107 protein-coding genes, 2 tRNA genes, 2 pseudogenes and 1 riboswitch (2 of these 112 running past the window's edge) are annotated in these 111,313 nt (G+C 59.6%); of the genes and pseudogenes, 63 read left to right on the top strand and 48 right to left on the bottom strand.

All coding sequences use genetic code 11. The features are described 5' to 3' along the window. Nucleotides 1-399: the 5' portion of a phosphoribosylaminoimidazolesuccinocarboxamide synthase gene (gene purC / locus ACN0VH_RS00830; protein WP_027240575.1), read on the bottom strand. It extends 363 nt beyond the left edge of the window; the window shows 399 of its 762 coding nt (coding positions 1-399); its start codon is at nt 397-399; the stop codon falls past the left edge of the window. Between the two features lie 325 nt (nt 400-724). Between purC and ACN0VH_RS00825 the strand changes: the two genes are divergently transcribed. From ACN0VH_RS00825 to bmt, 3 genes are all read left to right on the top strand, one after another. Then, nucleotides 725-1,027 (top strand): DUF1476 domain-containing protein, encoded by a 303-nt coding sequence (locus tag ACN0VH_RS00825; protein WP_278922440.1) that lies wholly within the window; start codon nt 725-727, stop codon nt 1,025-1,027. A 156-nt stretch (nt 1,028-1,183) separates the two neighbouring features. Beyond that, on the top strand, nt 1,184-3,160 hold the full coding sequence (locus ACN0VH_RS00820; RefSeq protein ID WP_417699148.1) for a phosphatidylglycerol lysyltransferase domain-containing protein: 1,977 nt from the start codon (nt 1,184-1,186) through the stop codon (nt 3,158-3,160). Nucleotides 3,161-3,287: 127 nt separating this feature from the next. Then, nucleotides 3,288-4,301, top strand: coding sequence for a betaine--homocysteine S-methyltransferase (gene bmt / locus ACN0VH_RS00815; protein WP_278922442.1), 1,014 nt, complete (start codon nt 3,288-3,290; stop codon nt 4,299-4,301). Nucleotides 4,302-4,414: 113 nt separating this feature from the next. Here the strand turns inward: bmt and ACN0VH_RS00810 are convergent, their stop codons facing one another. Next, the gene (locus ACN0VH_RS00810; protein ID WP_417699967.1) at nt 4,415-5,494 is read right to left on the bottom strand and encodes a PA0069 family radical SAM protein; all 1,080 of its coding nucleotides are present in this window, start codon (nt 5,492-5,494) and stop codon (nt 4,415-4,417) included. 223 nt (nt 5,495-5,717) lie between these two features. On the opposite strand from ACN0VH_RS00810, the gene ACN0VH_RS00805 reads away from it, so the two are divergent. The 4 genes from ACN0VH_RS00805 to ACN0VH_RS00790 all read left to right on the top strand — a co-directional run bounded on the left by ACN0VH_RS00805 (nt 5,718) and on the right by ACN0VH_RS00790 (nt 7,654). Further along, on the top strand, nt 5,718-6,416 hold the full coding sequence (locus tag ACN0VH_RS00805) for a corrinoid protein (protein WP_278922443.1): 699 nt from the start codon (nt 5,718-5,720) through the stop codon (nt 6,414-6,416). Nucleotide 6,417: 1 nt separating this feature from the next. Next, nucleotides 6,418-7,143: a DUF1638 domain-containing protein gene (locus ACN0VH_RS00800; protein ID WP_417699147.1), complete on the top strand. Its 726-nt coding sequence runs from the start codon at nt 6,418-6,420 to the stop codon at nt 7,141-7,143. A 134-nt stretch (nt 7,144-7,277) separates the two neighbouring features. Then, nucleotides 7,278-7,508, top strand: a complete 231-nt coding sequence (locus tag ACN0VH_RS00795; RefSeq protein ID WP_278922445.1) for a hypothetical protein — start codon at nt 7,278-7,280, stop codon at nt 7,506-7,508. Continuing rightward, complete coding sequence (locus ACN0VH_RS00790) at nt 7,505-7,654, top strand: hypothetical protein (protein ID WP_417699146.1); 150 nt, start codon at nt 7,505-7,507, stop codon at nt 7,652-7,654. The genes ACN0VH_RS00795 and ACN0VH_RS00790 overlap by 4 nt, the downstream gene beginning before the upstream one ends. Nucleotides 7,655-7,821: 167 nt before the next feature. On the opposite strand, the gene ACN0VH_RS00785 is transcribed toward ACN0VH_RS00790, so the two are convergent. Further along, on the bottom strand, nt 7,822-8,451 hold the full coding sequence (locus tag ACN0VH_RS00785) for a glutathione S-transferase family protein (protein ID WP_417699145.1): 630 nt from the start codon (nt 8,449-8,451) through the stop codon (nt 7,822-7,824). Between the two features lie 95 nt (nt 8,452-8,546). Between ACN0VH_RS00785 and ACN0VH_RS00780 the strand changes: the two genes are divergently transcribed. Then, nucleotides 8,547-9,248 (top strand): helix-turn-helix transcriptional regulator, encoded by a 702-nt coding sequence (locus ACN0VH_RS00780; RefSeq protein WP_278922448.1) that lies wholly within the window; start codon nt 8,547-8,549, stop codon nt 9,246-9,248. A 43-nt stretch (nt 9,249-9,291) separates the two neighbouring features. On the opposite strand, the gene ACN0VH_RS00775 is transcribed toward ACN0VH_RS00780, so the two are convergent. Then, the gene (locus ACN0VH_RS00775; protein ID WP_278922449.1) at nt 9,292-9,702 is read right to left on the bottom strand and encodes a SufE family protein; all 411 of its coding nucleotides are present in this window, start codon (nt 9,700-9,702) and stop codon (nt 9,292-9,294) included. 138 nt (nt 9,703-9,840) lie between these two features. On the opposite strand from ACN0VH_RS00775, the gene ACN0VH_RS00770 reads away from it, so the two are divergent. Next, on the top strand, nt 9,841-10,356 hold the full coding sequence (locus ACN0VH_RS00770) for a hypothetical protein (RefSeq protein WP_417699144.1): 516 nt from the start codon (nt 9,841-9,843) through the stop codon (nt 10,354-10,356). Nucleotides 10,357-10,545: 189 nt separating this feature from the next. Here ACN0VH_RS00770 and rnd read toward each other — a convergent pair whose 3' ends face one another. The 4 genes from rnd to ACN0VH_RS00750 all read right to left on the bottom strand — a co-directional run bounded on the left by rnd (nt 10,546) and on the right by ACN0VH_RS00750 (nt 14,552). After that, the gene (rnd, locus tag ACN0VH_RS00765) at nt 10,546-11,703 is read right to left on the bottom strand and encodes a ribonuclease D (protein ID WP_417699143.1); all 1,158 of its coding nucleotides are present in this window, start codon (nt 11,701-11,703) and stop codon (nt 10,546-10,548) included. Between the two features lie 90 nt (nt 11,704-11,793). Further along, complete coding sequence (gene purN, locus ACN0VH_RS00760) at nt 11,794-12,396, bottom strand: phosphoribosylglycinamide formyltransferase (protein WP_278922452.1); 603 nt, start codon at nt 12,394-12,396, stop codon at nt 11,794-11,796. Beyond that, entirely contained in the window at nt 12,393-13,439 is a 1,047-nt protein-coding gene (gene purM, locus ACN0VH_RS00755) for a phosphoribosylformylglycinamidine cyclo-ligase (protein WP_278922453.1), read from the bottom strand. Before purM ends, purN begins: the two co-directional genes overlap by 4 nt. 117 nt (nt 13,440-13,556) lie before the next feature. Continuing rightward, a complete protein-coding gene (locus tag ACN0VH_RS00750) occupies nt 13,557-14,552 on the bottom strand; it encodes an MBL fold metallo-hydrolase (protein ID WP_417699142.1) in 996 nt (331 codons plus the stop codon). A gap of 118 nt (nt 14,553-14,670) precedes the next feature. Here ACN0VH_RS00750 and ACN0VH_RS00745 point away from each other — a divergent pair, with 118 nt between their 5' ends. Together ACN0VH_RS00745 and ACN0VH_RS00740 are read left to right on the top strand one after the other, a co-directional pair. After that, on the top strand, nt 14,671-15,606 hold the full coding sequence (locus tag ACN0VH_RS00745) for a LysR family transcriptional regulator (RefSeq protein WP_417699141.1): 936 nt from the start codon (nt 14,671-14,673) through the stop codon (nt 15,604-15,606). A gap of 34 nt (nt 15,607-15,640) precedes the next feature. Next, nucleotides 15,641-15,716: transfer RNA gene (locus tag ACN0VH_RS00740), tRNA-Ile, on the top strand. A gap of 460 nt (nt 15,717-16,176) precedes the next feature. On the opposite strand, the gene ACN0VH_RS00735 is transcribed toward ACN0VH_RS00740, so the two are convergent. Next, on the bottom strand, nt 16,177-16,365 hold the full coding sequence (locus ACN0VH_RS00735; RefSeq protein WP_417699139.1) for a hypothetical protein: 189 nt from the start codon (nt 16,363-16,365) through the stop codon (nt 16,177-16,179). Nucleotides 16,366-16,995: 630 nt separating this feature from the next. Next, nucleotides 16,996-17,895, bottom strand: coding sequence for a LysR family transcriptional regulator (locus ACN0VH_RS00730; RefSeq protein WP_417699137.1), 900 nt, complete (start codon nt 17,893-17,895; stop codon nt 16,996-16,998). Between the two features lie 156 nt (nt 17,896-18,051). On the opposite strand from ACN0VH_RS00730, the gene ACN0VH_RS00725 reads away from it, so the two are divergent. The 14 genes from ACN0VH_RS00725 to ACN0VH_RS00660 all read left to right on the top strand — a co-directional run bounded on the left by ACN0VH_RS00725 (nt 18,052) and on the right by ACN0VH_RS00660 (nt 31,775). Further along, nucleotides 18,052-19,329 carry a TRAP transporter large permease gene (locus tag ACN0VH_RS00725; RefSeq protein ID WP_417699965.1) on the top strand — a complete coding sequence of 426 codons (1,278 nt, stop codon included), beginning with the start codon at nt 18,052-18,054 and terminating at the stop codon, nt 19,327-19,329. Nucleotides 19,330-19,351: 22 nt separating this feature from the next. Continuing rightward, nucleotides 19,352-20,335 carry a TRAP transporter substrate-binding protein gene (locus ACN0VH_RS00720; RefSeq protein ID WP_417699136.1) on the top strand — a complete coding sequence of 328 codons (984 nt, stop codon included), beginning with the start codon at nt 19,352-19,354 and terminating at the stop codon, nt 20,333-20,335. A gap of 2 nt (nt 20,336-20,337) precedes the next feature. Continuing rightward, entirely contained in the window at nt 20,338-20,898 is a 561-nt protein-coding gene (locus ACN0VH_RS00715) for a TRAP transporter small permease (RefSeq protein WP_278922460.1), read from the top strand. Between the two features lie 37 nt (nt 20,899-20,935). Then, entirely contained in the window at nt 20,936-22,360 is a 1,425-nt protein-coding gene (locus ACN0VH_RS00710) for an N-acyl-D-amino-acid deacylase family protein (RefSeq protein WP_278922461.1), read from the top strand. A gap of 738 nt (nt 22,361-23,098) precedes the next feature. Further along, nucleotides 23,099-23,307: riboswitch (cobalamin riboswitch) on the top strand. 156 nt (nt 23,308-23,463) lie between these two features. Then, on the top strand, nt 23,464-25,338 hold the full coding sequence (locus tag ACN0VH_RS00705; RefSeq protein WP_417699135.1) for a TonB-dependent receptor plug domain-containing protein: 1,875 nt from the start codon (nt 23,464-23,466) through the stop codon (nt 25,336-25,338). Nucleotides 25,339-25,341: 3 nt separating this feature from the next. Continuing rightward, nucleotides 25,342-26,178 carry an ABC transporter substrate-binding protein gene (locus ACN0VH_RS00700; protein ID WP_417699134.1) on the top strand — a complete coding sequence of 279 codons (837 nt, stop codon included), beginning with the start codon at nt 25,342-25,344 and terminating at the stop codon, nt 26,176-26,178. After that, nucleotides 26,175-27,158, top strand: coding sequence for a FecCD family ABC transporter permease (locus tag ACN0VH_RS00695; RefSeq protein ID WP_417699133.1), 984 nt, complete (start codon nt 26,175-26,177; stop codon nt 27,156-27,158). The genes ACN0VH_RS00700 and ACN0VH_RS00695 overlap by 4 nt, the downstream gene beginning before the upstream one ends. Beyond that, nucleotides 27,155-27,910 (top strand): ABC transporter ATP-binding protein, encoded by a 756-nt coding sequence (locus ACN0VH_RS00690; RefSeq protein WP_417699132.1) that lies wholly within the window; start codon nt 27,155-27,157, stop codon nt 27,908-27,910. Before ACN0VH_RS00695 ends, ACN0VH_RS00690 begins: the two co-directional genes overlap by 4 nt. After that, the gene (locus ACN0VH_RS00685) at nt 27,910-28,566 is read left to right on the top strand and encodes an adenosylcobinamide amidohydrolase (protein WP_417699131.1); all 657 of its coding nucleotides are present in this window, start codon (nt 27,910-27,912) and stop codon (nt 28,564-28,566) included. Before ACN0VH_RS00690 ends, ACN0VH_RS00685 begins: the two co-directional genes overlap by 1 nt. After that, entirely contained in the window at nt 28,559-29,560 is a 1,002-nt protein-coding gene (locus ACN0VH_RS00680) for a DUF6925 family protein (RefSeq protein ID WP_417699130.1), read from the top strand. Before ACN0VH_RS00685 ends, ACN0VH_RS00680 begins: the two co-directional genes overlap by 8 nt. A gap of 11 nt (nt 29,561-29,571) precedes the next feature. After that, the gene (locus tag ACN0VH_RS00675) at nt 29,572-30,213 is read left to right on the top strand and encodes a MotA/TolQ/ExbB proton channel family protein (protein WP_417699128.1); all 642 of its coding nucleotides are present in this window, start codon (nt 29,572-29,574) and stop codon (nt 30,211-30,213) included. A gap of 7 nt (nt 30,214-30,220) precedes the next feature. Then, the gene (locus ACN0VH_RS00670) at nt 30,221-30,601 is read left to right on the top strand and encodes an ExbD/TolR family protein (RefSeq protein ID WP_417699126.1); all 381 of its coding nucleotides are present in this window, start codon (nt 30,221-30,223) and stop codon (nt 30,599-30,601) included. Nucleotides 30,602-30,606: 5 nt separating this feature from the next. Next, entirely contained in the window at nt 30,607-30,990 is a 384-nt protein-coding gene (locus ACN0VH_RS00665) for a biopolymer transporter ExbD (protein ID WP_417699125.1), read from the top strand. Then, complete coding sequence (locus ACN0VH_RS00660) at nt 30,987-31,775, top strand: energy transducer TonB family protein (protein WP_417699123.1); 789 nt, start codon at nt 30,987-30,989, stop codon at nt 31,773-31,775. The genes ACN0VH_RS00665 and ACN0VH_RS00660 overlap by 4 nt, the downstream gene beginning before the upstream one ends. 23 nt (nt 31,776-31,798) lie before the next feature. Here the strand turns inward: ACN0VH_RS00660 and ACN0VH_RS00655 are convergent, their stop codons facing one another. Then, nucleotides 31,799-32,236, bottom strand: coding sequence for a nuclear transport factor 2 family protein (locus ACN0VH_RS00655; protein WP_278922472.1), 438 nt, complete (start codon nt 32,234-32,236; stop codon nt 31,799-31,801). Between the two features lie 196 nt (nt 32,237-32,432). After that, nucleotides 32,433-33,752, bottom strand: coding sequence for an ATP-binding protein (locus ACN0VH_RS00650; protein ID WP_278922473.1), 1,320 nt, complete (start codon nt 33,750-33,752; stop codon nt 32,433-32,435). 164 nt (nt 33,753-33,916) lie between these two features. On the opposite strand from ACN0VH_RS00650, the gene ACN0VH_RS00645 reads away from it, so the two are divergent. Both ACN0VH_RS00645 and ACN0VH_RS00640 read left to right on the top strand, forming a co-directional pair. Beyond that, nucleotides 33,917-34,831: an MBL fold metallo-hydrolase gene (locus ACN0VH_RS00645; RefSeq protein ID WP_278922474.1), complete on the top strand. Its 915-nt coding sequence runs from the start codon at nt 33,917-33,919 to the stop codon at nt 34,829-34,831. 73 nt (nt 34,832-34,904) lie between these two features. After that, nucleotides 34,905-34,979 (top strand) — tRNA-Asn (locus ACN0VH_RS00640). Between the two features lie 354 nt (nt 34,980-35,333). On the opposite strand, the gene ACN0VH_RS00635 is transcribed toward ACN0VH_RS00640, so the two are convergent. The 3 genes from ACN0VH_RS00635 to ACN0VH_RS00625 form a co-directional block, all read right to left on the bottom strand. Continuing rightward, complete coding sequence (locus tag ACN0VH_RS00635; protein ID WP_278922475.1) at nt 35,334-36,737, bottom strand: TRAP transporter large permease; 1,404 nt, start codon at nt 36,735-36,737, stop codon at nt 35,334-35,336. 5 nt (nt 36,738-36,742) lie between these two features. Then, nucleotides 36,743-37,399 carry a TRAP transporter small permease subunit gene (locus ACN0VH_RS00630; RefSeq protein ID WP_278922476.1) on the bottom strand — a complete coding sequence of 219 codons (657 nt, stop codon included), beginning with the start codon at nt 37,397-37,399 and terminating at the stop codon, nt 36,743-36,745. Between the two features lie 90 nt (nt 37,400-37,489). Further along, on the bottom strand, nt 37,490-38,506 hold the full coding sequence (locus ACN0VH_RS00625; protein ID WP_278922477.1) for a C4-dicarboxylate TRAP transporter substrate-binding protein: 1,017 nt from the start codon (nt 38,504-38,506) through the stop codon (nt 37,490-37,492). 609 nt (nt 38,507-39,115) lie between these two features. On the opposite strand from ACN0VH_RS00625, the gene acs reads away from it, so the two are divergent. From acs to ACN0VH_RS00585, 8 genes are all read left to right on the top strand, one after another. Then, nucleotides 39,116-41,071 (top strand): acetate--CoA ligase, encoded by a 1,956-nt coding sequence (acs, locus tag ACN0VH_RS00620; RefSeq protein WP_278922478.1) that lies wholly within the window; start codon nt 39,116-39,118, stop codon nt 41,069-41,071. Between the two features lie 13 nt (nt 41,072-41,084). Further along, complete coding sequence (locus ACN0VH_RS00615) at nt 41,085-41,768, top strand: adenylate kinase (RefSeq protein ID WP_278922479.1); 684 nt, start codon at nt 41,085-41,087, stop codon at nt 41,766-41,768. A gap of 210 nt (nt 41,769-41,978) precedes the next feature. After that, nucleotides 41,979-42,263, top strand: a complete 285-nt coding sequence (locus ACN0VH_RS00610; protein WP_278922480.1) for a DUF4212 domain-containing protein — start codon at nt 41,979-41,981, stop codon at nt 42,261-42,263. Between the two features lie 2 nt (nt 42,264-42,265). Beyond that, a complete protein-coding gene (locus ACN0VH_RS00605) occupies nt 42,266-44,050 on the top strand; it encodes a sodium:solute symporter family protein (protein WP_278922481.1) in 1,785 nt (594 codons plus the stop codon). 133 nt (nt 44,051-44,183) lie between these two features. After that, nucleotides 44,184-46,007, top strand: coding sequence for a DUF294 nucleotidyltransferase-like domain-containing protein (locus tag ACN0VH_RS00600; protein ID WP_417699121.1), 1,824 nt, complete (start codon nt 44,184-44,186; stop codon nt 46,005-46,007). Between the two features lie 26 nt (nt 46,008-46,033). Next, nucleotides 46,034-46,555, top strand: a complete 522-nt coding sequence (locus ACN0VH_RS00595; RefSeq protein WP_278922483.1) for a hypothetical protein — start codon at nt 46,034-46,036, stop codon at nt 46,553-46,555. Between the two features lies 1 nt (nt 46,556). Next, nucleotides 46,557-48,011, top strand: a complete 1,455-nt coding sequence (locus tag ACN0VH_RS00590) for a 3'-5' exonuclease (RefSeq protein WP_417699120.1) — start codon at nt 46,557-46,559, stop codon at nt 48,009-48,011. A 15-nt stretch (nt 48,012-48,026) separates the two neighbouring features. Beyond that, nucleotides 48,027-48,527 carry a flavin reductase family protein gene (locus ACN0VH_RS00585; protein ID WP_278922485.1) on the top strand — a complete coding sequence of 167 codons (501 nt, stop codon included), beginning with the start codon at nt 48,027-48,029 and terminating at the stop codon, nt 48,525-48,527. A gap of 117 nt (nt 48,528-48,644) precedes the next feature. On the opposite strand, the gene ACN0VH_RS00580 is transcribed toward ACN0VH_RS00585, so the two are convergent. The 6 genes from ACN0VH_RS00580 to ACN0VH_RS00555 form a co-directional block, all read right to left on the bottom strand. Next, nucleotides 48,645-49,631 (bottom strand): ABC transporter substrate-binding protein, encoded by a 987-nt coding sequence (locus tag ACN0VH_RS00580; RefSeq protein WP_278922486.1) that lies wholly within the window; start codon nt 49,629-49,631, stop codon nt 48,645-48,647. Nucleotides 49,632-49,850: 219 nt separating this feature from the next. After that, entirely contained in the window at nt 49,851-50,696 is an 846-nt protein-coding gene (locus ACN0VH_RS00575; protein ID WP_278922487.1) for an ABC transporter permease, read from the bottom strand. A 124-nt stretch (nt 50,697-50,820) separates the two neighbouring features. Continuing rightward, a complete protein-coding gene (locus ACN0VH_RS00570) occupies nt 50,821-51,738 on the bottom strand; it encodes an ABC transporter permease (RefSeq protein WP_278922488.1) in 918 nt (305 codons plus the stop codon). A 36-nt stretch (nt 51,739-51,774) separates the two neighbouring features. Further along, on the bottom strand, nt 51,775-52,596 hold the full coding sequence (locus ACN0VH_RS00565; RefSeq protein WP_278922489.1) for an ABC transporter ATP-binding protein: 822 nt from the start codon (nt 52,594-52,596) through the stop codon (nt 51,775-51,777). Nucleotides 52,597-52,659: 63 nt separating this feature from the next. After that, the gene (gene hydA, locus ACN0VH_RS00560; RefSeq protein WP_278922490.1) at nt 52,660-54,114 is read right to left on the bottom strand and encodes a dihydropyrimidinase; all 1,455 of its coding nucleotides are present in this window, start codon (nt 54,112-54,114) and stop codon (nt 52,660-52,662) included. A gap of 155 nt (nt 54,115-54,269) precedes the next feature. Beyond that, entirely contained in the window at nt 54,270-55,520 is a 1,251-nt protein-coding gene (locus tag ACN0VH_RS00555; RefSeq protein WP_278922491.1) for a Zn-dependent hydrolase, read from the bottom strand. A gap of 254 nt (nt 55,521-55,774) precedes the next feature. Here ACN0VH_RS00555 and ACN0VH_RS00550 point away from each other — a divergent pair, with 254 nt between their 5' ends. Then, a complete protein-coding gene (locus tag ACN0VH_RS00550; RefSeq protein ID WP_278922492.1) occupies nt 55,775-56,389 on the top strand; it encodes a TetR family transcriptional regulator C-terminal domain-containing protein in 615 nt (204 codons plus the stop codon). A 107-nt stretch (nt 56,390-56,496) separates the two neighbouring features. On the opposite strand, the gene preA is transcribed toward ACN0VH_RS00550, so the two are convergent. From preA to ACN0VH_RS00535, 3 genes are all read right to left on the bottom strand, one after another. Beyond that, complete coding sequence (gene preA / locus ACN0VH_RS00545) at nt 56,497-57,801, bottom strand: NAD-dependent dihydropyrimidine dehydrogenase subunit PreA (RefSeq protein ID WP_278922493.1); 1,305 nt, start codon at nt 57,799-57,801, stop codon at nt 56,497-56,499. Nucleotides 57,802-57,859: 58 nt separating this feature from the next. Further along, nucleotides 57,860-59,194, bottom strand: a complete 1,335-nt coding sequence (locus tag ACN0VH_RS00540; RefSeq protein ID WP_278922494.1) for an NAD(P)-dependent oxidoreductase — start codon at nt 59,192-59,194, stop codon at nt 57,860-57,862. A 363-nt stretch (nt 59,195-59,557) separates the two neighbouring features. Then, the gene (locus ACN0VH_RS00535) at nt 59,558-59,959 is read right to left on the bottom strand and encodes a RidA family protein (protein WP_417699118.1); all 402 of its coding nucleotides are present in this window, start codon (nt 59,957-59,959) and stop codon (nt 59,558-59,560) included. 382 nt (nt 59,960-60,341) lie between these two features. On the opposite strand from ACN0VH_RS00535, the gene ACN0VH_RS00530 reads away from it, so the two are divergent. Continuing rightward, nucleotides 60,342-61,742: a selenium-binding protein SBP56-related protein gene (locus ACN0VH_RS00530; RefSeq protein ID WP_417699117.1), complete on the top strand. Its 1,401-nt coding sequence runs from the start codon at nt 60,342-60,344 to the stop codon at nt 61,740-61,742. 81 nt (nt 61,743-61,823) lie between these two features. Further along, nucleotides 61,824-62,405 (top strand): hypothetical protein, encoded by a 582-nt coding sequence (locus tag ACN0VH_RS00525; RefSeq protein ID WP_278922673.1) that lies wholly within the window; start codon nt 61,824-61,826, stop codon nt 62,403-62,405. 265 nt (nt 62,406-62,670) lie between these two features. Here ACN0VH_RS00525 and ACN0VH_RS00520 read toward each other — a convergent pair whose 3' ends face one another. Beyond that, nucleotides 62,671-62,937, bottom strand: coding sequence for a DUF2312 domain-containing protein (locus ACN0VH_RS00520; RefSeq protein WP_278922497.1), 267 nt, complete (start codon nt 62,935-62,937; stop codon nt 62,671-62,673). 255 nt (nt 62,938-63,192) lie between these two features. On the opposite strand from ACN0VH_RS00520, the gene ACN0VH_RS00515 reads away from it, so the two are divergent. The 5 genes from ACN0VH_RS00515 (at nt 63,193) to ACN0VH_RS00495 (ending at nt 65,865) form a co-directional block, all read left to right on the top strand. Then, nucleotides 63,193-63,411, top strand: a complete 219-nt coding sequence (locus ACN0VH_RS00515; RefSeq protein WP_278922498.1) for a hypothetical protein — start codon at nt 63,193-63,195, stop codon at nt 63,409-63,411. A gap of 184 nt (nt 63,412-63,595) precedes the next feature. Then, on the top strand, nt 63,596-64,459 hold the full coding sequence (locus ACN0VH_RS00510; RefSeq protein WP_417699115.1) for an MBL fold metallo-hydrolase: 864 nt from the start codon (nt 63,596-63,598) through the stop codon (nt 64,457-64,459). Nucleotides 64,460-64,567: 108 nt separating this feature from the next. Further along, the gene (locus ACN0VH_RS00505) at nt 64,568-64,996 is read left to right on the top strand and encodes a YeeE/YedE family protein (RefSeq protein ID WP_417699114.1); all 429 of its coding nucleotides are present in this window, start codon (nt 64,568-64,570) and stop codon (nt 64,994-64,996) included. Further along, on the top strand, nt 64,996-65,430 hold the full coding sequence (locus ACN0VH_RS00500; protein WP_278922501.1) for a DUF6691 family protein: 435 nt from the start codon (nt 64,996-64,998) through the stop codon (nt 65,428-65,430). Before ACN0VH_RS00505 ends, ACN0VH_RS00500 begins: the two co-directional genes overlap by 1 nt. A 9-nt stretch (nt 65,431-65,439) precedes the next feature. After that, entirely contained in the window at nt 65,440-65,865 is a 426-nt protein-coding gene (locus ACN0VH_RS00495; RefSeq protein WP_417699112.1) for a protein tyrosine phosphatase family protein, read from the top strand. A gap of 249 nt (nt 65,866-66,114) precedes the next feature. Here ACN0VH_RS00495 and ACN0VH_RS00490 read toward each other — a convergent pair whose 3' ends face one another. The 5 genes from ACN0VH_RS00490 to ACN0VH_RS00470 form a co-directional block, all read right to left on the bottom strand. Further along, a complete protein-coding gene (locus tag ACN0VH_RS00490; RefSeq protein WP_417699110.1) occupies nt 66,115-67,458 on the bottom strand; it encodes a FliM/FliN family flagellar motor switch protein in 1,344 nt (447 codons plus the stop codon). Between the two features lie 67 nt (nt 67,459-67,525). Next, nucleotides 67,526-70,219, bottom strand: a complete 2,694-nt coding sequence (locus ACN0VH_RS00485; RefSeq protein ID WP_278922504.1) for a sensor histidine kinase — start codon at nt 70,217-70,219, stop codon at nt 67,526-67,528. Continuing rightward, entirely contained in the window at nt 70,219-70,542 is a 324-nt protein-coding gene (locus ACN0VH_RS00480; RefSeq protein WP_278922505.1) for a hypothetical protein, read from the bottom strand. The genes ACN0VH_RS00485 and ACN0VH_RS00480 overlap by 1 nt, the downstream gene beginning before the upstream one ends. Then, nucleotides 70,543-70,947 (bottom strand): response regulator transcription factor, encoded by a 405-nt coding sequence (locus ACN0VH_RS00475; RefSeq protein ID WP_278922506.1) that lies wholly within the window; start codon nt 70,945-70,947, stop codon nt 70,543-70,545. A gap of 165 nt (nt 70,948-71,112) precedes the next feature. After that, the gene (locus tag ACN0VH_RS00470) at nt 71,113-72,411 is read right to left on the bottom strand and encodes a helix-turn-helix domain-containing protein (RefSeq protein ID WP_278922507.1); all 1,299 of its coding nucleotides are present in this window, start codon (nt 72,409-72,411) and stop codon (nt 71,113-71,115) included. Between the two features lie 231 nt (nt 72,412-72,642). Here ACN0VH_RS00470 and ACN0VH_RS00465 point away from each other — a divergent pair, with 231 nt between their 5' ends. From ACN0VH_RS00465 to ACN0VH_RS00445, 5 genes are all read left to right on the top strand, one after another. After that, on the top strand, nt 72,643-73,989 hold the full coding sequence (locus ACN0VH_RS00465; RefSeq protein WP_278922508.1) for a substrate-binding protein: 1,347 nt from the start codon (nt 72,643-72,645) through the stop codon (nt 73,987-73,989). A 176-nt stretch (nt 73,990-74,165) separates the two neighbouring features. Continuing rightward, nucleotides 74,166-75,188: a branched-chain amino acid ABC transporter permease gene (locus tag ACN0VH_RS00460; protein ID WP_417699109.1), complete on the top strand. Its 1,023-nt coding sequence runs from the start codon at nt 74,166-74,168 to the stop codon at nt 75,186-75,188. 3 nt (nt 75,189-75,191) lie between these two features. Beyond that, nucleotides 75,192-76,394, top strand: a complete 1,203-nt coding sequence (locus ACN0VH_RS00455) for a branched-chain amino acid ABC transporter permease (protein WP_417699108.1) — start codon at nt 75,192-75,194, stop codon at nt 76,392-76,394. 12 nt (nt 76,395-76,406) lie between these two features. Beyond that, nucleotides 76,407-77,162, top strand: a complete 756-nt coding sequence (locus ACN0VH_RS00450) for an ABC transporter ATP-binding protein (protein WP_278922511.1) — start codon at nt 76,407-76,409, stop codon at nt 77,160-77,162. 76 nt (nt 77,163-77,238) lie between these two features. Next, nucleotides 77,239-77,994 carry an ABC transporter ATP-binding protein gene (locus ACN0VH_RS00445; protein WP_278922512.1) on the top strand — a complete coding sequence of 252 codons (756 nt, stop codon included), beginning with the start codon at nt 77,239-77,241 and terminating at the stop codon, nt 77,992-77,994. Nucleotides 77,995-78,068: 74 nt separating this feature from the next. On the opposite strand, the gene ACN0VH_RS00440 is transcribed toward ACN0VH_RS00445, so the two are convergent. Beyond that, nucleotides 78,069-79,574 carry a class I adenylate-forming enzyme family protein gene (locus ACN0VH_RS00440; protein WP_417699106.1) on the bottom strand — a complete coding sequence of 502 codons (1,506 nt, stop codon included), beginning with the start codon at nt 79,572-79,574 and terminating at the stop codon, nt 78,069-78,071. Between the two features lie 135 nt (nt 79,575-79,709). Here ACN0VH_RS00440 and ACN0VH_RS00435 point away from each other — a divergent pair, with 135 nt between their 5' ends. The 4 genes from ACN0VH_RS00435 (at nt 79,710) to aat (ending at nt 83,005) form a co-directional block, all read left to right on the top strand. Beyond that, nucleotides 79,710-80,249 (top strand): PAS and helix-turn-helix domain-containing protein, encoded by a 540-nt coding sequence (locus ACN0VH_RS00435; protein WP_278922514.1) that lies wholly within the window; start codon nt 79,710-79,712, stop codon nt 80,247-80,249. A 170-nt stretch (nt 80,250-80,419) separates the two neighbouring features. Then, complete coding sequence (gene accB, locus ACN0VH_RS00430; RefSeq protein ID WP_278922515.1) at nt 80,420-80,914, top strand: acetyl-CoA carboxylase biotin carboxyl carrier protein; 495 nt, start codon at nt 80,420-80,422, stop codon at nt 80,912-80,914. Nucleotides 80,915-80,923: 9 nt separating this feature from the next. Continuing rightward, nucleotides 80,924-82,273 (top strand): acetyl-CoA carboxylase biotin carboxylase subunit, encoded by a 1,350-nt coding sequence (gene accC, locus ACN0VH_RS00425; protein ID WP_417699105.1) that lies wholly within the window; start codon nt 80,924-80,926, stop codon nt 82,271-82,273. Nucleotides 82,274-82,372: 99 nt separating this feature from the next. After that, the gene (gene aat / locus ACN0VH_RS00420; RefSeq protein WP_417699104.1) at nt 82,373-83,005 is read left to right on the top strand and encodes a leucyl/phenylalanyl-tRNA--protein transferase; all 633 of its coding nucleotides are present in this window, start codon (nt 82,373-82,375) and stop codon (nt 83,003-83,005) included. Here the strand turns inward: aat and ACN0VH_RS00415 are convergent. The 7 genes and pseudogenes from ACN0VH_RS00415 to ACN0VH_RS00385 all read right to left on the bottom strand — a co-directional run bounded on the left by ACN0VH_RS00415 (nt 82,969) and on the right by ACN0VH_RS00385 (nt 87,469). Next, complete coding sequence (locus tag ACN0VH_RS00415) at nt 82,969-83,307, bottom strand: DUF2155 domain-containing protein (RefSeq protein ID WP_278922674.1); 339 nt, start codon at nt 83,305-83,307, stop codon at nt 82,969-82,971. The genes aat and ACN0VH_RS00415 overlap by 37 nt on opposite strands. A gap of 47 nt (nt 83,308-83,354) precedes the next feature. Continuing rightward, nucleotides 83,355-83,807, bottom strand: coding sequence for an outer membrane lipid asymmetry maintenance protein MlaD (gene mlaD, locus ACN0VH_RS00410; protein WP_278922518.1), 453 nt, complete (start codon nt 83,805-83,807; stop codon nt 83,355-83,357). A gap of 112 nt (nt 83,808-83,919) precedes the next feature. Further along, nucleotides 83,920-84,306 (bottom strand): NADH:ubiquinone oxidoreductase subunit NDUFA12, encoded by a 387-nt coding sequence (locus tag ACN0VH_RS00405; protein ID WP_278922519.1) that lies wholly within the window; start codon nt 84,304-84,306, stop codon nt 83,920-83,922. A gap of 113 nt (nt 84,307-84,419) precedes the next feature. Then, nucleotides 84,420-84,785, bottom strand: a pseudogene (locus ACN0VH_RS00400) (glyoxalase superfamily protein); the annotation flags it as partial. A gap of 69 nt (nt 84,786-84,854) precedes the next feature. Continuing rightward, nucleotides 84,855-85,214, bottom strand: a pseudogene (locus ACN0VH_RS00395) (RidA family protein); the annotation flags it as partial. Nucleotides 85,215-85,417: 203 nt separating this feature from the next. Next, nucleotides 85,418-86,692, bottom strand: a complete 1,275-nt coding sequence (clpX, locus tag ACN0VH_RS00390) for an ATP-dependent Clp protease ATP-binding subunit ClpX (protein WP_278922520.1) — start codon at nt 86,690-86,692, stop codon at nt 85,418-85,420. 144 nt (nt 86,693-86,836) lie between these two features. Beyond that, nucleotides 86,837-87,469, bottom strand: a complete 633-nt coding sequence (locus tag ACN0VH_RS00385) for an ATP-dependent Clp protease proteolytic subunit (protein ID WP_232402097.1) — start codon at nt 87,467-87,469, stop codon at nt 86,837-86,839. 345 nt (nt 87,470-87,814) lie between these two features. Between ACN0VH_RS00385 and ACN0VH_RS00380 the strand changes: the two genes are divergently transcribed. Further along, nucleotides 87,815-88,822: a GlxA family transcriptional regulator gene (locus ACN0VH_RS00380; protein ID WP_278922521.1), complete on the top strand. Its 1,008-nt coding sequence runs from the start codon at nt 87,815-87,817 to the stop codon at nt 88,820-88,822. Nucleotides 88,823-88,971: 149 nt separating this feature from the next. Here the strand turns inward: ACN0VH_RS00380 and ACN0VH_RS00375 are convergent, their stop codons facing one another. The 10 genes from ACN0VH_RS00375 to ACN0VH_RS00330 all read right to left on the bottom strand — a co-directional run bounded on the left by ACN0VH_RS00375 (nt 88,972) and on the right by ACN0VH_RS00330 (nt 98,840). Next, entirely contained in the window at nt 88,972-90,606 is a 1,635-nt protein-coding gene (locus tag ACN0VH_RS00375; RefSeq protein WP_417699100.1) for a class I SAM-dependent methyltransferase, read from the bottom strand. 209 nt (nt 90,607-90,815) lie between these two features. Next, nucleotides 90,816-91,874, bottom strand: coding sequence for a c-type cytochrome (locus tag ACN0VH_RS00370; RefSeq protein ID WP_417699098.1), 1,059 nt, complete (start codon nt 91,872-91,874; stop codon nt 90,816-90,818). Next, the gene (gene soxC / locus ACN0VH_RS00365; protein ID WP_417699096.1) at nt 91,858-93,144 is read right to left on the bottom strand and encodes a sulfite dehydrogenase; all 1,287 of its coding nucleotides are present in this window, start codon (nt 93,142-93,144) and stop codon (nt 91,858-91,860) included. The genes ACN0VH_RS00370 and soxC overlap by 17 nt, the downstream gene beginning before the upstream one ends. Nucleotides 93,145-93,260: 116 nt before the next feature. Beyond that, nucleotides 93,261-94,958 carry a thiosulfohydrolase SoxB gene (soxB, locus tag ACN0VH_RS00360; RefSeq protein ID WP_417699094.1) on the bottom strand — a complete coding sequence of 566 codons (1,698 nt, stop codon included), beginning with the start codon at nt 94,956-94,958 and terminating at the stop codon, nt 93,261-93,263. A 114-nt stretch (nt 94,959-95,072) separates the two neighbouring features. Further along, a complete protein-coding gene (gene soxA / locus ACN0VH_RS00355) occupies nt 95,073-95,924 on the bottom strand; it encodes a sulfur oxidation c-type cytochrome SoxA (protein WP_278922526.1) in 852 nt (283 codons plus the stop codon). 75 nt (nt 95,925-95,999) lie between these two features. Then, on the bottom strand, nt 96,000-96,329 hold the full coding sequence (gene soxZ, locus ACN0VH_RS00350) for a thiosulfate oxidation carrier complex protein SoxZ (protein WP_278922527.1): 330 nt from the start codon (nt 96,327-96,329) through the stop codon (nt 96,000-96,002). A gap of 67 nt (nt 96,330-96,396) precedes the next feature. Then, nucleotides 96,397-96,819 (bottom strand): thiosulfate oxidation carrier protein SoxY, encoded by a 423-nt coding sequence (gene soxY, locus ACN0VH_RS00345; protein WP_278922528.1) that lies wholly within the window; start codon nt 96,817-96,819, stop codon nt 96,397-96,399. A gap of 51 nt (nt 96,820-96,870) precedes the next feature. Continuing rightward, entirely contained in the window at nt 96,871-97,347 is a 477-nt protein-coding gene (soxX, locus tag ACN0VH_RS00340) for a sulfur oxidation c-type cytochrome SoxX (RefSeq protein ID WP_417699093.1), read from the bottom strand. Nucleotides 97,348-97,473: 126 nt separating this feature from the next. Beyond that, on the bottom strand, nt 97,474-98,067 hold the full coding sequence (locus ACN0VH_RS00335; protein ID WP_417699091.1) for a thioredoxin family protein: 594 nt from the start codon (nt 98,065-98,067) through the stop codon (nt 97,474-97,476). A gap of 35 nt (nt 98,068-98,102) precedes the next feature. Continuing rightward, nucleotides 98,103-98,840 carry a cytochrome c biogenesis CcdA family protein gene (locus ACN0VH_RS00330; protein ID WP_278922531.1) on the bottom strand — a complete coding sequence of 246 codons (738 nt, stop codon included), beginning with the start codon at nt 98,838-98,840 and terminating at the stop codon, nt 98,103-98,105. Nucleotides 98,841-98,957: 117 nt separating this feature from the next. Here ACN0VH_RS00330 and ACN0VH_RS00325 point away from each other — a divergent pair, with 117 nt between their 5' ends. The 10 genes from ACN0VH_RS00325 to mdoH all read left to right on the top strand — a co-directional run. After that, a complete protein-coding gene (locus ACN0VH_RS00325; protein WP_417699089.1) occupies nt 98,958-99,437 on the top strand; it encodes a thioredoxin domain-containing protein in 480 nt (159 codons plus the stop codon). 79 nt (nt 99,438-99,516) lie between these two features. Then, nucleotides 99,517-99,858: an ArsR/SmtB family transcription factor gene (locus ACN0VH_RS00320; RefSeq protein WP_417699087.1), complete on the top strand. Its 342-nt coding sequence runs from the start codon at nt 99,517-99,519 to the stop codon at nt 99,856-99,858. Between the two features lie 119 nt (nt 99,859-99,977). Continuing rightward, nucleotides 99,978-101,036 (top strand): YeeE/YedE family protein, encoded by a 1,059-nt coding sequence (locus ACN0VH_RS00315; protein ID WP_278922534.1) that lies wholly within the window; start codon nt 99,978-99,980, stop codon nt 101,034-101,036. A gap of 51 nt (nt 101,037-101,087) precedes the next feature. Further along, entirely contained in the window at nt 101,088-103,169 is a 2,082-nt protein-coding gene (locus ACN0VH_RS00310; RefSeq protein WP_417699085.1) for a PhoX family protein, read from the top strand. Between the two features lie 139 nt (nt 103,170-103,308). After that, the gene (locus tag ACN0VH_RS00305; RefSeq protein WP_417699083.1) at nt 103,309-104,928 is read left to right on the top strand and encodes a thiamine pyrophosphate-binding protein; all 1,620 of its coding nucleotides are present in this window, start codon (nt 103,309-103,311) and stop codon (nt 104,926-104,928) included. Beyond that, complete coding sequence (locus ACN0VH_RS00300; protein WP_417699082.1) at nt 104,915-106,138, top strand: CaiB/BaiF CoA transferase family protein; 1,224 nt, start codon at nt 104,915-104,917, stop codon at nt 106,136-106,138. Before ACN0VH_RS00305 ends, ACN0VH_RS00300 begins: the two co-directional genes overlap by 14 nt. A 298-nt stretch (nt 106,139-106,436) precedes the next feature. Then, complete coding sequence (locus ACN0VH_RS00295) at nt 106,437-107,879, top strand: tetratricopeptide repeat protein (protein WP_417699080.1); 1,443 nt, start codon at nt 106,437-106,439, stop codon at nt 107,877-107,879. Between the two features lie 66 nt (nt 107,880-107,945). Continuing rightward, the gene (locus ACN0VH_RS00290) at nt 107,946-109,235 is read left to right on the top strand and encodes an OpgC family protein (protein ID WP_278922539.1); all 1,290 of its coding nucleotides are present in this window, start codon (nt 107,946-107,948) and stop codon (nt 109,233-109,235) included. Continuing rightward, the gene (locus tag ACN0VH_RS00285) at nt 109,232-110,785 is read left to right on the top strand and encodes an OpgD/OpgG family glucan biosynthesis protein (protein ID WP_417699079.1); all 1,554 of its coding nucleotides are present in this window, start codon (nt 109,232-109,234) and stop codon (nt 110,783-110,785) included. Before ACN0VH_RS00290 ends, ACN0VH_RS00285 begins: the two co-directional genes overlap by 4 nt. Beyond that, nucleotides 110,782-111,313: the beginning of a glucans biosynthesis glucosyltransferase MdoH gene (mdoH, locus tag ACN0VH_RS00280; RefSeq protein WP_417699077.1), read on the top strand. Its footprint extends 1,430 nt past the window's final position; only the first 532 of its 1,962 coding nucleotides appear in the window; it begins with the start codon at nt 110,782-110,784; its stop codon lies beyond the right edge, outside the window. Before ACN0VH_RS00285 ends, mdoH begins: the two co-directional genes overlap by 4 nt.

Raw genomic sequence — 111,313 nt, 5'->3', positions numbered from 1 at the left:
GGTCACCAGAGGATCACCCAGGGCATCGTCCTTGTAGCAATATTCCACGATGGGCCGCGGCAGCTGCGTGCCCTCATCAATGCCCAACCGCTTCGACATGCTCCCGGCCGCATAGTTGCGCACGATCACTTCCAGCGGAATGATCTCGCAGGAGCGCACCAGCTGTTCGCGCATGTTCAACCGTTTCAGGAAATGCGTCGGCACACCAATCTGGCCCAGGCCCTTCATGAAATATTCGCTCAGCAGGTTGTTTAGCACGCCCTTGCCTTCGATCACGTCCTTCTTTTCGGCGTTGAAGGCCGTGGCATCATCCTTGAAATACTGCACAATTGTGCCAGGCTCGGGGCCTTCATACAGTGTTTTGGCTTTGCCTTCGTAGATCTTTTTGCGACGTGCCATGAGGAACCTTTCGAGGTAAAGGCCAGGAATCCCGGCCCGGTTTCTTGCCGCTCTCATAGGGCAAGGGGGGAATTGCTGCAAGTATCGTGGCGCATGGCAGCGGCCATTGTCCTGATTTGCCGCATTTCGCACCATTAAATCCTGTTTCGCTCTGGGTGCGCAGCTTTGTCAGGCCAAGAACCACCGCCCCTGGCGGGTCTTTTGCCGCCTGGCCCCCACCTTTGAGCGAGGCGCAGGCATGGCAAAACCTGCCCCATTTCTTGCCCCGGCGCCACCGCGCCCCATATTCAAAGGGGCAGATCTGTTTCAGTGAAAGGGAAAGGACATGACCACATTTGACGAACGCGAACAGGCATTTGAAGCCAAGTTTGCCAAGGATGAAGAGCAGCTATTTCAGGCCCGTGCCCGCTGCCACAAACAGCTTGGCCTTTGGGCGGCGGCAATATTGGGCCACCATGGCGATGCGGCACAGGACTATGCCAATGCGCTTGTCGCGGCTGGACTAAAGAGCCACGGCAACCGCGATGTGCTGAATAGGATTGCCGCCGATATGACCGCCAGCCATAAATCAGCAATCACACCAGAAATCATCGAGGACAAAATGACAGAGCTTTTGTCGCAGTCCTGAGAGGACCGTTCGCCAAGGTGTAACGCATAGCTGGACGCAAGGCAGCAGCCCTGGTGCTGCTGCGATGCTGCACCATAGGTGCGATTAACGCGACAAAAACCAAAAGGTCCTATCCTGCCCTCTCTTCCCCTTTTTCGGGCTGATAGAAAGATCAAGATGCAGGACATTAAACTTCCCGGCGCTGCTGCTCTGGCACTTCATGTGCTACGTCTTTCCACGCCATTTGCCATGGCAGGCCTGTGTCTGTGGGTCTTGTCCGCGCGCATTGTACTGCCCACTGCGGCTGATATCGGCGGTTTACTGGGCGGTCTGCATCTGTGGCAATGGCTGGCGGCATGCGGCGCCACCGGTATCAGTTTCTGGGCGCTGGGGCGCTATGATTCCGTTGCCCATCGCCACTTGCAAACCGGGCTTGATGGCCCCGAGGCCCGCCAGGCCGGTATGGCGGCGATCGCCTTTTCTCAGCTGGTGGGCTTTGGTCTGCTGACCGGAGCCTACGCGCGCTGGCGACTGGTGCCCGGGCTCACCGTGATGCAGGCGGCACAGCTGACCGGGTTGGTCGGGCTGACCTTCATGGCAGCACTGGCGATGATCTGTGGGCTGGCGATGGTGATGTTTCCGGTCTTTGCCTGGTTCACCCCGGTTGGGTTGCTGCTGGTTGCGACCTCCCTTGTTGGTGCGATTGTCAGCTTTCTTGCGCCCAACCTTCGCCTTGGCACGATAACGCTGCGCTGGCCCTCGATCACCGCGATGGCGGCCCTGTGCACCTGGGCGCTGGTCGATGTGATGGCTGCGGGCAGCGCTCTTTGGGTTCTGTTGCCGCAGGGGCTTGATATCAGCTGGAGCACCCTTTTTGTTGTCTATGCCATGGCGCTGGGGGCTGCGATCATATCCTCGGCTCCCGGTGGCACCGGCCCGCTGGAGTTGACGATTTTCACCCTGTTGCCAGGGCACGACAGCACCGGGCTGTTAGCGGCACTTCTGGCCTTTCGCCTGATTTACTACGCCCTGCCCGCAGCGCTGGCCTGTGTCATGATGGGAATGCCGCACCGACTAACAACCATGCGCGCACCGCCGATTGATCCCGATCTGTTGGGCGCCCGGCACAGCCCCGCAAGCCTGCTGCCGCACCAGCGCAGCTGCGCCGAAGTCGGCATCATTCACCAGAATGGCGGCCATGTGCAGGCCTTTGGCTTTAACCAGCTGGCCCTGCTGGACAGCCCGCAGATCTCTGTCGCGCTGTTTGACCCGCTGAACGGCAACATCAGCGAAACCTTAAAGCCGCTGCGCCGCTATGCCCGTCAGCGCAACGCAATTGCTTGCCTTTACAAATGCTCTACCCGGAATGCACTGGCCGCCCGTCAGGCCGGTTGGGCGGTTCTGCGCATCGCCGCCGAAGCAGTCCTGTGCCCGCAGTCCTTTAACGAGGAAGGATCCAGCCATCGCCAGTTGCGTCGCAAGCTGCGCCACGCAGAAAAATCAGGCATCACCGTGACCCCTGCCCCGGCACAGATGCCACTGGCGCAGATGGCCGCCCTGGACAAGGCCTGGCAGCTCCGTCATCGGGGGGCGCGCGGTACGACCATGGGGCGGTTCGAAGCCAACTACCTGGCTGCACAGCAGGTCTATCTGGCCTGGCAAAAGGGGCACCTCATCGGCTTTGTCAGCCTGCATTGTTGTGAAACAGAGTGGTGCCTTGATCTGATCCGACTCTGCCCAAAGGCGCCGGATGGCACAGGCCACGCCCTGCTGCGCGCCGCCATCGCCGGTGCCAAGCAAGAAGGCATCGCACGGCTCTCGCTCGCTGCGGTGCCGGATCACCGGTTTGCCACCCGGATGGACCCCGGCCTGCGCCGCTTCAAGGCCTGTTTTGCCCCACAATGGCAACCGCGCTATATGGCCTGCCCCAACTGGTGGGCGATGGTTCTGGCCGGATTGGAAATGCTGCGTCTGATTCACCGCCCCGGCGCAGTGCTTCCGACCGTTTTACCTGCTGCCGCGCGGCGGACTTTCAGCCCCACAATCAGCCCTACAATGGCCCTGCCCGGAGCCCCCAGCGACAGACCTGAATCGGAGACCGCCACAACAGGCTGGTTTACAGCGCGAAAATCCGAAGAGATGCGCGCCTCATAATCAAGTTGAGCAAAAAGCAATTGCCCTCTATTTGCGCCCATGACAGAGCAGACAGTACCACACCCTTTGCGCTTTGCGGCCCGAAACCCGGCGTTCTAACGTCCCCTCTTTGACAGGACATACCCCTATGACCACATTCTTTGCCAAGTTCCTTGCGGAAAAAGACGCCTTGCTGGCCGATGGCGCCACGGGCACCAACCTCTTTAACATGGGCCTGCAATCCGGCGATGCACCAGAGCTGTGGAATACGGATGAGCCCAAAAAGATCATGGCTCTGTATCAGGGGGCCGTGGATGCCGGCAGCGATCTGTTCTTGACCAACAGCTTTGGCGGCACAGCTGCACGTCTGAAACTGCATGATGCCCAGCGGCGTGTGCGCGAATTGAACCGCGCCGCGGCAGAACTGGGCCGCGAGGTCGCCGATCGTTCCAACCGCAAGATTGCGGTTGCGGGATCCGTCGGGCCAACTGGCGAGATAATGATCCCTGTGGGAGAGCTAAGCCATGAGTTGGCGGTGGAAATGTTTCACGAACAGGCCGAGGCCCTGAAAGAGGGCGGTGTTGATGTGCTCTGGCTTGAGACAATTTCCGCCCCCGAAGAATTCCGCGCCGCCGCAGAGGCCTTTGCCCTGGCGGATATGCCCTGGTGCGGCACCATGAGCTTTGATACCGCCGGGCGTACCATGATGGGGGTCACCTCGGCCGATCTGGCGCAGCTGGTCGAGGATCTGCCCAACCCACCGCTGGCCTTTGGGGCCAACTGCGGCACCGGATCGTCAGATATTCTGCGTACCGTTCTGGGCTTTGCCGCGCAGGGCACCGAACGGCCGATCATCTCCAAAGGCAATGCCGGGATTCCGAAATATGTCGAAGGCCATATCCACTATGACGGCACGCCCGCACTGATGAGCGACTATGCCGTGATGGCACGCGATGCCGGTGCCAAGATCATCGGCGGCTGCTGTGGCACCATGCCAGAACACCTGCGCCATATGCGCGAAGCCCTGGACACCCGCCCGCGTGGAGATCGCCCGAGCCTGGAACAGATTGTCGAAGCCCTGGGCCCGTTTTCATCTGCCAGCGATGGCACCGGCGAAGAGGCCACCCCAAGCCGTACCCGCCGTGGACGCCGCCGCAGCTGACACACCGGCAGATCCACCCCCTGCACACATCCATGAGGCAGCGCCAATGCGCTGCCTTTTTATGTTAGGGTCCCCGCGTTTCACATCCGGACCAGGCCCTGCTTCTGCGCCGCCTAAAACAATGCCATCTGGTCGCCAGGCTGGGCCGGGCGGCCAAACAGATCGCAACGCAGCGGCGTGCTGCCTGTGTTGAGGTGAAGTCGCTTGCAAGCGGCATTAAACCGGCGCCCGATCATGGCGGCATATTCGCCCTCTCCCCGCATGCGCTGCCCCCAGCGCGGATCATAATCGCGCCCGCCATGCATTTCGCGCAGCCGTGCCATGACCTTTTCCGCCCGCCCCGGCGCGTGTTCGGCCAGCCATTCTTGCCAAAGCGTCGAGACCTCACGTGGTAGCCGCAGCATGATCCAGCTGGCCGCATCCGCCCCCGCCTCAGCCCCTGCCGCCAACAGCGCCTCCAGTTCGTGATCCGTCAGCCCCGGCACCACCGGCGACGTCATTATACGCACCGGCACCCCGGCGCTGGCCAACCGATGGATCACTGCAAGCCTGCGCGCCGGAGTTGGCGCCCGCGGCTCCATCCGGCGCGACAGATCCGGATCCAGCGTCGTTACCGAGATACCAACCCGCACCAGGCCGCGCGTTGCCATATCCGCAAGGATATCAAGATCCCGCTCGACCAAGACACCCTTGGTGACGATGGCTACCGGATGATTGAACTGCTGCAGCACCTCCAGGCAGGCCCGTGTCAGCCCGTGGTCACGTTCGCAGGGTTGATAGGGGTCGGTATTGGTACCCATGGCCAGCGTCGCCACCCGGTAGCGCGCCTTCGACAGTTCCTGGCGCAGCACTGCCGCCACATTGGGCCTGGCGATCAGCTGCGTTTCAAAATCCAAGCCCGGCGACAGTCCAAGATAAGCATGGCTGGGACGGGCAAAACAATAGATGCAACCATGTTCGCATCCCCGATAGGCATTGACCGAGCGATCAAAAGGCAGGTCCGGCGAGCGGTTATAGGAGATCACACTGCGCGCCTGTTCCAGGCGGATTTGGGTGGGAATCACCTCGGCCGGCGGGTCCTGCATCCAGCCATCGTCTATCGCCTCGCGGGCCAGATCGTAGCGGCCTGCCGCATTCGTAAGACTGGCACGCCCTTTGCGACGCGGCCTTGCATTGTGAATCATCTGTTCCATCGGGCCATAGTGGCAGTGATATCGGAACAAATGAAGAACAAAATCGGGAAATCGAAGATTTGCTTGCGAATTCTTCATTATCAATCTGCATATTTTGCGCCTATAGGTCGGTCTGGACAACGGCAATGTCGCAATTCACGCAGTCTAGACGCGACAAAGTAGCCCAATAATCGGCATAACGATGCCACGCAGGGGACTCCCCGGCCACTCAAGGAATAGGCGCATGTCAGAAGAAGAAGATATCATCCTGGCGGAACTGGACGACGAAGAGCTTGTCCAACAGATGTTTGACGATCTCTACGACGGTATGAAGGAAGAGATCGAAGAAGGCGTGAACATCCTTCTGTCGCGCGACTGGGAGCCCTACAAGGTGCTGACCGAAGCGCTGGTTGGCGGTATGACAATTGTCGGCGCCGATTTCCGGGATGGCATCTTGTTTGTGCCAGAGGTTCTGCTGGCGGCAAACGCCATGAAGGGCGGCATGGCCATCTTGAAACCACTGCTGGCCGCAACCGGCGCGCCTCGCATGGGATCAATGGTGATTGGCACCGTCAAGGGCGACATTCATGACATCGGCAAGAACCTTGTGTCGATGATGATGGAAGGCGCCGGTTTCGAGGTGGTCGACCTGGGGATCAACAACCCGGTTGAAAACTACCTTGAAGCGCTGGAAGAGCATAAGCCGGACATCCTTGGCATGTCTGCCCTGCTCACCACCACCATGCCCTACATGAAGGTGGTAATCGACACGATGGTCGAACAGGGCAAGCGCGACGACTATGTCGTATTGGTTGGCGGCGCACCTCTGAACGAGGAGTTCGGCAAAGCGATTGGCGCAGATGGCTACTGCCGTGATGCGGCCGTAGCGGTGGAAATGGCCAAGGACTTTGTTGCGCGCAAGCACAACCAGATGAGCGCCTGAAATGGCCCGAAAAGGACGTGCAGCCCGCTTGAATGAGCGGGCCGCATTTCGCCCACCAACCGGGCGCACGCTAGAGGAATCTTCCCTCACCGAACAGGGGCTGGCCGCACCTGGGAAAAAGACAGGCCGTATCCTGCTGATCGCCTGTGGCGCCCTGGCGCGCGAGATCCTTGCCATCAAAGAGATCAACGGGTTGGATCATATCGACCTCACCTGCCTGCCTGCGAAACTGCATCTGTACCCCGATCAGATTACCCAAGCGGTTGAAGGCGCGGTGGAAAAGCACCGTTCCAGCTATGACCAGATCTGCGTGGTCTATGCCGATTGCGGCACCGGCGGTGAACTGGCTCAAAAATGCACCGAGCTGGGTGTAGAGATGGTGCCCGGCCCGCATTGCTATTCCTTCTTTGAAGGCAATGAGGCCTTTGCCAAACGGGCCGACGCAGGTGAAATCACCGCCTTTTACCTGACGGATTTTCTGGTCAAACAGTTTGACGCCTTTATCTGGCGGCCCATGGGGTTGGATAAAAACCCGGAACTGCGCGATATGATTTTTGGCAATTACACAAAGCTGGTATATCAATCGCAGCTGAACGATCCGGCGCTGATTGAAAAAGCCCGCGACTGCGCTGCCCGCATGGGGCTGGAATTTGAACACCGCCATACCGGCTATGGAGAGCTGCAAGAGGTCATGCTGGACTGGAGCACCACAGCGGACCCCGAGTAAGCCGCGAAACAATTCTCACCTGCGCTCACTATTGCCCCCAGCCCTCTGCCGATACCACGCGGGTTGCGCGCCCCGGCGCCGCTTCATAGTAACGTTTTTCCTCAAAGCATTGATCGCAAATATTGACGTTGCGTATGGATTTTGACCTGCAAAAACCCCTTGAACAAACCAATGGAAACAGTCTGTTTCCATTGAACTTTATCGTTTTCGACTTTCCCGCGAAATGCGTCATTTTATGGGCATGGCTCTGTGTCGAGAGCTCCGTCGATGAAGGTGCAATGGATGTAAACGCCATCTATTTTGGTGACGACGACCAATCCGGCACCAGCGAGAGCCTGAAGGGGATGACAAGGACACTTATTTGACCAGCGGCGACACCCTCACCGTCTCGCTGGATATCGACAGTCTGGACGAGATTGATGTCTTTCGCATTCGCGCCACCTCAACCTCCACCGCTGCTGGGTCGATCAAGGCCGTCTCGGAGCCCCCCCCCGGAGGAGCCCCCGACTGAACCCGAGCTTGCCGAAGACGACGGGTTTGAGCTGGTCTGAGCCCACTGCGGTCTTGTTGTCAGACCTGTGGCCCATACGGTGATATCGGCGCGCCCCGAACTCGGGGCGCTCCCAGGCTTTCATGTCAGTTGCTTTTCTACAGCCGGTGCTGGTCAGCCCGACAGGATCAGGCGCGTTTCAGCGCTTGCAGGCCTGTCACGGCCTCGGCTTCAAAAGCTGCCAGGCGATCACCGTCCAGCGCATCCGCCACCCGTTGTACCCAGGCCTGAACCACAGGAATATCTGGTGTCAGATTTGGCGCCCACTGAAAGGCCGAGGCCAGCAGGATATCGGCAATCGACAGGCTGTCTCCAAGCAGGAAGTCCTGGCCCTGCAAGGCTCTTTCTAGCTCGGCCCCAACCTCTGTCAGGGTGCGAAACGTCCCAACCAGGGCCGGATGCTCCAGGCCAGTGAAATGCGCAACCATGGCTGGTTCCACCACGCCGCCATAATAGGCCATCCAGGACAGGAAACTGCCGCGCTCGGGCTGTCCGGGGCGCGGGCTTAGCGGATAATCGAACAGCTCATCCAAATACATCATGATGGCGGCGCTCTCACGTACGGATGTGCCCGCGTCCGTCACCAGAAAAGGCACTTTGCCTTCGGGATGCGGGTTTTGGGCATCATGTCGGCCCGTGCCGTCATTCCTGACGACCTCAACGACAACCACCTCAACTGCATCAAGTTTTCCCAGTTGCATCAATTGCGCAATAACGCGCGAAGATCGGCTGTGCGGCGAATGATAAAGCGTTGGCATCTATAAGACCTTTCAGGTTCTACTGTTGAAGATTAGATCCTTATGGCGCTACCCTCCTGCCAATTATTGTCAGGATGTATCTGCGAAACCACCCCATGGCCAAAACTGATCGTCTCTTTCGTTTGCTGCATCTGATCCGGGGGTTGCGCCCGCCGGTCACCGCCGCGCGGCTGGCGGCAGCCATGGAGGTTTCAGAACGCACGATCTACCGCGATATCGACAGCCTGCGTGCCGCGGGCGCCCGGATAGAGGGCGAAGCCGGTCTGGGCTATACCATGACCGAGGACCCGGCCCTGCCGCCCCAGACCTTTACACAAATCGAAATAGAGGCACTGACGCTTGGCCTGGCAGATGTCGCGCAACGCGGAGACCCGGATCTGTCAGAGGCCGCCGACGACGCCCTGACCAAGATTCTGGCCACCCTGCCAGAGCGCCAGCAGCGACAGGCGATGCATGCCGTCAACCTGGCCCACAGGTTCACCATTCCGATAGCGCCCACAATCGACATGACCCTCTTGCGCGAGGCGATGTGGGCGGAAGAAGCCCTGCAGATCAGCTACAGAGATCTGCAAGACCACAAGACGGACAGACGCATTTATCCTCTGGCCGTCTCGTACCACGATAACGCCGTCATGCTGCTTGCCTGGTGCTGCAAGAGATCAGATTTTCGCTTTTTTCACGTTACCCGCATCGAGCAATATGCAAGAACCAGCGAGAGCTTTCGCCCACGCCGTGTGCCACTTTTGCGGGACTTTCTCGCCAGCCTGCGGGCGCGCCACAAAGCGCCGGACCAATAGCTCAAGTTCACCTTTGCCCGCACAATCTGCCGCAGTGGCCAGTTCAGCGGTGGGCGGCTGCGGTCTCGCGGATCCGTTCGATCATGGCGCGCACACCGTTGGAGCGCTGCGCCGACAGATGTTCGTTCAGCCCCAAACGCCCCAGTTCTGCGTGGGCGTCAACCGTGAGAACCTCATCCAGGGTCAGGCCGTTATACAGGCAGCGCAGCACTGCAATCAGGCCGCGCACGATCAACGCATCGCTTTCACCGTCAAAATGAAAGCGCCCCTCTGAAATCACCGGATGTATCCAGACCTGGCTGGCACAGCCATCCACCTTGGTTGCAGGCACGCGCAAGGCCTCGTCCAGGGGCTCCATCGCCTTGCCCTGTTCGATCACATGGCGATACCGGTCTTCCCAGTCTTCCAGGAATTCAAAGTCCTCGACGATCTCTTCAAATGCGGCACTGGCCATGACCGGGCGTCCCTTTTGTTGGTGACGAAATTCAGCAGACCAGCACCTATGCCGCCTGCCAGAGGTTTTCAACAGCTTTTCAAGCGCCGCGCAATCGGGTAACCACAATCAACAGACCTAAAAGACGGGCGGGACGACATGCGTAAACCCTTGGCATTATTGATGGCGGGCAGCCTATTGCTGGCCGGTTGTGGCGGCTGGAGCGATTCACGCATAAACCCCGGCAATTGGTTCGGAAAATCAAAATCCACCCCCGTTGCAACCGCAGCATCAGGCGATGTGAACCCGCTGATCCCCGAAAAAACCGGCCTGGGTATCTTTGATCGGCCCGAAGAAGAAGACATAAGCCTGCCGGCCAGGCAGATTAGCGAACTGCGGGTAGAGCCTACGCCAAACGGCGCCATCATCTATGCCACCGCTATTGCGGCGCGCCAGGGCGGCTATGATCTGGCATTGAAGCGCGTACCGGATACCGCCGCCGACACGCTGGAATATACCTTCAACGTTGTCTACCCCGAGGCCGGCACCCCAACAGGCAACGAACATAGTCGCACCCTGCGCGCGGCTGTTACCCTGTCAGAACAGGATCTGCGCGGCATTCGGACCATCCGTGTCAGCGGCGCGGAAAACGCCCGCGAAACCCGCCGCCGCTAACCCGCGCGCCACGGCGACCCGCCCAGAACGAATAGTCCCGCAAGGGACAAAAGGCGCCATCTGGTTTTCCCAGCGGCGCCTTAATTCATTCCAGAAAAAATACCTGGATAATCAAGCTTTGGGGGCCTGCCCCACCCTACCGGCCAACTCTTGGCCAGCTTTGTGGGGCAACATGCTCCAGTGCTTGGCCTAGAGGGGAACAACCTTAACCGATTGCCCCTTGGCTGACAGCGCAATTTCACCATTGCACAGGCGTAGCGCATCCTCGCCAAAGACTTCCTTGCGCCAGCCCGTCAGGGCGGCAACGTCACGCTGCCCGGATGCAATCGCATCCAGATCCGCGCTGGGGGCAATCAGCTTGGCGGCCACCCCGGCAGATTCAGTCTTGGCCTTTAGCAGCACCCGCAACAGGTCGGCCAAGGCCGGGTTCACCTGCATTTTCTCGCGGCTGCGATCCACTTTGGGATGCTGTTCCGGCGGGCATTCAATGCCCTTTGCCACCGCCTGAAGGATGCCTTCGGAAATCGCGCCTTTGCGCGCCTCGCGCAACAAGAGGCGAGAACCACCAAGATCCGCTGTGGTGCGTGGCTTGGTCGAGGCCAGTTCTACCAGAGCGTCATCCTTGAACACCCGGTTGCGCGGCACATTGTTGGTCTGGGCATAGTCTTCGCGAAAGGCGGCCAATTCCCGGACCACCGCCATGAATTTGCCAGAAGTCGTCCGGGTCTTCACCCGGCGCCATGCCTCTTGCGGCTGGATTTCATAGGTGGCCGGGTCCGTCAGAACCTGCAGCTCTTCCGAAACCCAGTGGGACCGGCCACTGCGCCCCAGATCGGCGGCCAGGAATTCATAGACCCGGCGCAGATGCGTCACATCGGCCAGCGCATAGGTCTTTTGCGCATCGCTCAGCGGGCGGCGCGACCAGTCGGTAAAGCGAGAGCTCTTGTCGATGCCTTCCTTGACGATCTTGCGCACCAGGGTTTCATACCCGACCTGATCGCCAAAGCCGCAGACCATCGCGGCGACCTGGGTGTCAAACAGGGGTTTGGGAAAGACTGCCGCATCAACCCAGAAGATTTCCAGGTCCTGACGGGCGGCATGGAACACTTTGACCACAGTTTCATCACGAAACAGATCATACAGCGGCTCAAGTGACAGGCCTTCGGCCAGCGGATCCACCAGAACCGCGTCGTTCTCTCCATCACCGGAAAAAGCCAGCTGGATGAGGCAGAGTTTGGAATAATAAGTGCGTTCGCGCAGAAACTCGGTATCGACCGTCACGTAGGGGTGGTTCGCAGCCTCTTTGCAAAAAGCCTGCAGCGCGTCGGTGGTGGTCAGAGTTTTCATATGTAACGACTTTTCTGGTAATCTAAACGAGGGTGAATACGGTGATACGCCTTTGCCGCCTGCAATGCAAACCGCCAGATCAGCCCCGGACTACCCCTGGAGATACACCGGGCTGCGATCCCCGGCAGCAAAGCGGCGCAGCACTTCTGGGTAGAGACGATGTTCCTGCACCAGAACGCGCGCGGCGAGCGTATCGGCGGTATCGCCTGCCAAAACGGGCACCCGCGCCTGGCCCAGGATCGGGCCATCATCCAGCGCGGGCGTGACCTCATGCACGGTGCAGCCATGTTCGCTGTCGCCAGCCTCCAACGCCCGTGCATGGGTGTGCAACCCTTTGTATTTCGGCAGCAAAGAGGGGTGAATGTTCAACATCCGCCCCTGAAAATGCCCCACGAACCCTGCGGTCAGAACCCGCATGAACCCGGCCAGACAAACGATATCGGCCCCGGCGTCCAGAATGGGTTTGACCAGCTCTGCCTCAAATGCGGCGCGATCCCCCTTAAAGGGGCGGTGATCCACAGCGGCAGTGGCAATCCCGGCCGCTGCCGCCTTTTTCAGCCCGCCTGCCTCGGCGTCGTTTGACAGAACCAGACAGGGGCGGGCCGGATGGTCACCCTGCATGCTCTCGACCAGGGCCACCATATTGGAGCCCCCGCCCGAGACCAAAATTGCAACCTTCTTCCTATCGCTCACAGCAGCTTGCCCGTGTAGCGCATGCCTTCCCCGGCTGTGACTGTGCCCAGACGGCTGACAGTTTCGCCTTCGCCTTCGAGCACGGCAATCAGATCATCAGCGTGATCGGCTGAAACAGACAGGATCATGCCAATGCCGCAGTTAAAGGTTTTCAGCATCTCGGTCTCAGAAATGCCGCCAACATCGGCCATCCACTTGAACACGCTGGGCAGGTCCCAAGCATTCAGGTCGATATCGGCCCCCAGATCGTCAGGCAGCACCCGCGGCAGGTTTTCGGTCAGGCCACCACCGGTAATATGGGCCAGCGCATGCACGCCTCCGGCCTGCACCGCTGCAAGGCTTTGCTTTACATAGAGACGGGTTGGCGTCAGCAGCGCCTCGCCCAGGGTGCCCGTGCTGAAGGGCGAATCCGCGTCCCAACCCAGGCCAGAAAGTTCAACAATCTTGCGCACCAAGGAATAGCCATTGGAATGCACCCCATCCGAGGCCAGCCCCAAAAGCACATCGCCCTCGACCACGCCCGCAGGCAGGGCGGTGCCACGCTCCATCGCGCCAACGGCAAAACCGGCAAGATCAAAATCACCCTTGGGGTACATGCCGGGCATCTCTGCGGTTTCACCCCCAATCAGCGCGCAGCCAGAGCGCACGCAGCCCTCGGCGATGCCTTCGATGATCCGGGCAGCCGTTTCTGTTTCCAGTTTGCCGGTGGCAAAATAATCAAGGAAGAACAACGGCTCAGCCCCCTGGCAGACCAGATCGTTGACACACATGGCGACCAGATCAATGCCCACACCGTCCACAACACCGGTGTCGATTGCGATACGCAGCTTGGTGCCAACCCCATCGGTGGCACCCACCAGGATGGGATCGCTATAGCCTGCATCCTTGAGGTCAAAAAGCGCGCCAAAGCCGCCAAGGCCGCTCATCACGCCGGAGCGATTGGTCCGCTTGGCGGCGGGCTTGATGCGATCCACCAGGGCATTGCCCGCGTCAATATCCACACCTGCATCCGCATAGGTCAAACCGTTCTTGCCGCTGGTCATCTCTTGGCTCCTTAAAACTGGTTGCGCAGCCTTTATCGCAAGGCTCACCGGAAAGAAACAAGGGAATCCACCGTGCGCGACCTGTCGCACGGTGGAGGGGCCAAATCAGCAGTTATTTCAGAGGCCAAATTGCCATGGCGCCGGTTGATACGCATAACCTTCCGTTTGGCGTAGCACCCGGCCAAGCCCCGGGAAGTCGATATGGCTCCCGGTCAGCAAAAGCCCATCGGTGGCGGCACGATCCAGCATTTTGTGGCGAGTCGCCGCCGTCAGCTGCGGATCGGTGTCAAAGGCGATGGTCCAGTCGGGATAGGCAAATTGCAGCGCGGTGCTGTGGATGATGTCCCCCCAGAACAACAGCTGCTCACCACCGCTGTCCAGCATATACCCTGTATGGCCAGGCGTATGCCCCGGCAGCGGCAGCGCGGTGAACCCTGCAAGCACAGCGGCTTCGCCCGAAATCAGCCGCAACCGATCCGCATAGGGTGCAACCGTGCCCCGCGCCATCTGAAAGAACCCGCGACTACCTTCGGGAACAGAGGCCATGATCGCGTCATCATGCCAAAAGTCCCATTCCACCTGCGACACCACCAGCTCTGCATTTGCAAACACCGCCGTGCCATCGCCCGCAACCAGCCCACCGGAATGGTCCGGATGCATATGGGTCAGCAAAACCGTCGAAATTTCGCTGGGCGTCACCCCCATGGCTGCCAATCCGGCGCGCATCGCTCCCAAATTTGGCCCCATCAGGTCAGCTGTACCGGCATCTATCAGGATTTTTTCACTGCCCCGCTCCACCAGGTAGCCCTGTACCGGGATCTGCAGCCCCGTAGGGGTCATCTGGTGCAAGCCCTTGGCCAGAACCGCATTTGCCTTATCCGCATCAAAGTTGGCAAAAAGCTGCGTTCCCAGTGGCAAATGCCCATCCAGCAACACGGTCACACGGGCATCCCCAATGGAAAACTGGTGCAAAACCGGGGGCAAACCTGTTGTTGGCGCCGCAGCCTGATCTGTGGCCTGAGCGGTATCCTGAGCCAGCGCGCGACCAGAAATCAAGGCAGCAGCAGGCGCTGCGGTAAGAGCACCCAGTAGGGTTCTACGATTGATCGTCATAAGGTTCTCCAATATGATTCAGACCAAGTCTTGGCCTCATACCCGATTTAGTTTGCTCAAACGGGCCAATGTAGGCCTAAATCGCCTATCGCCCTTATAAGCAGGAATTATAACAGGAATGGATCGCCTTGGATTGCTGGAAAGCTTTGTCATTGCCCTGGATGAAGGCAGCCTGAACCGGGCAGCACAGCGGCGCGGCATCAGCCAGCCTGCGATGAGCCTGCAAATCAAACAGCTTGAGGGGCTGTTGGGCCATGAACTGCTGCACCGCTCTTCCACCGGGGTCAAGCCGACACGCCCTGGCCAATTGGTTTACACCCAGGCGCAGGGGCTGCTGTCCGGCTATAACCGAATGTCCGCCGAGCTGAGCGCCCTGACAGACAGTATTTCCGGCACCTTTCGCATCAGCACCAGTACGTTTTTTGGCCGCATCATCCTGGGGCCGGTGCTGCTGGAGGTAAACCAAGCCTATCCTGACCTGGATATCGTGATGAAACTGGAAGACCGGCTGGTGGATGTTGTGCGCGAAAACGTGGATCTGGCCATTCGCTCTGGCACGCTGGGCGACAACGACGGCGCGGCGCGCAAAATTGCCCAGATGGAGACCGTGCTTTTTGCCACCTCAACCTACCTAGATCAGATTGGCCGCCCCAAGGTCCCCGAAGAGCTGAAGCGGCTAAAATTCATCCAGCACCACGAGGACCAGACTGGCGGTTTTGTCTCGCTCACCCTTGATGGGGTGGAATATCAGGCACCGGTCCATGTCGGCTTTACCGCCGATGATCCTGATCTGATCATCCGCGCCGTCACCAACCATACCGGCTATGCCCGCGCCCCGCGCCTGTTCCTGGAAGAGGCCCTTTGGGATGGCCGTTTTGAGGAGATCCTGCCGCACTATCAACCACAGCATAAAGAAATCTATGCTGTTTACCCGTCACGCCACAGCTATGACAAACGCCATGAGGTCGTGATTTCCAGCCTTCTCGATCGGATGGAAGCCCTGCGTGTTGCGTCAATTGCCCGTCGTCACCCGCCTGCTGCAATCATGGCTTGACCTTCTGGCAAGCATTTTCTAACCACGTCGCAGCGGGCCTGTAGCTCAACGGTTAGAGCAGAGCGCTCATAACGCTTTGGTTGCGGGTTCAAATCCTGCCGGGCCTACCATATTCTTCAGTGACTTAGCTGAAGCCGCCGATTTGCCAAAAAGGTTCATTGAACCGGTTTGTGATTTTAGAGCGAACATCTGGCGGATCTGCCTGCGAATCCGCCCTGATCTTGGCAGCACAACTTTATACGTTTCTATCCCGTTTTTTTCGATGCCTGACGCTGTAGGCTCAGCTCGTGAGGTTTTTCGTCTGGATCCGGCCCACCCAGGCGCAGGTGGGCAAGAATTTCTCAATACCCCCTCAAGGCTTAGTCTCATAAATCCTCCTTTCTTTGCGGACAGATTCGCAAATCATTCAGCATTCCAAAAGGTAAAACAGCCCCGGTGACCGCTTGGGGCTTCCAAGGTTTGTCAACCCGGCCGAAACCCCATGACCGCCAACGTTGCGCCGCGGTCCACGTCGAAAAACCTTCAGGCTTCCCGTCCTGACGACCAAATGCTTTGAACGGCTCAAACCGGCTATTCACCTGATTTAACCGCAGCCTTGGTGCGATCCACCAGGTCGCTTGTCGCTGCAGATGCAAATCTTGGAGAATTGGAAGGACACATGCGCGGGCGATAAACGGGTTGGAGTTGGAGCCTTTTGCAAAACCAGTGCGGTTCAGGATGCTTCACTTTGCAGTCGGGATCGGCTTCAAAATCAGTCATCGTTCCCCCATCATTTCAAGAATCCCGATCCGTGTAATTAATATAATATTTTCAATGCCTTGAACATCACACCTTGTCAGGCAACCTGACGTCACCCAGCCGCGCCATGATCGTTTCACTAACGGTATCGACGATGGCTTGCGGGAAGGTTTTGGGCAGGGCGTTGGCGGCACCATCAAGGGCCTTGGGCGCTCTTGCTGCGATCTCTTCAATGATGCCCGTGGTGCGCTTTTCGAGAAACCGGCGCGCAGGGCCGTTTGCACAAAATGCCGCCCGTGAACCTGATCGAAGCGATAATGCCGGCTGTTTCCGACCGACATCGCCATCTTCATCTGTTTGCCTTCGATTTGGCGGGCGTCCAGTGCACCCAACTCTGTCACGATGTCATAAGCGGGGTCATGCGATAGCTGCCGCCGGGGCTCAGGAAGACGCTGAAGTTCTTGGCGTGGGCATCCGTCACCGAGGTCGTAGAATAAGTCTGTCCGGGAATAGAGGAGGCTCGGCTGTCAGCCGATTTACGCAACAGAGTCGGGCTCTGTGCGAGAAACGCCTCGTATTCCTGCGCATGTTTCCGCGCGATTCTGCCCCCTGATTGCGCCCCCCCCACAGATCGCAGGGCTGGTCGGGAGATCAATCTGTGGCACGGGTTGAAAGCGCCAACCGCATGAGGTCGACCAGATTGTCCAACGCCAGACGGCTGCCACTTGGCGAGAGGGAAGCAGCAAGGATGGGGAATTCGATCTTGGGTTCCAACCGACAGGTCGCCATACCCGGCAAGGGGTTTGCTTGCGCGGTGAATTCATCCAGAACCGCAGCGCGCTGGAGAGCCTGTGCCAGGGGCGGTACCGCGATAAGAGAATTGCACATGATAGCGCCTTCAAAGGCAATACCACGCTCGCGCACCGCTGCATCCAGAATGCGACCGATCGGCCCGCGGGCAGTACTGTCGACGGTTTGCATCCGTGCCACATCCTCCAGCGCGACACAGCCATCCGCCGGGGCCTGTGAGCGGGGCATAAGGGCCACCAGCCGACCGCTGCCAAGCGGCACAATGGCTTCCGCATCGGTGGCCACATGTCCAGCCATGATGCCGATATCTATCAGCCCCGATCGCAGGGCTTCCAGTTGCCGACTGGCGGTTGCAACATCCACCGAAAGACGCAGGCCCGGCATTTGCCCAACCAGATCAGAGATCGCCGGTGGCAGGATTTGCGGCATCAGCATCCCCACCGTCATGACTGCCAGTTTAGATCCGGTGCCTTGGCGCAGACTTTCCACCCGGCTTTCCATCCGGCCGATGCCATCCTGCAGAAAGCGGCTTTCGCTATATAGTGCATCGGCCTCTGCGGTGGGCCAGACGCGGCCCTTTTCGAGTAGGAAAAGCGTCAGATTGGCGGCTGCTTCGAAATCGCGAAGATGGCGGCTGACCGTCGGCTGGGACAATCCCAACATGCGTGCCGCCGCAGAGATGGAACTGCGCTCGTAGACGGCACAAAACACCTGCAGCCGTTGAAGTGTGATGCCTCGCATGGCTTTTCCTCTGCGGTTTTGGCCAGCATATAGTAATAAGCTATACCATAGCAAAATATTTTCTATTTCCTGCCGCTGAATTTGCAGAGAAAATGGCGCCATGAAACCTTCAGTCAGACCTTCATTTGCACAAGATCGGAGCCTCCCTTGCAAGCAGTGGTAATCTTGGGGCTTGTGCTTGGCGGTGTCCTTTCAGGGGCGGCAATTGCCTATGTGATCGGCGCGGCCTCGATCACCACCTTCATTCTGAGCGACAATATCCGTTACATGGCGGTGCTGCCGCAGCGACTGTTCAGCCAGTTGGATGTCTTTGCCTTTCTGGCGATGCCGCTCTTCATCTTTGCTGGTGACCTGATGAATCGCGGAGGTCTTGCCTCGGCGCTGATTGATTTTTGCATGTCGTTCCTTGGGAGGCTGAAGGGCGGGCTGGGGCATGTAAATGTGATGACCAGTGTTTTCTTTGCAGGCGTGTCCGGTTCGGCGGTGTCAGATGCGGCGGCGCTGGGGAATTCTCTGGTGCCGGAGATGCAGCGCCGTGGCTATCCGCTGGACTATGCTGCCGCCATCACCGGGGCCTCTTCGATCATCGGGCCGATCATCCCGCCCTCTTCCATCCTGATCTTCTACGGGGCGCTGATGCAGACCTCGGTTACGGCGCTCTTTGCTGCCGGTATTCTGCCAGGGCTGTTGCTGGCTGCGGTCCTGATGGGGATGAATGCCTATTTTGCATGGCGCCATGATCACCCGGGCGGCGCAGAGTCCGACCTGCCAGCGATCTTGCCCTCTTTCTTCCGGGCGCTGCCGGCCATGGCGCTACCAGTCATCATCCTTGGCGGCACCCTGTTTGGCTTTATGACACCGGCAGAGGCCGCAGCCGTTGCCGTGATCGCGGCGCTGGGGATTGGCGTGGCCTACCGCAGACTCTCGCTACAGGATGTCTGGGACAGTGCCCTGCGTTCGGCGGTGCTGCTGGGGGCGCTGTTCATTATCTTGTGCGCCATTTCCACCTTCAGCTACATTGCGGCGCTGGAACAGTGGCCGCAGGCGATCGCCATGACGATCGAGGGCTGGGGTCTTGGCCCGTTGCAATATCTGATGCTGATCAATGTGGTCTTTCTGATCGCCGGGATGGCGATGGATGTGAAGGCGGCCGTGGCGCTCTTTGCACCGATCTTTGTGCCGGTGGCGCTGGCGATGGGGATCGACCCGGTACATCTGGGTATCGTGATTTGCTTCAACATCACCACCGGGCTGCTGTCGCCGCCACTGGGGGGCGTGCTGCTGATCCTGGCAACCACGGTGAACATCAACTACTGGCGCCTGATCCGTGCGACACTGCCGTTCTTTTTTGCCGAAATCGCGCTGCTGGGCGTGCTGACCTTCGTCCCTGAAATCTCGCTCGCCCTGCCGCGTGCGCTGGGACTTGTCCAATAAAACTCAACAGAGGAGAAACACAATGAAAGCATTCCGCATCGGAACCGCAACGGCGGCCCTGGCCCTGGCCATGGCCCTACCGGCCGCGGCTGAGATCAAGATCGCCATTAATGGCGCAAATGACCCTGAAACAAATGCCGAAGCGGCCTGGGCTGCAGGTTTTAGTGCCGCTCTGGAAGGCACTGAGCTGGAGACCACGGTCTTTCCCTCGGGCACGCTGGGCAGTGAGGATGAACGCTTTGACCAGGTCGCGCAGGGGCTGATAGAGGTCAACCTCGCCACCGCATCCACCGCCTTTGGGATGAGCCCCCTGATGAAGGGCGTTCTGCTGCCCTTCATGTTCGAAGACAATGATGAGTTCGACACCATCATGGCAGAAACCAATCTGCTCGCGGAAATGAACGTGCCGCTGCTGGAAAACGGTGTGCGGCTGGCGGGCTTCAACTACATCGGCACCAGCATCGGCATGCACAATGCCAAGAAACCGATTACCAAGATGTCGGACCTGGAAGGGCTGCGTTTCCGCGCGCTCAATGCCGAACAGCTCGCCTATCAAGAGGCGCTTGGCGCCACCGGCACCATTGTCGCCTGGTCCGAGGTCGCCAATGCGATTCAGACCGGCGTGGCTGACGGATATTTCAACCCGCCCAATTCGGCCATTCGGACCGGTCACACCGAATTCCTGGTGCATTTCACCCAGGCCAATATCTCTCCTTCTACCCGTACGGTGCTGCTCTCTGAAGATTGGTATGCCGGTCTAAGCGAGGCAGAACGCGCCCAGATCGACGCCGCTGTCGAGGCTGGTTTCAAGGCCAACCGCGCATGGATCGCACAGTGGAGCAAAGAGGTGCGCCAAAAGCATCAAGAGGCGGGCGTCACCCTGACCGAACTGGAACCGGGCGAACGCGACAAGATGGTTGCGGCCACAGGCCCCACATGGGCCGACATCATGAGCGAAGCGCATCTGAAGCTCTTTACTGACGCGCTGGATCAGGTTCGGAACTGAGGATGGCTATCGTGCGACGCATCGGCAATTTTGCCCGCAGGATTAGCGACAGGCTCGACCAGCTGGCGGCGGTGATCGGGGTGACGGCCCTGGCGGTGCTGGTTGGCGCGGTCATGCTTCAGGTCGTCGCACGATATGCTTTTTCGCAGCCGCCATCCTGGACCGAGGAACTGGCGCGCTATGCAATGATCTGGGCCGGGTTGATCGGCGCGACGCTCTCTTTCAAGCGTCGCTTTGACCCGGCGTTGTTTCAGGGCACGTCGGGATCCTCCTGGCGTGCCATGGCTGCGGGGGCGGTGCAATCACTGCTGGTGCTGGTATTCCTGCTGCCCATCCTGTGGCATTCCTTCTTTGGTCCGGGGGGCAATTTCGCGCGCGGATTTCTGACCCGGCACAGCCGCAGCACCGCTGATGCGCTTGATTTTTCCACGCTCTGGGTCGCGATTGCGGTGCCAATCACCATCGTGTTGATCCTGATCCATCTGATCGCCCGCTGGGCTGAGCCGATGACAGAACCATCCACAGAGCCATCTTCTGTGGATGGTTCCGAAGACCGATCCTGAACAACCCCAGCTTTCCACTTACGAAAGGCCCAAATCCATGCATGCTGATATCCTATTCCGCGGTGGTAACATCATCGACGGGACCGGTGCCCCGCGCCAGTCTGTCGACCTCGCCGTGACCGATGACCGGATCGTGGCGACTGGCGATCTGTCGCGCTGGACCGCAGGCCGAGTAATCGACTGCACGGGGCGCATTGTAGCGCCGGGCTTCATCGACCCGCATGTGCATCACGACGAGGTGGTGCTGACAGATCCCGGCATGGACTGCATGCTGAGCCAGGGAGTGACCACGATCATCAACGGCAATTGCGGCTTTTCCATCGCGCCGCTGACCGCGACCGGCCCCTTACCGCAGCCCTTGGGCATGGTCCTGTCGGATGACATGCCGCGTTTTGCCAGTTATGCCGCCTATCGCGACCGGCTGCGGGCGGATCCGCCTGCGGTGAACAGCGCCTGCCTGATCGGGCATGGCACGCTAAGGATCAACGAAGTGGCTGACCTCGACCGCCCCGCCGACCGGGCCGAGACCGCCGCCATGGTTCGCGCGCTTGACCGCGCCCTGTCGGAGGGCGGGATCGGACTGTCGACCGGGCCGTTCTATCCGCCCGCCCGTGCCGCGACCACCCAAGAGCTGATAGAAATGGCGCGGGTCGCGCAGGCACATGGCCGACTTTACGTCACCCATATGCGTGATGAGGGCGATCAAGTCATTGAAGCGCTCGAAGAAACCTTTCAGATCGGCCGTGATGCCTGCTGTGGTGTTCATGTCAGCCATCACAAATGCGCGGGCCTTGCCAATCACGGGCTGAGCGAAACGACGCTTGCGATGATTGACCAAGCGCGAAAACTGCAGGACGTCGGGCTGGATACGACGCCCTGGACGGCGTCTTCCACGATGCTGAATTCGGGCCGCCACAGACAGGCCAGCCGGGTGATCGTCGCTGAATCCGTCCCCTACCCCGAAATGGCAGGTCGCGATCTGTCTGACATCGCGGCGGAATGGGGCACCGATATCGACAGTGCGATGGAACGCCTGCTGCCGGCCACTGGCATATTTTTCATCATGGATGAGACCGATGTGCGCCGCATCCTTGCTTATGAGCATACGATCATCTGTTCAGATGGGATCGCCCGTGGCAGCCATCCGCACCCACGTGTCTGGGGCACCTTCCCGCGGGTTCTTGGGCATTATGTCCGCGACACAGGGGTCTTTGACCTTGAAACTGGCATCAAACGCATGACCTCGATGCCCGCCGACCGCTTTGGGCTACAGGATCGGGGCCGCATCGCCAAAGGTATGTATGCGGACCTAGTGGTCTTTGATGCCGCCTCCATCCGTGAAGGCAACGATTACACGCACCCCACCCGCCCTGCGGAAGGTATCGACCTGGTCTTTGTCAATGGCCGCGAAAGCTGGTGTGCAGGCGGCCATACCGGCGCCAGAGCCGGGGCAGTGCTGTGACAGGCCTCGCACTGCGCGCCCGGTACGCGCCGCATCTGCCCTGCTCTCGCTTCTCACGCTCGAGAATGTTCACGACTTTGGTAGCGTCAAGGCCGCGCATTTCGCGGAAAGTGATCCTGCATCTCCCCAGGTAGAAGAAACCTGCCTCCTCAAAGAAGCCCGGGCGGCAGCATTGTCAGAAATGCCTGAGCCTCCCGGTATCGATGCGGTTCAGCTCAGAGAGGCAGGGTATGTCTGAGCGAGCCAATATGGAGGATATGCTGCAGCAAGCCATAGTCGACGCCTTCAGGTTGGAACGCCGGGCGGCTTCCGTAATTACCTCGGCGTCGTTGTCGCCGTTCTGTTCGCCTTATTGAACGGATTCACATATATCGCTGGAATGATCCGGGGCAAAAACCCCATCCCGCTCAAAGTCCGGCGCACAAAATGTGTGCTCAGGCAGGCTTCCAAGCCGACAATGCAGAGTGGCAATTTCCGGAACGTTGCCACCAGCGGCAGCCGCTTGATCTTCCTGCGTAACAAGACCGCCCCCCTTGCCGAACCCAATCAAATGAAAGACTTATTTGCAGTTATCAACGCCAACCGACATCAGCTCATCAGAATTTCTCGTCGCCAAGCGACCTCTCCGATCAGCAAATGAAATAGACAAAACCTAACCTACTGGGGAAGCAGCCTTTTGGAGCCGCATCCAAGGCGGCCAGTGAGACATTGGCGCTTGACAAAAAAAGCTCAACTTGCATAAGTTCCGGCAATTCTGGTCCGGCTGGGAAACCACCCGGTTAATAGGGAACACGGTGAGGTGTAGCCAACAGGCGCCGAATCCGTGACTGCCCCCGCAACTGTGAGCGGAGAGCAATGCTGCGAGATGCCACTGCCCCGAGGGGCGGGAAGGTGCGGCAAAGCCTCGACCCGCAAGTCAGGAGACCTGCCAGGATGATCACCCTATCCCGGTGCGGGGCGCGCTGTAGATAACGGATTTCCGTAGTGGTGGCAGTTTTCACTGTCTGCGGAGGCAATGCCTTTCAAAGACCAAACCCGAATACACTGCCCGCTTTGGCAGTCACTTGGCCTGTGCTTGTTGCGCGGGTCGGGAGGAATGGAATATGCGCAAGGCAAGCCTGTCATTGGCTGCGGCTCTGGCCGCCGCACCAGCAATCGTAATCGCCCAGGATGACGTCGTCACCGATCTGGGAGAGATCATCGTCTCCGGCGGCTTTACGCCGGTCGAGGCCCAGAAATACGGCCGCTCAGCTTCGGTCCTGACGAGCGAAGAAATCGAAGAACGCGGCATTCTGACCGTTCAGGACGCGCTGCGCGCGGTGCCCGGTATTTCGGTCAACGGTTCTGGCGACAATTTCACTCAGATCCGCATCCGCGGCGGTGAAGGCAACAATACACTGATACTGATCGACGGCGTTCCTGCATCGGCTGGGAATGACGAATACATCCTGTCGGGCCTGGAAACCGCCAATATCGAACGCATCGAAGTTCTGCGCGGCCCGCAATCGGTGTTCTACGGATCCAGCGCGTCGTCGGGTGTCATCAATATCATCACCAAGAAGGGTGCCATCGGTCGCGAGCTGTTTGGCAAAATCGAAGGTGGTGACGCAACCTCGGTCGCGGGGCGCTATTCAATGCGCAATGAACGCGGCGGCCTGGCGGTCGGTCTGTCACACCTGAACGATCGCGGCTATGACATCTCCGGCAGTGGCGGCGAAAAAGACGGGATTGAGCGCAGTACCATCAACCTGACCGGCGACTATTTGGTGTCGGAAGATTTGCAGCTTGGCTTCTCCTTCCGCCATTCCGAAGAGGAGTACGACAGCGATCCGCAAAACTACTCGGCTGTGACGGTTGATCAAAGCGTCACCGACGACCCCACTGCAACCTCCGAGCGCACCGAGCGGCTCGCCAGTATATTTGCCGAATACGCAATGTTGGGCGGACGCATGAAACACCGCCTGTCCTACGATTACAGCGACTTCGAAAGCCTATCCAGCGCTGGCCGCTTTTCTCAGGCGGACCGGAAATCGGTGCGTTATCTACTGAGCTTCGCGCTGGACAGTGCGACACTGGAAGACGCCAACCAGATCGTGAACGTGATCGCTGAAAATACTCAGAAACGGTCGAACTCCAACCCAGACTACCGACCTGACCGGACATCTTTTGCGGTGGAATATCGTGGATCGTTCAATAATGGCTTGAGCGTTCAGGGCGGGCTGCGGCGTGACAACAACAGCTCATTCGACGATGACACCACCTGGAACGTCGGCGCCGCCTATGTGTTTGGCAACGGCGTTCGCCTGCACGCGTCGGCGGGTGAAGGCAGCGTCGACCCATCCTTCTTCGAGCTGTTTGGCAGTTCGTCTGGCACTGTTGGCAATCCGAACCTAGCGCCTGAGAAAAACCGCAGCTTTGACTTGGGCGTCGAAGTGCCGTTCCTGCAAGGCCGTGGTCTGGTTGACGTCACCATGTTTCGCGAAAACCTGACAGACGAAATCGAATGGTATTTCGACACCGGTCTGGGCATGAACACCTATCGCAACCGAACTGAAAAGGCCAAGCGCCGCGGTGTCGAAATCGCCGGTGACATCAAAGCCACCGATGATCTGACTTTCCGTCTGGCATACACCTACCTGGACGCATCAAACGCCGATGGCTCCGTCGAGGTGCGCCGTCCCAAGCACGAATTGCTGCTAAGCGCGACGCATCAGTTCATGAACGCACGTGGCAGCGTGAACGCCGATCTGCGCTATGTGACCGGGAACTACGATACGCAGTTTTTCGGCGCCTGGCCGTATCCGGTGGTGGAGATGCCGAGCTATGTGACCGTGGACGTCGCGGCTCGATATGACCTCACCGATCAGGTCACCCTGACCGGTCGTGTCACCAACCTGTTCGACAAAGAGTATTCCGACGTTTGGGGGTACGCCAAACGCGGCCGTGCGCTCTATGTTGGTTTGGAATCAACGTTCTGATCCATGCGCAAACTGTCCGGCATAGCCCTGGCCCTTCTGTGGGCCGCCACCGGTGCATTTGCCGGGCCGTCCCGCGTGGTGTCGATGAACCTCTGCACCGACCAGCTGGCAATGCTGCTTGCAGCGCCCGGCCAGTTGGCATCGGTTTCCTACATCGCGCGGGACACACGCGCCTCGGCCATGGCGGAACACGCCCTGGCCTACCCCGTCAACCATGGGCTGGCGGAAGAAATATATTTGCTGCAGCCCGATCTGGTGATTGCCGGTGCCTATTCGACAGTGGCCACCACGGAAATGCTGCGCCGTCTTGGCATTCCGGTGGTGGTGTTTCAGCCCGCCAACTCACTGCAGGATGTCCGCGCACGTATCGAGCAGATGGGTGAGGTGCTGGGTCGCGAAGAGGCGGCCCGCGCATTGCTGGCAGACTACGACCAGCGGCTGGCAACGCAGGAGCAAGTCGGGCCGGAGCGGCCGCGCGCGGCGCTTTATGCCGCCAACGGGTTCACCTCTGGCAGCATGTCGCTGGCAGGACAGATCCTGCGCGCGGCGGGGCTGCGCAATATCGCGGATGAGCTGGGCTATGGGCGCTCCGGCCGCATGCCCCTGGAACTGCTCGCCATGTCAGAACCCGAATTTCTGATCGGAACCTCGCCCTATCCACGCGCCGCGCGCAGCGAGGAAAATCTAGCGCATCCGGTGGTGCGCCATCTGGCCGCCCGCAGTGGCGCCGGGCAGATGCGCGATGCCGACTGGGTCTGCGGCACCCCGCATGTGCTGCGCGCAGTGGAAACACTGGCCGAAGAGCGCCGCCTGTTTTTGGATAAGGAGGACCGGGAATGACCCGTCTGATGCTGACGCTGACCGCAGCGATGCTGGCGCTGTTTCTGATCTCGCTCACCCTGGGGCCCGCGGATGTGGGTATCGGTGAAAGCCTGGCGGCGCTGTTCGACAAAAGCTATGGCCCGCTCACCCTGGTGATGCGTGAAATCCGCCTGCCGCGGGCGCTGCTGGCGATAATCATCGGCAGTGGGCTGGGGCTGGCAGGGGCCGCTATGCAAGGCTACCTGCGCAACCCGCTGGCTGAACCCGGTTTGATTGGCGTGTCCTCCTCGGCGGCGCTGGGGGCGGTGCTGGCGATCAACACTGGACTGGCGGCCAGCCTCACCCTGGGTCTGCCGCTGGCGGCTCTGGCAGGTGCTCTCGCCGGTGTCTTTATGGTGATGGCGCTGGCCGGGCCGCAGGGCGGTTCACTGACGCTGATCCTGGCGGGCATTGCGATTTCGGCGATGGCGGCGGCGCTCACCTCGCTGGTCTTGAACCTGTCGCCCAATCCCTTTGCCGCCAATGAGATCGTGTTCTGGATGATGGGATCTCTGGCGGACCGGTCGATGCTGCATGTCTGGCTGGTGCTGCCCTTTGCGCTGGCGGGGGCCGCAATCCTGCTGACGCTGGCGCGGGGCCTGGATGCGCTGACCCTGGGCGAGGATGCAGCGCAGACCATGGGAATGAACCTGCACCGGATGCGGTTGCTGCTGGTGGTCGGAACCGCCAGCATTGTCGGCGGTGCAACTGCGATGGCCGGGGCCATCGGCTTTATCGGCCTTGTGGTGCCGCATATCCTGCGCCCGTTGGTGGGTGGCCAGCCGTCGCGGCTGTTGTGGGCCTCTGCGCTTGGCGGCGCCATCATGCTGCAACTGGCCGATATCGCCGTGCGGATCATCCTGCCATCCCGTGACCTGAAACTGGGGGTGGTCACCGCCCTGGTCGGAGCGCCGCTGTTCCTGCACCTGATCTACAAGACACGGAAAGGTCTGGCATGAGCGTGCTTTCGGTCCGGAACCTCTCTGTCACATTGCGAAACCGCCCGGTGCTCCGCGATGTGTCCTTTGAAATCCGAGCGGGTGAGTTCGTCGGCCTGCTGGGGCCGAATGGGGCAGGCAAAAGCAGCCTGATGCGGGCGGCCCTTGGGCTGATCCCTGCCGCAGGCAGCAGTTCGCTGGCACAGATGAGCGCGGCAGAGCGCGCCCGCGCGGTATCCTGGATGCCGCAGTCACGCGAAATTGCCTGGCCGATCCCGGTAGAGCGGCTGGTGGCGCTTGGCCGCCTGCCGCATGTGCCGCAGGGGCTGCGGCTGCCACCTGGTGATCAGATGCTGGTCGATCAGTCGATTGAACGCATGGGGCTTGATCCGTTCCGCCAGCGGGCCGCCTCGCGCCTGTCGGGCGGTGAACAAGCCCGTGCGCTGATTGCCCGCGCACTGGCCCAGGATACGCCGCTATTGATGGCCGATGAACCTGCCGCCGGTCTGGATCCGGCGCATCAGATCTCCACCATGGAGGTCTTTGCCAGCCTCGCCGCCGAAGGCCGCGCCGCACTGGTGTCACTGCATGATCTGGGGCTGGCAGCACGCCACTGCACCCGTCTGATCCTGCTGACCGAAGGTGGCATTCTCGCGGATGGCCCGCCCGCTAGCGTGCTGACGCGTGCCCTTATGGCCCGCGCCTTTGGCATCTCTGTCTGGCACGAGCACACCGCGCACGGGCCGGTGTTCCAGCCGCTGGAGGTGCTGTGATGGGCCGGGTCAGCCTGGAACGCCCCTGGATCGAATTCGATCTCGGCGCAGAAATGCAGGTGCTAAGCTGGGCGGTGAATCGTCCCGGCCTGGTTGCTGCCCGTCGTATCTTGTGGCGCGAAGTCAGCAACAGCGACCTTCCGCATGATCTGGATGTCACCGAATGGTTTGCAGATGAACTGGGACAGCGGGGCGGCGAAGATGCCGTGGCCTTCCTCACTTCGCGCGATGTGCGCCGCTACTGCGAGGCAACAGCCGAAGTGGAGGGAATCAGCGCCCATGCGGTGGCCACTGTCGGCCTGTCCAATGCCGAACGGGTCGGCAGCCGGATGGACTACGCCAGCCGTAACTGGGGGACTATCAATGTCGCCCTGCGCCTTTCCGAAGGGCTGACCCACGCCGGGCTGATCGAAGCGATGAGCATTGCCGTCCAGGCCCGCACCGCCGCAGTGATGGAGGCGGGTATCGTCCTGCCAAGCGGAACCGCGACTGGCACCGGCACGGATTGTGTCGCGGTGGCCGCCCCCGTCGGAACAACCCCCTATGCCGGGCTTCACACCACCACCGGCGAAGCCATAGGCAAAGCCGTTTACCAGGCTGTCCACACCGGTGCCTTGGAATGGAAAACAACCAACAGGAGGGCAGCACATGCCTGAGCTTCAACAGGTGCTGAAAGACGCGCTGATGCAGGAAGATTGCGGCTGGAACATGGGGTCGTTTGGCGCCATTGCAGAGTTCCACCACGTTTACGGCGACCCAGCACCGCAAGCACATGCCGGTCTGATGCAGGTTACCAGCCGCGGTGGTCTGCGCATCGACACCCTGGAGGGCGTGCGCCCGGTCGCCTATGAGACCCTCAGCCCCAAGCCGCATCGCTGGACGCAAGCGGTGTCGCTGTGCCTGCCCCATGACGCCGCCGCAATGAACCAGCGCGATGTGCTGACTGCGCTTGGCCCCGACGATGATGCTCTGCTCGACGCAGACCGTGGCGCCCAGTTGTTCGACATGGGGCTTGGTCAGTATCAGGCGGATTTCTGCATCCGCACTGATAACCCGGAGCTGTTGGAGGTCCTGAATGAAAACGCCGGCCGCTCCCTGTTTGACCACGGCAACCCCGCGATGGGCGCGATCCTGAAACATCACCCCCACCGTGTGCTGCTGACCCGCCTCGGCCGGGTCGAGGTCTATCAGATGATCGGCGGCCCCGACACTGGCGGCAAGTCCCCGGAAGGCCCGCACACCCATGTGCTGCCCAAGCTGCTAAAGGCTCAGCGCACACATTCTGCCAACACGCCAATCCCCGAAGGCTGGGTGCCCTGCTGCGGGGTGCATCCTGAAAATCCGGTGATCACCCGTCTGGGCGAGGACAAAGCGCTCAACCGCTCTGCTTTTGACGCCTTTCAGGATCTGCTGGGCGCCTGGGGCGCGGAATCCTACAGCCAAGGCAAGCAGGCCGTTTGGGACCTGTTGCAGGCAGAAACCCCGGCCGAGGCGGCGCAAGAGCCTGGCGCCCGCGAAGCCCGTGCGGGTTGGCGCAATGGCATCCGGCAATGGCGGGTACTGCATGGCCCCACTCCTTTGACGGACGCTTATGCCGAACGCTTTGACCGCAGCGCAGAGCAAGCCGATCCGGAAAACCCAGGCCACTGACGGAGGCTACGATGTCCCTTGCCCCTCTCATCGATTTCATGGTCCGCGGCGGCCCCGCCCTATGGGTGATAGCAGCGCTGTCGGTGCTGACCCTGACACTGTTTTTCTGGCGGGTGATCGGGCTGGCCCAGGCGGGCGTCTGGCACAAGCGGCAAACGGAAGCATGGCTTGAGCAATGGAGTGTCGAAGGGGCAGCGCCAGCCTGCGCAGGCTCTACCCCACTGGACCGGGTGACGCTCTCTGCGATTCGGGCGCTTCTCACGCCTGAATTCAGCCCGGAGATAGCCGAAAAGGAAACCATTCGCATTGCCAAGGCAGAGCTGGCGACCCTCCGCCGGGGCCTGCGCCCATTGGAGCTGATTGCCGCCATTGCGCCGCTGGTTGGGCTGCTTGGCACCGTGTTGGGCATGATCGGTGCCTTTCAGGCCTTGCAGGAAAGCAGCAGCGGGGCTGACCCCTCAGTACTGGCTGGCGGCATCTGGGAGGCGCTGCTGACCACGGCTGCAGGCATGGCGGTAGCTATTCCCGCCTCGGCACTGGTCTCTTGGATCGAAGGGCTGACGGAACGAGAGCAAGCTGCAATGGAGGATGCCACCACCCGCGTATTCACTGCGGCAGCCACCCACCCGGCGCTGCGGCACGCTGCGGAATGACAGCAGCATGACACTGGCCTTTGGACCACCGCGCGCGAAAAAACGCCTCAGCCTCGCACCGATGATCGACGTCGTGTTCCTGCTTTTGGTGTTCTTCATGCTTGCCTCCCAATTCGGACGCGACCGGATTGTGCCGCTGGCCATGGGCGGCGCAGGTGATGCCTATCAGGGCCCGCCCAGGCTGGTACAGATTGCATCGGACGGGCTGCGGCTGAATGGAACTCCTATCGCCGCAGATGCTCTCGCTGCGCGGATTGCCCCGCTGACCCAAAAGATGTCGGATGCGATTATTCTACAACCGGACTCCAGTGCCTCTTTGCAGCAGCTGATGGATGCAGCTGCCCTGCTGACAGCAGCGGGTTTCAACGGCTTGGTGGTGATGGAGTGAACGGCATGGATTTTTCCACACCAAAGAAGCGCCAGACGGGAGAGCCGATCTTACCGATGATCAATGTGGTTTTTCTGCTGCTGATCTTCTTCCTTCTGTCCTCACAGATTGCCCCGCGCGCGCCCTTTGCGATTACCCCGCCGAAGCTGGAAAACGGTGAAACTTTGACGCCTGAAGCGGTGCTGTTCATGGCCGCTGACGCCCGGTTGTATTTCTCCGGGGCTGAGGGCCGCGATGCCCTGGCCGCTGTTGTGGCGCAAGCCCCAGAACTTGAAGTCCTTACATTGCGGGCCGATTCCGAGGTGCCTGCCCGCGAGGTCGCCGCGCTTATCTCCCGGCTGCGCGACGCAGGCATCAAAGCCGTCAGCCTGACAGGTACAGGCCCATGACCCGGCCCGCCTTGTTCCCCGCCTGCTTGGTCACTGCCGCCGCACTGCATGCGGCGCCTTTCCTGGCGATGGACAAGGGCGGCACAAGGGCCGCTGGCACTGGCAGCAGCGGCAACGGGCAAGTGACACTGGCGGCCGCCTCTGCAGAGCTGGCACAGCAGGTCTCTGACTGGAACAGCCCGCCGGAGATCCACACACCACAGCCTGCCATGGCCCCTGCCGAACCACCGCAGCGGCCTGTACCCGCTGCCATTCCGGCTGCTCTACCCCAGCCAACAGCCATCAGTCTGCCTGTGCTTGCTGCTGCAGCCCCTGCGGACACAGCACCTGCGCGGCAAGTTTCTCCACCACCGCCACCGCCCGCTGCAGCGGCCCCCGCGCCTGCGCCTTCGCCTGCCCCCACACCTTCAACCGCGAGTGTGCAAGAGCAAGCTAACGGCAGCAGCCGTCACCATACCAAGGGCGACGGTGGTGCGGATGAGACCACCACCGGTGCTTCAATGCGCACGGCCAGTCTCAAGAACCGCTGGGGTGCAGCAATCATCTCGCGGATCGAGAGGCAGAAACGCCCGCCTCGCGGCGGCGGGGAGGGTACAGTGCGGCTGCGCCTGACGGTTTCAACCCAGGGGCGGTTGATGGCCATTTCTGTTGTCCGAAGCTCTGGCAATGCTAAGGTAGATCAAGCGGCAGTGACCGCAGTAAAAAGAGCCCGTATGCCGCGTGCTCCCAAAGCTCTGGCGCCCGGCGGCTACAGCTTCACATTCCGGACAACATTTACCGGCTAACCTAGCAGCTGACGGGGATCCTTTTACTTCCAGGTCAGGCTTTGCCCGGAAAAACAGGCGGCCAGAGTGTCAGGCGGCATCTGTCCGAGTTGTTCAAACATGCTAAGGCAATCTAGTCTTGAGATGATCTCGGCAATCAGCCCCTGTTCAAACCGCACCATCATCATTCCATTCACCGCAATCGGCGTGACCTGATCCGCATTGGTCGTGCGAACGGTGTATGAAACGCAGGCCCAATCGCCATCCTCCATAAACTGGTGCATGTCGACTTTGGTCGCCCCAAGAAGCGTGTAGAAGACCTCTACCAGCAGGGGGATATCGCGCCTTGGCGCCAGCTCGCCGATCAGCATGTCATCCTCCTGCACAGACGGGGCCAGAAACGAATCCAGTTCAGCCAGATTGCGGTCTTCCCAGACAATCGTGAACCAACGCGCGATCATGTCTCGTTTATTTATGGTCATTCTCAGATCGAACTTTCAACTTCAAGATACTGCGGGCTCATATCGTGCCAGAGCGAAGGAATTTCCCTCTGCCGACTCCTTGAGGGCTAGACTGCAACACACTGATTAACAACCGACAAATTTCTTCCAAGACGCGATGAAGGCAGCGGATTTTCTCTCATGTCCAGAAGCGGCAAAGACAGCGACAAGGGCTCCGCTAGCGCCCAATCACGATATCAGCCGACAAACCGCCAAGCGCCTCGCTCTGCCCCAGCCGCAGGGTGCCGCCATGGGCACGGGCGATGTCGGTGACAATCGCCAACCCCAGGCCAACCCCCGAGCCCAAATCCTGGTTGCGTGCCGGGTCCAGCCGCGAAAACGGCCGCACCGCATCGCCGCGTTGTAACGCGGGAATGCCGGGCCCATCGTCTTCGACACGCAGCCGCAGGGATTTTTCGGTCAAGGCCACCGAGACCCGCGCCCGCGTGCCATAGCGCACTGCATTCGAGATTAGATTCTCGAGCGCGCGGCGCATCGCCTGAGGTCGCAGCAGCACCGTGCCTGTGCCGCTCAACTCTCCCAGCATCACGTCCTTACCCTGTCGTTGCCAGGCCTCGACCACCGTAAGTGCCAGTTGCTGCGGATCCACCGGCTCTGGCTCTCCGGTAGAGGCCCCGCGCGAGAAATCAAGAAAGGCATCCAACAGCGCCTGCATCTCTTCGACATCGCGCAGCATCGGCTCTGCATCGTCCTCATCGATCATCGCCAGGCCCAGCTTGAGCCGGGTCAAGGGAGTGCGCAGATCATGACTCACCCCCGAGAGCATAAGCGTACGCTGCTCGATCTGGCGCTCTATGCGCGCCCGCATATCGACAAAGGCACTGCCGGCAACCCGTACTTCGGTCGCGCCGCGCGGTGAATATGGAAGGTGCCGCCCCCGGCCAAAAGCCTGCGCCGCATCGGCCAATTTCTTGATAGGGCGCAGCTGGTTGCGCATGTAGACAAAGGAAATCACCGTCATCAGAAACCCAAAGAACACCATGGTCACGATCAACTGGTGCGGGGCTGCTGCGGTCAGGCGCCGCCGGTCCAGGGCCAGCTCCAGAATGCCGACCTCGGTGTCAAAATACAGCAAGAAGGCACGGTCTTCCGGGAATTGCACCGCCACGAAACCCTCCAGCTCGCGCTGCAATTTCTCTCGCACCACACGGCCCGAAAACTCGTTCAGGCTCAGCGTGGTCTGCGGAGGCGGCGCATCTGGCGACACGAACCTTGCCTGCATGGTCAAGGGCGCCAGATAGGGCGCCAGGCGGCTCAGATATTCCTCGGGAGAGCGCGCCCCCTTGGCCTGTTGCCGCAACAGGGCAATTTCACGCTGAATGGTGGCGGTCATCTGCGTGGTGAGATCCTCAAGATCGCGTTTGATGAAGACAATCGTGACCAGCAGCTGCAACGCAACCACCGGGACGACGAGGATCAGCGCCGCACGGGCATACAGGCTGCGCGGAACATATTGTTTGAGCCATTGGAAGAACATAGGCTAATACTAGCGGCGCGCGCCCCCCGTGTGAAGGCCGCTAAATCACAGCGCCCACTCTGGCAGAGGGACCCGGTCCGCGTCGACAGGACCGGGCGATGTCCTGGCCCGGGCGCGCATAGGTTCACCGCGGCCCCAAGCGGCCCCAATCAAGGCAGAAACACATGCAGGCTCCTGATGATTTTGACCCGATCCCCGGTCAGCCAGAGCAGCTAGAACCAGGCGTACGGCGCCTGCTTGCGCCCAACCCCTCTGCGATGACCTATCGCGGCACCAATACCTATCTTGTCGGCACCAGCCAGATCGCGGTGATCGACCCTGGCCCCGAAATGCCCGCCCACCTAGAGGCCATCCTGGCAGCGCTGCTGCCGGGGCAAGAGATCAGCCATATCATCGTCACCCATAGCCACCTGGATCATTCGCCACTTGCCGCCGCCCTTTCGGCCCGCTGTGGAGCCCCCACCTATGGCTTTGGTGGTGCCAGCGCCGGGCGCAGCCCCATCATGCAAAACCTCGTCGCCGCCGGGATGCGCAGCGGCGGCGAAGGCATCGATATGGGCTTCACCCCCGACATCACCCTGGCGGATGGGCAATGCCTGAGCGCACCTGGCTGGCAGCTTGAGGTGATTCACACCCCCGGCCATCTGGGCAACCATATCGCCCTGGCCCTGAATGACGCCTGTTTTACCGCCGATCATGTCATGGGCTGGGCCAGCTCTCTGGTCTCGCCACCCGATGGCGATCTGACCGATTTCATGGCCTCCTGCGCCCGGCTGCGTGATCGGGATTGGCGGGTGTTCTACCCCGGCCACGGCGGCGAAATCACCGATCCACAGGCGCGACTGGACTGGCTGATCAGCCACCGGCAGAACCGCGAGGCGGAAATCCTCGCCCATCTGCAACGCGCCCCGGCCACCCCGGCCGAGCTGGCACGCGCAATGTACAGCGACACCCCGACAGCGCTGCTGGCCGCAGCAGAACGCAATGTCCTTGCCCATCTTGTCGACCTGACCAGCCGGGCAAAAGTCCGCCCCCAGGACAAGCTGACAGAGGGCGCTCTGTTCCACCGGCTTGGCTGACGAAACTTTTTTCAAAAAATCGGCTTCCCCCCCTAGACCTCCCCAATCCCCCTCGCTATATCGCACGGACCGTTCCGGCGTAGCTCAGCGGTAGAGCAGTTGACTGTTAATCAATTGGTCGTAGGTTCGATCCCTACCGCCGGAGCCATAAAAAGCCACCAAGCTCAACAGCTTGGTGGCTTTTTTGGTTGGATGAGATCCACCATGGATTCAATTTGTCACCGAATTTTTCACCCCATTTTGCACACAGGGGAGCAAGAGGTGATGTTTCATATCCATCCATAGCAATTTAGCTTGAAAACGAGCGAGGGCCTCCCCCACGACCCTTTTCACATGGGGAGCAAGCGGGCGATCTGATCCATTGCCCTGCGATTCCCGGCCATGTGCGCAAAGGGCCAAGCGCACGCACAGTCGAGTGCATCAAACAGTCCAGCAGGCATGGAAAAGGGCGGCATGGGGCAAACCCATGCCGCCCTTCTTACCCCCTAAGGGGGAGGTCTTGCTACTGTGCCAGGCTTGGCAGGTAGAGAACGATCGCGGGGAAGGCCACCAGAAGCGCAATCGTCACCCCATCGGCGATGAAAAAGGGCATCACGCCGCGGAATACGTCCTGCACGCTCAGATCATCGCGCACCCCGGCCACAACAAAACAGTTGAGACCAATCGGCGGCGTAATCAGGCAGAACTCGGCCATTTTCACCACCAGAATGCCAAACCAGATCGCACACATCGGCCCTGACATGCCAAAGGCGCTATCCGCCGCCGCGACGCTCTCGCCGCCATTCAACGCCATCACCGCCGGGTAGACCACCGGCAGGGTCAGTAACAGCATGCCAATGGCATCCATGAACATCCCCAGCACGGCATAGGCCAACAGGATGCAAATCAGGATCACCATAGGCGACATCTCAAGACTGGTAATCCAGTCAGAGAAGGCCCCCGGCAGATCGGCAAAGCCCAGAAAGCGGACATAGATCAGCACGCCCCAGATGATGGTAAAGATCATCACGGTAAGCTTGGCCGTCTCCAGCAGCGCCGATTTGAACTCTCCCCAGCGCATGCCGCGCCACAGCGCCATGCAAAAGACCACAAAGGCCCCCAACGCGCCGCCCTCGGTTGGGGTTCCCCAAGCATCGCCGCCAAAGGGGTTGTAGACAAAGCAGATGATGATCACGACGACAAAGACGATCGGCAGCGCCCCGGGCAGCGCTTCAAAACGCTGACGCCAGGTGAAACCGGTGACGGGCGGGCCGACGTTCTTGAAGACCATCGCAATGCCAACAATCAGCAGCACATAAACCACCGCGCTAAAGGCGCCGGGAATAAAGCCAGCCAGCAGCAGTTTGCCCACGTCCTGTTCCACGATAATGGCATAGATCACCAGAATCGCCGAAGGCGGGATCAGCGAAGCCAGGGTTCCGGCTGCTGCCACAACCCCCGCTGCAAAACGTTTGTTATAGCCAATTGCCAGCATTTCCGGGATGGCGATCCGTGCAAAGACCGCCGAGGTCGCAACCGACGCCCCCGACACCGCTGCAAATCCGGCAGTGGCAAAAACGGTCGATACCGCAAGCCCGCCCGGCAGCCAGGCAATCCAGCGTTTGGCCGCTTCAAACAGCGCCCGCGTGAGGCCGGCGTAATAGGCCAGATAGCCAATCAGGATGAAGGTTGGAATCAGGCTCAGCGCCTGGCTGGAAACCTTGGAATGCGGCACCTGCCCGGCAATCTTGACCGACACGGTCAGCGCCTTGCCAAATTTATCCGGGCTGTAGCCGAATTTAGCCCAGAAGATCCAGACAAGCCCAACCAGGCCCGCCAGACCAGCGGCAAAGGCAACCCGCATGCCAACAACAACCAGCACAAGCAAAAAGCCGGTGACCCAAAGGCCAATTTCAATTGGTTCCATGCCCGTTACCCCCGCCCGCTCATTGCGTCATCATCTTCATGGCCAACCAGCTGTTCGGCCTCTGCTGCGGCCTGTTTCGCTGCATCCAAAATCATTGGCACCGCAGGGGGATTTTCCAGCCCCAGCACCATCGCCCGGCCATAGCCCCAGGCCTGCAGCACAAGGCGCAGGCAAAGCACTGAAAAGGCCACTGGCGCCAGCAGTTTCGCGGGCCAGATGGGCAGGCCGATATCAATTGAACTGTCGCGGCTCCAGAGTGGCGCAGCAAAATCAAACGACCGAGTGAAATGTGACCAGCTTCCCCAGACCAGGGCCAGCATCAGCGCAAGGATCAACAGGATAGAGACCAGCTCAAACAACCAAAGCGCCCGACCACGCAGCGCACCAATGACGATATCCATGCGGATATGGCCGCCATCGCGTTGCACGAAGGCAATGCCCATAAAGGCGATCAACGGCATGGCCTGTTCGATCCAGTCCACATAGCCCGGCAAGGGCGCATTCAGCGCGTTGCGCCCGCCAACCGAGACAACGGCCAGCAGCATAAGTGAAAAGACAGCCAGGCCGCTCAGCAGCGCCAGGGCCTTCTCGACATGTAGCAATTTGCGGTCAAGACGGCTGATCAGGCTACCATCTTCCAGCACCGCGGCGTTTCCCGCCATGGGCTCTCCTTTCTATAGAGAGAGTTTTCTAAAACCAAAAACGGGGCCGAGAGTGATGTCTCTCAGCCCCGTATCGTCCAGCGCCCTAGCTTAGTTGCCTGCGCGGGTGTCGGTGAGGGTCTTGATCACCAGGTCATAAAGTTCCTGACCGGGAATTCCCTGGGCTTCCATGTCCTTGATCCATTGTTCGCGGATCGGATCTGCGGCGGTGGTTCGGAAGTTTGCCAGCTCTTCCTCGGACATCATTACCTTGGTGACGCCCTTTTCTTCCAGGACCTGGTCCCACTTTGCCAGCAAGGCACCATAGTTTTCCAGGTAATGTGCGATGGCCTCATCAACAGAGCTGTCGAGCGCTTCACGCTCAGCATCGCTCAGCGCGTCATAGGCATCGGTGTTGACCACAACCGGGCAGTTCACGGTGCCGGGATTCAGGTTGGCTGTCCACCATTCGGCGCGGTTGATCGTGCCAAAGGACAGATGGGCGTGCTGGGCAAAGGCCACGGTATCGACAACACCGGATTCCATTGCGTTATAGGCCTCGGTCGCGGTAACCGAGGTGGGCACAGCACCAACTGCGGAAAAGGCCTGGCCGATACCGCCGGTGGCACGCACCCGCATATCCTTGAAATCAGCCACGGTATCGCGGGGTTCGCCCGTGCCAACGATGTTGTACTGCGGCATTGGGCTGGTCATCAGCAGCTTTGCATTCCAGCGCGCCAGATCTTTCTGCGCCGCAGGATGGTTATAGACCGCATGGCTAACGGCCACTTCCTCTTCCAGGGTATTCACCCCCAGGAAGGGCAGTTCCAGCACGGTGATCGAGGGGTTCTTGTCACGGTGATAGCCGGCACAGAACTGCGCCATTTCAAAGGCACCGATCGAGATCCCGTCGAGGTTCTCTTTGTTTTTGGACAGGCCACCGTAGCTGATGTTGAGCGTGAACTCGCCATCCGTTTTGGCGCTGACAAGCTCTGCCAGTTTTTCAACGTGCTCAGTAAAGGCGCGGCGCTTGCCCCAGACCGAAACATTCCATTCTGTCGCAGCGGCTTCCCCAACCAATGCAAAGCTGGCCGCAACCGTCACAGCGGCCGTCAAAATCGTCTTCATATATTCATCTCCCATGTTGCGCCTGTCGCCACCCAGCCGCCATATTGGCAGCGGCCAGGGTGCAGGCGCTTGCCGGTACGCTAACTCTATCTGACAATACTGCCAAGCCCGCAGCGCCGCCCAAAATAGAGAATTCCTCGCTTTCCTGTCGGGTTGCACCAGCCATGCAGGCTGGGTTACCTACAATCCGTTCACGGCCTTCCGCCTGGGCGCAACAAAGTTGCGCACCCGACCGGGCCGAAATTTTAGCGCAAACAGCGATCAGGGGAACAAAATGCCGCAGCCTCTTGCGGCGAAAAGAATCTGAATGCAGGCGGTTTGGTCGATAAATTTCACAAATCTTCAGATCCTGCGGCCGCGTCACGTTGACTAATAATTCCCATATTCACAAAGGATTTTTCTGACGTTTTGGTGACAAATTTTCAACGCTCGCCCTTCTGCGGAAATTCATTTACAAGCAAACCGTTATTTTACCGGATCTTATTCACTTATTTTCTGCGCGCCCTATTATCAGCGCCAGGGAAGGAAACGGTTTGACAGTCACGCCCACTGGTTGTGGGGTCATTCCGACAGGCGATACGCCGACAGACTATCAGGGAGGAACACAGCATGACACCGCAGCCCCAGGCTCAGCCCCACGCACCATCCGCGGACACCGTCGCCCGCGCCCATGTCGACAGCGCAAAATACGAGGAAATGTATGCCGCCTCGCTCAAGGATCCCGAAGCCTTCTGGGCCGAGCAAGGCAAACGCATCGACTGGATCAAACCCTTCACCACGGTGAAGGATGTCAATTTCAATTTTGGCGAGGTCTCGATCAACTGGTACGGCGATGGCACGCTGAACGTATCGGCCAACTGCATCGACCGCCATCTGGAGACCCGTGGCGACCAGACCGCGATCATTTTTGAACCCGATGATCCGAATGAAGCAGCCCAGCATATTACCTACAAGGAACTGCACCGCCGCACCTGCCGCATGGCCAATATCCTTGAAACCATGGGCGTGCGCAAAGGCGACCGGGTGGTGATCTACCTGCCGATGATCCCCGAGGCCGCCTATGCCATGCTGGCCTGTGCGCGGATCGGCGCGATCCATTCGATTGTCTTTGCCGGCTTTAGCCCTGATGCACTGTCGGCGCGGATCAACGGATCAGACGCCAAGGTGCTGATCACCGCGGATGAGGCCCCACGCGGCGGTCGCAAGACACCGCTGAAATCCAACGCAGATGCGGCGCTGCTGCACTGTAAGGATTCCGTGAAATGCCTGGTTGTGAAACGGACTGGCGGCCAGACCACCTGGATCGACGGGCGCGATTTCGATTACAACGAGATGGCCCTGGAGGCGAACGACTACTGCAAACCCGCAGAGATGAACGCCGAAGACCCGCTCTTTGTGCTTTATACCTCTGGCTCCACCGGCCAGCCCAAAGGCGTGGTTCACACCTCCGGTGGCTACCTCACCTATGCGGCGATGACCCATGAGATCACCTTTGATTACCACGACGGAGACATCTACTGGTGTACCGCTGACGTGGGCTGGGTCACTGGCCACAGCTATATCGTCTATGGCCCCCTTGCCAATGGCGCCACCACCCTGATGTTCGAAGGCGTGCCAACCTACCCAGACGCCAGCCGCTTCTGGCAGGTCTGCGAAAAGCACAAGGTCAACCAGTTCTACACCGCCCCCACTGCGCTGCGCGCGCTGATGGGTCAGGGCAATGAATGGGTCGAAAAATGCGATCTCTCCTCGCTCCGCCTGCTGGGCACCGTGGGGGAACCCATCAACCCAGAGGCCTGGAACTGGTACAATGACGTTGTCGGCGGCGGTCGCTGCCCCATCGTTGACACCTGGTGGCAGACCGAAACCGGCGGCCATCTGATGACCCCGCTGCCCGGCGCCCATGCCACCAAACCCGGCTCTGCGATGAAGCCCTTCTTTGGCATTGAACCCGTGGTGCTGGACCCGCAGTCTGGTGAAGAGATCACCGGCAACGGGGTTGAAGGGGTGCTGTGTATCAAGGACAGCTGGCCTGGCCAGATGCGAAGCGTCTGGGGCGATCACGAGCGCTTTCAGAAGACCTATTTTGCGGATTACAAAGGCTATTACTTTACCGGGGATGGCTGTCGCCGCGACGAGGATGGCGACTATTGGATCACCGGTCGCGTTGATGATGTGATCAATGTCTCGGGGCACCGGATGGGCACCGCCGAAGTCGAAAGCGCGCTGGTGGCCCATGCCGCCGTCGCCGAGGCCGCCGTGGTGGGCTATCCGCATGATATCAAGGGCCAGGGCATCTATTGCTATGTCACTCTGATGAACGACCGCGAGCCATCGGATGAGTTGGTGAAAGAGCTACGCACCTGGGTGCGGACCGAAATCGGCCCCATCGCCAGCCCTGATGTGATCCAATGGGCCCCTGGCCTGCCAAAAACCCGCTCGGGCAAGATCATGCGCCGGATCCTGCGTAAGATTGCCGAAAACGACTTTGGCGCGCTTGGCGACACCTCGACCCTGGCCGACCCTTCGGTGGTCGATGATCTGATCGCCAACCGGGCGAAATAAGGAGTATCACAGCATGACAACCGACGTAATGACCCGCCCTGCTGTCTTGATTCTTCTCGGCCCCCCTGGCGCCGGGAAGGGCACCCAGGCCCGTATTCTCCAAGAGAGCTTCGGCCTGGTGCAGCTGTCGACCGGCGATCTGTTGCGCGCCGCTGTGGCCGCAGGCACCGAGGCCGGCAAGGCTGCCAAAGCGGTGATGGCAGCGGGCGGTCTGGTCTCGGATGAAATCGTGATCAACATCCTGCGAGACCGCCTTGGCGAACCCGACTGCGCCAAGGGCGTCATTCTGGATGGCTTTCCGCGCACCACGGTTCAGGCCGAAGCGCTGGATGTTTTGCTGGGCGAGACCGGCCAGAAGATCAATGCAGCCATCAGCCTGGAGGTGGATGACACTGCCATGGTGACCCGGATTTCCGGGCGTTACACCTGTGGCGGCTGTGGCGAAGGCTATCACGACAGTTTCAAACAGCCCGCAAAGGTGGGCGTCTGCGACAAATGCGGCAGCACCGAGATGACCCGCCGCGCCGATGACACCGCCGAAACCGTTGCCAGCCGACTGGCAGCCTACCATCAACAGACCGCGCCCTTGATCACCTACTATGGTGACAAAGGCGCGCTGCAAAAGATCGACGCCATGGGCGATATCAGCAACATTTCCGGCGGTCTCGCCAGAATTGTCCAGGCTGCCACTGCCTAAGGCCTTCGTGCCCAAGGCCCCGGCCGACGTCGCCGGGGTCTGAACATACCTACCGAAAACCCCCGACCTATTCTGCTGACTCGCGTCAGCAGCTGGGCGGAGCCATGCCTGATGCCCCTTTTTCTTGCGAAGATCCGGGCGGCAGGCAAACCAATGCGTATGCCTGCTTGATCCCTCTTGCAGGTCCTGGAGGAAGAAGGAGAAGCCGCCATGGCGGACCATAAAACAAAAGCTGCACAGACAGCCGAGGCCGATAAGGGCTATTGGCAGGCCAATGTGCGGATCATTCTTGTCAGCCTGGTGATCTGGGCTGTCGTTTCATTTGGATTTGGCATCCTGCTGCGTCCGATGCTGTCAGGTATTGCGGTTGGCGGCAGTGATCTGGGCTTTTGGTTTGCCCAGCAGGGATCCATCCTGGTCTTTTTGGCCCTGATCTTTTTCTACGCCTTCCGCATGAACAAGCTGGACCGTGAATTCGGCGTCGAGGAGGAGTAATCATGGATCAGTTTACCATCAACCTGCTGTTTGTAGGCACGTCTTTCGCGCTTTATATCGGCATCGCAATCTGGGCCCGTGCTGGCTCCACCTCAGAATTTTATGCAGCGGGGCGCGGCGTGCACCCTGTCACCAACGGTATGGCCACGGCGGCAGACTGGATGTCGGCGGCGTCGTTCATCTCGATGGCGGGTCTCATCGCCTTTACCGGCTATGACAACTCCTCCTTCCTGATGGGCTGGACCGGTGGCTATGTTCTGCTGGCCCTGCTGCTGGCGCCCTATCTGCGCAAGTTTGGCAAGTTCACCGTGTCCGAGTTCATCGGTGATCGGTTCTACAGCCCAACCGCGCGTATCGTGGCGGTGATCTGCCTGATCGTCGCCTCGACCACCTATGTGATCGGCCAGATGACCGGCGTTGGCGTCGCCTTTGGCCGCTTTCTGGAGGTTTCCAATACCACTGGCCTGCTGATCGGCGCCTGTGTTGTATTCGCCTACGCGGTATTCGGCGGCATGAAGGGTGTAACCTATACCCAGGTTGCGCAATACTGCGTGCTGATCATGGCCTATACCATCCCGGCCATCTTCATCTCGCTGCAGCTGACCGGCAATCCAATCCCGGCATTGGGTCTGTTTGGCGATCACGTCGCAAGCGGTGAGCCCCTGTTGCAAAAGCTGGACGCCATTGTGCGTGAGCTTGGCTTTAGTGAATATACCGCTCACCATGCCGATACCTTCAACATGGTTCTGTTTACCCTGTCGCTGATGATCGGCACCGCCGGCCTGCCCCATGTGATCATGCGCTTTTTCACCGTTCCGCGCGTCGCGGATGCCCGTTGGTCGGCTGGCTGGGCGTTGGTGTTCATCGCGTTGCTCTACCTCACCGCGCCTGCGGTTGGTGCGATGGCGCGCCTTAATATCACTGATATGATGTGGCCCAATGGCACAGATGCGCAGGCGGTCTCAGTCGAGCAGATCGAAAACGATGCCCGCTATGACTGGATGGCGACCTGGGAAAAAACCGGGCTGCTGGCCTGGGAAGACAAGAACGGCGACGGCCATATCCAGTATTACAACGATCAGAATGCGGATATGCAGGCCAAAGCGGCGGAAATGGGCTGGGTCGGCAACGAGCTGACCAACTTCAACCGCGATATCCTGGTGCTGGCCAACCCTGAAATCGCCAACCTGCCCTCTTGGGTCATTGGCCTTGTGGCAGCGGGTGGTCTTGCGGCGGCGCTATCCACGGCGGCTGGTCTGCTGCTGGCGATCTCTTCCGCTGTGTCGCACGATCTGATCAAGGGATCGATCAATCCGGGGATTTCCGAAAAAGGAGAACTGTTGTCGGCGCGTATTGCCATGGCTGTTGCCATTGCGGTTGCCACCTATCTTGGCCTCAACCCTCCCGGCTTTGCGGCGCAGACTGTTGCGCTGGCCTTTGGTCTGGCGGCGGCCTCGATCTTCCCGGCGCTGATGATGGGGATCTTTTCGACCAAGATCAACAACACCGGGGCCGTAGCGGGTATGCTGGCCGGTCTGGGTGTCACCCTGATCTACATCTTCCTGCACAAGGGCTGGCTATTCATTCCGGACACCAATTCCTTTACCGATGCTGACCCGCTGCTGGGCACGATCAAATCCACCTCCTTTGGGGCCATTGGTGCTGCGGTCAACTTCGCCACCGCCTATCTGGTGGCCAGCCTCACCAGGGAAACCCCGCAAGAGATCAAAGACCTGGTCGAAAGCGTGCGAATCCCACGTGGCGCAGGCGCGGCACAGGATCACTGATCCTGCCTGGACGGGCCTCTCCCTCGGGTTCTATCCTGATGGCCCGTCCCTCTTATTCCCTGCCCGCCCGGGATCGCCCCTCGGGCGGGCATCGACATTCTTTCACGTCGCCCTTTTGAAACAGGTCTGTGCAATGCCGATTTCCGAACCCGATCTGCTCCGCTTTCTTGCCTCGGTTCACCCCTATGACAGCCTCGGACCAGAAAAGCTGCGTACCTTGGCCCCCAAGTTTCGCCTGCTGACCCTGGCCGCAGATGCCCCGATCTATGCGCTGGGAGAAGACCTAGAGGGGCTCTATCTGGTGCATCACGGCGAGGTCGAAATCACCGATGAGAACGGCATGGCCCTGTCGATCCTGGGGCCGCGCAATTCCTTTGGGGAACGCGGGCTGACGCGGGGCGGGCGCGCCGCAACCTCTGCCCGGACCACGACGGACAGTTTACTGCTGCTGCTGCCGCGCGCCGAATTTGACGCGCTGATGCAGGGTGAACCTGCGGTGGCACGGTTTTTTGATCGCCGCCGCCCCGAGGCCGCGGGCCAAAGCGGGCTAACCACCCTGCGCGCAAAGGATATCATGGCCTCGCCAGCGCTGACCTGCGCACCGGGGCTCAGCTGTCAAAGCGCGGCGCAACTGATGCGACAGCACCATATTTCCTGTGTCTGCATCCGCGAAGACCACCGGCTGCTCGGCATTCTGACCACCCGGGATCTGACCGAAAAGCTGCTGGCAGAGGGGCGACCAGCCAGCACCCCCGTTGACCAGATCATGACCCCCGCCCCCCTTAGCCTACCGCCTGCGGCGCTTGGCTCGGACGTGCTGCACGCGATGATGGAACATCACATCGGCCATATCCCGGTAACACAGAACGGCGCGCTGCTTGGCATGATCACCCAGACGGACCTGACCCGGTTTCAGGCCATCACCTCGGCCGAGCTGGTCGCCCGGATCGCCCGCGCCGATACGGCTGCCGAAATGGCACAGGTAACGGCCGAGATCCCGCAGCTGCTGGTGCAGCTGGTGGCGGGCGGCAACCGGCACGAGGTGGTTACCCGGTTGATCACCGATATTGCAGATACTGTCACCCGGCGCCTGCTTGCGCTGGCAGAGGCCAGGCTGGGCCCTGCCCCGGTGCCCTATCTGTGGCTGGCCTGCGGTAGCCAGGGGCGGCAGGAACAGACTGGCGTTTCTGATCAGGACAACTGCCTGATCCTTGCCGATAGCGTCACCACCGACGGGGCCCGCTATTTTGCCAGACTGGCCGATTTTGTCTGCGACGGATTGAACCAATGCGGCTATGTCTATTGCCCCGGTGACATGATGGCCAGCAACCCGCGCTGGTGCCAGCCGCTACAGGTCTGGCAAGACTATTTTGCGGACTGGATTGCGACACCCGGCCCCGAGGCACAGATGCTGGCCTCGGTGATGTTTGACCTGCGTCCCATCGGCGGGGACACCGCCTTGTTTGCCCCGCTTCAGGCCCTAGGGCTGGCAGCCGCCAGTGCCAATTCCATCTTTGTCGCGCATATGGCCTCTAACGCGCTGAAACACACACCGCCGCTTGGGCTGTTGCGTGGCCTTGCAACCCTGCGCACTGGCGAGCACCGCAACAGGCTGGACATGAAACATAACGGCGTGGTGCCGGTGACCGATCTGGCGCGTATCTATGCGCTGCAGGCCGGGATCAATGTGGTCAATACCCGCGCCCGGCTAAAGGCGGCCGCCGCCTCGGGCTCTGTCAGCCCCCGAGGCGGGCGGGATTTGCTGGACGCCTATGATCTGATTGCCCAGACCCGGCTGGAACATCAGGCCCGACGGGTGCGCCACGCACTGGTGCCCGACAACTATTTGGCGCCTGCCGATCTGTCAGATTTTGAACGCAGCCACCTGCGCGATGCCTTTGTCGTGGTAAAGACGATGCAATCGGCGCTGGGACACGGTAAAGCAATGCTCAGCTGAGCCCCAAACAACCATAGGAGTCCTTGATGTTTCTGGAACTGATCGCAGTGATTTTTGCCGGCATCGCCGTGGCGGGCGTGGTGATGTTGGTGAATGCCTCCAGCGGTGGGCGCCTGCCGCGGTGGCTGGCCCCTGTTGCGGCTGGCCTGGCAATGATCGGCGTCACCGTGGCCTCGGAATATGGCTGGTACAGCCGTACCGTGGCGGGGCTGCCTGCAGGGCTGGAGGTTGCCGAAACTGTCGAGCGGCACAGCCTCTATCGTCCCTGGACCTATGTCTTTCCCTATACCGAACGCTTTGTCGCCCTGGACCGCTCCACCCGGCGCAGCCACCCGGCACAGCCAGATCAGCACTTGGTTGAAACCTATTTCTTTGGCCGCTGGGCTCCCATTGGCCAGCTCAGCACCCTGCTGGACTGCGCGGGCTGGAAGCGCGCCGTGATCTCCGGCGAGACCGGCTTTCTGCCGGGCGGCAACACAAGCGGGCTTGACTGGGTGTCACCACCGGCAGACGACGGCCTGTTGACCACCCTATGCCGGGAGGGATGAAATGCTGACACATCTGAGCCTGCGCCTGCGGATTTTCCTGTTCTTTGGCCTGATTGCCTTGGGCAATATTGCGATCTTTGTCGGCGGCCTTTGGCTTGGCTATCTACGCGCAGGCCTACCTGCGCTGCTGGATCCGTTTGTTTTTGCCGGGCTTCTCGCGAGCTTTGCCTGTCTTGGTATCTGCGCCGCAATCTGGCTTCTGTTTGATGAACATGTGGCCAAACCGATCGAGACGCTCGCAGCGGAAATGCGTCTAAAGGCCCATGGCGGCGTTTCGCGCGACATCGACGCACAGACCGCGCGCTATCTTGGCGATCTTGCCCCGGCGGCGGCCGGGCTTGCCGGGCAGTTAGGCGACAACACCCTGCAAACGGCACGCAGCATTGCCCAAGAGACCGCCCGGCTGGAAGCTGAAAAACAACGGCTCACAGCGCTGTTAAGCGAAATGCCGGTGGCCACCGTGATGCTGGGGCCCGATCATCGCATCGTGCTCTATGATGCCCAGGCTGCTACGGTTCTGTCCCGGATCGCGCCGCCACGGCTCAACGCGTCTCTGTATGATTATCTGGACCGCAACACGCTGGAACCCGCCCTGACCAAGATGCGCAAAACCGGACAGGAAGCCAGAGCACAGGTCGCAAGCCGCGACAAGACGCAGAGCTTTGCGATCTGCCTGAAACCCCTGGGCCAGGGCGATAGCTATGTTCTGATCTTTGACGCGCCCGCCACCGTCCTCATGCCGCAAGACGTCCAGCCACTGGTCTTTGATTTTGACCTCATTGTACGCCCGATGCATGAAATCGCAGACCGCCCGCTGCACCAGCAGTGCTTTGTGGTCTTTGACACCGAAACCACCGGGCTATTGCCGCACCGGGACGAGATCGTGCAAATCGGCGCAGTGCGGGTGCTGAACGGGCGCCAGGTCACGGGCGAGCGCTTTGACACCCTGGTAAACCCTGGCCGCCCGATCCCGGAATCTGCCAGCCGCATTCATGGTATCAGCCCCGCGATGGTCGCCGATGCGCCAAAAATCACCGCCGCCGCAGCCGCCTTTCATCACTTTGCAACGGATGCGGTGATTGTTGCCCATAACGCACCGTTTGACATGGCGTTTCTGCGCCGCCACGCCAAAGACACCGGGGTGCAGTGGGATCACCCAATCCTTGATACTGTCTTGCTAAGCGCAGTATTGTTTGGCGCCTCGGTGCCGCATACGCTGGATGCGCTTTGTGCCCGGCTGGAAATTACCATACCGGCGGCGCAGCGTCATACCGCATTGGGCGATGCCCAGGCCACCGCTGCCGCTCTGGTAAAAATGATCCCGTTGTTGCAGGCGCGCGGCTTTACCACCCTGCGCGACGTTATAGAGCAGACCCAACGCCATAGGCGCCTGCTCGAAGACCTGAACCCAGTGGACAATCACGGCGGCACATGGCAGGCAGGCAAAAAGCCCTGAAGCGAGGCGCGCGACATGTCCGAAACCAGTTTTACGCCCGGCACCGATACCCTGCGGGCCTATCGGGATGCGCTGGGTTCATTTGCCACCGGTGTAACCGTGGTCACCACCTTGACCAAAAACGGCCCGCTGGCGATCACGGTCAACAGCTTCACCTCGGTCTCGATGGATCCTCCCCTGCTGCTCTGGTGCCCGGATCGCAGCTCTCTGCGCCATGACGCCTTTGTGACGGCACAGCGGTTTTCCATCCATGTTCTGGCCGAAGACCAGTTCGACATGGCGCAGCATTTTGCCCTGCACGGCGACGGCTTTACCCAGGACAACTGGCAGCTAAGCCCAGCCCAGACCCCGGCCCTGCCCAACCCCGTTGCCCGCTTTGACTGCCGCCTGTACCAGGTGCATCCAGCAGGGGATCACAGCATCGTCCTGGGTGAGGTCACCCAGGTCACCTCCCGCCCCGGCAACGGATTGGTGTTCAAACGCGGCCAATACGGCGGTTTTCTGCAACAACCCTGACCGCTGGCCCAACCTCTCGACCGAAGCCGCAAAAAAACTCCGCCAAACCAAAATGTTCGGCGGAGTTCATCACTTTGTCCAGCGCCCTAAATGGCGCAGATCAGCCAGTCACGGGACTTAGTTCAAAGCCGCATCGGAGATGACATGGGTCCATGCGCCTTCTGGCGTCTTGGTGATCACCGGAGTAGAGCCGCCTTCCAGCAAGGTCTTCACCGTACGCTCATAATCGGCAACATCCAGCGCCCCATTGCTGCCTGCGGTCAGCTTGGCAACCTCGCGCATCATGCGCTTCTGGTGGTGTTCGGTCTGCGCGCCAGAAGCATCGTTGTCCAACACGATTTCCGCGGCTTCATCCGGATTGGCTTCGGCGTATTTCCAGCCCTTCATAGAGGCCCGCACAAAGCGCTGCATCTTCTCCACAAAGGCGGGATCTTCCAGGTTCTCTTCCAGAACATACAAACCGTCTTCCAGGGTTGCGACGCCCTGATCTTCATATTTGAAGGTAATCAACTCATCCGGAGAGACGCCCGCATCAAGAACCTGGCCATATTCGTTATAGGTCATGGTCGAAATACAATCCGCCTGACGCTGCAACAGCGGATCAACATTAAAGCCCTGCTTCAGAACCTCGACGCCCATCTCGCCCTTTGCTTCGGTGGAAATGCCAAGCTTGCTCATCCAGCTCATGAAGGGGAATTCATTGCCAAAGAACCACACACCCAGCGTGCGGTTTGTCAGATCTTCAGGTGCGGCAATGCCAGTATCGTTCCAACAGGTCAGCTGCATCCCCGAGCTCTTGTAAGGCTGGGCAATATTGACCAGCGGCAGGCCCTTTTCGCGCGCAGCCAGGGCGGCTGGCATCCATTCCACGGTAACATCGGCACCGCCGCCTGCAATCACCTGGGTTGGCGCAATATCCGGGCCACCTGGCAGAATGGTGACATCCAGGTCCTCTTCGCTATAAAACCCCTTGTCCAGGGCCACATAATAGCCAGCGAACTGTGCCTGTGTCACCCATTTCAGCTGCAGCTTCACGTCATCCGCAGCCTGGGCCGCGCCGACAGATGCAAGCGCCAGACCGGCGGCTGTCAAAATGTGTTTCATGAGATTGTTCTCCCGTTGGTTATGTCGAAAGCTTGCGCGAATTTGACCCTTCGATCAAATATTATTATTATAACTTTAAGAGCAACTTGGCCCTTTTGCGCAGCGATTGGGCGTTGTTGATGGGCCTGTGATGGTTTTTTCACCACCCCATTGGCCTCCCCCCAGAGCGCCCCTCTGGAGGATCTGCCAGCGCGCAGTGCGCGCGCTGACCAGTGGTTCTTATCCGCGTTGCGAGGGGTGCCAGAAGGTCAGGCTTTTCTCGACCAAGGCAATTGCCCCGTAAAAGAAAGACCCGGCCAGCGCCGCCACCACGATTTCGGCCCAGACCATGTCAAGCGCCAGTTGGCCAACGCTGGTCGAGATCCGAAACCCCATCCCCACAGTCGGAGAGCCAAAGAACTCTGCCACAATTGCGCCCACCAGCGCCAGCGTGGTCGAGATCTTCAGGCCGTTGAAAATAAAAGGCAAAGCCGCAGGCAAGCGAAGCTTGAAGAAACTCTGCCAATAGCTGGCGGCATAGGTCTGCATCAGATCGCGCTGCATGGCAGAGGTCTCGCGCAGGCCCGCGACGGTATTCACCAACATGGGAAAGAACACCATGACCACAACCACCGCTGCCTTTGACTGCCAGTCAAAACCAAACCACATCACCAGAATGGGCGCGGTGCCAACAATAGGCAGGGCAGCCACGAAATTGCCAACCGGCAACAACCCCCGGCGCAGAAAATCACTGCGATCCACGGCCACCGCCATCAACACTGCCGCACCACAGCCAATGATATAGCCAGACAGGGCTCCCTTCAGAAAGGTCTGTGCCAGATCCTTCCACAGGATCGGCAAAGAAACCGCAAAGCGCTCTACAATCAGGCTGGGGGCCGGCAGGATCACCAGGGACACCTCAAGCCCCCGCACCAGAAGCTCCCACACCAAAAGCACCGTGACACCAAAAATCACCGGCACCAGCAGCTTTACCCCCCGCGTGTCAGATCGGGCACCATTGGCCAGGCGGCTATTCAACCACCAGCCGCCACACCAGACAAGAACCGCCAGAACAACCAAAATCATTGCAGGCCTCCCTTGCCAGCCGAGGCCGCGAATGGCGCGCCCGTTGCCCGCTTCATTTGGCCGCATATATCCCGGGGGAGCCGCGCTTTCGCGGCGGGGGCAGCGCCCCCATTGCACAGTCTCATCATCCGCTCATCCCCATCCGTTTCAACACCGTCTTCTCGATCACTTCCAGCAAGGCCACCAACAGCCCCGCCAGAATGGCCGCAGCAAACAGCGCCGACCAGATCTGCACGGTCTGACCATAATAGCTGCCCGCCAACAGACGCGCGCCCAGACCAGAAACCGCCCCGGTTGGCAGCTCGCCGACAATCGCCCCCAGCAAGGATGCCGCAATGCCAATTTTCAGCGAGGTAAATAGATAGGGCATCGAGGACGGAAGCCGCAGCTTCCAGAACCCCTGGCTGGTGCTGGCGCTATAGGTTTTCAACAGGTCCAGCTGCATCGCATCAGGACTACGCAGCCCTTTGACCATGCCAACCACCACAGGAAAGAAGCTCAGATAGGCCGATATGATCGCCTTGGGCAGGATCCCCTGCACCCCGATGGAATAGAGCACCACAATGATCATTGGTGCCAGCGCGATAATGGGGATGGTCTGACTGACAATCGCCCAGGGCATCACCGACATATCCATCACCCGTGAATGCACGATGCCCACCGCCAGCAAAATGCCAAGCCCGGTCCCGATGACAAAGCCCAACAGCGTCGCCTTCAGCGTCACCTGCCCGTGGTACACCAAGGACCGCTTCGAGGTGACTTTCTTCATCACCGTGGTGTTCCACAGCTCACGCACCACCTGATGTGGTGCAGGCAAGCGGGGGCGATCCTGGCTAAAGGTCTCTGCAATGGCAAAGCTGTTACTTGCCACCAGACCAAAGCTGCCCATATCGCGACGTTCCTTGGAGGTCGCAGGGCTCACTTCAAACCCAGCCCGCTCAGCTGTGTCCAATACGCCTTTGATGTTCATCGGAATGCAGGCCGCATACCAAAAGGCGACAATCGCGGCCAATACGGTCAGGACGGAAAGAAAGGTTCTCATCGCCGCCCCTCCCTGGTTTCGTTTGCGATTTTCCCCTTAGTCATCGGCATGCCCTGCCCGCAGGCCTTCACGCACCCGGTGGGCAATGTCGATAAACTCCTGACTGTCGCGAATATCCAGGGGGCGCTCACGCGGCAGGGTGCTCTCGATCACATCGGTAATCCGACCGGGGCGCGGTGACATCACCACAATCTTGGTCGACAGATAAACCGCCTCTGGGATCGAGTGGGTGACAAAGCCGATGGTCTTGTTGGTACGCGCCCACAGCTTCAACAGCTGTTCGTTCAGGTGATCGCGCACAATCTCATCCAGCGCGCCAAAGGGTTCATCCATCAACAGGATATCGGCATCAAAGGCCAGCGCGCGGGCGATACTGGCACGCTGCTGCATCCCGCCCGACAGCTGCCAGGGATATTTGCCGCCAAAACCGGACAACTCCACCAGCTCCAGCACCTGCTCGACACGCTTGTCCTGTTCGGCCTTGGAAAACCCCATGATTTCAAGCGGCAGCTTGATGTTCTTGGCAATGGTGCGCCAGGGGTACAGGCCGGCGGCCTGAAACACATAGCCATAGGCGCGTTGCTTGCGGGCTTCATCCGGGCTCATGCCATTGACGGTAATGCTGCCGCCAGTGGGGTGCTCCAGCGCCGCCATCACCCGCAGGAATGTGGTCTTGCCACAGCCAGAGGGACCGATAAACGAAACAAAGTCGCCCTTATTGATCGTCAGGTTCACATCCTTAAGCGCCTGCACAGGGCCGTCATTTGTCGGAAAAACCAGATCCAGGTTTTTTGCTTCGACGACGGCCTCGGTGGCACCCTGCGGGGCATGGGCCTGGGTAGTCGTTTGAGTATTCATAATGTTGCCTTGCTCAGACTGCGAGGGGGCCGCGGCGGCAAGGCCGCCACAGCCCTGCCCTCATTAGACGCCGGTTGCGGGAATGCCTGTACGTTCTACCGGGCGCGGCGCGCTCAGCTCTTTCCAGGTCGACAGCGCCTTGTTCACCGTCGTATTGGCCTCGCGCTCAACAAACCGGCCATGGCCTTCCTGACAACGGATTTCGCCATCATGCACCGCCACCTGGCCGCGCGTCAGGGTGAACCGTGGCAGGCCTCTGACCTCTTTGCCCTCAAAGACGTTATAGTCGATCGCAGACTGCTGGGTGCTGGCAGCAATGGTTTTTGACTTTTCCGGATCCCAGACCACCAGATCAGCATCCGCCCCGACCAGAACGGCCCCTTTTTTGGGATAGCAATTCAGGATCTTGGCAATATTGGTCGAGGTCACGGCAACAAATTCATTTGGTGTGATCCGCCCGGTGGCCACGCCATGTGTCCAAAGCATCGGCATACGATCCTCCAACCCACCAGTGCCATTGGGAATTTTGGTGAAATCGCCCAGGCCATAGCGTTTCTGCTCAGTCGAAAAGGCGCAGTGATCTGTCGCAACAACCGACAAGGATCCCGATTGCAGCCCAGCCCACAGACTATCCTGATGTTGTTTGTTACGGAACGGCGGCGACATCACACGGCGCGCCGCATGGTCCCAATCGGGGTTGAAATATTCGCTCTCATCCAGCGTCAGATGCTGGATCAGCGGCTCGCCCCAAACCCGTTTCCCCTGCTGACGCGCCCGGCGGATGGCCTCGTGGCTGTCCTCGCAGGAGGTATGCACCACATAGAGCGGCACACCTGCCATATCGGCGATCATAATGGCACGGTTGGTGGCCTCGCCCTCCACCTGCGGCGGGCGCGAATAGGCATGCGCCTCGGGGCCGGTATTCCCCTCAGCCAGCAGCTTGGCCGACAGCTCCGCAACCACATCGCCGTTTTCAGCGTGCACCATGGCAATGCCGCCCAGTTCAGACAGGCGCTGAAAGCTGGAATACAACTCGTCATCATTAACCATCAGCGCGCCTTTATAGGCCATGAAATGCTTGAAGGTATTGATGCCGCGCGTCTCGATCACGGTCTTCATATCGTCAAAGACCTGCTCGCCCCACCAGGTTACCGCCATGTGGAAGGAATAATCGCAGTTGGCGCGCGTCGATTTGTTATCCCAACGCTTCAACGCATCCAGCAGGCTTTCACCCGGATTTGGCAGGGCAAAATCCACCACCATGGTGGTGCCCCCCGCCAGACCAGCCCGCGTACCGCTTTCAAAATCATCCGTCGAATAGGTGCCCATGAAGGGCATTTCCAGATGGGTATGCGGATCAATCCCTCCCGGCATCACATAGCAGCCAGTTGCATCCAGCTCCTCATCCCCCTTGAGGTTGGGACCAATCGCGGTGATCACCCCATCCTCGATCAAGACATCCGATTTATAGGTAAGATCAGCGGTGACAATTGTCCCGTTCTTGATGACTTTAGTCATGGTAAAACTCCCTGTCTCGGGCGCATTTTGCGCCACTTTTATCTGGTTGAGGGACCAGTTCCCTGTTGTCTTGGCCCCCTTCATTTGGCCAAAAATATCCCGGGGGAGCGGCCCGCCAGGGCCGCGGGGGCAGCGCCCCTTCCCTTATTTCGGTATCAGGAAACGATCTCAGCCGTCTCGACAACTGCATGGAACAATACATTGCCGCCGGCCTCGGCCCACGCCTTGCTGATCTCTTCCGCCTCATTGTGGCTCAGGCCATCCACACAGGGGCACATGATCATCGCAGTGGGGGCAACCCTGTTGATCCAGCAGGCATCATGACCGGCGCCAGAAATAATATCCAGATGCGAATAGCCCAGACGCTCGGCCGCATTGCGCACCGCCGCCACACAGGTCTCGTCGAACTTCACCGGGTCAAAACCGCCGACTTTTTCGAATTCTATCTGCATATCAAGGGCTTCAACGATGTCCTTGCCCTCTTCGCGCAGGCGCAATTCCATGTCTTCGATCACTTCCAACTCGGGCGAGCGGAAATCAACGGTAAAGACCACCTTGCCGGGGATCACATTGCGCGAGTTTGGATAGACGTCAATATGACCTGCCGCGCCAACGGCGCTTGGCGCATGCGACCAGGCGATTTCATCCACCGCTTCCAGCACCCGCGCCATGGCGAGGCCCGCGTTGCGGCGCATCGGCATCGGGGTTGATCCGGTGTGGGCATCCTTGCCGGTTATGGTCACTTCGGTCCAGCTCAGGCCCTGGCCATGGGTGACCACGCCAATATCCTTGCCCTCGGCTTCCAGAATGGGGCCCTGTTCGATGTGCAGCTCAAAGAAGGCATGCATCTTGCGGGCGCCGACCTCTTCCTCGCCGCGCCAGCCGATCCGCTTCAACTCATCACCAAATGACTTGCCCTCGGCGTCAACCCGGTCATAGGCCCAGTCCTGGGTATGAATACCGGCAAACACGCCTGACGACAGCATGGCCGGCGCGTAGCGGGTGCCTTCCTCGTTGGTAAAGTTGGTCGCCACGATGGGGTGTTTGGTCTTGATACCCATATCGTTGAGCGAGCGGATCAGCTCCAGCCCGGCCAGAACCCCCAGAACACCATCGTATTTGCCGCCGGTTGGCTGCGTATCCAGGTGCGAGCCCACATAGACCGGCAGCGCATCCGGGTCGGTGCCTTCGCGGCGGGCAAACATATTGCCCATCTGATCCAGCCCCATGGTACAGCCAGCCTCTTCACACCATTTCTGGAACAAGGCGCGCCCTTCGGCATCTTCATCGGTCAAGGTCTGGCGATTGTTGCCCCCTGCGACACCGGGGCCGATCTTGGCCATCTCCATCAGGCTCTCCCAGAGCCGATCCCCGTTGATTTTCAGATTCTGTCCCAAAGACGTCATCGCAGCTTCCTTCCTGTTCCCCCCGCTGATCTTGCGGGTTATTCTTGGCTTGGCACCAATTGGTGGCTTTGAAACGTTGGTCACCCTCCACAGAGATGGATTTGACCAACTGGTCAAACTCACGCTATCACGGGGAAGCCACCAGTCAAGAAATTGAGTCACATTGGCTCTGATATCCCCATGAAAAATGGGGCAATGCGCAAATTGCGGGCGAAGACAGCCCCGCTTCGGCCAGTAAGGATCGCTTATCCACTATGCCCAAGGACCGATCACCCACCCGCATCCAGAAAAAGAATCGCGCCGCCATTCTGGAAGCCGCGCTCGAGGTTTTCTCGGCACATGGGTTTCGCGGCGCAACCGTCGACCAGATTGCCACGCAGGCCGGGCTGTCAAAGCCGAATCTACTGTATTATTTTCCCTCCAAGGAGGCGATGTTCACCGCCCTGCTGTCTGAGCTATTGGATACCTGGCTTGACCCGATGCGCGAGATCGACGCCGCAGGCGATCCACTGGAAGAGATCCTCGCCTATGTGCAACGCAAGCTACAGATGAGCCGGGATTTCCCGCGCGAAAGCCGTCTGTTTGCCAATGAAATCGTACAGGGCGCGCCGCGCATGCTGGATGCGCTCTCGCGGGATCTGCGCGACCTGCTTGAAGAAAAGGAGCAGATCCTGGCGGGCTGGATGGCCGCAGGCAAGATCAATCAGACCCACCCCAAACACCTGGTTTTTTCGATCTGGGCGCTGACCCAGCACTATGCTGATTTTGACGTGCAGGTGCGTATGTTGATGGGGGATGAAGATCCGTTTGACGCAGCACCAGAGTTCCTGGAAACGCTTTATCGCCGGATGCTTACGCCAAAAAGTTAATTCATGTTAACCAGGATGTAACGGCAGGGCATCGCCACAGAAAAAAAGGGGGGCAGTACCGCAGCACTGCCCCCCTTTTGATTAGACCCAACCGCATGCGGGCTGGACTATTCTGCCGCCGTTGCCGATGGATTGTTGGGATGGGTTGTCCAGTTGGCATATTCGCCGGAAACCACCTTGCCGGTACGCTCATCAATCTGGCCGGCGGGAACCTCTTCCATGGTGATGCAGCCCTCAATCGGGCAAACATTCACGCAGAGGTTACAGGCCACACATTCATCGTCTTTAACGGTAAAGACACGGTCGGCGCTCATCTCGATGGCCTGGTGCGAGGTGTCTTCGCAGGCGGCAAAGCAACGGCCACAGCTGATGCAGTCTTCCTGGTTGATCTTTGCCTTGGCGATGAAGTTCAGATCCAGATACTGCCAGTCGGTGACATTTGGAACCGCCATGCCGATGAAGTCCTGGGTCGAGGTATAGCCCTTTTCATCCATCCAGTTGGACAGGCCGGAAATCATCTCTTTCACCACGTTGAACCCATAGGTCATAGCGGCGGTGCAGACCTGCACATTGCCCGCCCCCAGCGCCATGAATTCAGCCGCGTCTTTCCAGGTGGTGACACCGCCAATGGCCGAAATCGGCAGATCATGCGTTTCTGGGCAGCGGGCGATTTCCGCAACCATGTTCATGGCAATTGGTTTTACCGCAGGGCCACAATAGCCCCCATGGGTGCCCTTACCGCCAACGGTTGGCTCGGGCGCCATCTGGTCCAGATCGACTGAGACAATCGAGTTGATGGTATTGATCAGGCTGACCGCATCACCGCCGCCGGCCTTGGCCGCACGTGCGGGGAAGCGCACATCGGTGATATTGGGCGTCAGTTTTACGATGACGGGCTTGGAATAGTATTTCTTGCACCATTCGGTGACCATCTGGATGTATTCAGGCACCTGGCCCACAGCCGCACCCATGCCGCGTTCGGCCATGCCGTGCGGACAGCCAAAGTTCAGCTCGATCCCATCGGCACCGGTGGCCTCAACCTTGGGCAGGATCGCCTTCCAGGCTTCCTCTTCGCAAGGCACCATGATCGACACGATCACGGCACGGTCCGGGTAGTCCTTTTTGACGCGGGTGATTTCTTCCAGGTTGATCTCCAGCGAGCGATCCGTGATCAGCTCGATGTTGTTCAACCCCAGCAGCCGACGGTCGGCGCCAAAGATAGCGCCATAGCGCGGCCCATTGACATTGACCACGGGGGGGCCTTCGGAGCCGAGGGTCTTCCAGACCACACCGCCCCAGCCTGCTTCAAAAGCGCGGCGTACGTTATATTCTTTGTCCGTTGGTGGCGCCGAGGCCAGCCAGAACGGATTTGGGGATTTGATACCCAGGAATTCTGTTGTCAGATCAGCCATTTGTCTGTCCCTTTTCATGCTCGCTTAGGGCCGTTGGCCAGCAACGACCCTGGCTTGCTCAGCCCATCAGGCTTGTATGAATATCCATTGCAGCGTCGCGGCCTTCGGCCACGGCGGTCACGGTGAGATCTTCGCCCCCAGAGGCACAGTCGCCGCCGGCCCAGACATTCGCCACCGAAGTTCGGCCCGTTGCATCGACCATGATCTTGCCACCCTCCAGCTCAACCGCGTCTGGCTGACCTTGCAGGCTTTGGCCGATGGCCTTGTAGACCTGCTCTGCGGCCAGGCGCACTGTCTCACCGGTTCCACGAACTCGGCCGTCTTCGACCTGGGTATATTCCAGTTCGATCTCGGCGGCGGCGCCATTGCCATGGATCGCCTTGGGCATAACGTTGAACATCAATGTCACACCTTTAGAGGCTGCCAGATCCTGTTCGAACCGGCTGGCCCCCATCGCATCGCGGTCGCGGCGATAGGCGATGGTCACGTTTTCGGCGCCCAACAGTTTTGACTGCACGGCCGCGTCAACAGCTGTCATGCCGCCACCGATGACCACTACATTGCGGCCAACAGGTAGTTTGGTAAGATCCTCAGCCTGGCGCAGCTCTTCGATGAAATCAACAGCATCGCGCACGCCGCTCAAGTCTTCACCTTCGGCGCGCAGGGCATTGACCCCCGCCAGCCCGATCGACAGGAAGACAGCGTCGAAATCGCCTTTCAGCGCCTCCAGCGACAGATCCGTGCCCAGCTTTTTGCCATATTCGACGGTGATACCGCCGATTTTCAGCAGCCAGTCGACCTCGCGGGCGGCAAAATCTTCAGTGGATTTATAGGCGGCGATGCCAAATTCGTTCAGGCCACCGGCCTTGGCCTTGGCGTCATAGATGACCACATCATGGCCCAGCATCGCCAGTCGGTGCGCCGCAGACAGGCCCGCAGGACCGGCGCCAACAACTGCAACGCGCTTGCCCGTGCTGGCGGCACGGCTAAAGGGATGCACGCCTTTTTCCATCACTGTGTCGGTGGCATAGCGCTGCAACCGGCCAATCTCGACCGGCTTGCCCTCGGCGGCTTCGCGAACGCAGGCCTCTTCACAGAGCGTTTCTGTCGGACAGACCCGTGCGCACATGCCACCCAGGATATTCTGGTCCAGAATGGTCTTGGCAGCAGAGGCCGGGTGCCCGGCCTGGATTTCACGAATGAACTGCGGAATGTCGATGCTGGTGGGGCATGCGGTCATGCAGGGCGCATCATAGCAGAAATAGCAACGATCCGCCGCCACTGCGGCTTCATGCGGGTCATACGCGGGGTGCAGATCCCCAAAGTTGTCGGCGATCTCTGCAGCGGCCAAACGCCCTGCATGGATACCTGATGCCTGATGGCTACTCGCCATTGGGTGTCTCCCTGACTTTGTTTTTATACGACTCAAAGACTGCCACAGTTTGATTTTTTATCAACTGGTAAAATTTTTGAATGTGCAAAAAAGTCGTGTCTCCACATCAGAGGCTCTCCCCACGGGTTTGAAAAATATAGAAAAACATAGACGCTCAAATCTTGGGCTTTGGCCAAAATTTGCTGATACAGGCAGGCACAGGTCAGAAATACTGCCGGGATTTGCCCCCAATAGGCGCTATTTTGCGACAGGCCGACACGCAAAATTGGCGCAAAACAGCAAAAGGCCGGTAGGATTTCCCACCGGCCCGGTTCTAGGTTCTACCGCCCTTTCAGGGCGTGGAGGCTGCGCAATAATGGTGGCCTAGCCCTGCGGCAAAACCGCTGTTGCCTCAATCTCAATCTTGGCTTCATCTTCCACCAACGCAGCGACGACCACCATTGTCATCGCGGGAAAATGGTATCCCATCACATCGCGATAGGCCCGCCCGACCTCGCCCTGATGGGCCAGGTATTCAGCCTTGTCCGTGACATACCATGTAAGCCGGGTGATATCGCTGGCCTCGCCGCCAGCCGCTTCGACCACATCCAGGATATTGCGCAGCGCCTGGCGCATCTGTCCGATGAAGCCCTGCTCTTCGAAGACCTGATCCGCGGTCCAGCCGATTTGGCCGCCAACAAAGAGCAACTTACCCTCGGCGACCATGCCATTGGCATAACCCTTGGCCGGTTTCCATCCTTCGGGATGTACAGAAATGGCAGGCATGGGCTCTCCTTTATTCAATCAAAATAGTCAGTGGTCAGGACTGTGCCTATTGCCGCAATATCGGGCAGCATGTCATTTATTTCAAGCTTAAAATTTATAACTATGAAGCATTTTTCAAGACAATGCCAAAGAAGACCGCCGCAGCGTCACAACTGCAACGGTTAAAGCCCGGGCGTGGTCTGCACAGCGGACCCCTCATGCCGATTATGCAAAACCGGTTCAATCAACAGAAACGGAAAGCCCTGGCAGCACGGCCCCCGCCATATTCTTGAATGTGTTGACGGGAAATCAAAATCCATCCTTACTGGAAGAAAGGCAATTTTCTGAGGCAGCGCTCGTCGAGATCAGTTCGTCTAACCAGTTTCCCGAGAGGAGAATTGAAATGAACTTGAGACCCGATCCTACATTTCACGCGACACCAAAACTGGCTATGGCAGCTCCGGCTGAAAAACTTGCTTTCACTCTGATGCTCAGTCCGGACGGGTCACAGCCTGACGGTCTGGCAGTTGTAGACGTGGATGCGTCTTCAGATACCTACGGCCAGATCGTTCATTCCCTCATGATGCCGAACACCGGCGATGAATTTCACCATTTCGGCTGGAATGCCTGTTCCTCTGCGCTCAGCCCATTGACCGGCCATGCATTTCTGGAGCGGCGCTACCTGATTATTCCAGGCATACGCTCCAGCCGTATCTACATCGTAGATGTCAAAGAACCGCTGAAAGCGAAGATCCACAAGATCATCGAACCGGAAGAGGTCTGGGAAAAAACCGGCTATTCCCGGCCACATACGATCCACTGCGGTCCCGAGGGCATTTATGTCTCTACACTTGGCGGCGGCGGCGTGGATGGCACTGACGGACCTCCTGGCATTTTCATCATGGACTGCGAGACTTTCGAGATTCTCGGCCGCTACGAGATGGATCGCGGCATTCAGGACAAGCACTATGATTTCTGGTGGAATCTGCCGCGTGATTACATGGTCAGTTCGGAGTGGGGGCTGCCGCCGCAGTTTGAAAACGGGATAGTGGCTGAAGACCTCTTGAGCAACAAATACGGTCACAAGATCCACTTCTGGGATTTGCGGGGCCGCAAGAACATCCAGACGATTGACCTGGGGGCCAACCACCAGATGGCACTTGAGATCCGGCCGGCGCACGATCCCGCCAAACAGTACGGCTTCTGCGGTGTGGTTGTGGACACAACCAACCTTCAGGGCGCGATCTTTACTTGGTGGCGAAATGAGGATGGATCTTTTGAAGCCAAGAAAACAATCACCATTGATCCGCAACCTGCGGCGGCTGACGCATTGCCCGAACTCCTGAAAGGTTTTGAAGCGGTTCCGCCGCTGGTTACCGACATCGACCTCAGTCTTGATGACCGGTTTCTCTATGTCGCCTGTTGGGGCACTGGCGAAATGCATCAATATGATGTGTCAGACCCAATGAACCCCGCGCTGGTCGGCAAGGTGGAGATTGGCGGCATCGTCAAGAAAACGCCGCACCCGAACGGAAAGGCGTTCGGCTATGGCCCGCAGATGGTAGAGATCAGCCGCGATGGCAAGCGGGTGTACTGGACAAATTCGCTCTATTCCACCTGGGACGATCAGTTCTATCCGGGTGACAGAGGTGCTGCGATGGTGATGGCCAACGCCGACAATCACGGCGGCCTGGAGCTTGATGAACAGTTTTGGGTTGAATTTCCGAAGGGATATCGCAGCCATCAGATCCGCCTTGAAGGCGGCGACTGCTCGACCGACAGCTTCTGCTATCCCAACACTTGAACCGTGGGTGCAGAACACTCTTTGACGGCCCTCTGGTGGGCCGTCATCGCCTCTGGCGTCTATCACGGGGTGAACCCTGGAATGGGCTGGCCGCTTTCCGTGTCCGCGGCGCTTATGGAAAGGCGCCGGGCTGCACTGGTCAGGGCGTTGGCGATGCTGGCGCTCGGGCATTTCCTGGCGATGTCAGCCATCCTGTTGCCGTTCTCCGCGACAGTCGCGCTGGTGGAGTGGCAGCGAGAGATCCGTATTGGCGCAGGCGGGCTGGTCATGGGTTTCGGTGTCTTTCTGCTGATCAGCAGGCGCCATCCAAGAGTTTTGGCGCGGATCAAACCAACCCGACTTGCCCTTTGGTCGTTCCTTGCCGCAACCGCCCATGGGGCGGGCATGATGCTGCTTCCAATCTACCTGGGCCTCTGCCGTGTCGAAGAGTTGGACACCGGGCATAGGGCCGCAACCGAACTGATGTCAGGCAGTATCAATACAGCGTTGGCGGTGGCAATTGTCCACACAGCGGCAATGGCTCTGTCAGGCGGAATACTGGCTGTCGGGGCCTACACCTGGCTGGGTCTGAAGTTTCTGGCCCGGACGTGGTTGAATATGGATACGGTCTGGGCCTTGAGCCTGTTGCTTGTGGGTGCAATCGGGATATGGACCGCATGGTAACTCGAACTCGCGTTTCGCTTCGCTAACCAGGTGCAATGCAGCCTGAGTGTGCGCAAATCGCCCAATCTTGATGGGGGAGAATAAGCTCCCGCATTGACGAAGCATCCGCTCTAGGGACACTGCATCACAGCACCGGACGATATCAGCGGTCTCACTGCTTCAAGACGCCATATTATTGGTCTATATACGAGTGCTGCACAGCACGTTTTGACGCCTGCACAGCACCCATAATTTAATCAAACTATATCAAATGATTAAAGATGGCCTACGACATGCCAAGCGCTTCTTTATACATTTCCAGCACCGCTTCTTCTTCGGCGATATCATCCTGGTCACGCTTGCGCAGGGCAATCACCTTGCGGATCACCTTTGTGTCGTAGCCACGTGATTTTGCTTCGGCCATGACTTCTTTTTGCTGTTCCGCGATGTCTTTCTTTTCGGCATCCAGCCGTTCAAAACGCTCGATGAACTGGCGGAGTTCTCCGGCTGTTACGCGGTAGTTTTCACTTTTTTCGTCTTCGGTCATATCCATGTTCGGCTCCTGCTGCTCTGGCCTTTGACGACAGGCATTTCACTGCTGTCATGTGATAGGTTTGGGGCAAGGGGATAGCCGCAGAGGCCCGGTATCGCAAGACAGGAAAACAATGGCCTGCGATATCCCGCCCTGCGTCTTTCTCGGGCTCTGCCCGCCGTGGTGCACCCATTGCAGCAGCGGACAGGATCTCTTGTGCCGCAGGCGTCAATCCGCTACTCGCATCCCGGTACACTTACCGCAGGAGCCGGTCTTATGTTTGATATCATCGTCTGGGTCGGTGCGACCCTCTCGGTTGCGGGGCTGATCGGCCTGATCGGCTGCATTATATATGTGATCAAAGCCCGCAGAAAAACCAAGGATGACGATGCTTTGCGCGCCGTTGTGCAACGCGTCCTGCCCTATAATCTGGGCGCACTGTTTCTGTCAGTGCTTGGGCTAATGCTGGTTATGCTTGGCATCTTTCTGGGCTAAGCTGCCTATCTGGATCAATCGCGGCGCATCGCTGCCCCGCGCTGTCGGTACTTCCTGTTGAAATACACCCGCTGCCCTGCCCCGCCTTTTGCCGGGGTCAGGGTTTTTTGACGTCTATGCCATCTCAGCGCTTGCAACATATTCCATTTTCAATATACATTGAGAAAAAATGGAGTGCTGCGAAATGAACCCCATCGTCAAAGCCTTTTTCGACGAGGCCACCAATACCGTCTCTTATGTTGTGCGCGATCCCACCGGGGCGGCCTGTGCAATTATCGATTCCGTGCTGGATTTCGACCATGCCGCTGCGCGCACGGATACCGCATCAGCGGATGAGATCATCAGCTACATACGGGCCAACGACCTGCGCTGCGAATGGATCCTGGAAAGCCATGTCCACGCCGACCACCTGTCTGCCGCGCCATATCTGCAGGATCACTTGGGCGGAAAGATTGGCATCGGCGCCAATATCACTCTGGTCCAAGACACCTTTGGCAAAGTCTTCAATGAGGGCACCGACTTTCAACGTGACGGCAGCCAGTTTGATGCGCTGTTCAAAGAGGGTGACACAATTATGATTGGCCAGCTGCGCGGCGAAGTCCTGCACACGCCGGGCCATACCCCTGCCTGTCTGACCTATGTGATTGGCGATGCCGCCTTTGTGGGGGATACCCTTTTCATGCCCGATTTCGGTACGGCGCGCTGCGATTTCCCCGGTGGCTCTTCCGAGGCGCTGTACTGGTCTATTCAAAAGATCTTGGCGCTGCCGGATGAAACCCGCATTTTTGTCGGCCACGACTACAAGGCCCCAGGGCGCGATGACTACGCCTGGGAAACCACGGTCGCTGAACAAAAGGCGCTGAACGTGCATATTGGCGAAGGCCGCCCGCTGGAAGATTTTACCACGATGCGTGATGCCCGCGACGCGACGCTTGGCATGCCCCGGCTGATTTTACCGTCGCTGCAAGTCAATATGCGTGCAGGTCAAATGCCAGAGCCGGATGAAGAAGGCGATGTCTTCCTGAAACTGCCTGTCAACAAGCTCTAGCCAATTCGCACCCTGGCACTGCCACAGATCCCGCCCAAACAAGCCCCTACAGGGGCTGCCGTGTGGTGGCGGTTGACCTGCATCACAATGAAAGAAGGATCACGGAAAATGGAAATGGATTGGATATGGGGGCTCGTCGGTGGCGGCCTTATCGGGCTGGGCGGGGCGGTGTTCCTGCTGGGCAATGGCCGCATTATGGGCGCCAGTGGCATCATTGGCGGGTTGGTTGATGGGTCAGGCCTTAGCAACGCAGCAGAGCGCCTGGTCTTTCTGCTTGGGGTGGTGGCGCTGCCACTGCTGCTGCGGCCGCTGTTAAGTGAAGCCCCAAACACCCATCTGACCAGCAACATCTGGGTAATCGTCATCGCGGGTCTGCTTGTGGGGACAGGCACCCGCATTGCCAATGGCTGCACCTCGGGGCATGGGGTCTGCGGCATTTCACGCCTGTCCCTGCGCGGGTTGGTGGCCACCGTCTTTTACATTCTGGCCGGCGGGATCACCCTTGTCCTGTTCCGTCACCTCTGGGGGATGATCTGATGCAGCGCTTGTTTCTTGCTTTGCTGGCTGGTGGGCTGTTTGGCTCCGGGCTTTTGCTCTCTGGTATGACCGACACCACCAAGGTTCAGGGCTGGCTGGATGTGTTTGGCGATTGGGATCCGACCCTTGCCTTTGTCATGGGGGGGGCCATCGTGCCCATGTTTATTGCCTGGCGCCTGACCAAAGGTCGACGCCCACTGGTCGGGGGCAGCTTTCCAGCCCCAGCCCGCCCCGAGATGGACCATCGGCTGATCACCGGATCGGTGCTGTTTGGCATCGGTTGGGGCCTGGCCGGCCTATGCCCCGGACCGGCGATTGCCTCGCTCAGCTATAATGGCACTGGCGGGCTGCTGTTCATCGGTGCGATGCTCTTGGGTATGGTGGTGGCACCCTTTGTCGGTCGACAGCTAGACCGGCTTGCAACAAAGGGTTAGACAACTGCCATGGATGCACGAGTGATCACCCCCCGCTACGCCGTCTCGCCGCAAATTTCGGTCGAAGACATCCCCGCAATCCTTGCCGAGGGCTATACGACGGTGATTTGCAATCGTCCCGATGCCGAAGTCCCGCCAAGCCACCAGGCTGCGGCAATCCAGGCCGCCGCCGAAGCTGCCGGTTTGACCTTTCACGCGCTGCCGCTGACCCATCAGACCATGACACCGGAAAATGTCGCCAAGCAGCGGGCCTTCTACGAGGCAAGCCAAGGCCCGGTTTTGGCCTATTGCGCATCGGGCACCCGCTGTTCGGTGGTCTGGTCCCTGGGCGTCGCCGCCGAGATGAGCCCGGATGAAATCTTGAGCAAAACCAGTGCCGCAGGCTATGATCTGGCCGGATTGCGCCCCGCATTGGAAGCCATTGCCACGAGCTGATCCCAGCTTTGCAGCGAGTAGGAGCGCGCTGTTCAGGCTGAATACCAAGCACGGCCCCGAGGCCCAGGTACAGCCCCAAAAACGGCCCAGCCCGCAGATCGCGGCTGGGCTTCTTCTTTTATATATATCTGCATCTTATCCGCGAAACCTCATCCAGCCAGGATGCGCTCAAGCAGCCAAAACATGCAAATTCAAATAGGCAGTGTCCGTCAGGTGCATGCAAGTGAACGCGACAAGCGCGAAGGGGCATTACATGCCGGGGTTTGCGTCGTTTTCCAGTCCGGCCAGCTTTGAAATCTCTGCTGCTGCATCATCCGGATTGAACGCATCCATGCCATCCCCAAGATCGGCAAGCCCCCCCATCGGGGTCGCGCCCATATCGAGAGCAGATCCCAGATCGCCCCCAAGGCCAGCCGGGTCGAAATCGCCCCCCATGTCGCCGCCCATATCCAACGCGCCACCAAGGCCCGCGCCGAAATCACCCAGATCATCCCCCAGGCCAGCCGGGTCGAGATCACTGCCCATCCCAAGGTCGCCTCCGCCAAAGCCCATGCCCTCATCCAGCGGATCCTGCAGCCCCTGCGCCGCGATCCCAAGGTCCATCGCCGGTGGTTGGTCCTCCATCATCGGCAAAGCCGCAACTGGCGCGCTATGGCCAAGCGGGCTGGCAAAATCATCATCTGTGTCAGGCTGCTCTGGAGTCGAAGCCCCATGCGCAATACTGAGCCGCACTGCACGCGCACCGTTCAGCTGCCCCAAACGCCCCTTGGCAATCGACTGACCGCCAATGCCGATCATATCGGTTTCATACAGAAAGGCCTGATCCAGCGGCAGGACCTCGCCCACCTTGAGGGCCGAAAATTCGTTCAACGGCACCCGCACCTTACATAAGATGGCTGAAAGTTCTGCCCGCATGGAATTCATGCCGCTGGCCAAAGATGGTCCCGCAGCCGAGCCATTCAAGCCCAGTTCCTCGGGGGTGGGTTCCGGCAGGATCAGCTTCAGTACCCCCTGCATGGCACCAATCGCCAAATCCACATTCAACGTTATCAGACGATAGTTTTCGGCCTCCATCCCCAAAATAAGCGAACGCACATCTTCAATCTGCGCGCCGTAGCGATAGCCAGAAAAGATCAACTGATCCCGCTGCCCCTCCAGCAGGGCATGCACCTTAACAAAGGATTTTTCCAGGAAATCTGCGGTCATGGCCGCATCCGTCGGCGTATAGTTGCGCTGCGAAGGCGCCTTGCCCATGATCTGGCCAATGGTCTGTTTCTGAATCAGCGCAGTCACCAAGGCTGCATCCATCGTCGCCGCCCCAATGCGCCCGTTGGGGCCATCCAGCACCACCAGCAGGTCCTTGTCGGACAGCGATTCGACCAAATCTTCGGGGGGGCGGTTGCATTGGCGTGCTGCCAGCACCGCCAGCGGCAGGTCGCATTGTTCTGAAGCCGCGCGCGCAAGAGATCGGCGCAAAGCCTTGAGCGTAAAGGAAGCATTCTGGCCCTGGGACCCTTCCTTGGACGCCGCAAGTTTCCGGGCGAGACCACCCGTCGCACCGCTCTTGGCTAGTTGTTTTTCTGCTTCAGACATTAGTCATCAACCCGCACGTTCGACGCTCCCTTTTAAGCGTTTTAGTGCGGCTTCCTTACCAAGACCTTTATATTGCCCCCATTGTCGAGATTTTACGCGCATTTGGCAGGGAAATTCTAAAGCCACCGCCGCTGTGTTCGGCCAGGTAGAAAATATCCCCGCCAAGGCGCTGCATGATTTCACGGGAAATTGCCAATCCCAGCCCCGCCCCGCCTGCCCGCTCTGGGCTAACACGCGAGAATTTTTCAAAAATCAACTGCTGGTAGTCCACCGGAACACCACTGCCATTGTCGATGAAATCAATCCAAACCTGGTCCTGCTGGCAGGTGACGGAAATGGTCAGTTCGGGCGTTTCTGCGTCGCAGTATTTCTGCGCATTGGCGATCAAGTTGATAAAGACCTGCGCCAGCCGATCCAGATCGGAAGAGATCTGCACCGCCTCACTTTCGGGGGTACGTGTAACCAGCATGCTGGTGCCAGTACCGGCCAGCGCCGTGGATACCGCATGATCCATCACCGCATCAAGACGGCCTGTCGACATGTTCAAACTGACCTGACCGCTTTCCAGCACGCTCAGATCCAGCAGGTCGTTCAACAGGCGGGTCAACCGCAGGGCTTCGTCGTGGATGATGCTGGCATAGCGGTTCTTATCCGTCTGCGGCAGGGAGCCATTGTCGCGCAGAATTTCGGAAAACGCCCGGATAGAGGTCATCGGCGTGCGCAGCTCGTGGCTCACCTGGCTAAGGAAAGCATCCTTTTGCTGCGAAATCTGCGTCAGTTTTTCGTTGGATTCGCGCAGCTGCAGTGCCGTGCGTGACAATTGCTCTGATTGCGCCTCCAACTGGTTGGAATACTCCAGCATCTGTGCGGTCTCATCTGCAACCGCAAGCAGATCCTGCACCGAAACTGAAGAGCCGCCAACAATCTGTCCGATCATCGCATGCGCTGCCGCCGCCCCGATAGAGGCCCCCAATTCGCGCTCCAGTTGCTCAAGAAAGGCGGGGGTCGGGTCCGGCAGCGGCCCATGCCCCCCCTGACGCGTTAATTCGCGCTGGAAAAAGGCCTGGGCCTCTTTTGCACCAAGGATGCGCTGAGACATCACCATCAGGTCTTCGCTCTGGGCCACCGATCCTGTCCAGCCGCGCGGGCCAGAGGAATGTTCAAAAACATTGACGAACTGGGCCCCCTGCAGCCGCTCTATCGGGCTGGGAAACGTCAGCAGCGATACGAGACAAAAGACCACCGCATTCAGCATCATGGACCAGAGCACCGCATGCACTGTGGGATCGATCCCCTCAATTCCAAACAGGGCCTGCGGCCGCAGCCAGGACAGGCCAAACAGGCCATTGGCCAGGATATGATCAGGCAGCAACCCACCGCCAAGTGCGGGCAAAAGCATGGTGTAGATCCAAATGCCAAACCCCACCGACAGCCCGGCAAGCGCGCCACTTCGGGTTGCACCTCGCCAGAACAGCCCCCCAACCAGAGCCGGCAGCATCTGCGAAATCCCGGCGAAAGAGATCAACCCGACCGCCGCCAGCGTCGCGCCACCGCCAGACAGCTTATAGTAGAAATACCCAAGCGCCAGGATGACTGCGATCGAAATACGCCGGGCAAACAGCACAACATTGCGCACATCCCCCGAGACCGACGCCCCCGCCGCCCCCTGCATATACAGCCAGATCGGCATGACAATATGGTTCGATACCATGGTCGACAGCGCCATCGCCGCCACGATCACCATGGAGGTCGCCGAGGAAAACCCCCCCAGAAAAGACAGCATCGCCAGCCCCTGCTGCCCCTGCGACAACGGCACTGTCAGCACAAAAAGGTCCGGGTTGGATCCGGTCGGCAGCAGTTCCAGCCCGATGGCGGCAATCGGCACCACAAACATCGAAATCAACAGCAGATAGAGCGGAAAGGCCCAGGCCGCGACCCTCAGGTGGCGCTCGTCTTCGTTTTCGACAACCATGACCTGAAACATCCGCGGCAGACAGACAAAGGCAGCTGCCGACAAAAAGGTAATCGTCGTCCAGCGACTGCCATCCACCCGCCAGTCGCCAATGCGCGAGGCATCGATCCGCGACATGGTGTGACTGATGCCATCCGACAGGCCCCAGACCACAAAGATCCCCACCGCCAGAAGCGCCAGCAGTTTCACCACAGCCTCAAGCGCGATGGCGGTCACCACCCCGTGGTGGCGTTCGTTTGCATTGAGATTTCGGGTACCAAACAGAATGGCAAAGACCGCCAGCCCCGCCGTTACCCAGAACACCGTGGTGGTTTCATGGTAACTGCGCAGCGGATCGGCCTCTGAAAAGATGGAGAAAGACAGAGTAATAGATTGCAATTGCAGTGAAATATACGGCGTTATGCCAATCACCGCCAGCAACGTGACGCCAATCGCCAATGCGTTGGACTTACCGTAGCGCGCCGACAAAAGGTCCGCGATAGAGGTAACCCGCTGGCTGCGCCCCACCCTTACCAGCTTGCGCAGGCCCCACCACCAGCCCACCATGACCAGGGTTGGCCCCAGATAGATTGTCAGGAATTCCAACCCCGAACGCGCCGCGTAGCCTACCGCGCCATAAAAGGTCCAGGCGGTACAATAGATCGACAGCGACAGGGTGTAGATCAACGGCGAGCGGATCCAGGCAGAGCCCTGCCCGCGCGCCGCCCGGCGATCTGCCAGAAAGGCAACAAAGAACAGCAAGGCCACATAGCTCAGGCAGACCAGCACCAATAGGTTGAGCGAGGCCATCAGGGCTGTTCATCCAGGCGGCCGCCCTCGGTCCAGTGCCCAGCCCAAAGCCGCACCGCCACGCCAAAGGCAAAGCTGACGGCGATCAGCCCGGCCCAAACCACAAAGATATAGATGATTGCCACCGAGGTCGGCATACCGCCATGGGTGTCCGGGGCCGGATAGGGATCCGGGTTTGGCCACATCAGCGGCACTGCAAACAGCAGCGCGCCCAGAATAGGCAAGAGCCGGGCAATATCCATCAACCGGCGGCGGCGATAGGTTCGCCGCTCTACAAAGGGGGTTTTTGGCTCACCCTGATGCCCTGCCCCGTCACCGCGCATTCATGACGCCGCGCCAAGGTCAGGCGCTGTCTGATAGGCCTGCGCATACAAATCCCGCACCGCGGTCAGCACCTCGGAATTGGAAAAGGGTTTGGTCATAAAGCGCGTAACCCCGGCCTTTTCCGCCATCTCGCGATCTTTGAGCTGGCCGCGCGCGGTCAGCATCAGCACTGGCAGCGGCTGAAACTCCGCAACCGCGCGCAGCTCGGTTATGACTTCCAGGCCGCTTTTTCCCGGCAGCATCAAATCCAGAATCACCAGATCCGGCTGCGCCGCCCTGATCACCTCTACCGCTGTGCTGCCCTCACCGTGGACATCCACCTGCCAGCCATCACGGCTTAACAAAAATCGGATGGCCTCTGCGATATTTGGCTCGTCTTCAATTAAAACTACATGCCTGCTCATTGGCAGATATTCCTCCCAGCGCGGCTGTTTCAGACAGTATTCCGCCTCCTTTTACCGTGCCTGCCCTCCACTCGGGGGTGGGCTGTCACGGCAGGTTGTTCGGGCAGCCCTTGCCAAAACCGCGTTCTTTTCCCAAGGCAGACTAGCCGCGCCGACTGGCGCCTGTCAAAACTCTTCCTTCAGGATCGAAGGTTCACGCCGGGCATCACAGGTTTGGCGCGGGCAGATACGGCAGCTGCCCCCCACCGCCTGCGCATCCGCTGGGACTTCGCGCCGCGGCAGGATCAGCATCACCGCATGATAAAGCGGATCACGATCAAAGGAACCGGGAACGTGGTCCCAGGCCACCGCCAGGCATTCAAACCCCAGCGCGCTACGGCCCTGCTGCACCACATTGCGGCGCAGCGGCACATCCGGCCGCTGCAACGCGGTATAAAGCGGCCAGAGTGGACAAGAAGCCCCAAAGCGCGGCAGAGCAAATCCGGCAACTGGCTTGCGAAACAACAAAGACCCAGAGGCATCGCAGATCACAAGCCCTGCTTCCTGCCCCAGCACCTCGCTTGGCAAAACCCCAAGACGCCGGAGCACCACAGGCAGTTTCACCCCAAAGTGACGCGCCAGAGCAGAGGCATCCAACCCCTCGGCCTGGATCAGCCTGGTCACTGCCTGCAGCGGCATTTTCTGCGCATCCCGTTGATATTGTTCCAGCACCCGGCGGGCGATCCCCCGCGCGGCCTCGCTGACCAATTGCGGTGCAGCCGCCACCACACTGGCCGGATCACTGCGCCCCTCTTCCAGTTCCGGGAAATGATAGCCATGGACCAGCAAGAATTCCTCGGCCTCTTCCTGTGGCACCCCGCGCCGTTCGGCGCTGCTATCGCTCTCATCAAGAAAATTCACCAGGGCCCGGCTGCTTTCGGCCAATCGCAACGAATCTTCATTGAGGTTTTTGTGGAACCGATCGCGCCATTCGGCCTCTAGCTCTCCGGTTTCAGCCAGGATCGATGCGGTAGAGCGAATGGCCGCTGCCGTTGACAACACCTCGTGCAGCGACGCGGCAAGATGCGGATCATGGGTCAGCCGATCAGACAAAGTTTCAACCGTACGTTCCAGCCGGGCAATCCGCTGGTGATTGTTGGCCAGCACTTCAGCCCAGCCAGGAAAGCGCCCGGCGAACTCATCCGCGCGGTCCAGCTCTGCCACCGGGGTGCTCGCATCCGCCGCCGCCTCGCGCAGGGCGGAAATCAGTGCCGCCTCGGCACCTTCGCTCAGCATCGAGGGTTCCACCCCCAGCACATGCGCCAGGTCCACCAGCAGCTTACCACCGATTCTACGCCGGTTATGTTCGATCAGATTAAGGTAAGAGGCCGAGATGCCAGCTTTGCGGGCCAGCTCTGCTTGGCGAATGCCCAGGATCAAACGACGTTCCCGAATCCGGCTGCCTGTCAGCGTGTCGCGCGCCATTGTGGGCTCCCTGTCAAAATCACACCTTTTCAACGGCTTTCTGCGCTGCAATATAAGAAAATTTACAGAACACACCGGCATACTGTGCATTTGTTTACAGAATAGGCCATCATTTCAAGGGTTTTATTGCGAAATTTTACAACAGGCTCTCATACTGATTTTGCACAAATCGTGCAGACGTTGCGCAGAAGTGAGGAGCTGCCCGGCGTTTTACACATAAGGGAGGATTAAATGTCCAAGTCAGATTTCTCGCGTCGCGGAGTCCTGAAGACAGGTGCTCTTGCTGGCACTGGCCTTGCGCTTCCAACAATTTTCACTGCGTCTTCCGCAGCTGCTTTCACGAATGACCCAACCGGAAGTTCGGTAACCCTGGGCTTCAACGTTCCACAGACCGGCCCCTATGCGGATGAGGGCGCGGATGAGCTGCGTGCCTATCGGCTGGCGGTTGAACATCTGAATGGCGGCGGCGACGGCGGCATGATGAACACCTTCTCGTCCAAAGAATTGCAGGGCAATGGCATCCTGGGCAAGGAAGTCAAATTCGTCACTGGCGACACGCAGACAAAATCTGATGCGGCCCGCGCCTCGGCCAAGTCGATGATCGAAAAAGACGGCGCCGTGATGATCACCGGTGGCTCGTCCTCCGGGGTGGCAATCGCCGTTCAGGGCCTGTGCCAGGAAGCTGGCGTTATCTTCATGGCCGGTCTGACACATTCCAACGACACCACCGGTAAAGACAAGAAAGCCAATGGTTTCCGTCACTTCTTTAACGGTTACATGTCGGCAGCGGCGCTGGCGCCTGTGCTGAAGAACCTCTATGGCACCGACCGCAACGCCTATCACCTGACCGCAGACTACACCTGGGGCTGGACCCAGGAAGAAAGCATCGCGGCGGCAACCGAAGCCCTGGGCTGGAACACGGTCGAAAAGGTGCGTACGCCACTGGCTGCCACCGACTTCTCGTCCTATATCGCCCCAGTGCTGAACTCTGGTGCAGACGTGCTGGTTCTGAACCACTACGGCGGCAACATGGTGAACTCGCTGACCAACGCGGTTCAGTTTGGCCTGCGTGAGAAGGTTGTGAATGGCAAGAACTTCGAAATCGTTGTTCCGCTCTATTCGCGTCTGATGGCTAAAGGTGCCGGAGCCAACGTTAAAGGCATCCACGGCTCCACCAACTGGCACTGGTCGCTGCAGGACGAAGGCAGCCAGGCCTTTGTGCGCTCCTTCGGCACCAAATACGGCTTCCCACCCAGCCAGGCGGCACACACTGTTTATTGCCAGACCATGCTCTATGCAGATGCAGTTTCGCGCGCGGGTTCGTTCAACCCCTGCGCTGTTGTCGAAGCCCTGGAAGGCTTTGAATTCGACGGCCTGGGCAACGGCAAGACGCTTTATCGGGCCGAAGACCACCAGTGCTTCAAAGACGTTCTGGTTGTACGTGGTAAAGAAAACCCCACGTCCGAGTTTGACCTTCTTGAAGTGGTTGAAGTCACACCTGCAGCACAGGTTACCTATCCTGCGGATCACCCGATGTTTGCCGGTGGTGCATTGGGCAGCTGTAACCCGGGCGCCTAATTCAGGTACTCATAGCCGGGCGCTTGCTTTAGCGCCCGGCGCATTATCTTCATTCTGACATCCCGGTTTCACCTGACGCGGCCTTGGCCGTGTGGGCGTGCCGTTAAGACGGGGCATGAGGCCTCGCAGGGTCGGAATCCACCACTTCCACATCGAAGAACCCAAGGGTGGGGACTATGGACGCAATCCTATTGCAAATTTTAAACGGGCTGGACAAAGGCTCTGCCTATGCGCTGATCGCGCTGGGCCTGACACTCATTTTTGGCACGCTGGGCGTGGTGAACTTTGCGCATGGCGCCCTGTTCATGATTGGTGCCTTCTGCGCCGTGACCGTGCAGCGCTTGCTGAGCCTCAGCTATGAGGTTGTCGACGAAAGCCAAAAGGATTTCCTTGGCAACCCACTGAAAGTAAAAGCAACCTATGTGGAAAGTTGGTTCGGCCCCGAAATGGGGGGCGCCATAATAGACTGGGCAGTGCCCATCGCGATTATCTTTGCCATCCCGATCATGATCTTAATCGGTTTTGTCATGGAACGCGGGTTGATCAAGCATTTTTACAAGCGCGAACACGCGGATCAGATCCTGGTGACCTTTGGTCTCGCCATCGTGTTGCAGGAAGTGATCAAGTACTTCTACGGTGCCAACCCGATCCAAACCGCCTCCCCCGAGGCCTTGAGCGGCGTTGCCAATGTCGGCGCGCTGTTTGGCACCGAAATCTTTTATCCGGTCTGGCGTATCGTCTACTTCTTCTTCTCGGTTGTCATCATCGGCGGCATCTTCTCCTTCCTGCAGTTCACCACCTTTGGGATGGTTGTGCGCGCCGGCATGGCAGACCGCGAAACCGTTGGCCTGCTGGGCATCAATATCGACCGTCGCTTTACCATCATGTTTGGCATTGCTGCTGCCGTCGCCGGGCTTGCCGGGGTGATGTATACCCCGATCAACTCCCCCAACTATCACATGGGCATGGACTTTCTGGTGCTGAGCTTTGTGGTTGTGGTTGTTGGCGGTATGGGCTCGCTGCCTGGTGCCGTTCTGGCCGGCTTCATGCTGGGTATTCTTGAGGCCTTTGCCTCGATGAACGAGATCAAATCTTTCCTTCCCGGTATTGACCAAATCATCATCTACGTCGTTGCGATCATTATTCTGCTCACCCGTCCGCGGGGTCTGATGGGCCGCAAAGGCGTGATGGAGGAATAACACATGTTCGGACTTGATAATAAAGACACGCGGATGCTCCTGGTCGTTGCTGTACTGACGCTTTGTGCTCCCTTCATCCTCAATCCATTCCCCACCGGCAGCGCCATGGCGCAGTTCAATGCGGGCTACCCGGATCTGATGCAACGCTTTGTGATCTTTGGCATCTTTGCCATCGGTTTCAATATTCTCTTTGGCCTCACCGGCTATCTCTCCTTTGGTCACGCGGCCTTTCTGGGGGTCGGCTCCTACTCTGCCGTTTGGATGTTCAAACTGCTCTCCATGAACGTGGTGCCGGCCATCCTGCTGTCGGTGGCAATTTCGGGGCTGTTTGCGCTGCTCATTGGCTTTGTCTCGCTGCGGCGCTCGGGCATCTACTTCTCGATCCTGACGCTGGCCTTTGCGCAGATGTCCTTTAACTTGGCCTATTCGGTTCTGACCCCCATCACCAATGGGGAAACCGGTCTGCAGCTGACGCTGGATGATCCCCGTATCCTGGGTGTTTCGGCCACCGCTGACGGATCAATTCCGGTAACCAGCCTGTTTGGTCTGGAAATGCGTTCAACCTTTGAAATGGTTGTTGGCCCCTGGGCCTTCCAGTTCAACGTCGGATACTACCTCTGTGCCTTGGTTCTGCTGGCGGCCTTCTATCTGTCGATCCGCATCTTCCGCTCGCCCTTTGGCATGATGCTGCGGGCTGTGAAGTCCAACCAGCAACGGATGAACTACACCGGTCTCAACACCAAACCCTACACCCTTGCCGCCTTTGTGATCTCTGGCATGTATGCGGGTCTGGCCGGTGGTCTGATGGCCTCGATGGATCCACTGGCTGGTGCGGAGCGCATGCAGTGGACCGCCTCGGGCGAGGTTGTTCTGATGACCATCCTCGGCGGTGCGGGCACATTGATCGGCCCGGTTCTGGGCGCTGGTTTCATCAAATACTTTGAGAACATCTTCTCCAAGATCAATGACACCGTGTTGCATAACTGGTTCGCCTTTATGCCCGACGGGCTGGAAGATTTTGTCGTCTTCATCGTGCATCCTTTCATCGGCAAAGGCTGGCATCTGACTCTGGGTATCATGTTCATGCTGGTTGTGGTCTTCCTCCCAGGTGGCCTGGTCGAAGGTGGTCAACGCATCGGCAAATGGGTGAAGGGTCGCAAGAACAAAGACGACTCCACCTCTGCCACAAAAACCCCTGCGGAATAAGGAGACGGATTGATGGGTATTCTTGAAGTCAAGAACGTAGGCAAACGCTTTGGTGGCCTGCAGGCGCTGGGGGATGTGAATCTCAGCGTCAAGGAAAACACCGTCCACGCCATTATCGGACCAAATGGCGCGGGCAAATCCACCCTGCTGAACTGTCTTGTGGGTAAGCTTATTCCTGATACCGGGTCGGTCATGTTTGATGGCCAGTCGGTGCTGGGGCGCAAACCCTTTGAGATCAACCAGATGGGCATCAGCCGCGTGTTTCAAACACCTGAAATATTTGGGGATCTTTCGGTTCTGGAAAACATGATGATCCCCTGCTTTGCCAAACGGGATGGGGCGTTTTCTCTCAATGCCATCTCTTCGGTGCCCGCGCAGAAAGACGTGCTGGAAAAAGCCGAGGCAATGCTGGAGGAAATGAACATGGCGGACAAGCGGCACATGCATTCTGCCTCTCTGTCGCGGGGGGACAAACGGCGGCTGGAGATCGGCATGTGCCTGTCACAAGAGCCACGTCTGCTCTTGTTGGATGAACCCACCGCCGGGATGGCGCGGGCGGATACCAACAACACCATTGATCTGTTGAAAGAGATCAAGGAACAGCGCGACATCACCATCGCCATCATCGAACACGACATGCATGTGGTGTTCTCTCTTGCGGATCGGATCACCGTTCTGGCCCAGGGCACCCCCCTGGTCGAGGATGATCCGCAGAACATCCGTGGCAACCCCAAGGTACGCGAAGCCTATCTCGGCGAGTCGGCATAAGAACGGACACTCCCTGCCCGTCCTGACAGGACATCACGCCAGTCAGGATGGGTCAGAGTAAGAAAGGACAAGACAGATGAACGTCAAACCCGACTTTTCCAAGAACGCCAATGCGGCAACCACCGCTCCGGCCTTTCTGTCGGTCTGGGATATGCATGCCTACTACGGCGAAAGCTATATCGTGCAGGGCATCAACTTTAACGTCCATGAGGGCGAGATCCTGGCACTGTTGGGCCGCAATGGTGCCGGCAAGACCTCTACCCTGCGCTCCATCGCGCGTACCGGATCGCCCATGGTGACCCAGGGGGAAATCTGGCTGGATCACCAGCCGCTGCACCTGATGGAAAGCCATGAAGCCGCCGCAGCCGGTCTGGGCCTGGTGCCGGAAGATCGCCGCATCATTGCCGGCCTCACGGTTGAGGAAAACCTGCAGCTGGCGCAGATCGCCCCGCCCATTGGCTGGTCGATTGACCGGCTCTATGATCTGTTCCCGCGCCTGGGCGAACGACGCAAGCAAGAGGGCATCACCTTATCGGGCGGCGAACAGCAGATGCTGGCAATTGCCCGTGCCCTGGCCCGTGACATCAAGGTGCTGCTGCTGGATGAACCCTATGAAGGCCTGGCCCCGGTAATCGTGGATGAGATCGAAAAGACCCTTATGCACGTCAAGGAACAGGGCATGACCACCATTCTGGTGGAACAAAACGCCGTACGCGCGCTGGAGCTGGCAGACCGAGCCGTGATTCTCGACACTGGTGGCATTGTCTTTGATGGCACCGCCGCCGAAGTTCTGGAAAATGCCGACCTGCGATCCGAATACCTGGCGATCTAAGGTCTCTGCCACGATCAGCAACAATAGGCCGACCCCCACTTCGGGGTCGGCCTTTTTCATGACACGCGCGGGCGTTAGGCTTGGTGCAGACGTTGGCGCAGCTCTGTCTTTAGTACCTTGCCATAGTTGTTCTTGGGCAGCTCAGCGACAAAGATATAGGCCTTGGGGCATTTGAACCGGGCAATCTGGTCACGGCACAGGGCATCCAGCTCGGCCTCGCCAACCTGACCGACCACAAAGGCCACCACCTCTTCCCCCCAATCCGCATGCGGCCGCCCGACAACCGAGACCTCCTGCACCTGCGGATGGGCCAGCAGCGCCTCTTCGACCTCGCGCGGGTAGACATTGGACCCGCCGGAAATGATCAGATCCTTCGATCGGTCCTGTAGGGTCAAATAGCCTGCTGCGTCCAGAACCCCCATATCGCCGGTCATCAGCCAGCCGTCCTTCAGGGTTTCGGCGCTGGCGGCGGGGTTGTTCCAATAGCCCGGCATCACCGCATCGCCGCGCACCATGATTTCCCCCAGCGTGCCACAGGGCAAGGGAGTGCCATCCGCCGTGCCGATGCGCAGCTCCACCCCGCTTTGCGCCCGCCCCACTCCGGCCAGACGTCCCTTCCAGTTGGGGTGGCCGCGATCGCTTACCTCTTGCCGGGTCAACACCGTGATCCCCATCGGGCATTCCCCCTGACCGTAGATCTGGATGAAGATCGGGCCAAAATGCGCCTCGGCCTTGATGATATCCGCCAGATACATTGGCCCACCTGCGTAAATCACACTGCGCAGGCCTGCGCCCGACCGGCCCTGCGCCTTGGCCACGGCGGTCATCCGCGTCACCATTGTGGGGGCGGCAAACATCTGCACCCGGCCAAAATGTTCGGCCAGATCAAAGATCTCCATCTCGTCAAACCCGCCCGAGGCCGGGCAGACATGCGCCGCCCCCACCAGCACATGCAGCATATTGTAGAGCCCGGCCCCGTGGCTCATCGGGGCCGCATAGAGGATTTGATCCGCGCTGCTGGCCGCATCGACATCGGCAAAATAACCCAGCGACACGATGGTCAACATACGGTGGGTGATCTGCACCCCCTTGGGCCGGCCAGTGGTGCCAGAGGTGTAAAACAGCCAGGCCAGATCCTGCGGATCGCGTGTCGCCGGTGCCTGCACGGGGTCATGGGCCAGGGCGTCCGCATAGGCGGCATTCGTGACCGACACCCGAGGTGTATCGCCATCACAGCGCGCCAGGGCCTGGTCCTGACCGGGCGAGGTGAAAACCAGCTTGGCACCAGAATCCTGCAGGATGAACTGCGCCTCGCGCCCGTGCAGTTTGGCATTGATCGGCACTGCAGCCGCGCCGGCATACCAGATACCATAGAGCGTGATCAGATAATCCGGACAATTCGTCATGAACAGGGCCACCCGGTCGCCGGGGGCTACCCCCTGCCGACAGAGCCACCCCGCCACTGCGGCTGCCTTTTGATGAAAGCTGGCATAGTCTTCCACCAGATCCTGACCCAGAAAAATAGCTGGACGCGCAGCATCTGCTTGCGCCTGCCGTTGCAGCCATTGCGCGATATTCATCGCCTCATCTCCCCTTGAATACACGGCCCTGCCCACTCCCTCCCCGGAGCGTTGCGACAATGAGCCTGTCAAAAACAGCCTCTCATGGCGCAGCTTTCCCTTCAATTCCGCAGAAATACCCGGTTAATAGGGAATATGAGCGATATAGCCTTTGACCATGCCCCTGTGGGTCTCGCCGTTTTGGAAAACCGGGTGATCATCCGGTGCAACCAGCAATTTGCTGCCACCTTTGGCGGTGGCCCTGCTCAGTACAGCGACCTGCTGATTGCCGAACTCTATCCCAGCCAGGAAGATTACCAGCGCATCGGCGCGCTGTTGCAGCAGGATGAAGGCGCAAAAAGCGGCCTTTATAATGACGAACGCATCATGCGCAGGCGCTCGGGTGAATTGTTCTGGTGCCGGGTGCGGGGGCGATCCATTACGCCTGATGATCCCTTTCGGACCGGCATCTGGTCCTTTGCTGATATTTCCGAAGACCGACCTGTTGTCAGCCTGACGCCGCGCGAACGCGAAGTGGCGATCCTGACCTGCAAGGGGCTGTCGGCCAAGGAGATCGGCCAAAAGCTGGGCCTGTCCTACCGCACCATTGAAACCCACCGCGCCCATCTGTTGCAGAAGTTCGGTGCCCGCAAGCTGCCGGAATTGGTGGCGAAGCTAAGCGGGATGCCCCTGTAGAGACAAATGTCTGACGCTAATTTGAGCGCAGAGATTGCGAATCCTGCCAATCCTGCCCATTTTATGCGCCAGATCGACAGCGCTTTCCTTGTGGTAAAGCTTACCCTATAAGCGCATCTAATTTGCTGGCTGCCTATGTGGCAGACCTGTCAGAACCGGCTGAGGACAAAATGACAAATAAAACTCATGAAGCGGATGTGGCATTCATCAAGGCACTGGCCGAATTGCTGCGCGACAATGATCTGACCGAGCTAGAGGTCAAGCGCGACTATAGCGAAGACGACAGCCTGAATGTCCGCGTCGCACGCCAGACCATCGCGGCCGCCGCCGCTCCCGTGCAGGCCAGCGTTCCTATCGCAGCTGCCGCCGCCCCTGCCGCCGCGGCCCCCGCTGCCGCAGCAGCCGCCCCTGCCGATGACCCGGCCAGCCACCCCGGTGCGGTCACATCGCCCATGGTTGGCACCGTCTACCTGCAGGCCGAACCCGGTGCCCCCGCCTTCATCACTGTTGGCAAACAGGTCAACGAAGGCGATACTCTGCTCATCGTCGAAGCGATGAAAACCATGAACCATATTCCGGCGCCAAAATCCGGTACGGTCAAGCGCATCCTGGTTGAAGACGGGGCCGCCGTCGAATTCGGATCTCCGCTGGCCATCATCGAGTAAGGGCAGCCCATGTTTGACAAGATCCTGATTGCCAACCGCGGAGAGATTGCGCTGCGCGTGATCCGGGCCTGCCGCGAGATGGGCATCAAATCGGTTGCGGTGCATTCCACCGCCGATGCCGATGCCATGCATGTGCGCATGGCCGATGAATCCGTCTGCATTGGCCCGCCCTCGGGCGCGCAAAGCTACCTATCAATTCCGGCGATCATTTCGGCCTGCGAAATTACTGGCGCCCAGGCTGTTCACCCCGGCTACGGCTTTTTGTCGGAAAACGCCAATTTTGTGCAGATCATCGAAGACCACGGGCTGACCTTTATCGGCCCCTCGGCTGCCGATATCCGCACCATGGGCGATAAGATCACCGCCAAAGAGACCGCCAAGGCGCTGGGGATCCCGGTTGTGCCCGGCTCTGAGGGTGGTGTTCCAGATGTCGAAAGCGCCCGCAAGGCCGCCGCCGACATGGGATACCCCGTGATCATCAAGGCGACCGCCGGTGGCGGTGGGCGCGGCATGAAGGTGGCCACCTCTGCTGCCGATATCGATGTCGCTTTCTCCACCGCCCGCTCTGAGGCAAAGGCGGCTTTCGGCAATGACGAAGTCTATATGGAGAAATACCTCCAGAAGCCGCGTCACATCGAAGTGCAGGTCTTTGGCGATGGCAAGGGCAATGGGGTGCATCTGGCCGAACGAGACTGTTCGCTGCAGCGGCGCCACCAGAAAGTGTTTGAAGAGGCCCCCGGCCCCTGCATCACCGCCGAAGAACGCGCCCGCATCGGCAAGATCTGCGCCGACGCCGTCGCCGCCATGAGCTACTCTGGCGCCGGGACCGTTGAATTTCTCTATGAAGCGGGCGAATTCTTCTTCATCGAAATGAACACCCGCCTGCAGGTGGAACATCCGGTGACCGAAGCCATCTTTGGCGTCGATCTGGTGCGCGAACAGATCCGCGTTGCTGCCGGGCTGCCACTGTCCTTCACCCAGGATGATCTGCAGATCAACGGCCATGCCATCGAGGTGCGCATCAACGCCGAAAAGCTGCCGAACTTCTCGCCATGCCCCGGCAAGATCACCGCCTACCACGCCCCCGGCGGGCTGGGTGTGCGGATGGATTCGGCGCTCTATGATGGCTATTCGATCCCGCCCTATTACGACAGCCTGATTGGCAAGCTGATCGTGCATGGCCGCGACCGTCCCGAAGCCCTGGCGCGCCTCAGCCGTGCCCTGGGCGAGCTGATCGTTGATGGCATCGACACCACCGTGCCGCTGTTCCACGCGCTGCTGGCCGAACCAGACGTCCAGTCTGGCGACTATGGCATCCATTGGCTGGAACGCTGGCTGGAAGAAAACCTCGGGGCCTGACCCCGATCAGACTTGGGGCGTGGCACAAGGCTGCGCCCCAATGGCCTTGCTACCGGCACTGTGCCCATACTCTCCTCAGACCTTCAGGCGGTTCGCCAGATGAGCCTCACCCCCGATCTCTTGCTGCATGCCTATTCCATTGGGGTCTTTCCAATGGCCGAGCACCGCGAAGATGAAGAGATCTTTTGGGTGGACCCCAAACGCCGGGGCATCTTTCCAATCGAAGGCTTTCATATCTCACGGTCACTGGCCAAAACCATCCGGCGCGGCGGGTTTGAGATCACGATCAATCGTGCCTTTGGCGCTGTGGTGGCGGCCTGCGCAGACCGGCAAGAAACCTGGATCAACGACGAAATCTACGCCCGCTACCTGGATCTGCATGCCATGGGCAATGCCCATTCGCTAGAGGTCTGGCAGCAGGACCAGCTAATTGGTGGCCTTTACGGCGTCTCGCTGGGGGGCGGTTTCTTTGGCGAAAGCATGTTTTCGCAGCAGCGGGACGCATCCAAGATTGCCCTGGCCTATCTGATGGATCGCTTGCGCCAGGCTGGCTTTGTGCTCTGTGATACACAGTTTTTGACGCCGCATCTGGCCTCTCTGGGGGCGATAGAAATCTCTCGTGCGACCTATAAGGCCCGTCTGGCACAGGCCATTGCGCGGCAGGTTGATTTCACCGCGCCGGAAATTCCCTCGCCTCAGCTGCTCTTGCAGCGAATGACCCAGACGTCATAGCGTGCATGATCCAGCGCTGACAGCGCCGGGCTAGAGGCAATCATCCACCCATCAAAGAACACCTCGCCATTCTGCGGATCACGAATGGTCACATAGGCAAAGGCATCGCCTGTAGGGTTTGTTACCGGATAGCGGCACTCCGTCAGGGTGACGATCAGGCCAAAGACCTCGGCGCTGCCGCCGGTGGGGATATCCACGTCGACATTTCGACCGTTGACCTTATCCAGCCCACGCAAAACCGCAGAAACACCGCGTTGGGCCTGCTCTTCCTGTGCCACAGCAGGCAAGGCGGCAAGGCCCAGAACACAGGCTGCTGCCAGCTGGCGCAATCGACCTATTCGCCCGAAGTTCACGAATCATCCCCACTGCCAGAGACAAATTTGACCAGCAGTGAAATCAGGCTGACCGCACCCTGGGTATCAAGCACCTCATCGCCCGGTTCAAAATTGTACGGCGATCCCCCCGGCATAATCTCTACAAAATTCCCGCCCAACAGACCTTCGGAGGAAATGATCACCGAACTGTCGTCGGGCACCTCAATCCCCTCTAGCACCGAAAAACGGGTATCGGCGCGAAAGGTCTGCGGGTTGAGATCAACGCCCGTCACCGTGCCAATCTTGACACCGGCCAGGCGCACATCCGTGCCGACGCTCACCCCTTCCAAAGAACGGAAAGAAGCCGCCAGCTCATAACCACCCCTTGCAGCGGATAACCCGGCAACCTGCCCGGCGTAGACGGCAAATCCAAGAGCGACGGCCAGAACCACGCCACCGGCCAGAACTTCAGTTGTATTGTGCGACATTGGGGTCTCAGCCTAGATCTTTGGGGTAAATCAAACAAACGGACCAAAGGGCAAAGCGCCGTAAGGCCCTGAAAATACGCAAGGCCCAGAGGGCCCAGGCGCGGACTGCACCTTATTCCGGGGCCCAGGCCTCGTAATCGCTGCGCGGCTTCGGGCTGCCCCCTGCGCGGATCGACCCGGCCGGAGCATAGGCCTGAAGGGTGCCCGTCAGGTTTTCCTGATGCGGCTTTTCCCAGTCCTTGTGGACCAGTGGCTTTTTGCTGGGCAATTCATCAAAGGTGCGGTGTAACCAGCCATGCCAGTCGGCACCAATACGCGAGGCTTCGACCTCGCCATTAAAGATCACCCAACGGCGGCTGTCATCGGCTGTGTGATAAAACACATTGCCCTGATCATCCTCACCCACTTTTACGCCCTTACGCGCGGTAAAGATCTGGGTGTTCAGCGTCTGACCGTTCCACCATGTCACAGCGCGCAAAAGAGTATTCAGGATTCCCATGGATGCCTCCGAAGATTTCCTCAACCGTATGACGTAATTTCCCGCAAAGGTCCAGTGGCTTGCAGCGCACGGGGGCACCCTGGCGGGTTTTGGCATAACTTACCGAGAAGACCTTAAGGTCCGGTATCCTGCACCGTTTGCTCGCAAAAGGTCAGGCGATTGCCAAAGGGATCCGTCAGGGTCATCTGCAGCCCCCAGGGAACCGTCTCGATCTCCGGGTTCAGGTTGGGATAGGTTTTCGCCTGCAATTCAGCATGAAAGGCGCCAAGCCCCAGCATGGGGATAAAACTACGCCCGCCTGGCGCTGCATCCCCGTGATGCTCGCTCAGATGCAGCAGGCATCCCGAGCGAGAAACCTGTTGATAAAGCGGCAGGTCTGGCGCGTGCCTATGCTCCCAATCGACGCAAAACCCCAGGTAATCCAGGTAGAAATCCTGCGCTTTGCCCCCATCAAAGCAACGAATGATCGGGATCGCCGGATGCAGCGCAACGGGCTCATCCGTGGCCGCAATCCGAGCCGCAACTCGATCTCCGGCAACAACAGAACGCGGTGCCAGCGCAGTCACTTCGATCTCGATGCGGTATTTAGGATCAATCAGCCCCGTCTCAATCATGGTGGCGGCGGGCGGGTTGGCGCCAAATGTTTCCGCCAGCAGCGGCCAGCAGGGCGCAAACTCGCTGGCGTCTGGCAGATAGTAGTTCACCCGCACCACATCCGCAAAAGAGCCCCCCACCTCCGCAAGGGCCTTACCGATGATGTCCAGTGCTGACTGACACTGGCTCAGCACATCCTCGCCCTGGCCAACGGTGCCTGCAACATGCACAAAACCGCCCGCCACCACAGCCCGGCAATAGCCGACCTTGGCCTCAAATTCTCCACCTGATGAAATACGTCTGATCCTAGCCATTCCCTGTTCCTTTCATTTGGCCCAATACATCCTGGGGGGAGCGCCCAACGGGCGCGATGGGGCAAAGCCCCCGAGGCCGCAACTCCCGTAGGCTAAGGCCCCATTCACCTGTATACCCCCCCTAGCCAATAGAAAACGGCCAATGTCATCAAGACATTGGCCGTTCAAAACAGATCACGGTTCAGCTTCCCAGGATCACAGGATCAGCTCGCTGACGCGGGCTCTTTTTCTGCTTCTGCATCGGTATAGATCATCAAGGGCTGGGCATCGGATATGACCGCCTCTTCGTTGACCACAACCTTGGTGACGCTTTCCATGCCGGGCAGCTCAAACATGGTTTCAAGCAGCAGATCCTCAAGAATAGAGCGCAGGCCACGGGCACCGGTTTTACGCTCAATCGCGCGCTTGGCGATAGCGCTTAGCGCCTCTTCGGTAAAGTCCAGCTCGGTGTCTTCCAGCTCAAACAGGCGCTGATACTGTTTTACCAGCGCGTTCTTTGGCTTGGTCAGGATGGTCACCAGGGCATCTTCGTCCAGATCCTCCAGTGTTGCCAGAACCGGCAGACGACCAACAAATTCAGGGATCAGACCAAATTTCAGCAGATCTTCAGGCTCCAGATCCTGGAAGATTTCGCCAACGCCGCGGTCGTCATTGTTGCGCACATCGGCGCCAAAACCCATGGCGGACCCCTTGCCGCGCTGCGCGATGATTCGATCCAAACCAGCAAAAGCGCCGCCGCAGATGAACAGGATATTGGTGGTGTCGACCTGCAGGAATTCCTGCTGTGGGTGCTTGCGCCCGCCCTGCGGTGGCACGCTCGCAACGGTGCCTTCCATCAGTTTCAGCAGCGCCTGCTGCACCCCCTCGCCCGAAACATCGCGGGTGATAGACGGGTTTTCCGACTTGCGGGTGATCTTGTCGACTTCATCAATATAGACGATGCCACGCTGGGCGCGTTCAACATTGTATTCAGAGGCCTGCAATAGCTTGAGGATGATGTTTTCAACATCTTCACCGACATAGCCTGCCTCTGTCAGGGTGGTGGCATCGGCCATGGTAAAGGGCACATCCAGGATGCGCGCCAAGGTCTGCGCCAGCAAGGTCTTACCGCAGCCGGTGGGGCCGATCAGCAGGATGTTGGACTTGGCCAGCTCGATATCGCTGCCCGCTTTCTGGGCATGGTTCAGCCGTTTGTAATGGTTGTGCACCGCCACCGAGAGCACCTTTTTCGCCATGGCCTGACCAATCACATAGTCATCCAGAACCTGGCAGATGTCTTTCGGGCTCGGCACACCATCGGTTGCCTTCAACCCAGAGGCCTTGGTTTCCTCCCGGATGATATCCATGCACAGCTCAACGCATTCGTCGCAGATGAACACGGTGGGGCCCGCAATCAGTTTGCGCACCTCATGTTGGCTTTTGCCACAGAAGCTGCAGTAAAGCGTGTTCTTGCTGTCGCCACTCGAATTCGTCGCCATGGTCTACCTTTCAGTCCGCTCGGACAACCGGCGTCGCCGGGCTCTCCGCCTTTTGGCCAGCTTATGACAGCCCATCCGCCGCCACAATGTCAAAATATGTGCCCCGACGAACGCGGGGCACATGTTCGTTCACTCAGGCGAGCCTCAGCTCTCCTCGTCGTCACCTTTGGCGCGATTTTCAACAATCTCGTCGATCAGACCAAAGGCCTTGGCTTCTTCGGGATCCATGAAATTGTCGCGTTCCAGCGCCGCTTCGACCTTCTCCAGTTCCTGGCCGGTGTGCTTGACGTAGATCTCGTTCAGGCGCCGCTTCAACTTCAGCGTTTCTTCGGCGTGAATCATGATATCCGTCGCCTGGCCCTGAAAACCACCAGATGGCTGGTGCACCATGACCCGGGAATTGGGCAGCGAGAAACGCATGCCTTTTTCACCCGCCGTCAGCAGCAACGACCCCATAGAGGCCGCCTGGCCAATCACCAGGGTCGAAACCTTGGGTTTGATGTACTGCATGGTATCATAAATCGACAGGCCCGAGGTCACAACGCCGCCAGGGGAGTTGATATACATCGAGATCTCTTTCGAAGGGTTCTCGGCCTCAAGATGCAGCAGCTGCGCCACGATCAGCGAAGACATGCCGTCATGCACCGGGCCATTCAGAAAGATGATCCGCTCTTTCAGCAGGCGCGAAAAGATATCATAGGCCCGCTCTCCCCGGCTGGTCTGTTCGACCACCATGGGCACGAGGGTATTCATATAAGTTTCTCTTGGATCATTCATGCGAACCTGCCTGCGTTGTGTTATGTCCGGTACCATACCCGACGAGTATTACCTGAGTCTTAGTATTGCCCCCTTGGGCCTGCAAGGGCCGACCTTTGTTTTTACGCAGCTGTCCCCATTGCAACACCCTGCTGCAATGCCTCTGAGGCACCGGCGTCGCAAATCATCGGAGCGCGGTCGTAATCTTAGGGCAGATCCGCAAGAATACACCGTAAACGCAAATCAAGAGAGGCCAGCCCCGGCCCCCGGTGGGATGTCGCATTTGGCCGTCCCTCCACCGGTATTGGCCTGTCTGCCGCCTGAACCCCTTGGGGGTACCTCACGCCTTTGGACCGGGACCATGCCATGACAGATGACAATTTTGTGCAAAAGGGTGCCGCTGCCACCCTGGCCGTGCCCTTTACCGGGGCACCACAAGATTTTTACTTCCTGCTGCTGCCCAAGGCGACGATGCTGGCGGTTGCAGCCGCAATTGAACCTCTGCGTATTGCAAATCAGGTCACCAATTCCAAGCTTTATCGCTGGTTCATCCTGACCGAGGACGGCGCGCCAATCCGCTGTTCAAATGGCATGATGGTAACCCCTGACATGCCCCTGCAACCACTACCTGCGGATGCCTTGGGCTTTGTCTGCGCCGGGGTCGAGCCACAGTCCACTGCGGGTGAGGCGACGCTGAACTGGCTGCGGCGCGAAAGCCGGTTTGGCCGCTCTATCGGCGGCATCTGCACTGGTGCCTTTGCCCTGGCCCAGGCCGGGCTGATCCGGGACCAGCCCTTTACCCTGCACTGGGAAAATCAGCCCGGTTTTCAGGAGAGCTATCCAGATCTGCACCCCACGGCGAATACCTTTGAAATAAGTGGTGCGCTGATGACCTGCGGCGGCGGCAATGCGGCCACCGATCTGATGCTCAACCTGATTGAGGCACGCCACGGCAAACAGCTGGCAATCATCGTTGCCGATATGTGCCTGCATGTGCGCTCGGGTGGGCAGGCGGTGCCGCAGAAATCCAACTTTGCCGTGGCCATCGGCAGCCGCAACCAGCGCCTGCTGAATGCGCTACAGTTGATGCAATCCGCCATCGAAGATCCGCTCTCTATTGGCGATCTCTGCGCCCAGCTGGATATCTCTCGGCGCCAATTGGAACGGCTGTTTTCACGCTATCTGAACCAAAGCCCGATGCATGTCTATTTTGACATGCGCCTTGCCCATGCCTTTGCCCTGATGAATGAAACCTCGATGAGCGTGACCGAAATCGCGCTGGCCTCTGGCTTTAACAATTCGACCCATTTTTCACGCCAGTTCAAACGCCGGTTTGGTGCCTCGCCGCATTTCTTCCGCAAAGGTTGGGGTTAGAGGCAGGGCACAGCTGCCACTGTTTGACGGCCACTAGCCATCCCCCTGACCGCAAAACAAAAATCCCCCACAGGCATGGCTGCGGGGGATCAGACTTGGCGTCATGTCGGCGGGTTCCGGGGTCTCGGCAGCGCCCCCAAAGGCCAGGCTCAGGCAACACCGCGAATCTGGCGGGGAAGCTCTGCGGCATCGAGGTCAGCATCTTGTTGCAGGTCCGGGACAGCAAACCCCTCCTGTAGCGGCAAGCACAGCCCAAGAGAGATGCAAAGCGGCAAGCGACGCGCGGCAAAATTGGTCGCCCGCACCTGCAAGACCGCTAGGTTTTCCGCGTCACTCTCTAGCATCCGTCCTTCGTGGCGTACACGTTGCCCCTGCGCCGACAGAATCCCCCAGACCATATCGGCCCATTGGTTGGGATCCGTCTTGCCCTCGCTCAGCGCCAGCAGGAACAACTGCTCAAAGCGATCAAATTCTACACCGCCACCCGTCACCGGAGAGGCCAGGAAACGCAGGGTATCGCTGTCTTCAGCCCGTTTGCACAGGGCCAGATTGAAGGCCTGGCAGCGCGCCTCGCGCGCGGCGCGCCCTTCCAGTGGCAGACAGGGCGACAAGATGCCAGATCCGACAAGGATGGTCAGAAGCCGGGAAATTTCGCCCCAGGTCATGCGCCCGAATACGCCTTGATCCAACAGGCTGCGTACGGTGGCCGGGCCTGCCACCAGGGCGTCCAGGATGGGCGCATACTGGGCATGATCCAGCGCGATCTCGCCCTGACGCCAGCGAAGCTTGAGCACGCCGCCATTGTAGCGCTGCATCAGGGCAAGCGGGGTTTCGAACCAGGCGCCAATGGCACTGCGTTCGGTGTGCTGGCGTGGCCCCTTTACAAACAGGTCAGACCGGAACTGTTCATTCACCATGACATCGCGCAGGTTTTCCCGCTGTACCGGGTCACTTTCCGCCGCAAGCAGTTCACCCTGCTGCGGCGTCAGTGAAATGTCCGCAACATGGTCCAACATACAGGAAGATCCAACAAAGCTCAGCTTGGCCTGATCCAGATGCGCCGCGAGATCGCCAAAATGGAACGGGGTCCAGTCGGCATTGAACAGCTCATGCGCCAGATACTTGCGCGACATATTCTTGGCACTGCCCAGACGCGAACTGGCCGAAGGATTGATGGTGAAGAACTTGGCGCCCGTCGCTTCCAGCTTGGCGGCAAAGGCCAGCGCCTCATCCACCCGGTCTTCTGTCGGGGAAGAGCTTTGTGCCGCGTGATCCAGCAGCACCCGCCGAAGGGGCATGGCTGCGGCCCAGGCTGCAAGCACGTTATAGCTGATATAGACCATGCCACCTGCAGCCAGACGGCGACCGATAAAATCAACAATAAGATCTTGATTTTCTTTTGAAACCCAGCTCATCACCCCATGCAGCGCAATCACATCGAATTGCTTGGGCAGGGCGGTTTCCTCTTCGAAATCTGCAAAGGAGCGCTCATAAAAATGCACATTATCCAGGCCACCCTCGACCGCCAGCTCACGCGCGCCCGCGATATGCCCAGGCATGAAATCCATCGCGTGGAAATCTATATGCGGATTCGCCGCTGCCAATAGATTCGCGGTAAACCCTTGGCCACAGCCCAGTTCACAATAGCTGAGCCGTTTTTGGTTCAGCCCGTGTTTCTGCCCGCGAGAGGTCGCAGACAAAGCCAACATAGCCGGTGTCATCTCGTGAAAAAAATCATGCGTGTAGTCAACATCGGCCACATAGCCAGAAGTCCAATCACTCATACACCACCTCTTGGTCTCGATTTGAATCAATGTTGCGGCCCAAGTTGTCTAAAATCTATGATGATGTGGTTAATAGCGCCGGGTTTGCGACGCGCATTTATCTTTTCTTTGCTTTGCCCTGCTGGCAGATGCAAAAACGCAGGCTCCAGAGAGTTCCGGAACCTGCGTCACATATCGCCCAAACGGGCCGCCAAAATTGGCCAGGGTGCCTATTCCAGGCTTTTTAGATAGGCAACAATGGCCTCGATATCCGTCTCTTTTCGCAAGCCAGCAAAGGACATCTTTGTCCCCTTCATGTATGCGCGCGGTTTGGCCAGAAAGGCGGCAAGCTCCGCTTCGGTCCAGATCAGGCCGTCTTCGCCGGCAGCGGCCATCACCTTGGAATACCGAAAGCCATCAACCTGCCCTGCCGTGGCCCCGACAATCGCGTTCAACGCGGGGCCTGTACTGTTCTTGGCCCCCTCGCCCACCCGATGGCAGGCTTTGCATTTTTTGAACACCGTGGCACCCTGGGCAACCAATTCCGGATCCAGCAAAAGTGCCGCCTCTTCGACCTGCTCCTCTTGCGCCACCGGGGCCGCTTCAGCGGTTTCTGTGGTGTCAGCACCACTTTCGGTCCCGGCCTCGGATGCGGCGGTTTCTTCCGGTGTTACATCCAGAACCCGCGCTCGCATGGTGATTTCAACGGTCTCCTTGCAGTCTTGCATGCAGGGCTCGGCGGTCCAGAAATGTTGTTCGCTTGTCAGCCGATCATCGACAAAGAACCCCTCGGCATTTGGCATAGCAACAGAGGTGAAATTCTCTTGTGAGAGGGTGAAATCCTCGTCCACCAAATCGTTGGAATACAGAATATAGGCCAGGATTGCATAGACTTCATCCGGCTCCAGCGTCTGCGCCGCGCCAAAGGGCATCGAGCGATTGATATAGTCCCAGCCGGTTGACAGGTAAGGCCAGTATGACCCGACAGTTTTCAGCGGATCCTCGCGGTCCAGAGTGCCACGCCCGCCGGCGAGTTTGGGCCAGTTGCCAACCCCTTCGGCAAAATCACCATGGCACGCGGCGCATTTATCGGCAAAGATCTCTTCGCCGGTCCAGACATCGCCAGCCCCCGGCGGCAAGCCAGTCCCGTCCGGCGATACGTCAAGATCCCAGGCGGCGATTTCTTCTGGCAGCGCCACACGCCCCAGACCATAGCCTTCCGCCCATAGCGGGCTGCCACAGGTAAGGGCAAACACCCCAGCGGCCAGGTATTTAGGAAACTTCGACATTTTCTGCCTCCCCATCGGCTTTGACCCACCAGGTCTGGATGGCATTATTGTGGTAAATGGAGTTCAGCCCGCGCACCTCGCGCAGCTGCGTCTTGGTCGGCTGCACATAGCCCGCACTGTCGCGCGCACGGGCCTGCAATAGCATTTCAGAGCCATCCCAATGGGTATCCAGATAGAACCGTGTCAACGCCTTGTCGGTGCCCGGTGCCGCCAGACGGGCCGCAGTCCAGCTCTTGCCACCGTCCTTGGACACATCAACACCCGTAATCGCGCCACGCCCGGACCAGGCAAGCCCCGTGATCACCAGCGGACCGGTGCCATGGGTGATCGGTGCCTGCGGGCTGGGGCTGGTGATGACGGATTTTGCATCCATCTCCCATGTCCATTTGCGCGCCGTGCCATCTGCCATTGTATCGGTGTATTTAGAGGTCTCCTCGCGGCTCTCGACCGGGCCATCCGTGACCTCGATCCGGCGCAGCCACTTGATCCACATATTGCCTTCCCAGCCGGGCACGACCAGCCGCACCGGATAGCCATGTTCCTTGCGCAGGGCTTCGCCATTGGCCTTGAAAGCCACCAGAACATCGTCCAGCGCCTTTTCCAGCGGAATGGAGCGCCCATTTGAAGAGGCATCCGCGCCTTCTACATAGACCCATTTGTCCTTGAAATCGCCCGCAGCCGCCAGCCCGGCCTCTTCCAGCAGGGTGCGCAGAGAGACCCCGGAATATTCCATATTATGGATCATGCCATGGGTGAACTGCGCACCGTTCAGCTGCGCCCCCGCCCATTCCATGCCCGAATTTGCGGCGCATTCGCAGAAATACACCCGGTTTTCGCGGGGAAAGCGCTCTAGATCGGCGTAAGAGAACACCAGCGGGCGGTCGACCAGCCCGTTGATCATCAGCCGGTAGTCTTCTTTCGCCAGTTCGATCGCACCGGAATGATGCCGCTCAAAGGCGCAGCCCTGCGGCGTGATGGTGCCGTCAAGGGCATGGATGGGCGTGAAATTGATCGAGGAAATGGTATCAGCCGTCAGCCATTCCACATTGCGCCGCACCACATCCTGTTCAAACCGGATAGGCAACCCGTAGGGGGTGGCATCAACACCATCGCCCAGGCCGCTGGCCCAGTCCTGTACCTCGGTGATCAGCGGATCCGCCTGCCCGGCGGCCTGCGCCGCACCCGTGGCTGCGGCACCTGCCCCAGCCGCCGCAGCTCCGGCCAGAAACTGGCGGCGCGAGGGCACAAATTTATCTGCTTTGTCGCTCATTTTCTCTTCTCCTCACATCGATAAATTCGAGTTTTTGAATTTATCAGCGCAAAAAATTTTGGTCAAACGAAGCGCCGCCCGGGCCAGACCCCAGAGCGGCGCCCCAAATGCAGGGGTTAAGCGCCCACCACCTTGACCGTTGTATTCGGGTTCACAGAGACGGTTCCCTGCTTGCGGATATGATCCTCGACCACATCCCAGATCATCGGGCCTTCGGTCCCCTCATTCACGCTGGCCCAGCCGGACACCACATAGGATTTGTCGGCATCGATCATTTCACCGGTTTTCAGCAGAGTCATCTCGCTGATGCGTTCGCCCTGCGGTTTGGTGATGTCGATCCGGTAGCCCATGCCACCAATGCGCACCATGTCACCGCCCTGCTGGTAATAGGGATCGGGGTTAAAGATGTTGTCGGCGACGTCTTCAAGGATCACCTTGATGAATTCCCCGGTCATCTCTGACCGGTAGGCCGCGCCATAGCTCATCGAGGTCACGTTCCAGATGTCTTCGCGGGTGATGTCATCCCCCGGCACCAGCGATGGCCCCCAGCGCACGCCGGGCGACATGGCGATATCGGCTTCGCGTTCGCTAAGCAGGGCGTCGCAGATCAGATCATCCCAGGTGCCGTTGAAATTACCGCGCCGGTACAACAGGGAATCGGTTCGACCAATCACCTCGGCCAACTGGTCGGCATAGGGTGCGCGCTGCTCGTCGATCAACTGCGAGATCACCGGATCGGGGGCAATCACATCTGCAAAGATCGGGATCAGCTTATGGCGAATGCCCATCATCTGCCCGTCACGCACATCCAGATCAACGCGGGATACAAACTTACCGTTGGAGCCGGACGCAATGATATGGGTCTTGCCGATCAAAACCGGCTCGGGCAGCGCGTCATGGGTGTGACCCGACAGGATGACGTCAATGCCGCTAACAACGCCGGCCATTTTCTTATCCACGTCAAAGCCATTGTGCGACAGCAGAACCACAACATCAGCGCCCGCCGCGCGGACTTCATCAACCATATCCTGCATGTGCTCATCACGGATCCCAAAGGAGTATTCCGGGAACATCCAGCCAGGGTTGGCGATGGGCATATAGGGAAAGGCCTGACCAATGACAGCCACCTTGGCGCCGCCCCGATCAAAAAACTTGTAGGGCTTGAACAGCTCAGCCGGTTCATCCCATTCCGCGTCAAAGATGTTCTGACCAAGCGCCGCAAAAGGCAGGCCCTCGACGATCTCATTCACCCGGTCCGACCCAAGGGTGAATTCCCAGTGAAAGGTCATGGCGTCGGGCTTCAGCGCGTTCATCACATTGACCATATCCTGGCCCGCCGTGTGATGGCAGGTGTAGGAGCCATGCCAGGTATCGCCGCCATCCAGCAGCAGCGCATCGGGGCGATCCGCCCGGATGGCGTTGATCACCGTGGACACCCGGTCCAACCCGCCAACCCGGCCATAGCCCTGCGCCAGCGCCGAGAAATCATCGTGGGTCAGCGCATAGGCCGAGGGGCTGCCATCATTGATGCCATAGGCACGGCGGAAATCGGCACCGGTGATATGGGGCACATGGCCCTTGTTGCCACCCACGCCCAGATTGACCGACGGCTCGCGGAAATAGATCGGTTTCAGCTGCGCATGGATATCAGTGATGTGGATCAGGCTGATATTGCCATAGGTGTCAAACTGCAGCAGCTGGTCCTGTGTCAGGCGCTGCTGCGCGGCCAGACGGCCCCAGTTGCCAAAACCAGAGGCCCCTACCAAGGCGGTGGTGGCCATTGAGACCTGCAAAAAATCACGGCGCGAGATCATGTCTATCTATCATCCTGTGCAACCATAAGCGGCAAATATGATTCATATTCGCATTTATGAATTAGATAAGAGCGAAACACCCCACGCCAGAACAGACGCGGGGTGCAGATGTGTTTAGTTGCGGACCGAAGGCCCCTCGACCGAGAGGCCATTGCCGCGGGACGCGACATAGAGCTCCAGCGCCACAAACTCTGACGAGCCGGGCTTGTAGGTCTCGGCGCGGGTGTCGCGCACGCAGCCCTTGAAGCGGGCCTGCACGTTGTTGAGCTTGGCATTTTTCAGACGATAGGTCGGAAAGCCGTTGATGTGGCCCTGGCTCAGGTGATCGGCGCGGATCATCTTGCCATAGCTGTCTTCGTGACAATTGGCACAGGACAGCTCCAGCTGGCCAGTGCGGGTGTAATACAACTCTTTGCCCTCTTCCCAGGCGGACTGGGCCGGGCCGTCGATGGCCACATTGACCGGCATGCCGCGCGACTGCACCGAGATCAGCGCCTCCATCGCGGTCATGTCACCGCCGGTGTATTTCCATGCCTTGGCGCCCATCTGGTTTTCGCGGCAGTCATTGACCTGCATCGCAAGGGTACGCACTTCGCCAGCGGCCTCGTTCCACCTGGGATAGACCGCGCGCACGCCTGCCATGCTCTCTTCCACATCATCGTGGCAAGAGGCGCAGGATTTGCCCTCGGATCCCTCAACGGTGTTCCAGGCGTCGTAGGCCTTATCGACAAACACCATGGCAGGGTTTTCAAAATCGTCCATCTGCAGGGCCTGGGTTTCATCAGAACGGAAGTGCCAGCCGGACATGATCTCGTCCAGCACATCCGCCACATGGGCGGGGGGCGCGGTTTTAGTCACCAGCGTCTCTTCTTCGTTGAGCACCAGCGTATCGTCGTCCGCATCCGCATAGGCAGAAAGCGGCAGGCTCAGTGCGACAGCGATGGCGGTAAGCGCCTTATAGTTCATTCCTTGTCCTCCCTTGGGTATCCACCCGGGCCACAAATGCAGCCAGGGTGCCGTGCCTTTGAGATCCGGAAGGGATCAGGCGATAGCGACCGATTTGGATGCCTCATAAACAGAGCCATCGTCATCATACCAGGTAAATGCAAAGTCGCCAGCTTCTGGCACAATGGCCTCGAACTGGAAATAGGGGTTGGTCGAAACCGCAGGTTCAATCGCGACATCCAAGACCAGCTGGCCGTTGAATTCACAGGTAAACCGGTTGATGATCGAGCGCGGAATGACGTTGCCCTCTTTATCCTTGCGCTGACCGCTTTCCATCTGGTGGCTGATCAGGGTCTTGATGGTGATTGCCTCACCAGCACTTGCCGTCTTGGGGACTTTGACGCGGGGTTTTACACCGGATGCCATGTCTTAAACTCCTTCGTATTCAAGGCCGTCTCAGCGGCCCTCTTCGGGGTGGTGCGGGGCGTATTGCTTAGCCGCCACAACCCCCGATTGTCACTTTCACAGCGGCGCTCGCCTTGGCAAAGCTACCATCGGCCAGTTTGGCAATGGCAACCACATCCTGGGTGCCGGCCAGACGGATCCGGGTGGCGGCAGCCTGGCTGGCAGCCAGCGGTCCAAAGGTAAAGGTCGCAACGCCAGGTGTTGGGTTGCCAGTTGCCAAAACCATGATCGCGGTGGCCCCGGGGGCGCTGACCTCGATTGGCACGGTATTGCCGTTTTCAGCAATTTCCGGCGCGGTCAGCTCGATCCCGGCATCTGCCATATCGGCACCACCGGTAAAGGCGGCGATCCGCTCGTCTACGCTACTGCTGGCACTGGCCCGCAGCGGCAGCACTGTCATCACAGCAGCACCCAAGGCCAGGCCCAGGGTCTCACGGCGTGAGAACTCCATCATATGTCTCCTTTGACGTTCCGCAAAGCGGCAGGGTACGCAGCCCTGGCTTTACTCTTCTTTCAGCGTTGCGATGAAGGCAACGACATCTTCGATCTGCTGTGCAGACAGGATCGGCGTCAGCGCCTCTGTCGGGGCTTTGCCAGTATAGGCATCGCCTGGGCGAATAAAGCCTTCGACCTTGTAAAAGGCCGGCATCATTGTGCCGTCAAAGGTCATCTTGGCATTGGTCATCAGCCCGCGCAGCTCTGCTTCGCTCCAGCGATCGCCTGCGCCATCCAGCGAGGGGCCGATTTCACCATGAAACGGCACCTCCGCCAAGGCAGTGATCTGATGGCAGGCGATGCAGTTGCCCTGCGATTTTGTGCCCGCGATCACGGCACCATTTGCCGCATCCCCTGCTGTGCCAGTCAAGGAGGTCGCAACCGCCCCGTATTCGTCAAACGGCACATCCTTTGGCGCGACCTCTGCCGCGAGGGCTGCACTCCCGATCAGGCACGCGGCCAGTGTAAGAGATAGTCTCTTCATGGTTCCTCCCGTTGGCTGCCACCCGCATGGTGCGCGGGCTTAGCTGTCGTCTATCGTAGGGCACCGCCCTCTGAAAACGCAACAACAAATTCAATATTGTGAATTATTATATTTGTTCGCCTGCTTTCAGTCGGTTGACCCGTTGTCGCGTTCCGAAACGCGCCGCGCGTGATAGCGCTGAAAATCCTCTCCGTTGTCAAGGAGATATCGCTTTTCTCTCACCCAGGTAAACATGTCCAGCGTGGTGCCGACACCAAAGGCGCCCGGCATGATCGCCACTGCGGCCTTGGGCGCGCTCTCCCCTGCCGTGACCTCTTCCGGCAGGAACAGAATCGTCGGGGTAAACAGCACGCCCCATTTGCGCGCCATGTCCTTTTCCGCCAGGGTTTCGCCGTCAAAATCCGTGACCTCAATATCGCCATGCAGATTCAGCTGCACGACAAAATAGTTGTCAGCGATATAGCCTCCCACTTCGGGGCGCGGAAAGACTTCTTCATGCATCTTGGTGCAGTAAATGCAGCCGCGCTGTTCAAAGAACAGCACCAGACGCTTACCCTCGGCATTTGCCTCTTCCAGATCCTCGCGCAGATCCTTGAAGGTCTCGCGCATCCAGGGCGTCTTGTGCAGCCCGTCATCGCCCAGTTCTGCTGCGCGGGCCTCCATTGCCAGCACAGGCACAGCCAGCGCCAGAGCGGCAAGGTTCAATATCCAGTGCTTCATCGTTTCCTCCCAGATTATCCAGTTGATGTATCGCCTTATCCAATCGAGGCAAAGCCCGGCATCCAGCGGATCATCAGATCGGCGATCCAGCGCACGCCTCCGGTAACGATCAGGATGGCGAACAGGATCAGCATGGCGCCCATGATCTTTTCGACCCAGTGAAAGGCCGCCCGGTGACGCGCCACCCAGGCCAAAAACGGCTTGGCAAACAGCGCCGCCACCACAAAGGGGGCGGTCATCGCCGCACCGTAGACCAGCAGCAATGCGCCGCCGCGCCAGATATCGCCCAGCCCCGAGGCCACCATCAGAATCGAGGCCAGCGCAGGCCCGACACAGGGCGTCCAGCCAAAGCCAAACGCCAGCCCCATCAGATAGGCCCCCGCCAGGCTCGACGGGTCAGCTGTGCTTTCCACCCTGGCCTCGCGGTACAGCAGCGGAATGCGTATAACCCCAAGAAAGTGCAGGCCAAACACCACCAAAAGCGCCGCCGCCCCATAGGATAGGATTTCCATGTAGCGGCCAAACAGCTGCCCCAGCGCGGTGGCCCCCATGCCCATCAGCATAAACACAGATGTGACCCCGGCCGCGAAACAAACCGCCGCCGACACCATGCGCCGCTGCGCCCCCGGTGCAATTTCGCCGTCGCTGCGCAGCTCTGCCATCGACAGCCCCCCCAGATAGGACAGGTAAAACGGCACCATCGGCAGGATACAGGGGGTGAAAAAGCTGAGCAATCCGGCAAACGCCGCGCCCAGATACGAAATTTCCAGCATCACGGCTCTATGATCCTTCCTGTGCCCCGGTGTACCACCGCAAGGCTTGTACTATTCACATATTCAAATTACGTTGTATAAAGCCGCAAACGGCGGTTGCCGTCAACGGTAGAGGTAATGATCATTTCACGTCTGTTCTTTGCTCCGCTCGTCCTGTTCCGGCGCGCCTTGTCGCTGGTGCCTGCGCTGCTGACGGTGGCCATAATCGGGCCCGTTATGGCAGCCCTGCCTGATGCCGCTGCGGCCTCTGATAGGCCAGCGCAGACCGACACGCCAAGCCGACAGCTGGTTATGGTAGAACAGCGCGGATGTGAATGGTGCAAGCGCTGGAATGCAGAGATCGCGCCAATCTATCCCAAAACCCGCGAAGGGCGCTTTGCGCCGCTGCGCCGAGAGGATCTGCATGCGCTGCCGGATGATCTTGTCCTGGCCCGGCGCGTCACTTTTACCCCCACCTTTTTGCTAATAGAAGATAGCCATGAACTGGCCCGCCTCGAAGGCTATCCGGGGGAAGATTTTTTCTGGCCTCTCATCGCAGAGTTGATGCGCAGACATCTGGGCTTTACCCCAGAGGCAGAAGCCGCCGCCAAGAGTTAGGACAGGTCGAAACCAACCCGTGCAAAACCAAATTGGGAGTTGCGGCGCCCGCTGCGCCGCCACCACAGGAGACAGGACAATGGAACTACCGCAATTCTCGGCTGATATGGCACCGGAAGAGCTGGACAATATGGTCGATAACGCCACCCAGGCCTCGAATTTCCTGAAGGCCATCAGCCATGAGGGCCGGTTGATGATCCTGTGCCATCTGGTCACCGGCGAAAAATCCGTGACCGAACTGGAAGAGCTGCTGGCCGCCCGCCAGGCTGCCGTGTCGCAACAGCTGTCACGGCTGCGCCTCGAAGGTCTGGTGGTGCCCCGCCGCGAGGGCAAGGCGATCTACTACCGGCTGGCAGATGACCGCCCACGCCGCATTCTCGAAGTGGTCTATGAAATGTTCTGCACCGACGCCAAGGGCTGACCACAGAGAGACAACCGCGGGCCTATTGGGGCGAATCGTCTGGCCCCGCCCAGGGGAAATACCAGCGCAGACCGCGCCCTCGGGCGACCACTTGAGCAACCACACGGGAGAGAGCACCAATGTTTGATCTGTTCAGCGATCACCAGCTGGTTGCAGCTGTGGGCCTGTTTGGCGGCATATTGCTGGGGCTGGCCGCGCGACTGGGACGGTTTTGCACCCTGGGTGCAATCGAAGACCTGCTCTATGGTGGTTCCTCCCTGCGGATGCGCATGTGGGGGCTGGCCATTGGCACCGCCATCATTGGCAGCTTTACTTTGATCGGGCTCGGCCTGCTTGACGAAGCGCAGTCTTTTTACCTCTCGATCCGCTGGATGCCGCTCGCCTCTATCACGGGGGGACTGATGTTTGGCTATGGCATGGCGCTTAGCGGTAACTGTGGCTACGGTGCCATCGCCCGGCTGGGAGGCGGCGATCTGCGCAGTTTTGTCATTGTTCTGGTCATGGGCGTGGCCACCTATGTTGTGCTGGCCGGACCTCTGGCGCCGCTGCGCAATGCCCTGTTTCACCAACAAGACGTGACCCAGGAACTGCCCCCAGGCCTCGCCCACCATCTGGCTGGGATTACCCGGCTTCCTCTGGCGGGCATTGGGATTGGCATCGGCGCGCTGGTAGTCATTGCCAGCCTCTGTCAGGCCGAGTTCCGCCAGGATCGCACCAGCCTGTTCTGGTCCATTGTTGTGGGGCTTGCGGTGGTCTCGGGCTGGGCGGGCACCGCCTATGTCAACCGGATGGGCTTTGCCGCGCTGCCGGTGGTGTCTCATTCCTTTTCTGCCCCCCTTGGCGAAACCATCCTGTGGAGCATGACCGGCAGTCTGCGCCCCCTTTCCTTTGCGGTAGGATCCATCGCCGGGGTCTGGGTTGGCGCCTTTATCGGCTCACTGATCAAGGGGCATTTCCGCTGGGAAGCCTGCGAGGATCCGCGAGAGCTGCGCCGCCAGATCCTTGGCGCCGCCATAATGGGGGCCGGAGCCGTCATCGCCATGGGCTGCACCGTCGGCCAGGGGCTTAGCGCGTTTTCCCTGTTGTCGCTGTCGGCACCCGTGACATTCTTGGCGATCTTTGCCGGGGCCGGGCTGGGGCTGCGCCAGTTGATCACCGGTTTTCGCATTGCGCCCTAGCCGCAGGTGCTGTTGACTTTGCCGCAGCAAACCAGAAAGGCGCGACAGTAGATGACAGGCCCAGACCCAACCGGCAACAAGGCCGAAGCCTTTGAGGCCGAGGATGACCTGCCGCGCAACCCCAATCTGACGCAAACCCTGGGGCACGTGATTGCCGCCCGACATGCGCAAGCAGCCTCACAGCCCACCCGCCGTGGGCTGCTGCAGGGGCTGCTGGGGGTGTCGGTCATTCAAGGCCTGCTCGGCAGCTCTGCCTTGGCGCAGACAGCGGCAATCCGGCCCGCCGCCGCGCGACAGCCCTCCCGCTTTGCCTTTGACGAACTGCCCTGGGGCAATGACGCGCATCACCATGTGCCCGCAGGCTATCGGGCCGATATCCTGCTGCGGTGGGGCGATCCGATCACCGCCGGTGCGCCAGACTTTGACGTCACCAACCAGAGCGCCAAAGCGCAGCTGCAACAGTTTGGCTATAACAATGACTACATCGGCTTTACCCCGCTGAATGCCGAGGCCAGCCGCGGCCTGCTCTGCGTCAATCACGAATACACCAACGAAGAGATGATGTTTCCCGGCCTGGGCCGCCAGGATAGGGCCGGTTTTTCCGACATGACCCGCGATCTGGTCGAAATCGAGATGGCCGCCCATGGAGGCACGGTGGTCGAAATTTCCCGGCGCCGCGATGGCTCAGGCGGCTGGCAGGTGCAGCGCGACAGTCCGCTGAACCGCCGCATCACCCCTCTGGATACCGCGATGACCCTGGATGGCCCGGCCGCCGGCCATCCCCGCCTGCAAACCCCCGAAGACCCAAGCGGCAGATCGGTGATTGGCACCCTGAACAATTGCGCCGGGGGGATGACCCCCTGGGGCACATGGTTGATGGCAGAAGAGAACTTTCACGGCTATTTCTGCAGCGACCGACGGGATGCAACCGGCGCGCCCGATCTGTCCGACCAGCCCGAGGCGCGACAGATGGCACGCTACGGTATTCCTGGCGGCTGGTATGCCTGGGGTCAGTATTTCGACCGCTTCAATATCGACAAATCCCCCAATGAAGCCAACCGCTTTGGCTGGGTGGTCGAGGTCGACCCGCGCGATCCACTGTCCACCCCGGTCAAACACACCGCTCTGGGCCGGTTCAGCCATGAAGGCGCAGAAACCTGCCTGTCCGCAGAGGGCCATCTCGTGATCTACATGGGCGATGATGCACGGTTTGAATATCTGTATAAATATGTCTCGCACGATACCCTGTCCGACCCGATATCGCAGGATCCCGCCGCCCATCGCCACCTGTTGCAAGATGGCACGCTATATGTCGCTCGATTTGACGCCGATGCCAGCCTGACCTGGTTACCGCTGACCCATGGAACCGGGCCGCTGACGGCGCAGAACGGTTTTGCCAGCCAGGCAGATGTGCTGATTGACGCCCGTCTGGCGGCGGATGCGCTGGGGGCAACGCCGATGGATCGCCCCGAAGATGCCCAGCCCCGTGGCGACGGGGTGGCCTATGTGATGTTGACCAACAACAGCCGCCGCAACGCCGATCAGGTCGATGCGGCAAACCCAAGGGCCAAGTCCCGCTTTGGCCATATTATCGAGATCACGGAACAGGCCGGTGATCACGCTGCCACGCGTGGCACCTGGGAGATCCTGGTGCAATGTGGCGACCCAAAGATTGCCGAAGTTGGCGCCCTCTGGCACCCTACAATAAGCGACAGTGGCTGGTTTGCCGCGCCTGACAATTGCACCTTTGACGCCGAAGGACGGCTCTGGGTGGCCACAGATCAGGGTGGACGCTGGTCCAAAACGGGCAAATCAGACGGGCTTTATGCATTGGAAACCGAAGGCGATAGGCGCGGAGAGGCGCGACTGTTCTTTCGCTGCCCGGTGGGGGCGGAACTCTGCGGTCCCTGTTTTACCCCAGGTGGCGACAGCCTGTTTCTGGCGGTGCAGCACCCCGGCACCGATGGCACCAAGGCATTGAAAGGGTTTGAGCGGGCCTCTACCTTTGACGACCCAGCCACCCGCTGGCCCGACTTTGATCCGCAGATGCCGCCGCGCCCTTCGGTGGTCGTCATCACCAAACTCGGCGGCGGCAAGATCGCCAGTTCGCCAGCCGCAGCCACCACACAATGACCACGGAGCTGTCACGCGCGGCTGTCGCAGGACTTGTCACACGGTCTGTCACAGGCGCGTGAAGGGGCTTGCACCGGGCCGCACATCCGGCAATCTCTGGCCAACAAGATCTGACCATCAGCAACAGTGGGATACCAAGATGACAGAAACCCTTCGCGCCGCCGATGTTCTGGCACGGCGTCTTTATGCGGCGGGCTGCCGTCATGCCTTTGGAATGCCCGGTGGCGAAGTGCTGACGCTGGTGGACGCGCTGGTAAAGGCTGGTATCCAGTTTCATCTGGCAAAACATGAAAATGCCGCCGGCTTTATCGGCGAGGGCCTGCACCATGCAGATGGCGCCCCGGTCATTCTGGTGGCGACACTGGGACCCGGCGCGCTGAATGGGGTCAATGTGGTCGCCAATGCGCATCAGGACCGGGTGCCGATGCTGGTGCTGACCGGCTGTGTCGATGCCAGCGAGGCGCAGAGCTACACCCATCAGGTGCTGGATCATCCTGCGGTCTTTGCCCCCATCACCAAGGCAAGCTTCCGGCTGGAGGCAGAGGTCGCAGATATCATTGCCGACAAGGCCGTCTCGCTCGCCTGTGCGCCGCGCAATGGGCCGGTGCATATTGATGTGCCAATCTCGGTCGCGGATCAGCCCGCACGGGATCGCGGGGTGCGTCAAGCCCCCCCTGCCCCGACCCAGCCCGCGCCCGCCGCCCTGTCCCAGGCCCGCAGCTGGCTGGCGCAGGCACAGCGCCCGGTGGCGATCATTGGTCTGGATGCCCTGCAGGAAAACGCCGGTCCCGAAATCCGCGCCTTTCTAGAGCACCACCAGATCCCCTTTGTCACCAGCTACAAGGCCAAAGGCATCCTGCCCGAGACCCATGCCCTGTGCCTGGGCGCCGCAGGGCTGTCGCCCTTGGCCGATACCCACCTGTTGCCGCTGATCCAGCGCGCGGATCTGATCCTGGGGCTGGGCTATGACCCGATCGAAATGCGCCCCGGCTGGCGCAATATCTGGGATCCCGCCGCCCAGCGCGTGATCGACATCACCCCGGAAGCCAACAGTCACTACATGCACCAGGCCAGCCTGGCATTTGTTGCCGCTTTGAAACCCACACTGGCGGCCCTGACGCAGGACAGCACGCCCACCTCTGGCATCACATGGCCCTGCGCCAGCCCGACAGAAGTCAAAACTGCCCTGGCAGAGGCCTTTCCCAGCCACGACGACTGGGGCCCTGCCGCAGTGATCGCGCAATGCCGCGACAGCCTGCCTGAAAATACGCTTGCCACTGCCGATAGCGGGGCGCATCGCATCCTGCTTAGCCAGATGTGGCAGTGCAACGCCCCACGCGCGCTGATCCAGTCTTCCGGGCTGTGCACCATGGGCTGTGCCGTGCCCATGGCGATTGGCCGTAAACTGGCTGACCCCGACCGCCCGGTTGTCAGCTTTTCGGGGGATGCCGGGTTTCTGATGGTGGCCGGGGATCTGGCCACCGCCGCCGAACTGGGGCTTGCGCCGATCTTTGTCGTCTTTGCCCATGCCAGCCTGGCACTGATCGACCTCAAACAACGCCAACGCCAGCTTCCCAATGCCGGGGTTGATCTGGCCAGGCACGATTTTGCAGCCATTGGCCGCGCCTTTGGCGGCAACGGAGTAACGGTGCGTAATCGTGATGCATTGGACAAAGCGCTACAACAGGCCTTGGCCTCGGACCGCTTCACTGTCATTTCTGCCGAAATCGAACCCGGAGGATATGATGGACGCATCTAACCCACAGCCAGACGCAACCCGCAGTCCGCTCAGCCATGGCGCCCTCAAAGGCGTAAAAGTGCTGGATCTGTCGCGCATTCTGGCCGGCCCTACCTGCACCCAGTTGCTTGGCGATCTTGGCGCCACTGTAATCAAGGTCGAGAACCCCAAGACCGGCGGTGATGACACCCGCCAGTGGGGCCCGCCCTATGTGATCGATGCGGCTGGCGAACAGTCTGATCTGTCAGCCTATTTCATGGCCGCCAACCGCAACAAGCGCTCTGTCGCAGTAGATATCACCACGGCAGAGGGCCAGGCGGTGATCCACCGGCTTGCAGCGCAAGCAGATATCCTGGTCGAAAACTTCAAACCCGGCGGGCTGGCCAAGTATGGACTGGATTATACCAGCATCACCAAAGACCTGCCGGGGCTGATCTACTGCTCTATCTCAGGCTATGGCCAGACCGGCCCCAACAGCCACAAACCCGGCTATGACCTGATGGCGCAGGGCTATGGTGGCCTGATGTCCCTGACCGGCGATCCCGACGGCCAGCCGGTGAAAGCGGGCGTTGGCATCGCCGATGTAATGTGCGGCATGTATGCGACCATTGGTATTCTGGCCGCATTGCATCACCGCGACACCACCGGCGAAGGCCAGCAGATCGACCTCGCGCTGGTTGATGCGCAGATCGCCTGGCTGATCAACGAGGGCGTTGGCTATCTCAATACCGGCAGCCTGCCGCAGCGGCGTGGCAACGAACACCCCAGTATCGTCCCCTACGGGCTTTATGAAACATCGGATGCGCATGTGATCCTGGCGGTGGGCAATGACAGCCAGTTTCGCCGCTTTATGGAATTCCTCGGCCTGGAAGGTCTGGCAGAGGATCCCCGCTTTGCCACCAACCCTGCCAGGCTGCAGCACCGCGGCGCACTGAACGATATTCTGATCCCGGCGCTTAAGCGGTTTTCCATGGATGCGGTCATCGCCGGCATGGAGGCCCGCAAGGTGCCCGCAGGCCCGGTACAGACCCTGGATCGTGTCTTTGCGTCAGACCAGGTGGCGGCCCGCGATATGGCGATTGAAATGCAATCGGGGGCCGGGCCGGTACAGCTGCTGGGCAATCCGCTGAATTTCTCGCGTACTCCGGTAACCTATCGCCATGCACCGCCCCAGTGTGGCGAAGCCAGCGCCGACCTTCTTGACGCGCCAGATCCCTTTGCCAAGGCCTGAGAACACGCCCCCGTCCCTGCCGCCCCTGTGCAGGTCCTGACAGCGGTTGGACAGGCAGCAAAATGTTACAAAAGCCCGCAAGCCTCCGCCTTACCAGCGGGGGCTTGCTCATCTTGAAGCGATCTAGCGTCAAACAGCCTGAAAAACCGCCTATTCTTGCGGGAGAATTCCACCATAGGCCAAGATTTGCACACGCTTAATCACCAAAGCGAGAGCAGCGTCGCTTGGACCTGTCTGCTGGTTTAACCTCTGCATACCCCAGTGCGGTTTGCGCACCCCGGCAGAGAATGGACCCCCAATGACGCAAGATATCTTCGGACAGGAAACCAGCCTAAGCTGCGCGATCAGCCAGCAACACTGGGACGCGGTGCAAATGGGGGTTCTGGCGCATTCGGCCAGCACGGCCGATCACCTTGGCGCGCTGCTCAACACGGCGCCGGATTTTGCCCTGGCCCAGGCGATCAAGGGTATTTCGCTGCTGATGCTGGGCCGCAGTGAATTGCTGCCCATGACGCAGGACGCACTACAGGCCGCGCAACTGGGCTATGACGCGGCCCTGCCGCGGGAACGTAAATATATTGAGGCCCTCGCCGCTTGGCTGGATGGCCGGCCCTCTCGCGCGATAGAGCGGATGGAACAGGTGCTGGCAGTGGATCCCTGCGACAGCCTGGCGATGAAGCTCAGCCATGGGATCCGTTTTATTCTGGGCGATGCCAAGGGCATGCGGGCTTCGGTCGAACGGGTGCTGCCCGCCTATGCGCCCGATCACGCAGGTCGCGGCTATCTCTTGGGCTGCCATGCCTTTGCGCTTGAGGAAACCGGCGCCTATGAGCGCGCCGGGATCACCGGGCGTCAGGCACTATGGCTGGCCCCGGATGATGCCTGGGGGCTGCATGCGGTGGCCCATGTGCATGATATGACAGGGGATGCCTCTGCCGGGCTGCGCTGGCTGAACGGTCGCGAACAGGCCTGGGCCCATTGCAACAATTTCCGCTACCATGTTTGGTGGCACAAGGCATTGATGCATCTTGATCTGGGGCAGACCGACCAGGCGCTGGCGCTTTATGATACCGAGGTGCGCAAAGATAAAACCGATGACTACCGCGATATTTCCAATGCCACCTCGCTGTTGATGCGGCTGGAGCTGGAAGGCGTCGCTGTTGGCAACCGCTGGCAAGAGCTCTCGGAACTTTGCGCCAACCGCACCGAAGACGGCAGCCTGATCTTTGCCGATCTGCACTATCTGATGGCCCTGGCAGGCCCCGACCACAAGACGGAATCCCGCCGCCTGATCCTGCGTATCCACGCCGATGCCCGGCAGCGCGACACAGAGGCCCAGCAGCGGATGGCCACTCCAGGCTGTGGCGCAGCACTGGGGCTAGAGGCCTTTGGCGAGGGCAACTATACACAGGCCTTTGCGCATCTGTCCGGCGTACGCGCCAGCCTGCACCTGGCCGGGGGCAGCCATGCCCAGCGCGATGTGTTTGAGCGTATGACCATCGACGCGGGCCTGCGCTGCGGCGCCTTTGATACGGTAGAGCACATCCTGAACGATCGGCGTGCAAAACGCGGCGGGAACGACGACAACTATGCCCTGGCCCGGCGCGCCCTGATTGCTGCCGCGCGCAGTGACACAGAGCACGGCGCGGAAACACAACCAGAGGCTGAATTCGGCGGGAAGATGCCACCCGTTCGGCAGGAAGACGCCATCACTGTCGCCCCGACACTCCGTGCCCGCTGAATAGCCCTTTTCAAGATGCGAAAAGAACCTCACACACGCGCTTGAAAATCAACAAGGAATAACCCAATGGCGGAGATTTCGCCTTTTCCCTCCTCCCCGAAAAATGCAGGGGCAGAAAACGCGGCACCAGCAGCCAACCAGGCTGCATCCCCGGCAATCTCTTCTGCTTCCGCAGCCCTTCGCACGCGCGACCCCAGGCTGGATTTTTATCGCGGCATCGCCATGTTCATCATCCTGGCAGCCCATATTCCGGGCAACCGCTGGACCGGATGGATCCCGGCGCGGTTTGGCTTTTCCGATGCAACAGAGATCTTTGTCTTCTGCTCTGGCATGGCCTCGGCCATTGCCTTTGGCGGTTCCTACGCGCGAAAGGGCTGGGCCCTGGGCAGCGCCCGCGTGCTGTTCCGCTGCTGGCAGGTGTTCTGGGCCCATATCGGGTTGTTCTTCTTTGTCGCCATGACCATGGCAGCGCTGGACACCTATGGCAGCTTTGACAAAAGCTATATCAACAGTCTGAACCTGCAGCATTTCTTTGACGATCCCGCACAGCAGCTGGTTGGTCTGTTCACCCTGACCTATGTGCCGAACTACTTTGACATTCTGCCAATGTATCTGGGCGTGCTGGCCCTGCTGCCATTGATGATGGGGCTGGCGCGCGGTCAGCTTTGGCTGGTTGCGCTGTGTTCTGTGCTGCTCTGGCTGGCGGCAAATCCCTATCTGATCGGTCTGGGGCCGGATGGGCTGTCCTTCCCGGCAGAGCCATGGTCCCAACGCGAGTGGTTCTTCAACCCACTTGGCTGGCAGCTTTTGTTTTTCACTGGCTTTGCCTTCATGAAGGGCTGGCTGCCGCCCCCACCGGCCTCGGCGCTGCTTGGAGGTGTCGCCGCGGCCTTCTTGATCCTGTCAGCGCCGCTTGGCTCCTGGAAGGTATTCTTGTGGCTGGATGCCGCCAATGGTGATCTGGCTGACGCCATCCGCCCCTGGTGGGCCGCGAGCGCGCAGTGGCGCGAAAAGACCGATTTTGGCCTGCTGCGCTATGCACATTTCCTCGCCCTGGCCTATCTGGGCTGGCTTCTGGCAGGAGAAGGCGGCAAGCGCCTTATTGCCTCGGGCCACAGCCTTGGGGCGCGGCTCTGGGCAGGGCTGCTCGGCATCATCAGCAAGGTCGGCCAGCAAAGCCTTGCGGTTTTTGTGTTTTCCATGGCGCTGGCCCGGCTGATCGGCTTTGCTCTGGATCAGACAGATCGCGGCATCCTGATCACCGCGCTGGCCAATCTTGCGGGCTTTGCCCTGATCATTGCCTGCGCCTATGGCGCCGGATGGTTCAAATCCCACCCCTGGAGAGCCAAGCGATGACCCCATTCACCCGTCGCAGCTTTCTGGGGACCGCCCTCAGCAGCACCCTGCTTTCGCCCCTGCCAACAGCGGCCCAAGCGGCACCCGACCCGACGCCCTTTCACCGTGATCAGCTGGTAGCGCGCGCGCGCAACTTGGCCCAGCAGCCCTATCGCCCGCGCCCCGAGGTGCCGCAGGACTGGCAGGATCTCACCTATGATCAATACAAGGCCCACCGGTTCCGCACCAAGCGGGCGATCTGGGCGAATACAGCGCGCAGCTACAATGTCGATCTGTTCCTGCCGGGTCTATATTTCCGCCAGGCCGTGCAGATCAATACGGTCGAAGAAGGCCTGGCGCGCCGGGTCGGCTTTGACATGGGCCTGTTTGACCGCGGAGAAATCGCGCCGCCGCTCAGCCAGGCAGAGACCCTGGGCTATAGCGGCCTGCGACTGCGCACCACGCTGGATCAGCCCGACAAGAAAAGCGAATTCTGCGTCTTTCAAGGGGCCAGCTATTTCCGCGCCATCGGGATCGGCCAGACCTATGGCCTATCGGCGCGGGGATTGGCGCTGAAAACCGCAGACGCCATGGGCGAAGAATTCCCCGATTTTGTGGAATTCTGGCTGGAAGCCCCAGCGCCCGGGCAGCCCCATATGGTGGTGCATGCGCTGATGGATTCCCCATCCGTGACCGGGGCGTATCACTTTCGCATCACCCCCGGCACCACCACGATCATGGATGTCGAGGCCCAGCTCTTTGCCCGCGCCGACCTGCCGCATATGGGGCTGGCGCCGCTGACCTCTATGTTTTTGTTCGATCGCACCAATCGCCACCGGTTTGATGATTTCCGCCCCAATGTGCACGACAGTGACGGGCTGTTGATCCACAACGGCAACGCAGAGACCCTCTGGCGACCGCTGGCCAACCCCACCCATTTGCAGGTTTCCTCTTTCGTGGATTCCGATCCACGCGGTTTTGGCCTGATGCAACGCAGCCGCCACCTGCAGGATTTTGAGGATCTCGAAGCCAACTACCACCGCCGCCCCGGTCTTTGGGTGGAACCCAAGGGTCGTTGGGGCAAGGGGGCGGTCACCCTGGTGGAAATCCCGGCTGACAAGGAAATCTACGACAATATCGTCGCCTATTGGCGTCCAGACGCCCCGGTCAAAGCCGGGCAAGAGCTGGCGCTGGCCTATCGGCTTTTCTGGGGGGAAGAACCCGACACCCCCATGCCAGACACCACGGCAGCCGCGCCTATGCCCCCCCTGGCACGCGTTATCGACACGGCAGCGGGCGCCCGCATATTTGGCGATCCCGGACGGTTGATGACGGTGGATTTTGCAGCCCACCCGCTGTTGGCGGGCGACCCGGAAGAGATAGAGGTGCATCTGTCCTCGCCCGATGTGGAAACCACCCCCGGCGTGTTGCAGCGCAACCCAGGCACTGGCGGGCTGCGCCTTGCCTTCAGCTTTACGCCCAATGCGAAAAATCATGTCGAACTGCGGCTGCAGTTGCGTCGCAACGGGCAAGCCGCCAGTGAAATCTGGCTCTATCGGTGGACCGCATGACCCAGTTGCCTGATCCAACCATGTCGCTGCCTGCGGCCCCTCTCGCAGACCATCTGGCCACAGGGTGCGCAGAGGGCGTGCAAGACACGAGGGGCACAGACCTGATGCCCCCCGTGATGCCAATGGAGATGCCCGAGCAGGATTTCACCGCGCCATTTCAGGACCGGCAGGCGCCGCAGGGCGCGCCGCGCCCCCAGGTGGCTCTCTGGCGCATTCTGGCCTTTTCGCCCGCCATGCTGGCCACGGCAGCGCTGACCTGGGTGATGCAGGGCTGGTTTGCCATCGGCGGCTTTATGGGGCTTGAACTGCTGCTGCTGGCGCTGATTGCCTTTAATTTCTTCTGGATCTGTTTTTCGGTCTCGACCGTGATCCTGGGACTGTATTCGCTGTCGCAACGTGACCGCAGCCGCCCCACAGGCCAGGTGACACCAATGCAGGTGGCGCTTTTGGTGCCCGTCTACAACGAAAGCCCCTGGTATGTGCTGGGCAATGTACGGGCAATGCTGGAAGAGCTGAGCCGCGTCGACG

The sequence above is a fragment of the Pseudophaeobacter sp. genome (assembly GCF_048267565.1).
Taxonomy (GTDB): Bacteria; Pseudomonadota; Alphaproteobacteria; order Rhodobacterales; family Rhodobacteraceae; genus Pseudophaeobacter; species Pseudophaeobacter profundi.
Note: the sequence above shows the minus strand (reverse complement) of the source record. Positions and strands in the feature narration are given on the sequence as shown.

What these genes read in the sequence shown, in the direction of transcription:
- ACN0VH_RS00630 (WP_278922476.1), bottom strand. Translation starts at nt 37,399, where the DNA reads ATGGCGGGAAACGCCGCGGTGCTGGAAGATGGTAGCCTGATCAGCCGT.
- ACN0VH_RS00380 (WP_278922521.1), top strand. Translation starts at nt 87,815, where the DNA reads ATGACAGATGACAATTTTGTGCAAAAGGGTGCCGCTGCCACCCTGGCC.
- ACN0VH_RS00695 (WP_417699133.1), top strand. Translation starts at nt 26,175, where the DNA reads ATGACCCGTCTGATGCTGACGCTGACCGCAGCGATGCTGGCGCTGTTT.
- ACN0VH_RS00490 (WP_417699110.1), bottom strand. Translation starts at nt 67,458, where the DNA reads ATGTCTGAAGCAGAAAAACAACTAGCCAAGAGCGGTGCGACGGGTGGT.
- ACN0VH_RS00540 (WP_278922494.1), bottom strand. Translation starts at nt 59,194, where the DNA reads ATGGCGAGTAGCCATCAGGCATCAGGTATCCATGCAGGGCGTTTGGCC.
- ACN0VH_RS00745 (WP_417699141.1), top strand. Translation starts at nt 14,671, where the DNA reads ATGGATCGCCTTGGATTGCTGGAAAGCTTTGTCATTGCCCTGGATGAA.
- ACN0VH_RS00435 (WP_278922514.1), top strand. Translation starts at nt 79,710, where the DNA reads ATGAGCGATATAGCCTTTGACCATGCCCCTGTGGGTCTCGCCGTTTTG.
- ACN0VH_RS00475 (WP_278922506.1), bottom strand. Translation starts at nt 70,947, where the DNA reads ATGAGCAGGCATGTAGTTTTAATTGAAGACGAGCCAAATATCGCAGAG.
- accC (WP_417699105.1), top strand. Translation starts at nt 80,924, where the DNA reads ATGTTTGACAAGATCCTGATTGCCAACCGCGGAGAGATTGCGCTGCGC.
- ACN0VH_RS00385 (WP_232402097.1), bottom strand. Translation starts at nt 87,469, where the DNA reads ATGAATGATCCAAGAGAAACTTATATGAATACCCTCGTGCCCATGGTG.
- ACN0VH_RS00730 (WP_417699137.1), bottom strand. Translation starts at nt 17,895, where the DNA reads ATGCGAGGCATCACACTTCAACGGCTGCAGGTGTTTTGTGCCGTCTAC.
- ACN0VH_RS00330 (WP_278922531.1), bottom strand. Translation starts at nt 98,840, where the DNA reads ATGCTGGAAATTTCGTATCTGGGCGCGGCGTTTGCCGGATTGCTCAGC.
- mlaD (WP_278922518.1), bottom strand. Translation starts at nt 83,807, where the DNA reads ATGTCGCACAATACAACTGAAGTTCTGGCCGGTGGCGTGGTTCTGGCC.
- ACN0VH_RS00325 (WP_417699089.1), top strand. Translation starts at nt 98,958, where the DNA reads ATGATCATTTCACGTCTGTTCTTTGCTCCGCTCGTCCTGTTCCGGCGC.
- ACN0VH_RS00705 (WP_417699135.1), top strand. Translation starts at nt 23,464, where the DNA reads ATGCGCAAGGCAAGCCTGTCATTGGCTGCGGCTCTGGCCGCCGCACCA.
- soxA (WP_278922526.1), bottom strand. Translation starts at nt 95,924, where the DNA reads ATGAACTATAAGGCGCTTACCGCCATCGCTGTCGCACTGAGCCTGCCG.
- ACN0VH_RS00445 (WP_278922512.1), top strand. Translation starts at nt 77,239, where the DNA reads ATGAACGTCAAACCCGACTTTTCCAAGAACGCCAATGCGGCAACCACC.
- ACN0VH_RS00310 (WP_417699085.1), top strand. Translation starts at nt 101,088, where the DNA reads ATGACAGGCCCAGACCCAACCGGCAACAAGGCCGAAGCCTTTGAGGCC.
- ACN0VH_RS00785 (WP_417699145.1), bottom strand. Translation starts at nt 8,451, where the DNA reads ATGCCAACGCTTTATCATTCGCCGCACAGCCGATCTTCGCGCGTTATT.
- ACN0VH_RS00580 (WP_278922486.1), bottom strand. Translation starts at nt 49,631, where the DNA reads ATGAAACACATTTTGACAGCCGCCGGTCTGGCGCTTGCATCTGTCGGC.
- ACN0VH_RS00775 (WP_278922449.1), bottom strand. Translation starts at nt 9,702, where the DNA reads ATGGCCAGTGCCGCATTTGAAGAGATCGTCGAGGACTTTGAATTCCTG.
- ACN0VH_RS00510 (WP_417699115.1), top strand. Translation starts at nt 63,596, where the DNA reads ATGAACCCCATCGTCAAAGCCTTTTTCGACGAGGCCACCAATACCGTC.
- ACN0VH_RS00555 (WP_278922491.1), bottom strand. Translation starts at nt 55,520, where the DNA reads ATGACGTCTTTGGGACAGAATCTGAAAATCAACGGGGATCGGCTCTGG.
- ACN0VH_RS00780 (WP_278922448.1), top strand. Translation starts at nt 8,547, where the DNA reads ATGGCCAAAACTGATCGTCTCTTTCGTTTGCTGCATCTGATCCGGGGG.
- ACN0VH_RS00720 (WP_417699136.1), top strand. Translation starts at nt 19,352, where the DNA reads ATGAAAGCATTCCGCATCGGAACCGCAACGGCGGCCCTGGCCCTGGCC.
- ACN0VH_RS00810 (WP_417699967.1), bottom strand. Translation starts at nt 5,494, where the DNA reads ATGGAACAGATGATTCACAATGCAAGGCCGCGTCGCAAAGGGCGTGCC.
- ACN0VH_RS00520 (WP_278922497.1), bottom strand. Translation starts at nt 62,937, where the DNA reads ATGGATATGACCGAAGACGAAAAAAGTGAAAACTACCGCGTAACAGCC.
- ACN0VH_RS00535 (WP_417699118.1), bottom strand. Translation starts at nt 59,959, where the DNA reads ATGCCTGCCATTTCTGTACATCCCGAAGGATGGAAACCGGCCAAGGGT.
- ACN0VH_RS00660 (WP_417699123.1), top strand. Translation starts at nt 30,987, where the DNA reads ATGACCCGGCCCGCCTTGTTCCCCGCCTGCTTGGTCACTGCCGCCGCA.
- soxX (WP_417699093.1), bottom strand. Translation starts at nt 97,347, where the DNA reads ATGAAGAGACTATCTCTTACACTGGCCGCGTGCCTGATCGGGAGTGCA.
- ACN0VH_RS00825 (WP_278922440.1), top strand. Translation starts at nt 725, where the DNA reads ATGACCACATTTGACGAACGCGAACAGGCATTTGAAGCCAAGTTTGCC.
- ACN0VH_RS00735 (WP_417699139.1), bottom strand. Translation starts at nt 16,365, where the DNA reads ATGACTGATTTTGAAGCCGATCCCGACTGCAAAGTGAAGCATCCTGAA.
- ACN0VH_RS00455 (WP_417699108.1), top strand. Translation starts at nt 75,192, where the DNA reads ATGTTCGGACTTGATAATAAAGACACGCGGATGCTCCTGGTCGTTGCT.
- ACN0VH_RS00335 (WP_417699091.1), bottom strand. Translation starts at nt 98,067, where the DNA reads ATGAAGCACTGGATATTGAACCTTGCCGCTCTGGCGCTGGCTGTGCCT.
- ACN0VH_RS00600 (WP_417699121.1), top strand. Translation starts at nt 44,184, where the DNA reads ATGCCGATTTCCGAACCCGATCTGCTCCGCTTTCTTGCCTCGGTTCAC.
- ACN0VH_RS00595 (WP_278922483.1), top strand. Translation starts at nt 46,034, where the DNA reads ATGTTTCTGGAACTGATCGCAGTGATTTTTGCCGGCATCGCCGTGGCG.
- soxZ (WP_278922527.1), bottom strand. Translation starts at nt 96,329, where the DNA reads ATGGCATCCGGTGTAAAACCCCGCGTCAAAGTCCCCAAGACGGCAAGT.
- ACN0VH_RS00710 (WP_278922461.1), top strand. Translation starts at nt 20,936, where the DNA reads ATGCATGCTGATATCCTATTCCGCGGTGGTAACATCATCGACGGGACC.
- ACN0VH_RS00615 (WP_278922479.1), top strand. Translation starts at nt 41,085, where the DNA reads ATGACAACCGACGTAATGACCCGCCCTGCTGTCTTGATTCTTCTCGGC.
- ACN0VH_RS00820 (WP_417699148.1), top strand. Translation starts at nt 1,184, where the DNA reads ATGCAGGACATTAAACTTCCCGGCGCTGCTGCTCTGGCACTTCATGTG.
- ACN0VH_RS00495 (WP_417699112.1), top strand. Translation starts at nt 65,440, where the DNA reads ATGGATGCACGAGTGATCACCCCCCGCTACGCCGTCTCGCCGCAAATT.
- purM (WP_278922453.1), bottom strand. Translation starts at nt 13,439, where the DNA reads ATGACCAGCGGCAAGAACGGTTTGACCTATGCGGATGCAGGTGTGGAT.
- ACN0VH_RS00440 (WP_417699106.1), bottom strand. Translation starts at nt 79,574, where the DNA reads ATGAATATCGCGCAATGGCTGCAACGGCAGGCGCAAGCAGATGCTGCG.
- ACN0VH_RS00460 (WP_417699109.1), top strand. Translation starts at nt 74,166, where the DNA reads ATGGACGCAATCCTATTGCAAATTTTAAACGGGCTGGACAAAGGCTCT.
- ACN0VH_RS00485 (WP_278922504.1), bottom strand. Translation starts at nt 70,219, where the DNA reads ATGGCCTCGCTCAACCTATTGGTGCTGGTCTGCCTGAGCTATGTGGCC.
- ACN0VH_RS00700 (WP_417699134.1), top strand. Translation starts at nt 25,342, where the DNA reads ATGCGCAAACTGTCCGGCATAGCCCTGGCCCTTCTGTGGGCCGCCACC.
- aat (WP_417699104.1), top strand. Translation starts at nt 82,373, where the DNA reads ATGAGCCTCACCCCCGATCTCTTGCTGCATGCCTATTCCATTGGGGTC.
- ACN0VH_RS00530 (WP_417699117.1), top strand. Translation starts at nt 60,342, where the DNA reads ATGAACTTGAGACCCGATCCTACATTTCACGCGACACCAAAACTGGCT.
- hydA (WP_278922490.1), bottom strand. Translation starts at nt 54,114, where the DNA reads ATGACTAAAGTCATCAAGAACGGGACAATTGTCACCGCTGATCTTACC.
- ACN0VH_RS00670 (WP_417699126.1), top strand. Translation starts at nt 30,221, where the DNA reads ATGACACTGGCCTTTGGACCACCGCGCGCGAAAAAACGCCTCAGCCTC.
- rnd (WP_417699143.1), bottom strand. Translation starts at nt 11,703, where the DNA reads ATGAAAACTCTGACCACCACCGACGCGCTGCAGGCTTTTTGCAAAGAG.
- ACN0VH_RS00565 (WP_278922489.1), bottom strand. Translation starts at nt 52,596, where the DNA reads ATGAATACTCAAACGACTACCCAGGCCCATGCCCCGCAGGGTGCCACC.
- ACN0VH_RS00480 (WP_278922505.1), bottom strand. Translation starts at nt 70,542, where the DNA reads ATGCGCGGTGACGGGGCAGGGCATCAGGGTGAGCCAAAAACCCCCTTT.
- ACN0VH_RS00605 (WP_278922481.1), top strand. Translation starts at nt 42,266, where the DNA reads ATGGATCAGTTTACCATCAACCTGCTGTTTGTAGGCACGTCTTTCGCG.
- acs (WP_278922478.1), top strand. Translation starts at nt 39,116, where the DNA reads ATGACACCGCAGCCCCAGGCTCAGCCCCACGCACCATCCGCGGACACC.
- soxB (WP_417699094.1), bottom strand. Translation starts at nt 94,958, where the DNA reads ATGATCTCGCGCCGTGATTTTTTGCAGGTCTCAATGGCCACCACCGCC.
- ACN0VH_RS00370 (WP_417699098.1), bottom strand. Translation starts at nt 91,874, where the DNA reads ATGTCGAAGTTTCCTAAATACCTGGCCGCTGGGGTGTTTGCCCTTACC.
- ACN0VH_RS00635 (WP_278922475.1), bottom strand. Translation starts at nt 36,737, where the DNA reads ATGGAACCAATTGAAATTGGCCTTTGGGTCACCGGCTTTTTGCTTGTG.
- ACN0VH_RS00285 (WP_417699079.1), top strand. Translation starts at nt 109,232, where the DNA reads ATGACCCCATTCACCCGTCGCAGCTTTCTGGGGACCGCCCTCAGCAGC.
- ACN0VH_RS00450 (WP_278922511.1), top strand. Translation starts at nt 76,407, where the DNA reads ATGGGTATTCTTGAAGTCAAGAACGTAGGCAAACGCTTTGGTGGCCTG.
- ACN0VH_RS00590 (WP_417699120.1), top strand. Translation starts at nt 46,557, where the DNA reads ATGCTGACACATCTGAGCCTGCGCCTGCGGATTTTCCTGTTCTTTGGC.
- ACN0VH_RS00320 (WP_417699087.1), top strand. Translation starts at nt 99,517, where the DNA reads ATGGAACTACCGCAATTCTCGGCTGATATGGCACCGGAAGAGCTGGAC.
- accB (WP_278922515.1), top strand. Translation starts at nt 80,420, where the DNA reads ATGACAAATAAAACTCATGAAGCGGATGTGGCATTCATCAAGGCACTG.
- ACN0VH_RS00585 (WP_278922485.1), top strand. Translation starts at nt 48,027, where the DNA reads ATGTCCGAAACCAGTTTTACGCCCGGCACCGATACCCTGCGGGCCTAT.
- ACN0VH_RS00305 (WP_417699083.1), top strand. Translation starts at nt 103,309, where the DNA reads ATGACAGAAACCCTTCGCGCCGCCGATGTTCTGGCACGGCGTCTTTAT.
- ACN0VH_RS00575 (WP_278922487.1), bottom strand. Translation starts at nt 50,696, where the DNA reads ATGATTTTGGTTGTTCTGGCGGTTCTTGTCTGGTGTGGCGGCTGGTGG.
- ACN0VH_RS00625 (WP_278922477.1), bottom strand. Translation starts at nt 38,506, where the DNA reads ATGAAGACGATTTTGACGGCCGCTGTGACGGTTGCGGCCAGCTTTGCA.
- ACN0VH_RS00405 (WP_278922519.1), bottom strand. Translation starts at nt 84,306, where the DNA reads ATGGGAATCCTGAATACTCTTTTGCGCGCTGTGACATGGTGGAACGGT.
- ACN0VH_RS00750 (WP_417699142.1), bottom strand. Translation starts at nt 14,552, where the DNA reads ATGACGATCAATCGTAGAACCCTACTGGGTGCTCTTACCGCAGCGCCT.
- ACN0VH_RS00550 (WP_278922492.1), top strand. Translation starts at nt 55,775, where the DNA reads ATGCCCAAGGACCGATCACCCACCCGCATCCAGAAAAAGAATCGCGCC.
- ACN0VH_RS00570 (WP_278922488.1), bottom strand. Translation starts at nt 51,738, where the DNA reads ATGAGAACCTTTCTTTCCGTCCTGACCGTATTGGCCGCGATTGTCGCC.
- ACN0VH_RS00645 (WP_278922474.1), top strand. Translation starts at nt 33,917, where the DNA reads ATGCAGGCTCCTGATGATTTTGACCCGATCCCCGGTCAGCCAGAGCAG.
- ACN0VH_RS00505 (WP_417699114.1), top strand. Translation starts at nt 64,568, where the DNA reads ATGGAAATGGATTGGATATGGGGGCTCGTCGGTGGCGGCCTTATCGGG.
- ACN0VH_RS00680 (WP_417699130.1), top strand. Translation starts at nt 28,559, where the DNA reads ATGCCTGAGCTTCAACAGGTGCTGAAAGACGCGCTGATGCAGGAAGAT.
- ACN0VH_RS00770 (WP_417699144.1), top strand. Translation starts at nt 9,841, where the DNA reads ATGCGTAAACCCTTGGCATTATTGATGGCGGGCAGCCTATTGCTGGCC.
- ACN0VH_RS00375 (WP_417699100.1), bottom strand. Translation starts at nt 90,606, where the DNA reads ATGAGTGATTGGACTTCTGGCTATGTGGCCGATGTTGACTACACGCAT.
- ACN0VH_RS00470 (WP_278922507.1), bottom strand. Translation starts at nt 72,411, where the DNA reads ATGGCGCGCGACACGCTGACAGGCAGCCGGATTCGGGAACGTCGTTTG.
- ACN0VH_RS00500 (WP_278922501.1), top strand. Translation starts at nt 64,996, where the DNA reads ATGCAGCGCTTGTTTCTTGCTTTGCTGGCTGGTGGGCTGTTTGGCTCC.
- ACN0VH_RS00295 (WP_417699080.1), top strand. Translation starts at nt 106,437, where the DNA reads ATGACGCAAGATATCTTCGGACAGGAAACCAGCCTAAGCTGCGCGATC.
- ACN0VH_RS00610 (WP_278922480.1), top strand. Translation starts at nt 41,979, where the DNA reads ATGGCGGACCATAAAACAAAAGCTGCACAGACAGCCGAGGCCGATAAG.
- ACN0VH_RS00650 (WP_278922473.1), bottom strand. Translation starts at nt 33,752, where the DNA reads ATGTTCTTCCAATGGCTCAAACAATATGTTCCGCGCAGCCTGTATGCC.
- ACN0VH_RS00525 (WP_278922673.1), top strand. Translation starts at nt 61,824, where the DNA reads ATGGGCTGGCCGCTTTCCGTGTCCGCGGCGCTTATGGAAAGGCGCCGG.
- ACN0VH_RS00655 (WP_278922472.1), bottom strand. Translation starts at nt 32,236, where the DNA reads ATGACCATAAATAAACGAGACATGATCGCGCGTTGGTTCACGATTGTC.
- ACN0VH_RS00715 (WP_278922460.1), top strand. Translation starts at nt 20,338, where the DNA reads ATGGCTATCGTGCGACGCATCGGCAATTTTGCCCGCAGGATTAGCGAC.
- bmt (WP_278922442.1), top strand. Translation starts at nt 3,288, where the DNA reads ATGACCACATTCTTTGCCAAGTTCCTTGCGGAAAAAGACGCCTTGCTG.
- soxY (WP_278922528.1), bottom strand. Translation starts at nt 96,819, where the DNA reads ATGGAGTTCTCACGCCGTGAGACCCTGGGCCTGGCCTTGGGTGCTGCT.
- ACN0VH_RS00290 (WP_278922539.1), top strand. Translation starts at nt 107,946, where the DNA reads ATGGCGGAGATTTCGCCTTTTCCCTCCTCCCCGAAAAATGCAGGGGCA.
- soxC (WP_417699096.1), bottom strand. Translation starts at nt 93,144, where the DNA reads ATGAGCGACAAAGCAGATAAATTTGTGCCCTCGCGCCGCCAGTTTCTG.
- ACN0VH_RS00675 (WP_417699128.1), top strand. Translation starts at nt 29,572, where the DNA reads ATGTCCCTTGCCCCTCTCATCGATTTCATGGTCCGCGGCGGCCCCGCC.
- ACN0VH_RS00795 (WP_278922445.1), top strand. Translation starts at nt 7,278, where the DNA reads ATGGATTTTGACCTGCAAAAACCCCTTGAACAAACCAATGGAAACAGT.
- ACN0VH_RS00805 (WP_278922443.1), top strand. Translation starts at nt 5,718, where the DNA reads ATGTCAGAAGAAGAAGATATCATCCTGGCGGAACTGGACGACGAAGAG.
- ACN0VH_RS00465 (WP_278922508.1), top strand. Translation starts at nt 72,643, where the DNA reads ATGTCCAAGTCAGATTTCTCGCGTCGCGGAGTCCTGAAGACAGGTGCT.
- preA (WP_278922493.1), bottom strand. Translation starts at nt 57,801, where the DNA reads ATGGCTGATCTGACAACAGAATTCCTGGGTATCAAATCCCCAAATCCG.
- ACN0VH_RS00690 (WP_417699132.1), top strand. Translation starts at nt 27,155, where the DNA reads ATGAGCGTGCTTTCGGTCCGGAACCTCTCTGTCACATTGCGAAACCGC.
- ACN0VH_RS00665 (WP_417699125.1), top strand. Translation starts at nt 30,607, where the DNA reads ATGGATTTTTCCACACCAAAGAAGCGCCAGACGGGAGAGCCGATCTTA.
- ACN0VH_RS00515 (WP_278922498.1), top strand. Translation starts at nt 63,193, where the DNA reads ATGTTTGATATCATCGTCTGGGTCGGTGCGACCCTCTCGGTTGCGGGG.
- clpX (WP_278922520.1), bottom strand. Translation starts at nt 86,692, where the DNA reads ATGGCGACGAATTCGAGTGGCGACAGCAAGAACACGCTTTACTGCAGC.
- ACN0VH_RS00800 (WP_417699147.1), top strand. Translation starts at nt 6,418, where the DNA reads ATGGCCCGAAAAGGACGTGCAGCCCGCTTGAATGAGCGGGCCGCATTT.
- ACN0VH_RS00685 (WP_417699131.1), top strand. Translation starts at nt 27,910, where the DNA reads ATGGGCCGGGTCAGCCTGGAACGCCCCTGGATCGAATTCGATCTCGGC.
- ACN0VH_RS00315 (WP_278922534.1), top strand. Translation starts at nt 99,978, where the DNA reads ATGTTTGATCTGTTCAGCGATCACCAGCTGGTTGCAGCTGTGGGCCTG.
- ACN0VH_RS00300 (WP_417699082.1), top strand. Translation starts at nt 104,915, where the DNA reads ATGGACGCATCTAACCCACAGCCAGACGCAACCCGCAGTCCGCTCAGC.